This is a genomic window from Rhodoferax sp. U2-2l (assembly GCF_020594515.1).
GTDB lineage: Bacteria > Pseudomonadota > Gammaproteobacteria > Burkholderiales > Burkholderiaceae_C > Rhodoferax.
Window position 1 is genome coordinate 111,123 of record NZ_JAJCTH010000005.1, and the last position, 114,549, is coordinate 225,671.

The window sequence follows — 114,549 nt, forward strand, 5'->3', positions numbered from 1 at the left end:
GCGGGGTCACCACGTTCACGATCAAGCTTGCGTCGCATCTGCCTGGTTAAGGTGAACGCCCTTGACTGTCATCCCGGACCTGATCTGGGATCCATGGATTGCGGGTCGGTGACCGCCATGACAGCATCGTCAATCAGCCGCGCTTCCAGTCATGGTACTTGCGCACCCAGGCCAGCAACCGGTGCGGCTGGTGGGCGCGTTTCCATTCGCCGGCGGCGTATTTGTTGGCTTCTGACAGCGTCGGGTAGGTGTGGATGGTGCCCAGAATCTTGTTCAGGCCCAGCCCGTGTTTCATAGCCAACACGTATTCGGCCAGCAGGTCGGCCGCGTGGCTGCCGACGATGGTCACGCCCAGGATACGGTCCTTGCCGGGCACGGTCAGCACCTTGACAAAGCCATGCGCCTCGCTGTCGGCAATGGCCCGGTCCAGGTCGTCAATGCCATATCGCGTGACCTCAAAGGCCACGCCCTGCGCCAGCGCCTCCTGCTCGTTCAGGCCCACGCGCGCCACTTCGGGGTCGGTAAATGTCGCCCAGGGAACCACCGAGTAGTCCGCCTTGAACGATTTGAGGTCACCAAACAGCGCGTTCACCGCGGCATACCAGGCCTGATGCGCGGCGGTGTGGGTGAACTGGAACGGCCCGGCCACGTCACCCACAGCGTAGATATTGGGGTAAAGCGTTTGCAGGTAATCGTTGATCTCCACCGTTTTGCCAACCGGGATACCCAGGTCCTCCAGCCCGTAACCCGTCAGGCGTGCCACCCGGCCCACGGCGCAGAGCAGCTGGTCAAATGCGATGCGCAACTCAGCACCCTGGTGCGCCACCACCAGCACGCCGCCACCGGATGCGTCATGGGCGGGCTTTTCCACCCGTAAGGCCTGGTGGCCGGTGAGCACTTGCACGCCGTCAGCACGCAAGGCGTCCATCACCAGGCCAGACACGTCCAGGTCTTCACGCATCATCAGGCGCGGGGCCATCTCGACTTGCGTGACGTGTGAACCCAAGCGCGCAAAACTCTGCGCCAGCTCGCAGCCAATCGGCCCGCCGCCCAGCACCACCAGGCGCCGCGGCACCTCGTCCAGTTGGGCGAAGCGCTCCCACAACGTGTCGCTGGTCACAAAACCCACCTCGGCCAGGCCCGGCAGCGGTGGCACAAACGGCCTGGCACCAGCGGCAATGACGATGTTGCGGGTGGTCAGCCGTTGCTTGCCGCCATCGTTGAGGGCAATCTCCACCGTCCACGGGTTGATGATCTTGGCGTGGCCCTGCAGCACCTCCACGCCCAGGCTGGTGTAGCGCTCGATGCTGTCGTGCGGCGCAATGGCGGCAATCACCGCCTGCACCCGCGCCATGACTTTTGGAAAGTCCAGCCGCACACGGGCTATGTGGTGAGCCGTTTGACCAGCGGCATCGGCGCCCGTGACCCGGGTGGGCGCTGACAAGCCATAGCGCTCGGCGTGCTGCATCTGGTGCGCCAGTTTGGCGCTTTTGATCAGCGCCTTGCTCGGCACACAGCCGTAGTTGAGGCAGTCGCCACCCATCTTGTGCGCTTCCACCAGCGTCACCCGTGCCTTGACCGCTGCCGCGATGTAGGCCGACACCAGCCCGCCCGCGCCCGCGCCGATCACCACCAGATTGCGGTCAAACGTTTTGGGTCGCGTTGGCGCCCAGCGGGCATACACCTGGCGCTTCTTGACCAGCCCGATGAGTTGGCGCGCCAGCAGCGGAAACACCCCCAGCAACACAAACGAAGCAATCAGCGCCGGGCTCAAAATGCCTTGCAGCGAGGTGAGCTGCGACAACTGCGTGCCCGCATTCACATACACCGCGGTGCCTGCCAGCATGCCCAACTGGCTGACGAGGTAGAAAACGCCCACGCGCATCTTGGTCAGCCCCATGGCCAGGTTGATGACAAAAAACGGCACCAGCGGCACCAGCCGCAGGGTGAACAGGTAAAACGCGCCGTCTTTGGCCAACCCCTGGTTGAGGTCTTTGAGCCGCTGGCCAAACCGCGCCTCGACGCTGTCGCGCAGCACAAAACGCGCCGTCAGAAAGGCCAGCGTGGCGCCCAGGCTGGAGGCAAACGACACGATCAGCAGCCCCCAACCCAGCCCGAAAATCGCCCCGCCCGCCAGCGTGAGGATGGTGGCGCCGGGAAACGACAGCGCCGTGGCCAGCACATACATCGCAAAGTAGGCGCCCGCCACGGTCAACGGCTGGTTTTGGTACAGCGCTTCAAAGCGCGCATGGCTGCTGCGCAGGTAGTCCAGACTCAGGTAGCGCCCCAGGTCCAGCGCAAAAAAAGCCGCCAGAGTCGCCAGCACCACGGCCAGCAGGATGAGTTTCTTGGTTTTCATGGGCATCCGTTGGTGAACATCGGTGACGTACCAGAGTGACAGCCATCGCGTCGGCCTGCAGTGCCTGACGGCCACCATCGGTCTCAGGCCGGCTTGTTTCTGGCGCGCCAGGCGCCTGCCAGCACAAACAACCCGGGCACCAGAATCATGGCCCAGATGATCTTGTCCAGATGCAGCTTGACCCACGGCAGGTTGCCAAAGAAGTAACCCACGGTGACGATGCCGACCACCCACAATGTGCCGCCTAGCACGTCGTAAAAAGTGAACTTGCTGCGCGTCATCTGCGCCACACCCGCCACAAACGGCGCAAAAGTGCGCAAAAACGGCATGAACCGCGCCGCCACAATCGTGATGCCGCCATACTTTTCGTAAAACGCGTGCGCCTGGTCAAACGCTTTTTTGTTGAACCAACGCGAGTCTTCCCAGCCAAACACCTTGGGCCCAAAGTAGCGCCCGATCATGTAGTTGGACTGGTTGCCCATGATCGCTGCCGCCAGCAGCAGGCTCACGGTCAGCGGGTAACTCATCAGCCCGACGCCACACATGGCCCCCACCACAAACAGCAGCGAGTCACCCGGCAAAAACGGCATGACCACCACGCCGGTTTCCACAAAGATGATCAAAAACAGCAGCGCGTACACCCAGGCACCATAAGTCTGCACAAACACTTCCAGGTGCTTGTCCACGTGCAGGATGAAGTCGATAAGGTTCATGATGATGTCCATGGCGGGCGATTATCTCTGCCAGCACCTGCTGGCCCATGCTCTGGGGTTGAACGGGATGGTCGCGTGAAGCCATTGCGGTTGTGGTGCTGGTGCAGTCGGCGCAGTTTGACGGCTATCGCAGACGCGTGGTGCTGACCCGGTCCTGGCGATAGAACGGCCTGCCTGCCCAGCCTAGATGCGCTGGTACAGTTGCGACCTTGGGCAGAGGCTGCTATTTGGATTTGAAAATGCCATGATCGCTGCCACCGCGCTGGCTCACCAGCTCACTCTCGTCACCCGCAACACGCGCGACTTTGCCGCGTTCAAGGTCCCGCTGCTTAACCCGTTTGATGTTTCTCATGTCTGATCCCCTCGCCCAGCCCCTCTTGCGCCGCCCAATCCGCGAACTGCCCGACGAACTGATCAGCCAGATCGCTGCGGGCGAGGTGGTGGAGCGCCCGGCCTCGGTGGTGCGCGAGTTGGTGGACAACGCGCTCGATGCCGGTGCCAGCCAAATCACCGTGCGGCTACTGGCCGGCGGTGTACGACTGATCAGCGTGGAAGATGACGGCTGCGGCATCTTGCCTGATGAGTTGCCCGTCGCCCTCAAGCGCCACGCCACCAGCAAGATTGGTAGCCTGGCTGACCTGGAGTCGGTGGGCACCATGGGCTTTCGCGGCGAGGCGCTGGCGGCCATCAATTCAATCGCCGACTGTGCCATCCTGTCACGCGCGGGTGGCCAGGACCATGCCTATCTGCTGGCAGGCCAAACCGGCGAACTCAAGCCGGTGGCGCGCGCTGTAGGCACCACGGTGGAGGTCAAGGAGCTGTTTTTCAGCACGCCTGCACGGCGCAAGTTCCTAAAAACCGACGCCACCGAACTGGCGCACTGTGTCGAAGCTGTGCGCCGCCACGCACTGGCGCGGCCTGATGTGGGTTTTGCGATCTGGCACGAGGGCAAATTGGTGGAGCAGTGGCGCCGCTGCGGTGCGTTGCGCAGCCTGCCCGCGCTGGAGCAGCGCCTGGCCGACGTGCTGGGCAGCGATTTTGTGGCGCAATCGGTGTGGGTGGATTTCTCCAGCCGCGCCGCGCCCGGACAGCCGGACTTTGCACCGGCCATCAAGGTCTGGGGCCGCGCGGGCATTCCCGACGCCGCGCGCTCTAGAGCCGACCAGCAGTTTTGCTACGTGAACGGCCGTTTTGTGCGCGACAAGGTGGTAACCCACGCCGCCCGCAGCGCCTATGAAGACGTGCTGCACGGCCACCGCCAGCCGGTGTATGCGCTCTATATTGAGATGGACCCGACGCGGGTGGATGTGAACGTGCACCCGACCAAGATCGAGGTGCGTTTTCGCGACAGCCGCGACGTGCACCAGGCCGTGCGCCGCGCGGTGGACAGTGCGCTGGCCGTGCCGCGTGCCGCGGCGGCAGCATCCGCGGCGACCGGTGCCTGGTCACCGCCTGGCGCGTCACCGATGGCCACAGCAGGTGATCGCCCCCGTGATGCATCGCTTTCGCCTCCTGTCTTGATGCCCCAAAGACAGCAGGCGATGACTTTTGCGACACCTGTCGGGCACCGGGTCAGTGATCTGGGTGCGCTGTGGGGGTCATCGGCTGAGCGCCAGCCTGTCCATGCCGATGCTGCTACGACCAACGACTGGCAAGCGCTCGCTCGTTCAAGCCTCACACCCGAGCTCGCCACCAACCAGCCCGATCCGCCACCCTCACCCGGCGACCCCTTCGCTGAAGCCACCATCTGGCCGCTTGGCCGGGCGCTGGCGCAGTTGCACGGCGTCTACATCCTGGCTGAAAACGCCCAGGGCCTGGTGCTGGTGGACATGCACGCCGCGCACGAACGCATCGTTTACGAGCGCCTGAAAGCCCAGTGGGCAGACCGGCGCAGCAGCCAAGCCATGGCCCCGGCCGAAAAAGAGGCGTCATGGCAGGCGACGGCCCGCCATCCAGGGCGCCCGGATGACAGCCAACGCCTGACAGCCGACGACCATCGCGCCCATGACGTCGGCCCAACCGCGCCGCGCCTGCCCAGCCAGCCGCTGCTGATTCCCGCCACCTTTGCCGCCACACCCGCCGAAATCGCCACGGTTGAGCAACACGCCGCCACGCTGGCATCGTTGGGTCTGGAGATCACGCCGTTTTCAGCCCGCACCCTGGCGGTGCGCGCGGTGCCGACCACGCTGGCGAAAGGTGACGCGGTCGAGCTGGCCCGCAGCGTCCTGGCCGAGCTGGCGCAGCACGAGGCCAGCGGGGTGATCGCCCGCGCCCACGATGACTTGCTCGCCACCATGGCCTGCCACGGCGCGGTGCGCGCCAACCGCCGCCTCAACATCGAAGAAATGAACGCTTTGCTGCGCCAGATGGAAGCTACCGAACGTTCAGACCAGTGCAACCATGGCCGCCCCACCTGGCGGCAACTCAGCATGAAGGCGCTGAACGCGCTGTTTTTGCGCGGGCGCTAAGAGCGGGTCAGCCGCGCGACTCTTTGGTCACCAGAAAGATCCCGCCGCACACCAGCACCAGCGCCAGCACGTTCTTCCACTCCAGAATGCTTTCACCCAGGAAGATGGCCGACAAAATCGCACCAAAAACCGGGATCAAAAAGTTGAAGATCGTCACCAGGCCAACCCGGTTGTACTTGAGCAGAATCGTCCACAAGGCAAACGCCACCGACGACAACAACACCAGATAAACCAGCAACGCCGATGCCTGCCAGCTGAAGCCGCTCAAGCTGCCGCCAAACAGGGCGCCGCCCACGGTGAGCGCGACGCCGCCAATGGCCAGCTGGTAGCCGGTCAGCACGACAGAATCCATGTCCTGCGACACCTTTTTGCCGTAGATGGACGCGGCAGACAGGATGAACGCCGCCATCACCACACTGCCTTCACCCAGCAGCGTGAAGTGAAAGTCAAGCAGGCTCTGGTTGAAATTGACCACCATCACGCCGACAAAACCCACCGCACAGCCAATCACCTTGTTCCAACTCAGCCGGTCGTTGTGGTAAATGAAATGCGCCAGCAGCACACTGAAAAAGGTGCCGGTGGCGTTCATGATGGAACCCTTCACGCCCGTGGTATAGGCCAGACCGATGTAGAAAAACACGTATTGCAGCGAGGTTTGGGTCAGCCCCAGGGTGGTGATTTCACCCAACTTTTTCCAGCTCAAGCCACCCAGCGCGCGCCGAGTCAGCACGGCCATCAGCAGCAACAAGCCGCCGGCCGCGATAAAACGAACACCGGCAAACACCATCTTCGAGGGAATATCGTCTGCAGCAATGGCGAACAGTGCGTACCCATTTTTGATGGCTGGGTAGGCGCTACCCCACAACAAACAACACAGCGTGGCCAGCAAAATCACCACCTTGCGCTGGGAAAAAAACGGATGCGTTACCAAAATGGACTCAACTTTTTCAACGGTTTGACAACCCCTGAGTGTAGACGCCGACGCGTCGGCGCCCCCCGATCGCGGCCTGATCGCACTGACGGCAAGATCGTTTGGACCCAAGCCCATCGCACAACATCCACGCGCGTTCAGCCTAAAATCTCTGCCCGCCCTGATCTGCCTGCACCCCAACAGCGCCCCGCGCCTCATCGTTTGATTTCCCCACTCCAACACCTTTTCCGCCACCCTGCCGCCCGCTCACGTCTGCAAACCGAGCTGCGCGGCCTGTGGCATCTGGCCTGGCCGATTCTGGTCGGGCAGCTGGCCACCGTCGGCATGGCCGTGGTCGATGTCGCCATGGCCGGGCACGCCTCGGCACAAGACCTGGCCGGGGTGTCACTGGGCGTGTCGATCTGGAACATGCTGATGATCACGCTCATGGGAATGGTGATGAGCGTCAACCCGACGGTGGCCCACCAGGTGGGCGCGGGTGATTTGGGCAGCGTGCCGCACATCGTGCGCCAGGCACTCTGGAAGGCGCTCGCTGTGGGGCTGGTGGCGATGCTGCTGGCCAATGCCGCGGCACTGCTGTTTGACCACATGCAGCTGGAGCCCTATGTGCGCGACCTGGCCAAAGGCTTTGTGCTGATCACCAGTGCGGGGCTACCGCTGTTTGCGCTGTACCGGGTGCTGTATGGCTACAGCACCAGCCTGAACCAGACCAAGCCGCTGATGGTGATTGCGCTGCTGTCGCTGGGGCTCAACATTGTGGTCAACAGCCTGCTGGTGTTTGGCCAGCTGGGTTTTCCCCGGTTGGGCGGTCTGGGCTGCGCTTGGGCCACGCTGATCACCGTGGCCTTCAATCTGCTGGCACTCATTCTGTGGATGCACCGCGCGAGCGCCTACCGCGCCACCTGGCCGCTGGGCCACTTTGAGCCACCCCACTGGCCGCAGATCAAAAGCCTGCTCAAACTCGGCCTGCCGATTGGTGTGACCTACTTTGCCGAAAGCAGCGCATTCAGCCTGATTGCGCTGCTGATTGCCGAGTTTGGTAGCACGCAGATGGCGGCGCACCAGATTGCGCTGAATTTCACCTCGCTGGTGTTCATGGTGCCGCTGAGCCTGGGGCTGGCGCTGCTGACCCGTGTCGGCCAGTCGTTGGGCGCGGGGGATGCCACGTTGGCGCGTTACCAGGCCTGGGTGGGTGTGGCGGTGGGGCTGGTGGTTGCCGCGGTATCGGCAGCGGGCATGGCGCTGGCAGCCACGAAGATTGCCAGCGCCTACACCTCGGATGCGGCGGTGATCGCGCTGGCGGCGCAGTTGCTGCTGCTGGCGGCGGTGTTCCAGCTGTCAGACACCACCCAGGTCATCACCAGTTGCGCCATCCGCGGCTACAAAGTGACGCGCTCACCGATGGTGATCCACCTGACCGCGTTTTGGGCCTTTTCCCTGCCGCTGGGTTATGTGCTGGGCTTGGCGCCCAGTTGGATGCCTTGGCGCCCGGAGCAGCCCATGGCCGCGCAAGGTTTCTGGATCGCGCTGATTCTGGGCCTGACGATTGCCGCGCTGGGGCTGGTGCTGCTGCTGCGCCGGGTCGCACGCGAGCGCATTGCCGGCTGGCCGACACCAACAAGATAGCCCGCTTTTTGACCCAGCACTACCGGATGGTGAACCCGCCCGCGCGTTGGCGGTCGTCCATCTCGGCCAGGCTGGCGGCCAACGAGTTGCCTGACTGTTCTACTGCCAGACGCAGTTCGCGCTCCAGCTGGTCAATGCGTGCCAACAGGGCGGCTTTGACCTCGCCATCGGCGGCGTTCTGACGTTTGAATTCGGCCTCCAGAAACGTGCGCAGCTCGGTGAAACGGCTGGCTTCGGCCTGATCGGCCAGGTTGCGGTTGCTCTGCAACTCTTTGGCGTGGGCGCGGGCATCAAACATCACTGTGGTTTGCAAGTACAGCAAATACACCAGAAACATCGCAATCAGCGCCACCATCAAGCCCAGCAAAATCAGCCCCAGCGGCGCCTGAATCTCGGCCACACCCAGCGACAGCGCCGTGGGGGACATGATGACGGCCCAGTTCAGCACGGTGAATCCGGCAATGGCCAGCAACACCAGCAGCAACAACAGCGTTCGTAGTTTCATGGATTTCACCTTTCAAGAGTTTCCCGGCACAAAAAACAAACGGCCTGTACCTGCATCCGCAGGCCAGGCCGTTCACCGGGGTTGGCCGTGGGTCAGTGTAGCGGCACGCCGGTTTTTTCCTGCAATTCGTCCATGCTAACCCCGGGCGCACGCTGCACCACCTTGAGCCCGTGCGGTGTGATGTCCATCACCGCCAGGTCGGTGATGATGCGGTCCACCACGCCCACGCCGGTCAGCGGCAGGGTGCAATCGGGCAGGATCTTCAGGTCAAACGTGCCGTCTTTCTTCTTGGCCACGTGCTCCATCAGCACCACCACACTTTTCACGCCACCCACCAGGTCCATGGCGCCGCCCATGCCCTTGACCATCTTGCCGGGGATCATCCAGTTGGCCAGGTCACCGCGCTCGCTGACCTGCATGGCGCCCAGGATGCTCAGGTTGATCTTGCCGCCGCGAATCATGGCAAAGCTGTCGTGGCTGCCAAAAATGGCAGAGCCGGGCAGCGTGGTCACGGTCTGTTTGCCGGCGTTGATCAGGTCGGCGTCCACCTCGTCTTCGGTGGGAAACGGGCCAATGCCGAGCATGCCGTTTTCACTTTGCAACCAGACCTCGATGTCCTGGGGCACAAAGTTGGCCACCAGGGTCGGCAGACCAATGCCCAGGTTCACATAAAAACCGTCCTGCAATTCCTTGGCGGCAATGGCGGCCATTTCGTCGTGTGTCCAGGCCATGATCAGACTCCTTGGGGGGTGGAAGGGGTGATGGTGCGTTTTTCAATGCGCTTCTCGGGCGTGGCATTGAGCACCAGGCGGTTCACATAGATGCCGGGCAGGTGCACCGCATCGGGGTCAAAGGTGCCGACCTCCACGATTTCCTCGACTTCCACCACAGTGACTTTGCCGGCCATGGCCACCGCCGGATTGAAGTTGCGCGCCGTGCGCCTAAACAGCAGGTTGCCACTTTTGTCGGCTTTCCAGGCCTTCACCAGCGACACATCGGGCACCAAGGCATGTTCCAGAATGTAGGCGTGGCCGTCAAAGACGCGGTTTTCCTTGCCCTCGGCCACCAGCGTACCCACGCCGGTGCGCACGTAAAACGCCGGAATACCCGCACCGCCGGCGCGCAGCTTTTCGGCCAGCGTGCCTTGCGGGGTGAATTCCAGCTCCAGCTCGCCAGCCAGGTATTGGCGCTCAAACTCCTTGTTTTCGCCAACGTAGCTGGAAATCATCTTCTTGATCTGGCGCGTTTCCAGCAGCTTGCCCAGGCCAAAGCCGTCGACCCCGGCGTTGTTGGAGATCACGGTCAGGTCTTTTTTGCCGCTGTCGCGTAGCGCGTCAATCAGCGCCTCCGGGATGCCACACAGGCCAAAACCGCCGACCGCCAGCAACTGGCCGTCTCTGACGATGCCACGCAGCGCTGCGTCTGCCGAGGGGTAAATTTTGTTCACGCCAGAATCTCCGAAGTTGATCAATGTGGCGGGAGCATACTACCTAGCCTACTACGTAGTTTTCCTTAAAGTACAAACCCTAACCCGCACCACCAGAAACCATGGAGATTGATTACCGCCTGGCCTTTGAGCTGGCCCCGGTGGGGCTGGCCATGTCACGCAACCGCATCATGGTGGACTGCAACCGCCACCTGTGCGAGATGTTTGGCGCGCGCCTGGAGCAACTGGTGGGCCAGTCGTTTCAGGTGTTGTACCCCAGCGCGCAGGAGTACGAGCGCATCGGCGCGCGCATTGCCCCGCTGCTCAACCGCCACGGCACCTACTCAGACGACCGCATCATGAAGCGGCTCGATGGTCGCTTCAAAGGCGAAACGTTCTGGTGCCACGTGACCGGGCGCGCGCTCAACCAGGCCGCACCGCATGAGGCCGGCATCTGGACGTTTGAAGACCTCAGCGCCCGGCGCCCCGTGAAAGCCGAATTGACCCCGCGTGAGCGCGAGGTGGCGGCGCGCCTGATGGAGGGCCTGACCAGCAAGGAGATCGGCCGCGCGCTGGACATCAGCCACCGCACGGTGGAAATTTACCGTGCTAAATTGATGCGAAAATACGCCGCTTCCAACACCGGCGATCTGGTGCACAAACTGTTGGCGGGCTGAGACCGCAGTGGCACGGATGTTGCTGAAGCTTGCGCGACATGTTTCAACCCGTTTTGAAACAGTCCCACCCCTTACGCAATCGAGTTACAACCTCAAGGAGATGTCATGGTCACCACCAAAAAGCCAGCTGCAACCACCGCTGTCGCCAAGCCTGCAGCCAAGAAGACGGTCGCAACCAAGCTTGCAGCCACGCCCGCAGTGACAGCACCGGTGGTGGAGGCCGTTGCCAAACCTGCCAAAGCCGCACCCGCGGTTGCCAAGCCAGCCGCCAAACCGGCAGCCAAGAAAGCCAGCGCCACCAAGCTGAAACCGTCCACCGCACCGATGCCGGTGTTGACCACCGAACAACGCAACCATTACGTCTCGGTGGCGGCGTTTTATATTGCCGAGCGTCGTGGCTTCACCCTGGGCAACCCGGCCGACGACTGGATGGCCGCTGAAGCCGAGGTGGATCGCCTGATCGCCAGCGGCCATTTCACGGCCTGAGCACCTCGCCCTGTTGGCGCGCTGGCAACCCTGATGTCGCAGGGGCCAGCGACCCGCCTCCCCAACAAGTCAGCTGACCACCTGGCGTAACCAATCAGGCAGCGCGATGGCTTTTTGCTTGGGGAAATCCACCCAGATGGTGGTGGCACCGCCGGCGGCACAAATCACATCGGGCCGGTCGGCACGCGCCATGGTGGCCCAGGTCTCAAAGGTGGTGCGCGCCGGGTCGCTGGTGTACAGCTTGATCAGCACATCCCCCGGATACTCCAGCTGCTTGTAAAAATTGCAGAACGCGTTGACGATGACCGGCCCTTCTCCGGCCGGCGTCGGCATGGCGGCAATTGACCGCATCCAGTCCACCCGCGCGGTTTCCATGTACCTGAAATAAGTGGTGTTGTTGACGTGATTCAGCGCGTCCATGTCACCCCAACGGATCGGGATGAGCATCTGGAAAACCAGTTTTTTCTGTTCCGGCAGCTCAAGTTTCATGATGACTTTCTTTGATGGGCCGCACGCACGGACTGGCCCGGCCAGACCCACTGGGCGCGCGGCGCAATAAACACTTCCATGACCAAAAGCGGTGCGCCCTGACGCAAAAACACCGACCGCCGCACCGGCAAACTGCGCGCCAGCGCCTGCCCGACGGGGCGCCCGGTGGCGGGCAACGGCGCAGGCACCGTTGGCGCCGGGCTTTGCGCCCGCTGCCACGCGCGACCCACCTGGCGCCGCAAAGCCGTTGTCGGCTGGGCCAAACGGTATTGCAAAGGCTGGCGGACGATGCCGCTACGCCGAAACAACACGTCAGCCAGCGGGCGCGACCCCAAACCCCGCACAGCACGCCAGGCGCCCAGCGAATCCGGCTGGGTCGTGACGCTGCGGGCCAGCACCCGCGGCGCACCATCGACCTTGAGCAACACCTCGCGCACATGGCCGGCCGCAGGGCCTGTCAACCCCAGCGCATGCGCCTCGGAGCGCGTCAGCGGTTGGCGCCCCTGGCCAATCACCTGCACGGAAAACACCTCGCCGGTGGCGGCCAGGCGCGCGCTCAGTGAGCCGGTGGCCTGCAACCAGCGGCGCAAATCGCCACGGGCAAAGTTGCGTTCGGTCCAGCGCATCATCGGTGCGCCCTGATCGAGGCCAGGATGCCCAAGGTGAACAGCCCTGCGGCCAGCCATTGGACAGGGGTGGGCCAGCCAGCGTCCCAGACAAACGCGTAAAACAGCCCGAACAGGGTTTCACTCACAATCAGTTGCCCGGCCAGGCTGACACTCAGGCGGCGGCTGGCCAGGTTCCACAAGATGCTGCCAGCCCAGCCCGAGCCGATGCCGGTGGCGATGCAAACAACCGCTGCCAGCGCTTTGCCATCCTGAGCCAAAAGCACGTCGGACTCCGACCCCGCCACCAGCCACAGCAGCAAGGCCCCGACCCCGGTGGCGATGCCCAACCAGTTGGCCCATTCGGTGGCACTCACCTGCGGGTGGCGTTTGAGCCAAGCGGCGTTCAGCAGCGCAAACGCGGTCCAGCTGGCCATGGCGCCCAGCGCCAGCAACACGCCCCACCAGAAGTCAACGCCTGCCAGCGGCAGCGTCTCGGCATTGGCCAGGCTGGCCTGCATCATCAGCACCAGGCCCGCAGCGGTCAGCACCAGACCCGGCAGCAGTGCCGACCATTTCAGCCCCAGCGGCTTACCCAGCAACATGATCCAGATCGGGATGGTGCCAATGATGAGTGTGGGCACCTCGGAGCCTGAGGCGTTGATGGACTGGGCCAGCAGCAGGTAATACCCGGTGGCGCCCAGCAGGCTCATGCCCAGCGCCGCCGCCGCCTGCGAAGCGTTGGGCCAGGTGTGGCTGCGCCGGCCCAGCACCATGACCAGCGCGGCCATCAGCCCGAAGCTGATAAATCGCCCGGCGGTCAGGTCCACCGACGACAGCCCCGGCGTCATGCGCGGCACCACAAACACCATGCCCCACAAGGCGCCCGCACCCAGCCCGGCCGCGATGCCGAGCCAGGTGGCGCGGGAGCGGGCCTGGCTGGCGCTAGACCCCAAAACCGTCATCGGCAGAAATCACAGCCCCGTTGATGAAGTGGCTCTGGTCAGAGCACAACATGACCAGGAGCGCGTCCAGGTCTTGCGGCTGGCCGACCCGTTTGCGCGGCAACATCTGCAGCAGCTTCTGGCCGGCCTCGGTCTGCCAGTGATGGTGGTTGATCTCGGTGTCGATGTAGCCGGGGCAAATCGCGTTGACATTGATGCCGTGTTTGCCCCATTCCAGCGCCATCGCCTTGGTCATCTGGATCACGGCGGCCTTGCTCATGGCATACACACCAATTTTCGGCAGAACCCGCAGCCCCGCCGCCGAGGCCACATTGATGATGCGCCCGCCCGTGAACGAGCCCGGCGCCTGGCCCTGGGCGCGTGCCAGCATGCGTTTGCCCACTTCTTGCGCCATGAAAAACGCGCCTTTGGTGTTGGTGTCGAACATGAAGTCATAGTCCGATTCGGTCACGTCCTGCAGGCGCTGGGTGGTGCTGACGCCTGAGTTGTTGACCAGGATGTCGATCGAGCCCACCTCGGTCTCGGCATGCGCCACGGCCGATTTGATGGAGGCGATGTCGGTCACATCCAGTTCCATGACATGTGCATCACCGCCTTCGCCGTCGATCAGGGCGCGCAAGTCCTTGAGTTTTTCAACCCGGCGGCTGGCCAGCACCACCGCCGCACCCGCAGCCGACAAAGTGCGCGCGAACTGCGCGCCCAGCCCGCTCGACGCCCCGGTCACCAGGGCCACGCGGCCCGATAAATCAATGTTGTAAGACATGTTTGTCTCTCCAGAAAAGCCAAAATAGAACGACCGTTCTATTATGTGCAAGCCCAACGCCAAAATTCGTTTTATCTTCGACAATCCCTCATCAGGCGTGCAAGCGCCGACTGTGGACAATTATCTAGCGAGAACACCATGACCCCTGCAGACATCCTGGCCCAATTTGGCCCGCGCGAATCGATGGAGTACGACGTCGTCGTTGTAGGCGGCGGCCCGGCGGGCCTGTCAACCGCCATCCGCCTGAAACAGCTCGCCTCGAGCCAAGGCAAAGAGGTTTCTGTCGTCGTGCTGGAAAAAGGCTCTGAACCGGGCGCCCACATCCTGTCTGGTGCGGTGCTCGATCCGCAATCCTTGACCGAGCTGTTTCCCGACTGGAAAGCCATGGGTGCGCCACTCAACCAGCCGGTGACCGATGAGGCCATGCTGTTCCTGAGCGAAGGTGGCGCCTACCGCACGCCCAATATGTTCCTGCCCGAATGCAGCCAGAACCACGGCAACTACATCATCAGCCTGGGCGCCCTCACCCGCTGGCTGGCCACCCAAGCAGAAAACCTGGGCGTGGAAATCTTCCCCGGCTTTGCCGCCGCTGAAGTGCTGTATGACGACGCGGGTGCCGTGCGTGGCGTGGCCACCGGCAACATGGGCATTGAGAAAAATGGCGAGCCCGGCGGCAACTTCCAGATCGGCATGGAACTGCTGGGCAAATACACCATCTTTGCCGAAGGCTCACGTGGCCACCTTGGCAAACAACTCATCGAAAAATTTAAGCTCGACGCCGGTTGCGACCCGCAAAGTTATGGCATCGGCATCAAGGAACTCTGGGAAGTGGACCCGGCGCGCCATGAACCCGGTCTGGTGCTGCACACCGCCGGTTGGCCGATGGACGACAAAACCTATGGCGGCTCATTCCTGTACCACATGGAAGACAACAAGATTGCCATGGGCTTCATCACCGGGCTGAACTACAGCAACCCGTACCTGAGCCCGTTCGAGGAATTCCAGCGCTGGAAAACCCACCCGAACATCCGCTGGTACCTGGAAAACTCGAAAGGTGAAGTCACCGCCAAACGCCTGGCTTACGGCGCCCGCGCCATCACGGCTGGCGGCCTGCTGTCCTTGCCAAAAACGGTGTTCCCCGGCGGCGCGCTGGTGGGTTGTGATGCCGGATTCCTGAACGTCAGCCGCATCAAAGGCAGCCATGCCGCCATCAAATCCGGCATGCTGGCCGCTGAAGCGGCATTTGAAGCAGTGACCGCGGGCCGCCAGCAGGACGAACTGGCCGCCTTCCCGGCCGCCTTCAAGAAGAGCTGGCTCTTCACCGAACTCAACAAATCGCGCAACTTCAAGAGCTGGTTCAAATACGGCCTGCGGGTGGGCACGCTGATGAACGGGCTGGAGCAGTTTGCCCTCAAAGGCAACATGTCGTGGACGATCCGCCGCGACAAACCGGATCACGCCTACCTGAAGCCAGCGTCTGAGTGCAAGCCGATCGAGTACCCCAAGCCCGATGGCAAGCTGACCTTTGACCGCTTGAGTAGCGTGTTCATCAGCAACGCCAACCACGAAGAAAACCAGCCCGCGCACCTGACGCTCAAAGACGCCAGCGTGCCCGTCAGCATCAACCTGGCCAAATACGCCGGACCCGAGGCACGTTACTGCCCGGCTGGTGTCTATGAGTTCGTCCAGGACGCCAGCGGCAAAGACCAACTGCAGATCAATGCGCAAAACTGTGTGCATTGCAAGACCTGCGACATCAAGGACCCGACGCAGAACATCGTCTGGGTCACACCCGAAGGCGGTGGTGGCCCCAATTACGCGGCGATGTGATGTCACCTGCCGCCCCGTCCCTGCCGCCACACTGGTCCAGCGAACCGCCTGGGCCGTGGTACCGCTGGCGCGGCTACACCGTGCGCTGGCTGCTGTTCGGGCTGGTGGTGAGCGTGTTTCAGCCCGTGGCAGACAACGCAGCGTCGGTCTGGGTGGACAAAACCTACCAGGCGCTGGTGGGCTTGTTGTTTGGCGCGGCCTGCGCCGTGGTCTTCACGCTGGCGGAAAACCGTCTGAACACCCCCCGCTTGCGCTGGAAAACCTGGCTGATCGTGGTGGGCACCTGGCTGGCCGTCAAGGTGGTGTTTGTCAGCGTGGTCTCGGCCCTGGGCTGAGCAGTCAGCGCGGTCACGCCATCAAGGCCTGCGAAACGTGATGCGCTGGGCCGCCCAATGCCGGGCGTTGAGGGATTCCAGCCGCACCGTGCCACCCGTTGAAGGCGCGTGGACAAATCGCCCTTCACCCACGTAAATGCCCGCATGGGTCACCGTGTTGCGTTGGGCAAACAGCACCACATCACCCGAGCGCACCTGCTCATCGGTGATGACCGAGCCCCAGGACTGGAGTTGGGCCACGGTGCGCGGCGGCACCACACCAGCGCGCGACTGGTACACATGCCCGATCAGGCCACTGCAATCAAAACCGCTCGCAGGGGTGTTGCCACCATAACGGTAAGGCGTGCCCACCAGGCCGACCGCGTACAAGGTGACATCACCCGCCTGCTCGGGTGACAACCGCGAGGCGATCTCGGACGACGAGGCTGCCGCCCCCCAAACCTTGGGAGATGGCGGCTGCCAGACGCGCGGCGCCGGGGGGGTGCTGCTGCAGCCGGCCAAGGCCAGAATCAGCGCGGCCAACACCAGACCGGGCGTTCGTGCCATGACCGGGGCATCAGCAGGTACCCTGACGCGCATCACTTCCACCGCACCGCCAACAAGACGAGCAAGGCCGCGCCAATCGACCACAACAACCAGGCCTGCGACACCGCTAAGGGAAACATCATCAGCGCCAAACCGATCGCGGTGAATTCAATACGTCGGGTCTGTTTACCGCGCCTGAACGCCAGCAAACCCATCACCAGAAACACCACAATACCGGCGATGAACGCCGTCTGGTTGGACACCAGGCCAAGAAAAAGAGGAGTTGTCGAGTCATTCATACGGAGGGAGTCACACGGTTGGAAGCGGTCGTCATTATCGGTGGTGCAGGTAGAATTCGGCGCGTCAGGAGAGAGCCGCCCCGCCGTCAAATGTCGGGGCCGCCGCCGAAGGCGCAGAGCCGCTGATTGCAGCGGTTTGAACGCTCAGGCAAAAGGACTGACAACCGTTTTGGACTCGCCCGGGTTCACAACGTTTCCCCACTGGAGAGAGGCCAAACGCCCGACACGGCGTACGGCCCACCGAAGGAGCAACCCGCAGTTTGACCGTTTTTTTGAAGCGGTTTGGCCCGGCGAATCTCTCAGGTAAAGCGGACAGCGGGGGCAGCCTGTGACAGAACAGCCGTTGTGTCATGGTTTTTTTGGTCTGCCCCTGGAGTGCCTGATGTCCGCATCACCTGAATCGCTTTTGAACGTTCCCCTCAATGACCTGCACATCGCTCTCGGCGCACGCATGGTGCCGTTTGCCGGTTACAGCATGCCAGTGCAATACCCGGCTGGCCTGATCGCCGAGCACAAACACACTCGCACTGCAGCGGGCCTGTTTGATGTGTCCCACATGGGCCAGCTGCGCCTGGTCGGCCCGGACGCGGCCGCCGCGCTGGAAAGCCTGCTGCCAGTTGATGTGATTGACCTGGCCATCGGCAAACAACGTTACGGCTTGCTGCTCAACGAGGACGGCGGCATCATCGACGACCTGATGTTTTTCCGCAAAGCGGCGGACGAGATTTTTGTCATCGTCAACGGCGCCTGCAAGGTCGGTGACATCGCCCACATCCAGGCCAAGATCGGCAGCCGCTGCCAGGTCATCCCGATGCCTGAATTTGCCCTGCTGGCCTTGCAGGGTCCGCAGGCGGTGACGGCGTTGTCCCGGTTGGCGCCTGGGGTGGAAAAACTGGTGTTCATGACCGGCGGCGACTTCACGGTCAACACCGGCACACAAACCATCAACGTGTTTCTGACCCGCAGCGGCTACACCGGTGAAGACGGTTTCGAGATCTCGGTGCATGCCTCCGACGCGCTGGCACTGGCCAACGCCCTGCTGGCCCAACCCGAAGTCAAACCGATTGGCCTGGGTGCACGCAACTCGCTGCGACTGGAAGCCGGTCTGCCACTCTATGGCAACGACATCGACGCCAGCACCACCCCAGTCGAAGCCAGCCTCAACTGGGCCATGCAAAAAGTCCGCCGCACCGACGGCGCCCGCGCAGGTGGCTTTCCGGGCGCTACCAAAATACTGGCGCAACTCGCTGACCCGACCCACACAACCACCCGAAAACGTGTTGGATTGATCGCACTGGAACGTATTCCCGTGCGTGAACACACCGAGCTGCAAGACCAGAGTGGCGCCCGCGTCGGTGAAGTCACCAGCGGCCTGCTTGGCCCCACTATCGACAAACCCATCGCTATGGGCTACCTGCCGCCCGCGTTGGCCGTTGTGGGTACCCAGGTCAACGCCATCGTGCGTGGCAAACCCGTCAAAATGGAAGTCGTGGCCATGCCCTTTGTGCCCACGAACTACTTCCGCGGTTAAATCCTTTTGCAAACATCCTTCCTGACCATGCTTTACCCCCGACAGCGACTAGCGGCGTGCGTTGGGTGTCTGACGCAGCGAGATAAAGGAGGAGGTTTGGGCATAGCCCAAACCGGGGGACATTCGCGTAGTTAGATATCCAATGCGTGCTGCGGGTAACACCAAAGCTCGCTTTGGATAAAAAGCACACAGCTCAAGCTCAATTTTCCCAACGTTTCAATCCACTTGTTTCAATTCACTTTACGGAGCACCACATGACCATCAAATACACCCAAGACCACGAATGGGTCCTGATCGACGGCAACAACGCCACCGTGGGCATCACCCACCATGCACAAGACGCGCTGGGCGACGTGGTGTTTGTGGATCTGCCCGAAGTTGGCAAAACCTACGCGGCCAAAGACGCCGCTGCGGTGGTCGAATCGGTCAAGGCTGCCGCTGACGTCTATATGCCTGCCAACGGCACCGTCACCGAAGTCAACGAGGCCCTGCGCGCTGACCCGGCCCTGGCCAACTCAGACCCGCTGGGCGCAGGCTGGTTCTTCAAGATGACACTGAGCAACCCGGCCGAACTCGACGGCCTGATGGACGAAACCAGCTACACCAGCTTTGCAGCTGACGCACATTAAAACTGCAGCGTGCCGCCGCCGGTGACCTGACTGGCGGCGCACGCCCTCCCCTGCTCCCTGTGATGGCCACCTCTGGTTAGCTTTGGCCGCGTTTCCCGCCTGTTGTTTTGTCACCTCTGAGTCACCGCCATGCCCAACACCCCCCCCCTGTCCGAACTTGAAAACAGCAGCGAATTCATCGCCCGCCACATTGGTGTGGACGCCGCCGATGAAGCGCTCATGCTCAAGGCGGTCGGCGCCAACTCGCGCGCCGAACTGATCAACGAAATCGTGCCTGGCAGCATCCGCCGCAGCCAGCCGATGGCGATCTCACCCGCCATCACCGAGGCCGCCGCGCTGGCCGAACTCAAAGCCATCGCCGCCAAGAACAAGGTGGCCAAGAGTTACATCGGCCAGGGGTATTACGACACCCTGACCCCGGGTGTGATCCTGCGCAACATCCTGGAAAACCCAGCCTGGTACACCGCCTACACCCCCTACCAAGCTGAAATCAGCCAGGGCCGGATGGAAGCGCTGGTGAACTTCCAGACCATGATCACCGACCTGACGGCCATGCCGATGGCCAACGCCTCGATGCTGGATGAGGCCACAGCCGCTGCCGAGGCGATGACGCTGGCGCTGCGCATGAGCAAGTCCAAGTCGACCACCTTTTTTGTCGACAACGAGGTGTTGCCGCAAACCCTGGAAGTGATCCGCACCCGCGCCGAGCCGCTGGGCATCACCGTCAAAACCTGCACCGGCGACGAGGCCCTGGCCGATGAGAGTTTTGCGGTGCTGCTGCAGTACCCCGGCGTGAGTGGTGTGGTGCGTGATGACCGTGAATGGATCGCCAACTACAAAGACAAGGGTGGCGTGGTGATTCTGGCCGCTGACCTGCTGGCGCTGACCTTGCTCACCCCACCCGGTGAATTGGGTGCCGACATCGCGATTGGCACCACCCAGCGTTTTGGCATGCCCATGGGCAATGGCGGCCCACACGCCGCCTACATGGCCTGCCGCGACGAGTTCAAACGCAGCATGCCTGGCCGTCTGGTCGGCGTCAGTGTCGACGTGCATGGCAACCCAGCCTACCGCCTGGCGCTGCAAACGCGTGAACAACACATCCGCCGCGAAAAAGCCACCTCCAACATCTGCACCGCACAGGTGCTGCCCGCCGTCATCACCAGCATGTACGCGGTCTACCACGGCCCGCAGGGCTTGAAGCGCATCGCCCAACGCGTCGCCAGCCTGACCGCCGTGTTGGCCGCTGGTCTGGAGTCGCTGGGCTACACCGTGGCCAATGCCACCGCGTTTGACACCCTCACCGTGGAAACCGGTGACGCTACTTCTTCGATAGTTCACAACGCCCTGCAGGCGGGGGCTAACCTGCGATTGGTCTCCAAAGACAGCCTGGGCATCTCGCTCGACGAGACCAGCACCCGCGCCGATGTGGAGGCGCTGTGGTCCTTCTTTGCCGACGCGGTGAGTGGCTGGCCGAACACCGCCCGCCGTGGTGAAACCGGTGGCCGTGGCCGCACCCTGACCTTTGCCCAGGTGGAGCCGCTGGCCGACCCGCTGCTGCCCGCCAAGCTGCTGCGCACAAGCAGCTACCTGAGCCACCCGGTGTTCAACAGCTACCACAGTGAAACCGGCATGCTGCGTTACATCCGCCGCCTGTCGGACTTTGACTTGGCGCTGGACCGCACGATGATCCCGCTGGGCAGCTGCACCATGAAGCTCAACGCCACCAGTGAAATGATCCCGATCACCTGGCCCGAGTTCGCAGGCATCCACCCGTTTGCCCCAGCCGACCAGCGCCAGGGTTATGCCGAGCTGGACGCGCAACTGCGCGCCTGGTTGTGCCAGGCCACCGGCTACGCGGGCATCAGCCTGCAGCCCAACGCGGGCAGCCAGGGTGAATACGCCGGCATGCTGGCGATTCGCGGTTACCACGCCTCACGTGGTGAAGCGCACCGCAACATCTGCCTGATCCCGAGCAGCGCCCACGGCACCAACCCGGCCAGCGCCACCATGGTGGGCATGAAGGTGGTCGTGACCGCCTGTGACGCCCAAGGCAATGTCGACATGGCCGACTTGAAGGCCAAGTGTGAACAGTACAGCGCCAATCTGGCCGCGATGATGATCACCTACCCCAGCACCCACGGGGTGTTCGAGACGAACGTCAAAGACCTCTGCGCGCTGGTGCACAGCCACGGCGGGCGTGTGTACGTGGACGGCGCCAACATGAATGCACTGGTCGGCTTGGCCGCACCGGGTGAGTTTGGTGGTGACGTGAGCCATTTGAACCTGCACAAAACCTTCTGCATCCCGCACGGCGGTGGCGGCCCCGGTGTGGGTCCGGTGTGTGTGGTGGCTGATCTGGTGCCCTTCCTGCCCGGCCATGACGCGGGTGATCTGGCTGGCTCGGGTGTGGGTGCGGTGTCAGCTGCGCCTTTGGGCAATGCCGCGGTGTTGCCCATCAGCTGGATGTACTGCCGCATGATGGGCGCCGCAGGCCTGCAAGCTGCGACCGAAGTGGCTATTCTGAGCGCCAACTACATCAGCGCGCGCCTCAAAGACCACTTCCCCACGCTCTACACCAGTGTGCCGGTGGACGGCAAACCCGGCCGTGTGGCGCACGAATGTATTCTGGACGTGCGCCAACTCAAAGAGACCACCGGTGGCGCCAACGGCATCAGCGCCGAAGACGTGACCAAACGCCTGATGGACTACGGCTTTCACGCACCCACGCTGAGTTTCCCGGTGCCCGGCACGCTGATGGTGGAGCCCACAGAGAGCGAAACACTCGAAGAGCTGGATCGCTTCATCGACGCGATGATTGCCATCCGCGCCGAGATCGCCCAGGTCGAGCAAGGTGTCTGGCCGCAGGACAACAACCCGCTCAAAAATGCGCCTCACACCGCCGCTGCGCTATTGGAAGAAGCGTGGACCAAGCCCTATGCACGAGGGCTGGCGGCCTTTCCGGTGTCCAGCCTCAAACAAAGCAAGTACTGGCCGCCCGTGGGCCGTATCGACAACGTCTACGGCGACCGCAACCTGTTCTGCTCGTGTGTGCCGGTGGGTGAGTAAAACCTGAGGTGCCGAGCACCGGTGTTTCGGCCCGTGGTGAAGCTTGGTTGAAGGTCGTACCTGTCATGGGTACGACCTTTTCCTCTGGACGCGGGCTGCCGCTAGACTCAAGAAGAACTGCGCAAAGCACAAGAGGGGGCCAGATTGACCAAAGAATCTCTTCGCATCGTGACCTGGAACTGCAATGGCGCACTGCGCAAAAAGTGGGGCCGACTATCCACCTTCAAAGCGGATGTCTACGTGGTTCAGGAGTGCGAAGACCCCTGCCAAGCCAATGATGCTGCGTACACCGCCTGGTGCGGCAACCATCTGTGGACCGGCACTCACAAGAACAAGGGCATCGGTGTCTTCGCGTCCAGCCACCTAACCCTACAGGCCATCCCCCTCGATTTGGGGCGTTTGGAACTGTTTCTACCCTGCATCGTCAACAGCGACTGGCCACTGCTGGCCACTTGGACCAAGAAGGCCAACTCCCCCAACTTTGGGTACATCGGGCAGTTATGGAAGTTTCTGCAGGTGCACAGGCCGTTTCTAGCTCATCCGCGCGCCATGCTCATAGGCGACCTCAACAGCAATACCCAATGGGATCAATGGGACCGTTGGTGGAACCACTCGGATGTGGTGCGCGAGCTGTCTGAACTGGGGCTGGAAAGCTGCTATCACCGGCACTACTCAGAGGTGCAAGGCAAGGAAACCCGACCCACGTTCTTTCTGCACCGCAACGCGGAGAAGCCCTACCACATCGACTATGGCTTTACCGGACGGCAGTGGACCGTGCGAAAGGTAGAAGTCGGCGCCAACTCAGACTGGCTGACGGAAAGTGACCACCTGCCCCTGGCTTTTGATTTGGAACGGTCGGAATAACGCCCAGTCCTGGTTGCGTTTGCTGGAGAAAACACCATGAGCCCAATTACCCTGCGTCTGCCCGACTCACTGCACCAACACGCCAAGCAACTGGCGGCCCAAGATGACGCATCGCTTAACCAGTTCATCGTGACGGCGGTGGCGGAGAAAATCTCTGCCCTCAACACCGAGGCCTTTTTTCAGGAGCGCGCGCGGCTTAGCAGCCAAGACAAAGCGGTGGCTGCCTTGGCGAAGGTTCGGCGGGTTGCGCCACAAGCGGGTGACGAACGCTGAGCAAGCGCTCACGGTCACGGGGCTCGGCGCCCGGAACGCTTAAAGCGGTGCGGCCAGAGGACACTGCCTGCCGCGCGCCAGCGCAGTGACCAAGTTCAACCAACAAAAAACCGCCTGGGTTACCCCGGCGGTTTTTTGTTGGGCGGGTCGATCAAACCCGTGAGCCAGCTCAGGCCTTGCGTTGCTTGAGCGCGGTCTGGATCTGACGCACATCCATACCCAGTTCAGCGGCGAAGTCTTCCACGGTCTTGCCGCTGGCATCAAAGGCCCGCAGCAGGGCGGCCTGGCGGGCACGTTGCTGTTCGACCTCGTCAATCACCTCATCGAGCAAGGCGGCGACTTTCTCATCCAGCGTGGTCAGGCGCGACAGGTAGTCCTGGCGGGTCAGGCCGCTGGCCTGGTAGGCGGCCAGCATCTGCTTGCGCAGTTTGGGCAGCAAATCTTCGTCAGAGCGCGCCTGGCGGCGCTGGAACACTTCCACCATCGATAAGAGCACATGCTCGGGCGCCACCGGCTCCACCACCTGGCCTAACAAGTCATGGCGCGGCAGGCCTTGGGCCACACTTTGCAAATAGCGGGTAGAGCGGGTGTGCACACCGAGTGCCACTTTGAGCTCGTCCTTGGCAAACACATCCGGGTGGGCGGCCAGCAGGTCCTGGAACACACCGAGCTTGAGCGGCACAAAACGCTGGCCAAACAGATGGGGGTACAGCTCAAACAGCTTCTCCAGCACCGGCTGGGCGCTGGCAAAGCGGCCCTTGCCTTTGGCGGGCACGGTTGGGGCCGGGGCGGCTGCCTGGGCAGGTGCGGCCGCCGCATCAACGGCTTCTTCGGCCAAAACAGGAGTGGGCGCGTGAGAATCTGGCAAGGTATCGGTCATGGCGGGGATCGGTTGGATCAGTTTGTTTAACCCGCGATTGTCATTCAAAGCGTGACTTCGCTGGCATACTCGCCGCCATGAAGCCCGCCAAATTGTCCCCACCCACCGACGCCAGCCCGGCAAATCCTGGCCTGGCTGAACTGGTGGCGCGCTACAAGGCATCGCGCGGGCACCTGGACGAACTGCGTGGGGTAGTCTCTGACGGTGCCCACCAGGCCGCTGAAGAGGCTGAACAATCGGGGGCTCCCGGCCCTGTCATCACCCCGAATTGGGCAGGGTTCTTCAAGACACTGCGTGACGACACGGCGGCTGACATGAACCAGCGCAGCACAGCGCTGGCGCGCCAGATCCGCGACAACGGCATCACCTACAACGTCTATGCCGACGAAAACGGCCCGCAGCGGCCTTGGTCGCTGGACCTGTTCCCGCTGCTGGTGGATGCCGCCAGCTGGCAACACATCGAAGCCGGTGTCTTGCAACGTGTGCGCCTGCTCGAACACGTCATGGCCGATGTGTATGGCCCGCAAGAGCTGCTGGCGTCGGGCTTTTTGCCACCAGCGCTGGTGCATGGTCACACGGGTTATTTGCGCGCCATGCATGGCATCCAGCCGGTGGGCGGGCGTTATTTGCACATTGCCGCCTTTGACATGGCGCGCGGGCCCGACGGCAACTGGTGGGTGGTGGGCCAACGCACCCAGGCGCCGTCCGGCCTGGGTTATTTGCTGGAGAACCGTCTCGCCATCGCAGCCCAATTTGGCACTGCCTTTGACGAGCTGCGGGTGCAGCGCCTGGCCAGCACCTACCGGGCGCTGATGGACAGCCTGCGCACCCTGAGCCCGATGGGGATGGATGCACACCTGGCCCTGCTGACACCCGGCCCGTACAACGAAACTTATTTTGAACACGCTTACCTGGCGCGTTATCTGGGCCTGACCCTGGTGGAAGGCAGCGACCTGCTGGTGCGCGACGAGCACCTGTACCTCAAGACCCTCAAAGGGCTGGTGCCGGTGCACGGTCTGCTCAAGCGCGTGGATGACGAGTACATGGACCCGCTGGAGCTGCGCGCCGACTCCACCCTGGGTGTGCCGGGCCTGCTGCAGGCCATTCGCGCGGGCAACGTGCTGGTGGCCAACACACCGGGGTCGGCGTTTCTGGAATCCCCAGCGCTGCTGGGCTTTTTGCCCGCGCTGTCACGGCATCTGTTTGATGAAGAGTTGTGTCTGCCCGCCCTGCCCACCTGGTGGTGCGGCGAAGGCGGTGCCATGTTCGACGCGCTGGCGCGCCTCCAAGAATGCGCCATCAAACCGACCTACCCGGGCTCCAGCAGCCATGCCAGTTTTGACGCGGTGCTGGGCGCCAAACAAACGCCCCAGGCGCTCAATGAATGGGCCGGGCGCATCGTGCGCCACCCCGAAGAGCACACGGTGCAGGCCTACACCCCGCTGTCGCAGATGCCCACCTGGCAGGCCGCCGGTCCGGCTGACCCGTCCATCGACCCGCCCCGCCTGGTGCCGCGTTCGGTGATGCTGCGGGTGTTTGCCGTGTCTGACGGCGCCCAGGGCTGGCGTGTGTTGCCCGGCGGGCTGGCGCGGGTGGCCAGCAGCTCACAAGAAATCACCTCCATGCAGCGCGGCGGCAGCAGTGCCGACGTATGGGCACTGACCACCGGCGAAGTCGACCACGCCACCCTGGTGCACCCGCACCTGACGCCTGAGAGCCTGATGCAGCGCAAGCGCCTGGTGACCAGCCGCGCCGCCGAAAACCTGTTCTGGCTGGGCCGCTACACCGAACGCACCGAAAACGCGCTGCGCCTGGCACGCCTGACCCTCGAATGCCTGCACGGTGAAGACCCCTCCAGTGCGCCCCTGCTGACCTGGCTGGGCCAGATGGCCGTGGCCAACACCCTGGTGCTGCCCGGTGTACCGACCCCGCTGCAGGCGCCGCGGGTGTTTGAGCGCGCCCTCATTGACAGCCTGGGCAGCACCCGCAACGCCACCAGCGTCGGCTTTTACTTGCGCGCCCTGAAGATGGCGGCATCGAGCGTGCGCGAGCGCCTGTCGCAGGAACACTGGCGCATCATCACCCGCGCTGAAGAAGTGCTGTTTGCCCGCTTTGCCGAACACCGCCAACGCGGCGACATGCCCGTCCAGCAGGCGCTGCAGATCCTCAAAGACACCAGCGACCACATGGCCGCCATCACCGGCGCGCAGACCGACCGCATGACCCGGGACGACGGCTGGCGGCTGCTGAGCATTGGCCGCCACATCGAACGCCTGGGCTTTTTGTCGACCGCCCTGAACCAGGCCATCCAGTGCAAAAGCCTGGAAACCGACAGCGGCTTTGATGCCATGCTGGAACTGTTTGACAACGCCATCACCTTCCACGCCGAGTTCCAGCAAAGCCGCGACATGGCCGCGCTGGTGGACTTGCTGGTGATTGACCGCGACAACCCGCGATCGGTATCCTGGGTGGCGCACACGCTGCGCGGGCGTCTGGCCAAACTGGCCGGCAGTAACCCCAACGAACTCTGCACTTTGTCGCTCAAGGTGCCCAACCCCAACGCCTGGGGGCTGGCACAGTTGTGCGAGCGCGCGCCCGACCTGGTGACCCCGGTCACATCCGCTGCAGCGTCAGGTGACGAACCAAGTTATGAACTGCTGCGCTCCGTGCTGCACCAATGCAGCAACGCCGCCTATGAGGTGTCGGAGGACATCAGCGCCACTTATTTCACCCATGCCGGCCTGAGCAACCACAGCGTGGGGGCCCTATGAGGCTGGCCATCAGCCACGAAACGGTCTACGAGTACCAGCCGGCGGTGGAAACGGCGCAGCACATGGCCTACCTGACGCCGCTCAATACGCCGGACCAGCAGCTGCTGAGCCACCGGCTGGAGATCACCCCGCAGCCCACCCAAACCAGCGCCACGCGGGATGTGTTTGGCAACACCCGGCACTTTTTTGCGCTGCAGGTGCCGCACCGGCGCCTGCGTGTGGTGGCCACCAGCGAGGTGTTGACCCAGCCCAGCAACCTGCCGCACAACCTGATCGCCTGGGAGGCCGTGCGCGAACGGTTTCGTTACCACGCCGGTGCCACGTTCGATGCGGCCAACGAGTTTGTGTTTGCCTCCAGCATGGCGCCGCACCACAGTGACTTTGCCAGCTACGCCCGGCCCAGCTTCCCGCCGGGCCAGGGCCTGCTGCTGTGTGCGCTGGACCTGATGCACCGCATCTACCGCGACTTCACCTACGAGAGCCTGAGCACCGAGGTCAACACCCCGGCGCTGCAGGCGCTGGCGCAGCGCAAAGGCGTGTGCCAGGACTTTGCCCACATTTTTGTCGCCTGCCTGCGCTCGATGGGGTTGGCGGCGCGTTATGTGAGCGGCTACCTGCTCACCGCTGCCGCGCCGGGCACGGTCAAACTGCGCGGCAGCGACGCGTCACACGCCTGGGCCTCGGTCTACCTGCCAGCCCAGAGCGCCACCGCCACCACACCCGCGTTTGAAGCCAGCTGGGTGGACCTGGACCCCACCAACGACCGCGCCGGCTGGCCCTCACCCGGCGAAGACTATGTGACGCTGGCGATTGGCCGCGACTTCTCCGACGTATCACCGATGCGCGGTGTGATCCACGGCGGTGCCAGCCATGTGTTGACGGTGGGGGTGACGGTGGAGCCGGTGGCACCCATCGAGCCACCAAGGCGGCCAGCGCAGGGCACCGGGCAAAGCCAGACGCAAGGTCAAGGTCAAAGCCAGGATCAGCTGACGAGCAACACACATCCGGGGCTGCAATCGGTTCAATTTGATGCCAGCAGCCTGAAGTCGAACGTCCAGATGAGTGACTGGCACTTCAACCGGGGTGACACCGACGCGCGTTGACCCTATCGCCAAGCCTGCGCGCGCCGGCAGGGCGACTGGGTGATGTGCATGCGGTTTTGGAACGAAATCACGCGCGGGGCGGAGGTTCAAGTTCGCAACGGGCTGTTGACGCGCGCCTTTCATTCCAAAGCCCGGTCACATCACTCAATCACCCTGCCTCAACACTGTTTGAGATGGTGGAAAAAACCGCTTGCGGCTACCACCTTGCCTCCAAATGCGCAACATCGCGAATCATGGAGGAATACCTCTAACCGAATACCTCAGTGACAACTGCGTTTACAAAGGTCTGTCAGCGGTTTGTTCTGCGGCCATTTCGGCTGTTTTCCACCGCGGTTAGGCGGGGTGATTGGGTGATGTGACCGGGCTTTGGGGCGAAAGGCGCGCGACCCAAATGGCTCGCGCATTGACAGCGTCACCCCGCGCGTGATTTCGCCCCAAAACCGCACGCACATCACCCAGTCGCCCCGCCGTGCGTTGCTGCAACCTGTCCAAAGTCACAAAAAAATAGCAGCAACCACTTAGCCAACAATGGCTACAGGCAGATTTCTTGGATAACTCAATCCATCACCGCCGCATACACCATGTCGCGAAACAACATGCGGTAGTACTCGCGCTGGTTCGGCGCCTGCAGCATCAGGCAAGCGAACATGTCCAGCTTGGGGTCGACAAAAAACGAGGTGCCCGCCAGACCACCCCAGAAATAGGTGCCCACCGAGCCCGGCACCGGCGCCACGCCCAAATGCTTGCGCACCGCAAACCCCAGCCCGAAACCATGCCCCGCAGGCAGCAGTGCGCGGGAACCGCCGGGCGCCACGGGGATGTCGCCCAGGTGGTCGGTGGTCATGAAATCCACCGTTTGGGGACCCAGCAGCTGCACGCCATCCAACTCGCCGCGGTTGAGCATGAACTGCAAAAAGCGCGCGTAGTCCTGCGCGGTAGAGATCAGCCCGCCGCCGCCAGACGCCAGCGCGGCGTCGGTGCGCACGTCAATCACCTTCATCTGCAAGCCGCCGTCGGGGTCGCGGGCGAACGGCTCGGCGATGTGACCGTGAAATTCGGGCGGCACGGTGAACGAGGTGTCGGGCATGCGCAGCGGATCAAAAATCTGCTCCTGCATGAACTGTTGCAAGGGTTGTCCGGCGATGGCCTCTACCACGCGGCCCAGCACATCGGTGGCGCGGCTGTATTCAAACACCTGGCCGGGCTGGTACATCAGTGGCAGGGCGGCCAGTTGCTGCGTGAAATCGGCCAGACTGCGCTCACGCGAGCCCAGGCGCAGCTGCGCGTATTGCCGCTGCACCGGGCCGCTGCCCAAAAACTCGTAGGTCATGCCGGCGGTGTGGCGCAGCAGGTCGTGCACGGTCGCGTCGCGCTGCACGGGTTGCAGTTCCAGCGTGCCACCTTCGTTCACCGCCACTTTCTGCCCGGCAAATTCCGGCAGGTGTTTGGCCACCGGGTCGGCCAGCAGCAGGCGACCCTGCTCCACCAGCATCATGGCCGCCACCGAGACGATGGGTTTGGTCATGGAATAGATGCGAAAGCGCGCGTCGTTGTGCATGGCCTCCCCGGTGGCCGGGTTGAGCTGGCCGACACTTTGCAGCAGCGCGGTCTTGCCGTGACGGGCGACCACGGCCACGGCGCCAGGCAGGCGTTGGCTGTCCACCTCGCGCTGCAGCACGTGCATCAGTTGCTGCAGGCGTTGTGGGCGCAGGCCCACTTTGTCGGGGGAGATGGCGGTCAAAGTCATTTTGGGGCTTCCTAGCGTTGGTTTGGCACGGCAATGGTGCATGGCAGTTTGGGCTGGACCCGTTTCAGGGCGCACGCCCCTCATGGGCGTAGCTACCCAGCACGGCGCCGCAGTGGCGGCAATAGTTGGCATCGGGCATGTGGCCTTCGGTCAGGCACTCCTGGCAGGTGCGGGTGGTGACGGTGGCTCTGCGCGCATACGTCATCTCGGCGGTGACGATGCCGGTGGGCACCGCCAGTGTGCCCCAGCCCAGCAGCATCATCAGGGAGGCAATCAGGCGCCCCAGATCGGTCTTGGGGGTGATGTCGCCAAAGCCCACGGTGGTCATGGTGGTGATGGCCCAGTAGACCGAGGTGGGGATGCTGGTGAAGCCATTGGCCGGACCTTCCACCACGTACATCAGGGTGCCGATCACCAGCACAATCATCATCACCGCCGCCAGAAACACCAAAATCTTGCGGCGACTGGCCCGCAACGCCATCCCGATGGCCTGGTACTCCGTCACATAGGCGGTGAGCTTGAAGATCCGGAACACCCGCAGCAGGCGCAAGACGCGCACGTCAATCAGCGCCCCCACTTCGGGCACCAACAGGGCCAGATAGGTGGGCAAAACCGCCAGCAGGTCGATCACGCCATAAAAACTGCGGGCGTACTGCCAGGGGTGACGCACACAGGCCAGCCGCGCCAGGTATTCCACGGTGAAGATCAAAGTGAAAAACCACTCTGCCAGCGTCAATTCGCGGTGAAAACGCACATTGATGCTGTGCACACTGTCGGCCGCCACCACCGCCACACTGGTCAAAATGACGGCGATCAGCAGCTGGTCAAACAGGCGCCCGGCGCGGGTGTCCGCCTCAAAAATGACGGTGTAGACCTGCAAGCGCCAGCCAGTCAGTGGCTTGCCCAGGATTTCAGCTTTCGAATTTGACACAGCGGGCCTTGCAGGGTTTCAGACAGCGCCCATTTTGCACCGTCTCGCCCCCATGGCACGCTTGCTGCTTGATGACAACGACCCCTGTGCGCTGGCGTGACGCCAGCGGCCCCCGCCATGGCAGCGTAAACCCCGATACGCCGGGTCACTAGGCACTGTTAATCTGAAATTTTTTATCAACTGGAGAACTTCACTCATGCGTATCAGCACAGTCAAAACACTGGCGGTCATCGCCGTTGCCATCGGTACGTTAGCCGCCCTGCCCGCCCACGCGGGCAAAACCCTGGACAGCATCAAGGCGCGGGGCCAGGTGATCTGCGGCGCCAACACCGGATTGGCCGGTTTCGGCGCTGCCGACTCCACCGGCAAATGGTCAGGGCTGGATGTGGACATTTGCCGCGCCGTGGCGGCCGCCGTGCTGGGTGACGCCGAGAAAGTGAAATACGTGCCGCTGAACGCGCAGCAACGCTTCACCGCGCTGCAGTCCGGCGAAGTGGATGTGCTGTCGCGCAACACCACCTTCACCCTGACCCGTGACGCATCCCTGGGCCTGAACCTGACGGCGGTGACCTACTACGACGGCCAGGGGTTCATGGTGCCAGCCAAGAGCAAGATCAAGAGCGCCACCCAGCTCAAGGGCCAGACGGTGTGCGTGCAGTCCGGCACCACCACCGAGAAGAACCTCACCGACTACTCCAAGGCCAAGGGCCTGGGCATCAAGCCGGTGGTGTTCGAACAGCTCGAAGCTGCTGAAAACGCCTACTTCACCGGCCGTTGCATCGCCTACACCACCGACGCCTCCGGCCTGGCCTCCACCCGCAACAAGGTGGCCAAGGTGCCAGCAGACCACATCATCCTGCCCGAGCTGATCTCCAAGGAACCGCTGGGCCCGATGGTGCGCCGCGGTGACGACGAGTGGTATGCCATCGTCAAATGGGTGATCTACGGCCTGCTCGAAGCTGAGGAGTACGGCATCACCCAAGCCAATGTGGATGCGATGAAAGCCTCCAGCACCGACCCGGTGGTCAAGCGCATTCTGGGCACCACCGAAGACACCGGCAAGCTGCTGGGTCTGGACAAGGAATGGATGGCCCGTGCCCTCAAGGCCACCGGTAACTACGGTGAGATTTTCGAGCGCAATGTCGGTCCCAAATCGGCACTGGCCCTGCCCCGTGGTGTCAACAACCAGTGGAACAAAGGCGGCTTGATGTACGCCTTCCCGGTGCGCTAAACCACGGTCTGTCGCCATGCGCTGCCTGATATCGCACTGGCGAATCGCGCAGCGCCTTTTTTTGGCATGACCTCTTTCAGCATGACCCAACCGGTTCACGCTCTGGATTCATCAGGCGCCTGCGGGCGAGTCGCACCATGAGCATTCACACCCCCGCCCCCAAAAAAACCAGCTGGTCGTGGCGAAGTCAGGCGTTTCGCGGGCTGGTGTACCAGCTGCTGGCCATCATCGCCATCGCCGGTGTGGTCTGGTTTCTGGCCCACAACACCCTGGTCAACATGCGCGTGCGTGGCATCCAGAGCGGCTTTGACTTCATGGCGCAAGCCGCCGGTTTTGACATTGGCGAGAGCTTGTACCCGTTTGACTCCGAAGAGTCGTACTGGCGCGCGTTTCTGGTGGGTGTGACCAACACCTTGCGGGTGGCGCTGCTGGGCATCATTTTGTCGACCCTGCTGGGCACGCTGCTGGGCATGGGCCGCTTCTCACGCAACGCCCTGGTGCGCGGGCTGTGCCTGTCTTATGTCGAAGCGTTCCGCAACATTCCGGTGTTGCTGCAGCTGCTGATGTGGTATGTGATCCTGACCGAGACACTGCCGTCGTCTGACAGTGCCTGGCAACTTGGCTCGTTCTTTTTGTCCAAAGGCGGGCTGAACTTCCCGATTCCGGTGTGGGCCACAGGCCAGCTCTGGGCAGCTTTCGGGCTGCTGGGCGGCGTGGCGCTGGTGCTGGTTTACCGCCGCTGGGCCAGGCGCCAGTTTGAAGCCACCGGCCAACTGCGCAGCGCTATCTGGGTACCGGTGCTGATTCTGGTCAGCTGCAGCCTGGTCGGCTGGGCGCTGGGTGGCGCCCCGACCGAATTGAACCGCCCCATCAAGGGCGATTTCTCCATCGAAAACGGCGGCGCCCTGACGCCTGAATTTCTGGCGGTGCTGATTGGCCTGACGCTCTACACCGCCTCGTTCATCGCCGAAGTGGTGCGCGGCGGCATTGCCTCGGTGCCGCGCGGCCAGAGCGAAGCGGCCTCGGCGCTGGGCCTGTCGCACCAGCAGGAAATGCGGCTGGTGATGCTGCCGCAAGCCCTGCGCGTGATCATCCCGCCGCTGACCAACCAGTACCTGAACCTGACCAAAAATTCATCGCTGGCAGTGGCCATCGGTTACCCGGATGTGGTGTCGATCGCCAACACCGCGCTGAACCAGACCGGCCGCGCGGTGGAGTGCATCTCCATCGTGATGCTGGTGTACCTGACCACCTCGCTGGGCACCTCGCTGCTGATGGGCTGGTACAACAGCCGCGCGGCGATCAAAGAGCGTTGAACGGAGCCCCACCATGAATGCAACCACGTTCCAACCGATTCCGGCGCGCCCGGCGCCGGTCAACACCGAAGGTCCGCTGGCCTGGATCAAAACCAACCTGATGGGCGACTGGCAAACCACCCTCTCTACCGTGCTGATTGGCGCGGTGCTGCTGTGGTACGTGCCGCAGATCATCAATTGGGCTTTCATCACCGCCAGTTGGGCGCCTCGCTTTGAAGCCTGCAGCGCCGAAGGTGTGGGCGCCTGCTGGGGCGTGATCGCCGAAAAATACCGCATCATCATTTTTGGCCGCTACCCGTATGAAGAACAGTGGCGCCCGCTGATCGCCACCCTCCTGCTGACCGGCTTGCTGGTGCTGAGCTGTATGCGCAGCTTCTGGAAAGCCTGGCTCCCACTGCTGTGGCTGGTCGTCTTGGCGGTGTTTTTTGCCTTGATGTACGGCCATGTCGGCGGCCTGACCCAGGTGGACACCGACCGCTGGGGCGGCTTGCCGCTGACCATTTTGCTGTCGTCACTCTCGCTGGTGCTGTGTTTCCCGATTGCCCTGCTGGTGGCGTTGGGGCGGCGCTCCAAGCTGCCGGCCATCCGCAGCTTTTGCACGATTTACGTGGAGCTGATCCGCGGCGTGCCACTGATTTCGGTGCTGTTCATGGCCTCGTTCATGTTCCCGCTGTTCATGCCCCAAGGCACGCAGATTGACGTGCTGCTGCGGGTGCTGGTGGGTATCACGCTGTTTGCCGCAGCGTACATGGCCGAGGTGATTCGCGGCGGGCTGCAGGCCATCCCCAAAGGCCAGGTCGAGGCCGCCGCGACGCTGGGGCTGAGTTACTGGCAAACCCAGCGCAAGATTGTGCTGCCGCAAGCGCTGGCGATGGTGGTGCCGGGCATCATGAACAACTTCATTTCCACCTTCAAAGACACCTCGCTGGTGACGATTGTGAGCCTGTACGAGCTGACCGGCGCACTCAAACTCGGTGTCAATTCAGACGCCAATTGGCGCCCGTACATCATTGAAGGCTACTTCTTCATCGCCTTGATCTACTTTGTTTTCTGCTTCTCCATGTCGCGCTACAGCCGCTGGGTGGAACAGCAGGTGAACAAAAGCAAGCTCAGATAACTTGCGGGACAGACCAAGATTTGCAAAGCAAATTTGCTCTGTCCCCAACACTTTGAGACTTGTTTCGCCCTCAACCGATTCATGCATTCAACCAACAATCACCATGGCTGACACCCCAAGCACCCCACCGATCATCACTTTCGACAAAGTCAACAAGTGGTACGGCAACAACTTCCATGTGCTGCGCGACATTGACCTGAACGTGGCCAAGGGTGAACGCATCGTCATCTGCGGGCCATCCGGCTCGGGCAAATCGACGCTGATCCGCTGTATCAACCGCCTCGAAGAGCACCAACAAGGCCGCCTGATCGTCGATGGTGTGGAGCTGACCGACGACGTGAAAGCCATCGACCAGGTGCGCAAAGAAGTGGGCATGGTGTTCCAGCAGTTCAACCTGTTTCCGCACCTGACCGTGCTGGAAAACCTGACTTTGTCACCGATGTGGGTGGGCAAGATGCCCAAAAAAGAGGCCGAAGACAAGGCCATGGTGCAGTTGCAGCGGGTGCGCATTGCCGAACAGGCCCACAAGTACCCGCTGCAGCTCTCGGGTGGCCAGCAGCAGCGGGTGGCGATTGCGCGGGCGTTGTGCCTCAAGCCCAAAATCATGCTGTTTGACGAGCCGACCAGCGCGTTGGACCCCGAGATGATCAAGGAAGTGCTCGACGTGATGATCACCATGGCCGATGAAGGCATCACCATGCTCTGCGTGACGCATGAAATGGGCTTTGCCAAGGCCGTGGCCGACCGGGTGATCTTCATGGATCAAGGCCAGATCGTTGAGCAGAACAACCCGCACGACTTCTTCAATCACCCCAAAAGTGAACGCAGCAAAGACTTTTTGTCCAAAATTTTGGGGCACTGAGCGCCCATTAGCCACTGAAATCTCGCTTGACTTGGATTGATCCAAGCCCAAGTCAAGCGCACCGAACCGGTGCGCGTAGTAGCATCTGTGGTTCAGGGTTATTTGACACGGCAGCCAAGTTACCGCGACGCATGAAAAATGACGGTCATTGCGGGCAAGGTCCGCCATCCATGGATCACCCCGGAACGTGGCTCAGGACGGGCGCCTCGCATCCGGGATGACAAACTGCTCTTCCAAGTTAACCTTGTGCTTGTCGACATTCACTTTCAACCACATCAATGCCATGCAAAAAAAGTCTTTATTCACCGGTTCGCTCCATCTGACTGCCGCCGCCGCGCTGACCCTGTGCGCCTCCCTGGCCCACGCGCAGGACGTTCAAACCGTGCGCATCGCCCACGCCGGCCCCACCTCGGGCGGCATTGCCCACATCGGCAAAGACACGGAAAACGGCGTGCGCATGGCCATTGACGACCTCAACGCGCAAGGTCCGGTGATTGGTGGCAAGCGCATCAAGTTTGAGCTGGCCGCCGAAGACGACGCGGGCGAACCGCGCCAGGCCACCGCCGTGGCGCAAAAGCTGTGCGATTCCAAAGTGGCAGGCGTGGTCGGCCACCTGCAGTCGGGCACCACCATTCCGGCGTCCAGCATCTACAACAAGTGTGGCCTGCCGCACATCACTGCAGCGGCCACCAACCCCGACGTGACGAAACGTGGCTTCAACACCACCTACCGGCTGATTGCCAACGACAACGCGCTGGGTGCGGCGCTGGCCTACTTTGCGCACGACGCGCTCAAGATCAAGACGGTGGCGGTCATCGATGACCGCACTGCCTACGGCCAGGGCCTGGCTGACGTGTTCAAAGCCACGGCCGAGCAAAAAGGCATTCAAGTGCTTGCCATGGAATACACCAACGACAAGGCCACCGATTTCACCGCCATCCTGACCGCCATCAAGGCCAAGAAACCCGACGCCATTTTCTACGGCGGCCTGGACGCCCAAGCCGGCCCGATGTTGCGCCAGATGGAGCAGCTCGGCCTGGCCAACGTCAAGTACTTTGGCGGTGACGCCATGTGCACCGAGAAACTGGTCGAGCTGTCCAGCAAAGCGGGAACGGTCAAAAACGTGACCTGCGCCACCGGCGGCGCCTCCGTGCAAAAGATGCAAGGCGGGGCCGAGTGGAAGAAGAAATACGACGCCCGTTTCCCTGGCCAGTTCCAGATCTACAGCCCCTACGCTTATGACGCGACCTTTGTGCTGGTGGACGCCATGAAGCGCGCCAACTCGGTGGACCCGCAGGTGTACGTGCCGTTCATCGGCAAGACCCAGTTCAAAGGCATCACCGCCAACATCGCCTTCACGCCAAAAGGTGAGCTGACCGCCCCAGCCGTCACGCTCTACACCTACAAAGACAACGTGCGTGCGGCGCTGAACTGATCTGGCCAACCCGCTGGCACCGTGGCGGTGCCAGAGGCCTGCCCTGCTGTCACGGCGCAGCGGGGCGGCTTGTCATACCGGGTGGCCAGCCCAAGCTGGCACGTCAGCTGCCCGCCACCTTCATCTTCTTGATCAGGATCGAACCCACCGTTTTCGCACCTTGGTTGTAAGCGTCGGCCCCGACGGCAACGATGTCCTTGAACATGGTTTTCATGTTGCCGGCGATGGTGATCTCTTCCACCGGAAAGGCGATGAGACCGTTTTCCACCCAGAAACCGCTGGCGCCGCGTGAATAGTCGCCGGTGACGCTGTTGACACCGCTGCCCATGAGCTCGGTGACAAACAGGCCGGTACCTAATTTTTCCAGCATGGCGTCCAGGTTGTCGCCAGCACGGGTCAGGCGCGAGGTGAGCGTCAGGTTGTGCGAGCCACCCGCGTTGCCGGTGGTTGCCATGCCCAGCTTGCGCGCCGAGTAACTGCCCAGAAAGTAACCTTGCACCTTGCCCGCCTCGACCACGCTGCGCGCCTGCACCCGCACGCCTTCGTCGTCAAACGGCGAGCTGCCCTTGGCACGCTTGACAAACGGGTCTTCCAGGATGTCGATGTGTTTGGGAAACACCTGCTTGCCCAGAGAATTCAGCAAAAACGAACTCTTGCGGTAAAGCGCACCGCCGCTCACCGCCTGCACAAACGTGCCGAGCAAACCGGCTGCCAGCGGGGACTCAAACAGCACCGGGCATTCGGTGGTGGGGATCTTGCGGGCATGCAAGCGACTCAAAGCGCGCTCGGCGGCGTAGCGGCCAATCGCCTCGGGCGAAGCCAGGTCGGCCGCATCGCGCTGCGAGCTGTACCAATAATCGCGCTGCATGTTTTTGCCTTTGCCAGCAATCGGCGACACCGACACCGAATGGCGCGAGCTGGCGTACCCGCCGCGAAAACCGTGGGTGTGCGCGCTGAAAAAGTGCGATTGCTGCGCCGACACCCCCGCGCCTTCGCTGTTGGTGATGCGCTTGTCCACACACAGTGCTGCGTTTTCTGTCTGCAAGGCCAACTGCGCGGCCTGCTCGCTGGTGATGGCCCAGGGGAAAAACAGCTCCAGGTCGGTGCGCTGCTCGTTCGGCTGGGCAATGTCGGCCTCGTCGGGCAGCGCGGCAAACGGGTCTTCGGCGGTGAAGCGGGCAATGTCAAACGCCGCCTGCACGGTCTGCTCAATGGCTTGCTGCGAAAAATCCGAGGTGCTGGCGTTGCCCCGGCGCTGACCCAGGTGCACGGTGATGCCCAGCGATTTGTCGCGGTTGCGCTCCACGTTCTCCAACTCGCCCTTGCGCACCGACACGCTCAGCCCGCAGCCCTCGGAGGCGTGGGCAGACGAGTCGGTGGCACCGATTTTCTTGGCGTGGTGCATGGCGCTGTCCACCAGGTCTTCAAAAAACGCCCGGCTGTAGGCGAAACCGGCATCAGCTTTCGGCGCTGTTTGCGAAGGGGCCGTGGCAGCAGAAGTGCGTTTGCGAGGGGTGGATGTGGAAGCGGTGGAAGGCATGGTGGAGGCGGCTGCGTGGCGGGCACGCGCGGGCCGTTGGGGGTAGTTCATAGCGGCGGCTATGATACTTGGCTATGTCAAGAAAACTGAAAAAAGGCTATTTTGTGCGCGGCGAGTTTGTGGCCGAGGGCAGCGAGCGCGATATCGAGCTCAAAGCCGAGCTCAAGGGCACCGATGAGCAGAGCCGCACCGACCTCAAACGCGAAAGCACCGAGCTGCAAAAACTCGGCGAAGCGCTGCTGACCCTGCGCGCCGACTTGCTGGCGCGCCTGCCCTTGAGCGACAAGTTCAAGGACGCGATTCTTGAGGCCAAACGCATCACCAACTTCGAGGGCAAGCGCCGCCAGATGCAGTACATCGGCAAGATGATGCGCAAGCTCGAAGCGGCTGAGGTGGAGCAGGTACGCGCCGCGCTCGACGAGCAGGCCAATGGCTCTGCCGCGGACAACCTGGCGCTGCACCAGGCCGAAATCTGGCGCGACCGGCTGATCAGCCAGGACGACGCCGCCGGCCAGTGGATTGCGCAGTACCCGAGCACCGACACCCAGCAATTGCGCGCGCTGATCCGCCAGGCCCGCAAGGATGCGGTGCCCGAAAAACCCGGTGCTGCCGTGCGCCATGGCCGCGCCTACCGCGAAATATTCCAGCTGGTGCGAGATGCCCTGATGGCCGTCCCCGAGCCAGATGCTTCCATCCACCCCAGCACCTTCAGCCCAGCCCAGGAAGCGTCCTGACCATGTCCAACCCCTACCCGCCTGTCAAGATCGGCATCGTCTCCATCAGCGACCGCGCCAGCAGCGGTATCTACGAAGACAAAGGCCTGCCCGCGCTGCAGAGCTGGCTGGAACGTGCCCTGAAAAACCCGCTGCAGTTTGAAGCGCGCCTGATTCCCGACGAACAAGCCACGATTGAAGCCACGCTGATCACGTTGGTCGATGCCGGTTGCGCCCTGGTGCTGACCACCGGCGGCACCGGCCCGGCGCTGCGTGACGTGACACCCGAGGCCACCCTGGCCGTGGCGCACAAGGAGATGCCTGGTTTTGGTGAGCAGATGCGCCAGATCAGCCTGGCCTTTGTGCCGACCGCGATCCTGTCGCGCCAGGTGGCGGTGATCCGGGACCAAACGCTGATCATCAACCTGCCGGGTCAGCCCAAAGCCATTGCCGAGACACTGGAAGGCCTGAAGGACGCGGACGGCAAACAGCTGGTGAACGGCATCTTTGCGGCGGTGCCCTATTGCATTGATTTGATTGGCGGGCCGTATCTGGAAGCGGATGCGGCGGTCTGCAAGGCCTTCAGGCCCAAAACGGCTATCCGTACATTTTCATAAGAAGAATAAATAACCAGCCTTATCCAATAAGGCTCGGTCGATCCTGTAAGTAGAGCAATTAAGTGCTGTCACACCCCACCATCAGGCTTTGTCATCATGCCCATCTACCGCTGCAACAAGTGTGGATTCATCGCTGAAACCGTTCCCCTGCTGCCCGGCGGCAAAACCCCCTGCAGCCGTTGCGCCCACCCCAGCACGGTCTATAACACCGTGTTTTTTGTCGAAAAACTCACCGAGCGTTACTTTGCCGCGCTGCGTGAAATTGAGACACTGAAGGCGGCTGACCAGCCCGCACCAGCCATGCCAGGGGCAGCCCCGGAGCCGCCAGTGACGGCCGCACCAGCACCCACCGCCACGACACCCGCCTTGGCGCTGGACCAGCTCAACCTGCACAACACGGCCCTGCTGGCCACGCCCGAGCAGCACCGGCCGCTCCAACGGTGGTTCGAAGCACGCCAGATCGAAGCCCGTTTTGATTACGCAGCCGTCGACACCACCGGCTTTTTTGACGATGCAGCGCGCGCACTGGGTGAGAACTTTGCGCTGTTTGGCGAACTGCTGGATCGCGTCCGCTGGGCCTACCGCAACAGCCACAGCAACGTCAATCTGGAATTGGCCAACCTCAGTCAGAAAGACGCACAGGCGCTCAACAACCTGTGCCGCCAGTTCCACAGCCACTCGCTGTTTGCCACTTACCGTTACCAGAAAGTCGAAAAAATCGTCCGCCTTACGCTGCAGACCGCTCCGACGGTGCGGCAGTTTTTTGAGGGCGGCTGGCTGGAGTGGTTTGTGCTGGTGGAACTGCTGGCGCAGCTCAAGGCCAAAAAACGTCCGTTCTCATGTGCACGCAATGTGAAGGTGGTTTTTCAAAACGAAGACCTGCACGAGATTGATGTGATGACCCTGTTGGACGGCCAGACACCGATCTACATCGAGTGCAAGACCGGCGAGTTCCGCCGCGAAATTGACAAGTTTCTGAAGTTGAAGAAACGCCTGAACTTGAGCCGCAGCCAGTTCATCATCTGCGCCAGCGACCTCACGGACGAACAAGCCAGCGGATTGAGCGCCATGTACGACCTGAGCTTTGCCAACCTTGGCACGTTGTCTGCCAAGCTGCAAGCGGTGATCTGATCTCGGCGACACGACACACCGGGGCGGCCATCCTGAGCGACGACCGGGCAACCATGCCGTCGCGGGTTACGGGATGGCAGAGGTTGACCCCCCGGACCCGGCCCAGACCGCCTTCTGGCAGCCGCCAAACGCCGCTATTTCCCCACCAGCTGATTGAGTTTTTCCGCCTCGAAATGCTCGCTCAGGGTGGCGTCGCCAGGCACGCAGTCAGGCTCGTGCCGGTTGGTTTGCAGAGTTTCTATGGCTTTCCAGAGCATGGCGATCTGGTGCTCGTGGCTGGACGCGTTGTCGATCAGGCCCCGCATGGCCTGGCTCAGCGGGTCGTCGCTTTGCGTCACGCCGTAGGCCGAAAAACCCATTTTGGAGGCCGCCTCTTCGCGTTTGACATCCAACTCGGCCTGGATGATGCGCGCCGGGTTACCCACCGCGGTAGCACCGGCCGGCACGGGTTTGGTCACCACGGCGTTGGAGCCGACTTTGGCACCGTCCCCCACGGTGAAACCACCCAGCACCTGCGCCCCGGCACCCACCACCACACCGCGCCCCAGCGTCGGGTGGCGTTTGGCGCCTTTGTAGAGCGAGGTGCCGCCCAGCGTCACACCCTGGTAAATGGTGCAGTCGTCTCCAATCTCGGCGGTTTCACCCACCACCACGCCCATGGCATGGTCAAAAAACACCCGGTTGCCAATGGTGGCGCCGGGGTGGATTTCGATGCCCGTCAAAAACCGGGTGATATGAGAGACAAAACGCCCCAGCCACTTGAAGCCATGCGTCCAGCAGGCATGGGCCAGCCGGTGCAGGATGACCGCATGCAAGCCGGGGTAACAGGTCAGCACCTCCCAGCGGCTGCGGGCAGCCGGGTCGCGTTCAAGAATGCACTGGATATCGGATCGGATTCGGGACAACATCGCTGGAGTCTAGTTGGCTTCGGGCAACACCTGCGGCAACTCGGGCTTGGGCGCCACTTTGAGCATGGCCTTGGCCATACCACGCAGGATGTGGATTTCCTCCTGGGTGACACCGGCACGGTTAAACAGCTGGTTAAGCCGGGGCATGAGTTTTTTGGGGGCCTGCGGGTCGAGGAAATCAATCGACACCAGCGCCTGCTCCAGATGCGCCAGCATGCCTGCCACCTGCGCCGCATCAGCCAGGGCGGGCGCTGCGGTGGCCGATTGCACCGGGTAGCCGCCCAGCGCCTCGCGCCAGTCATAAGCAATCACCTGCAAAGCTGCGGCCAGGTTGAGCGAGCCAAACTGCGGGTTGCTCGGGATGCTCAGGCACACATGGCAACGGTACACGTCCTCGTTGGCCATGCCAAAACGCTCCGAGCCAAACAGGAAAGCCACCCCAGAGTTGGATGCTTTTTCGGCCTCCAACCCTTGCTCTGATTGGGCTAGCAGTTCCTGTTTCACGAGCGACTGAAAATGCTCACGTGGCCGCACCGTAGGTGGGCCAAAGTCACGCGGGGTCATGGCGGTAGCGCACAGGTGGCTCATGCCATCGAGCGCCTCATCGAGCGTGTCGACAATGCGGCAGTTCTTGAGCACATCGGTGGCGCCACTGGCGCGCTGGATGGTTTCCTCGCGGCGCAGCACATTGGCCCAGCGTGGCGCCACCAGCACCAGATCGTCAAAACCCATGGTTTTCATGGCGCGCGCAGCGGCGCCGACATTGCCGGCATGGCTGGTGTTGATCAGGATGAATCGGGTCTTCATGGTGGGCCGTTAAAATAGACCGATTGTCGCTGCCCCTGAGAGGGTGCCGCGCCACTCCACAACTCACCATGCCACCAACAGCATGGTCACTACCGAGCCACCATGAACTCTCCGAATCTGCACCCAATGATCAATGTGGCGGTGAAAGCCGCCCGCGCTGCCGGGGCCATCATCAACCGCGCCGCGCTCGACGTGGAATCCGTGCGGGTCTCGCAAAAACAGGTCAACGACTTTGTCACCGAGGTCGACCAGGCCTCCGAACAGATGATCATCGAAACCCTGCTGGGCGCCTACCCTGGCCACGGCATCTGGGCCGAAGAGTCCGGCCGTGAACACGGCGCGCGTGATTCCGAGTTTGTCTGGATCATCGACCCGCTGGACGGCACAACCAACTTCATCCATGGCCTGCCGATTTACTGCGTGAGCATCGCGCTGGCAGTGCGTGGCAAGGTGGAACAAGCCGTCATTTACGACCCCAGCCGCAACGACCTGTTCACCGCCACCAAAGGCCGCGGCTCTTACATGAACAACCGCCGCATCCGGGTCGCCAAACGCAACCGGCTGCAGGAGTGCCTGATTTCCACCGGCTTCCCCTACCGCACGGGTGATGACCTGCCCAATTACCTGCGCATGTTGGGTGACATCATGCAGCGCACCGCCGGTGTGCGCCGCCCGGGTGCAGCCGCGTTGGACCTGGCCTATGTGGCGGCCGGCTTCACCGACGGCTTTTTTGAGAAAAACCTGCAACCCTGGGACGTGGCCGCGGGCTCGCTGCTGGTCACCGAGGCCGGTGGCCTGGTGGGCAACCTGTCGGGCGACGCCGACTTCATGGAACAACACGAGTGCCTGGCTGCCAACCCACGCATTTATGGTCAGTTGGTCGGCATTTTGGGCAAGTACAGCAAGTTTGCCGGGGCCGGTGACAAGGCCGCCGTGCGTGCTGCCGTGGCCGAGATGGCCGCAGCCATCCCGGCCGAGCCCAGCCAGACCGCCTCCGACGCACCCTTTTAGCTTGAGATGCCTTGGCGCTCCTCCCGGGCGCCGACCCCGGAATCCTTGAATCCGGGGTGCTGGATGGCGGGTCATGGCACGCCAGAACAAGCTGCTTGAATCCGTCGGGGTGACATGGCCAGCATGACAGTTGGCCGCACCTTGGTCGGCAAAAAGTATCAGGTGTCAATCCAGCTTGACATATGATTGAGGGTTGATGGTGAGGCAGACTAAAGTTTCAAATTTGGACATCTCATGGCACTAACTTTCCCTTTTGCAGCAATCGTCGGACAAGAAGAAATGCGCCTGGCCATCCAGATGCTGGCGGTGGACCCCACCATTGGCGGCGTGTTGGTGCTGGGTGACCGCGGCACCGGCAAATCGACCGCCGTGCGTGCGCTGGCGGACCTGTTGCCCCCGATCAAGGTGGTCAAGGACTGCGCCTATGGTTGTGACCCGGCGGGCAGTTCATTCTGTGAACCGTGCCAGACCCACCAAGAAACCCACAAGCTCAAAACCGAAATGCGCGCTGTGCCGGTGGTGGATTTGCCGCTGGGCGCCACCGAAGACCGCGTGGTGGGCGCGCTGGACCTGGAAAAAGCCTTGTCGCAAGGCATCAAGAAGTTTGCACCCGGCCTGCTGGCGCAAGCCAACCGCGGCTTTTTGTACATCGACGAAGTCAATTTGCTGGAAGACCACATCGTGGACTTGCTGATCGACGTGGCCGCCTCGGGTGAAAACCTGGTCGAACGCGAAGGGCTGAGCGTGCGACACCCGGCGCGGTTCGTTCTAGTCGGTAGCGGCAACCCGGAAGAAGGTGAATTGCGCCCCCAGTTGCTGGACCGTTTTGGCCTGTCGGTCGAGGTGCGCACGCCGCAAGACCTCGACATGCGGGTGCAGGTGGTACGCCGCCGGGACGCCTTTGAGCGCAATCCAACGGCGTTCCGCGCCGAATGGGAAGCCGCCAACACCAAGCTGCGCCAGCGCATTGTGCGTGCCAAAAAATTGATCCATGACCTGCAGGTGTCGGACGATCTGCTGCTGCAATGCGCCACCTTGTGCCACAAGCTCGGCACCGACGGTCTGCGCGCTGAACTCACCCTGCTGCGCGCCACCCGCGCCTACGCTGCCCTGCAGGGCGACACGGTGGCCGAGCTAAAACATTTGCGCGCCATTGCCCCACTGGCGCTGCGGCATCGGTTGCGCCGCAACCCGCTGGACGACACCGGCTCGGGCGTCCGTGTGCAGCGCGCCATGGAAGAGGTTTTGCCTGCATGAACACCCCCGGCCTGTCGCCAGCGAGCCAGGCTTGGCAGGACGCGCAGTTGGCCCTGATGGCACTGCAAGTCGACCCGGTGCGGCTGGGCGGCATCTGGTTGCGTGCCTCCCACGGGCCGGTGCGTGACACCTGGCTGCAGCTGCTGAAAGACGCCAAGCTGAAGACTTTTCGGGTACCGGGCCAGGTGGATGACGAGCGCCTACTGGGCGGTTTGGACCTGGCAGCCACGCTGCAAGCCGGCCAGGTCATTCACCAACCGGGGCTGTTGGCGCAAGCGCACGGCGGCGTGATTGTACTGCCGATGGCCGAGCGCCTGCCGTCCAAGGTGTCGGCACACATCGCCCAGGCGCAAGACAACGGACAGGTGCACGCCACCCACGCCCACATCACCAGCCCCGCGCAGTTTTCGGTGATTGCGCTGGACGAGTCGGAAGAAGACGAGGCGTGTGCTGCGCAGGGGTTGACCGAGCGGCTAGGGCTGTGGCTGGACTTGCGCGACGTCTCCATGGCCCAAAGTGACAACACGCTGGAAGCCTTGGGCCAGGCCGAGTTGCAGGAAGCCATCGCGTTGCTTCAACGCATGGAGACCAGCCACGAGCAGGTGGAAGCCCTGTGCCAGACTGCGCTGGCGTTGGGTGTGGACAGCCTGCGCCCGCCGCTGATGGCGCTGCGTCTGGCCTGCGTCTGCGCCGCGCTGGAAGGCCGTGACGCGGTAGAGCCCAGCGACCTGCAGTTGGCGGCCCGTCTGGTGCTGGGCCCACGCGCGACGCGCATGCCTGCCCAGCCGCAAGACGAGCAGCAGGAGCCCCCACCGCCCGAAGAACCTCAAGAACCGCCACCCGAGCAGGAGCCGGAGAACGAGCCGCCCGAGCCGCCGCCAGAAGACGACCAGAAGCCCGAGCCACCCCAGGAGGCACTTGAAGACGTGCTGCTGGCCGCCGCCATCGCCAGCCTGCCACCCAAACTGCTGGACCGATTGTTGATGGGCAAAGCCAGCACCAAGGCGGCACACGGGCTGGGCAACAGCGGCCAGGCCAAAACCAACAAACTGCGCGGTCGCCCCTTGACGCCGCGCCCCGGCAAGCCCAGCGCTGGCGCGCGTTTGCATGTGCTGGCCACGCTGATGAATGCCGCCCCCAAACAGCGGCTGCGCCAAAACGCCCCGGGCTCCGGGCGGGTGGTGATCCGCAGCGACGACTTTCACGTGCAGCGTTATGCGCAGCAAACGCCGTCTTGCCTGATCTTTGCGCTGGACGCCTCCGGCTCGGCTGCGCAACACCGGCTGGCTGAGGCCAAAGGCGCGGTCGAGTTGCTGCTGGAGCAGTCGTACGCCCGGCGCGACAGCGTCTGTGTGATTGGCTTTAGGCTGGCTGCCGCCCAGGTCTTGTTGCCCCCGACACGTTCTTTGGTGCGGGCCAAACGCGCTTTGAGCGGCTTGCCCGGCGGCGGCGGCACGCCCTTGGCCAGCGGCATCCAGGCGGCATTGCTCCAGGCGCAGATGCTGTATCGTGCGGGCTCCACACCGATGCTGGTGATCCTGAGTGATGGTCGCGCCAACGTCAGTCTGGCAGGCACCGGTGGCCGGGCGCAGGCACGGGAAGATGCCCAGGCCTGGGCGCAGCAGTGGCGCCTGACCGGTTACCCGTCGCTGTGGATCGACACCGCGCCACAGCCCGAGCCGCAAGCGCAGAACTTGGCCAATTTGATGGGTGCCAACTATTTTCCGATGCCGTATGTGCAGGCGCAGCGCATGGCCACCGTGGTGCAGGACCTCAGCGCGCAACTACGCAAACCCTGATGGCGCTGTTGGACGCCCTCTACCCGCCGATGGATTGGGAGGCCAACCGGAAGAGTTGGCCCCACGCCGAACACAGCCGTTTTGTCACGGTACATGGCCAGACCTGGCATGTGCAGACGTTTGGCCAGGGCCCGGTGCTGCTGCTGTTACACGGCACCGGCGCGTCAACCCATTCCTGGCGTGATCTGGTGATGCCGCTAGCCCAGGACCATACGGTGATTTGTCCGGACCTGCCCGGCCATGCCTTCAGCTACTGGAACACCAGGAAAAGCAACTCACTCGACCACATGGCCGCAGGCTTGGCGGCGCTGCTGGCACACCTGGCGGTGCAGCCCAGCGTCATCATCGGCCACTCCGCGGGGGCGGCGGTCGGCGCCCAACTAATCCTCCACCACACCAAGGGATCAGACACGCCCTTGATCGGCCTCAATCCGGCTTGGTTGCCGCTGCCGGGGCTGGCCAGTTGGCTGTTTCCGCCCGCAGCCAAGTTGTTGGCGTTCAACCCGCTGTCAGGTGTGTTGTTTGCCAAACAGGCGGCCAAGCCGTCGGTGGTCCGCAACTTGATGCAAAGCACGGGCTCACAACTTGACGAGGCCGCCCTGAGTTATTACCAGCGCTTGCTGCAAACGCCCTCCCATGTCAGGGGCGTGCTGGCGATGATGGCCGCCTGGCGGCTCAACAAACTGTCACAGCAACTGCCGGGCCTGAAGGGACCGGTGTTCATGCTGATCGGGGGAAATGACCAGACCATTCCGCTCAGTCTGGCCGCCAAAACAATGAAGTTGATGCCCGACACCATCAGCCAAACGTTTGCCAGCTTGGGCCACTTGGCGCATGAAGAAGCCCCCGCCGCCGTGGGTCAGCAAATCCTGGAATGGATCAGGCAAACGGGCCGTTGAGCACGATGGTGGTCCAGTTCAGGTAACCAGCCGCGCTCACCCAGATCAAATACGGCAGCGTCAGGATCGACGCCCAGCGCGACTCGCGCCACAAAAACCACACCAGCGAAAACACCGACAGCCACAGGGCAACCCACTCCACCATGGCCCAATCAGGCCGATGCAGGCCAAAGTAAAGCGCGCTCCACAACATGTTGACCAGGGCGTTGATGACAAACAGCACCAGCACAAAACGCTTGCGAGCGGGTGTGGGCGCCGCCGTCCAGGCGAGTGAGCCGCTGAAAACCAGCAAGGTGAAAATGGTCGTCCAGATGATGCCAAACGCAGCGTCCGGTGGCTTCCAGGACGGCTGCTTCAACGAAAAATACCAGGGGCCGAGCTCGGTCAACCACGAACCGACACCGGCCACGCCAAAGCTGAAAACAAAGGCAATGATCAGGGTTTGCCAACCCCCAAAACGCCTCACACCCGGGCAAAGCCCAGCAGGTGCGCCAGGTCTTTGAAGAAGATGCGGATATGCGCCATCGGTTTCTTGCGCACCAGTTTTTTGTTCATGTACGACTCAAAGGTCAGGCGCTGCACATCCGGGTCTTCACACACCTTGACGAAGCGCTCACGGCGTTTGTCGTTCTGGTACCAGAAGTATTGCAGCAAGCCGAGGATCCAGAAGACCCGGCCATGTTCTTTGAGAAACTGTTTGCGCGCCTGTTTCAGGCAGGTGGCGTCACCGGTCTTGAGGGCGTTTTGAACCGCCTCTGCCACCATGCGTCCGCAGGCCATGGCGTAGTAGATGCCTTCACCCGAAGCCGGTGCCACCACACCCGCTGCGTCGCCGGTCAGCACGATGTCACGACCATTTTCCCAGCGCGGCAGGGGTTTGAGCGGAATCGGCGCGCCTTCACGGCGCAGGGTTTCCACCTCACTCAAACCCGCAATGGCGCGCAGTTTGCCAACCGACCCGCGTAATGAAAAACCTTTGTCCGCACTGCCCGTGCCAACACTCATGGTGTCACCATGCGGGAACACCCAGCCATAAAAATCGGGGGAAATCGGCCCTTGGTAATACACATCACAGCGGTACGGATCGTGCGTCGGATCGTCCACCGGGGCGCGAACAATCTCATGGTAGGCAAACACATACTTGGTTTTTTCAGCCCCTTCGATATGCTGGCGGGCGATTTCAGAGCGGGCGCCATCGGCCGCCACGATCATGCGGGCACGAACGCTTTCAGGCTCACCCACGCCTTGGGCCAGCACCGGGTTGAAGTGCACACGCGCCACGCCATCCGGATCGCGGGTGATTTTTTCGTACACCACACGCAGGCGGGTGGCGCCGTGGGACCGGGCGCGCTCCCGCAGCCATTCATCAAAACTGTCTCGGTTGACCATGGCCACAAAACCGTTTTCGATGTGGATGTCGACCCGGTTGTCTTTGGGTGAAATCATGCGCGCGCATCGCACCTTGGCCACCAACAAGTGGTCCGGAATCTCGAAATCCTTGATCAGACGCGGCGGAATCGCACCACCGCAGGGTTTGGTGCGGCCTTGCCGGTCCATCAACAACACCGACAAACCCTGACGTGCCAAATCATCGGCAGCCGTTGCGCCGGAGGGCCCGCCCCCCACCACCACGACATCATATTGGCTAGTATTCATGACTGCGCCCTCTGCAACTCCGTTGAAAAATAGACCGGGGCCTGTTCAGCCACGACACCGTTGCGATTCACCAAAATGGCGCACCACGCCGACAACGCAAACATCACCGCCTCAAAACCAAACACTGTGGAATAGGCCAGGCCACTGGACGCCACCAGCCAGTGCGCAATGTCACTGGCAGCGGTGCCCAGGATGCCACCCAAGCCAAAGGCAATCGCCTGCGCCGCGCCCCACAGGCCCATACGTGTGCCTTCGTGGCCCTGCTCGCCTTGGGTTGACAGGCGCATCATGGTGGCGATCGCGGCAATGGAAAAGGCACCGTTGGCGACACCCAGCAGCACGATGTTGGCTTTCAAGGGCCAGTTTTGCCCTTGAACACCCGCCATGGACAAACCGACCATCGCAAGCGCCGAGACCAAACAGCCCCAGACCATCCAGCTTTGCACGCTGCCCAGACGCCCTTTCACCCGCTCCCAGCCCACCAAAGCCACCCACAACATGCCCGCCAACACGGCACCGTGCTGCAAACCCGCCAGTTGCGTGGTCTGGCCCGGACTCATGCCAAACACGTCACCCGCGAAGGGTTCGAGAATCAGATCCTGGGCGCTGTAGGCCAGCATCGACAGAAAAACAAAGATGGTGAAGGTCCGGGCCTGGCGTTCGCGCCAAACCTGAATCAGCGTTTCCTTGAACTTGCTGGCAGATCGAATTTGCGGAGATTCACCCGCAGGTACGTCTTTTACACTGCGGGTGTCTTGCCCTTCCAGCCCCCACAAACTCAGGGCGGCAACACCAATCACCAGCACAGCCAAACCTGCCGTGACGCGGATCAATTGCGCTGGTGTGTAAGGATCGATCAATTTGCCGACGGTCACCGCCGTCATGGCAAACCCCAGGATCATCATCATCCAGACCAGGGTTGCTGCAGGTGCGCGCCGACTGTCAGGCACACGTTTGGCCATCAGCACCAGCAAGGACGTACCACAAGCACTCACGCCCAGACCAATCATCGTGAACGCCAGGATGCACAACCCCAGCCCCCAACCGAAGGCGGTTTGCATCAACACAGTCGCCACGGAGGCCAGCAAACCGCCTGCCGCCAGCACAATCACACCGCCCAGCATCCAGGGTGAGCAGCGCCGACCCTGATCGGCACCAAACCCCATACGGGGCCGCACCATCTGCACCAAGTAATGCAAGGCCACCAGCAACCCAGGCAACAGCGCCGGCAAGGCCAGCTCCACCACCATGATGCGGTTGAGTGTCGAGGTCGTCACCACCACCACCGCACCCATACACGCCTGCACCAACCCCAGACGCATCACATCCAGCCAACCAAAAACCCGCACAGAGCTCATGGCAACACCTGGTGAAGAAAGTGCAGCGCCCACGCACTGACCATCATGCCCGAGACGTACAGCGGCACGCCAAATGCACTGAGCATCAGCGCTTTTTCAATAGGCTGACGGATGAACGTCAGCATCAACGGCAGTTGCGCCAGCACCAGTGCCAAAACGCCAGCAGCGTGCCAGGGTTGTGCCCAAAACAGCAAAAACCCAATCACGACAAATTGGGGAACCAGCATGATGACGCACGCGGCCTTGGCTGCCCCCAGCGGCCCCAATTGAACAGGCAAGGAGCGCACACCCATCTGCTTGTCACCTTCGATGGCCTTGAAATCATTGAGTGTCATGATGCCGTGCGCGCCAATGCTGTAAAGCAAGGCCAATAACAGCGACTCGCCATGCGGCAATGCGCCACCCAGCATCACAGCGCCACCGGTCACCCATGCCAAACCCTCATAACTCAAGGCACACGCGGTGTTGCCCCACCAGCCATTGAGCTTCAAGCGCAATGGCGGCGCACTGTAGGCCCAGGCCAGCACCAAACCCAGCGCGCAGGCCCAGAAACCCCAGGTACCCAAGCCCCAAGCCCAGACCAGCGACAAAACACTCCACAAAACCGCGATGTAAAAACCCCACCGTCCGGGCATGCGGCCGGAGGGGATGGGGCGATTCGGCTCATTGATGGCATCGACATGGCGATCGAACCAGTCGTTGACCGCCTGGCTGCTGGCACACACCAGCGGACCGGTCAGGACCAAGCCGAGGAAAATCAGCAACCAATTGGCGCTGAAGCTCTGCGCGGAGGCCACCACACCACAGGTGAAGGCCCACATCGGCGGGAACCAGGTGATCGGTTTGAGCAGTTCGGCAACTGTGGAAATCGAGGGGCGAGCCATCTCGCGATTTTGACTGACCCGCCAAAAGGTGTCAATTAATACTTACACTTTGGCGTGAATTATTTGTCAATGGATGCTGCTGACTTCCATGTCACTCACCATCTCGAAGCGGCGCAGTTTGACGTACAGACTTTGCCGGGACAGGCCCAGCATTTCCGCCGCAGAGGCGCGGTTGTTCCGGGTCAGCTCGAGAGCAGACTGAATACACATCTTCTCGATCATGTCGACGGTTTCGCCCACAATGTCCCGCATCGGCATACGCCCCACCAGTTTGGAGAGTTCGGCCACTGAGCTCACCATGCTTGCGCCCGCGACCGGCGTCTCTGTCGCGCGGGTACGCTCCACATCCCGGATATAGAAGGCGTAGTACGCCTGGTCGGTGTTGAGTGTCAGTGCCGAAATCTCGACCGCTATGGTTGAGCCCGCCATCACCCTCAATTCGGTTGCAAAATCTTTGACGACCGTTTGGGAGCGCAAATTGGTCAACAACACGCCCCAATCAACGCCACCGCGAACCAGCCAGTTTTCCAAAGGCTGACCGTAAAGCTGCGACAGCGCCGTCACCCCCAGCATGGTCATCAATTCGGCGTTGGCAGACTTGATGACGCCTGCACGGTCCGTTGAGACAAAGCCGTCGGGCGAATGCTCCAGCGCCTCACTGAATAGCAATTGTTGATCGGCTGCCGAGGCTGGCCTGGCCACGATCCCGTGTGGCAGCAAACGCACCAGGAAGTGGGGCCCACTCTCTTGCCGGAACACCGATGCCGAAACCGTGCAATCACCGCTGGCACCCACAAATCTCGCACGACACATTTCAATGCGACCGGTCGCATGCGCCATGCGCAACAGTGACTGAATCTCGTCGCGGTAAGCGGGCTCGAAACACTCGGTGACATCACGACCCACCAGTTTTTTATGATTGTCCTTGACGAAAACTTGCGCGCTTGAATTGGCATCAAGGACGCGAAAACTCAGCCCATCCACCAGCAAAACCGCTTCGTTACCCGTTTCAAACAAGATACGGTATTTGGTCTCGATGTGACGCAAACGCAAATAGTCCCGCTCGATGGACTGCTGCGTTTCAATCAGACGTCTTTGGAGTGCCGCGATCGACTCCATGTCCCGACCCAGCGCCAAAAATCTGCCTTGGTCGTCCAGTTTCAGGACCGCATACTGCACCGGCAGGTCTGACCCTTTGCTCATCGCATGGTTGACCTGACGCCAGCGCAAATCCTCGTCAGCACCTTGCGAAGCGGCCAGCATTTCTTGAACCTTGACGCGGCTCTCACTGGTCACTGTGCTCAGCCAGGTGCGACCGACCCAAGTCTGGCAATCCAAAGCAAGCACATCTGCCTTGCGAGCAGAAACGTCTTCTATGACACCGTCGTTGTCCAGGAGAAGAGCAATATCGAATGCTGCTCGGACGAGCCGCGCAAAGGCATCTTCTGTCAGGTTACCGAGCTTCATTGCACCATATCAATTAAGTTGTGTTCGTCGATCCAGAAGGTGTCAAGGATAGTGCGTCGGATTGGCCATATGCACCTTTCTGACCTGCTGGTAGGCAAGTTTTTCAGACTCACGCGCATCACCACCCAATAAATCGGCACCCAAGGTGGCAAGCAGGTCGCGATCCAGCGCCACCATGGGACCGCCCACCATGAACTGCATTTTGGGATTGAGCGAAGCCTGACGGGCCTCATCAATCAACTGCCGAAGCGCCTCCACACCTCGGTCAGAGCAAATGGAGAACCCTGCAATATCGACCCGATGCCGTGACAACTCTTCCAAAACATCAGCATCAGAGTGGATGGTCATGCTCATCACGTCCCAGCCACTGCGCCTGAAAAACTCGGTCAACATCACGGCACCAAAGCTGTGTTGCGAATGAGGCGTCGAAAAAAAGATCGCCCGATAGCCATTGGTCTTGCGTTGGGTTTGACTCAAAAATTGAGGGCTGAACTGATACAGAATTTGCTGCAAACAGTGAATACTCATGGTCACCTGCGCAAAGTCGATTCGGTCAGACGTCCACCAATCGCCAAGCAGGCGCGCCGTTGGCGCCAACCCGTTCAAGTAGACATCTTCAAGATCAACACCCGCACTGCACCACGATTGAACCAAGGACACAGCATCTGCACACTGGTGCAAACAGGCTTCAGCCAAGGCCTCAACTTGGGAGATTTCGAAGACACCAAGGTCTGAACGAGCCCGCATTGAAGACATATGTTCCTGTTGAAACTGGTCCGCACAAGAACCACAACTGACTTGCCCTGAGAAGTGGTCGGCGCAGAATTTCGCACTAGTCGCCTTGTCAGCTGTCTCAACTTGAGAGTTGCAACTGTTTGCTTGGGACAATTTTACCGATAAACCCCGTCAATGTAAAAAAAATAATACGTCAAGTTATGTTGACACTTTCGCTGCCAACAGCTACAGTGAAACCCTGAAGTTCCCCCACATCCCACATGTCAAATTCAGTTTCCAGCCCTCGCATGTTGTACAGCCCAGAACAGAAACGTCGTCGGGACGAGTCAGTTTGGACGTTGGTGCAAGGCATTCTGGCGCCTTTGCAATTTTTGATTTTTTTGATCAGCCTGGGTCTGGTCATTCGCTGCCTCACGACGGGAGAAGGTGAGTCTGCAGCACTGGTGTCGGTGGTCGTCAAGACGATGGCCCTCTACATCATCATGTTGACCGGCTGCATTTGGGAAAAAGTGGTGTTTGGTCAGTACCTGTTTGCCCCTGCCTTTTACTGGGAAGATGTCTTCAGCATGCTGGTGCTGGCGTTGCACACCGCTTATTTATATGTCTGGTGGACCGGGGCACTGCCCCCTGTGCAACAGCTCTGGCTGGCCATTGCGGCCTATGCGGCGTACTGTATCAATGCGGGGCAATTCTTGTTAAAACTTCGGGCTGCCCGCTTGCAAGCAGAAGGTGTTCGAAAGAATTCTGGCGACGCCGCTCGGCCCCACGCCCAGACAGGGAGTGCCGCGTGAGTGCCGTGATTCCCATCCATCGTGACGACGCCCTCGGCTGCGGCAACGCGCCGGTCCTGTCGGAGAAAGGACAACGCGAGGTTTTTTGCGGCCTGACCGGCATCATCTGGCTGCACCGCAAGATCCAGGATGCGTTTTTTCTGGTCGTTGGCTCGCGCACTTGCGCCCATCTGATTCAATCAGCGGCAGGTGTAATGATCTTTGCCGAACCGCGTTTTGGCACAGCCATCATCGACGAGCGAGACCTAGCGGGTATTGCAGACGCCAATGACGAGTTGGATCGTGTGGTATCTGAGTTGCTGGCTCGCCGCCAGGACATCAAGCTGCTGTTCTTGGTCGGCTCCTGCCCGTCTGAAGTGATCAAACTTGACTTGTCACGCGCGGCCGAGAGATTGAGTCGTCAGCACCTCCCGCATACCCGGGTTCTGAGTTATTCCGGAAGCGGCATTGAGACCACCTTCACCCAAGGCGAGGATGCTTGCCTGGCCGCGATGGTGCCAACCCTGCCACCCAGAGCCGACAGCGGCAAACACCTGTTGATTGTGGGCACACTGGCCGACGTGGTGGAAGACCAGCTCGGCGCCTTGCTTCGCAAAATGGGCATTGAGCGCTTCGACTTTTTTCCACCTCGTAAAAGCACCAATCTGCCCGCCATCGGACCGGAAACCGTTTGTTTGCTGGCGCAGCCATTTCTGGCGGACACCGCCAAACAGCTGGAGACCAGGGGTGTCCAACGCCTCAGTGCAGCCTTCCCGCTCGGTGCGGAAGGCACTACCCAGTGGCTGAAGGTGGCTGCCAAGGCATTTGGTATTGATGACCGTCGGTTTGACGAGGTGACGCAAGCGCCACGCCAGCGCGCACAGCAGTCCGTGGCACGTCATCAAGCCCAGTTGAAGGGCAAAAGCATCACTTTCCTGCCGGATTCGCAGCTTGAAATTCCCTTGGCACGATTTGTCTACCACGAGCTACAGATGCACTTGCTGGAGGTCGGCACCCCTTACCTGCATCGTCAGATCATGGCGCCTGAACTGGCGCAACTACCCAGCAGCACCCGCTTGAGTGAAGGCCAATCGCTGGAACTGCAACTGGACCGTTGTGAGGCTGATCAGCCTGACCTGATCGTCTGCGGCCTCGGGTTGGCCAACCCGCTGGAAGCGCGTGGTTTCACCACCAAATGGTCCATAGAGTTGGTGTTCACGCCGATCCAGGGCTACGAACAAGCGGGAGACCTGGCTGGCTTGTTCAGCCGTCCTTTGTTGCGCAAACAAAAACTTGTTGCTTAAGTTTCACCCACATGCAACTCACCCTCTGGACTTACGAAGGCCCACCCCATGTGGGCGCCATGCGGGTCGCCACGGCGATGACCGATGTTCACTATGTTCTGCATGCGCCGCAAGGGGACACCTACGCGGACTTGTTGTTCACCATGATCGAGCGCCTGCCCAGACGCCCCCCGGTGACCTACACCACTTTCCAGGCCAGGGATCTGGGGGGTGACACGGCGCAGCTTTTCAAAGACGCCGTGTCCAGCGCGTTCGAGCGCTTCCAGCCCAAGGCGGTCCTGGTGGGGTCATCCTGTACCGCTGAATTGATTCAGGACGATCCGGGCGGGCTGGCGCAGGCGCTGAATCTGCCGGTGCCCGTGATACCGCTGGAGTTGCCTTCCTACCAGCGCAAAGAAAATTGGGGCGCGGCGGAAACTTTTTATCAGTTGGTCAGACGTCTGGTCAAGGCACCTGTGGCAGCCGTTTCATCGGAAGCACGCAAACCCTGCTGCAACATTTTGGGGCCGACCGCCTTGGGGTTCAGGCACCGCGACGACGTGCGCGAAATTACCCAACTGTTGCAGAGCCTCGGCATCGACGTCGCGGTGGTCGCGCCATTGAACGCGTCGGTTCAAGACCTTCAGAATCTGGCGCAGGCCGACTTCAACGTGGTCCTGTATCCCGAAGTGGCCAACACAACGGCGCAGTGGCTGCAACGTCAATTCAACCAACCGTTTACCCGTGTGATGCCCATCGGTGTAGCGGCCACCCGAGAGTTCATTCAGGAAGTGGCAGCGCTGGCAGGCGTTGTTGTGCCACCTGACCTTGAAAAAAATGCCCGTTCGGTCTGGTTCTCCAGGTCAGTTGACTCCACCTACCTGACTGGCAAACGTGTTTTCCTGTTTGGTGATGCGTCACATGTGGTGGCGGCGGCACGTTTTGCAGCGGACGAAATGGGCTTTGAGGTTGTCGGTATCGGTACCTACAGCCGTGAATTCGCCCGGGAGGTCCGCGATGCGGCCAAAAAGTACCAGGTTGAGCCTCTGATCACCGATGACTACCTGTTGGTCGAAGAGCAAATCAAAAACCTGCATCCGGAACTCATTTTGGGCACCCAGATGGAGCGCCACATCGCCAAGCGGTTGGGCATTCCGTGTGCGGTGATCTCCGCGCCGGTGCATATTCAGGACTATCCGGCCCGTTACGCGCCCCAGATGGGTTTTGAAGGCGCCAATGTGTTGTTCGACACGTGGGTCTACCCGCTGATGATGGGACTGGAGGAGCATTTGCTCGGCATGTTCCGTGATGACTTTGAGTTTCACGAAGGCGCTGCCCCGTCCCATCTGGGGTCGGTTCGCAGTCAACCCTTGGAGAGCCTGGCACCCGTCAAAGCAGAAGTTGCCCCGATCGTGGTGCCCAACCCAAGCGCTGCGCCCATCACCACCACCTCCTGGAGCGCCGACGCTGAAAAGGAACTTGGAAAGATCCCGTTTTTTGTTCGCGGCAAAGCCCGCAGAAACACAGAACGCTTTGCCATTGAGCAGGGCGTGAGCACCATCACCGTGGAGACGCTATATGACGCCAAAGCACACTTCAGCCGCTGATCCGGCGGCGTTGCCGACGCCGATCAAGGTGGTCTTGCTGACCATGGACAACCATTTGGCCAGCGCCGCTGAACGATCTTCCAAGACACTTCGGAAAACTATTCCAGGGCTGGCCTTCAAGATTCACAGCGCGGCGTCCTGGCGCGACAACAACGACGCGCTGGCCAGCAGCATCGCCGATGTCAAAAATGCCGACCTGGTGATCGTCACCATGTTGTTCATGGAAGACCACTATTTGCCCGTGATGGAGGCCCTCAAGGCGCGCCGTGACCAATGTGATGCCATGGTGTGCATCATGTCCGCGCCTCCGGTGATGCAACTGACCCGCATGGGCAAGTTCACGATGGGGGGGCAATCGGGCGGCCTGGTCGGGTTGCTCAAAAAATTGCGCCCGACGCCCAAAGAAGGCTTCAAGAAAGAGGAGTCCAGCAGCGATGCCGGGGCCAAGCAGATGGCCATGTTGCGCAGGTTGCCCAAGTTGCTCAGGTTCATCCCGGGCACGGCACAGGACGTGCGGGTCTTTTTCCTGACCATGCGTTATTGGCTGGCCGGCTCGGAACAGAACGTGAGCAACATGGTGCAGATGCTCATCAAACGCTACGCCAGCGGGCCACGTCAGGGTTTGCGCGATCTCGCTCACCCGCAAGACCCACTGGAGTATCCAGACGTCGGTATCTACCACCCCCGCATGAAGATGCAACTGTCCGACCAGTTGGCAGATTTGCCCAGCGGCGCCAAACAACAGCCCACGGTGGGCTTGCTTTTGTTGCGCTCCTACCTGCTGGCAGGCAACGCGGCCCACTACGACGCGGTCATCCAGTCGCTGGAAGCCAAAGGTTTGCGCGTGATACCGGCTTTTGCCAGCGGTCTGGATGCGCGACCAGCGATCGAGAAATATTTCAAATCCTCTGGCAAAGTCAGCATTGATGCGCTGGTGTCACTGACAGGTTTTTCTCTGGTGGGCGGGCCGGCCTACAACGACTCCAAAGCGGCCGAGTCCATCTTGTCCAGCCTCGATGTCCCCTACCTGGCGGCGCATCCGCTTGAGTTCCAAACGCTTGACCAGTGGGGCGGTTCCAACAGGGGCCTGCTGCCCGTGGAAAGCACCATCATGGTGGCTATTCCCGAGCTGGACGGTTCAACCGTTCCCATGATTTATGGCGGTCGCCCCGGCGCCGACGGCGCCATTTGCGCGGGTTGTGGGCGGCTGTGCAAATTCACCGACCAAAACAAAACCGAGGACATGTTTGCCTGCGTTGAGCGCATCGAGATGCTGGCAACCCGGGTGTCCAAATTGGTGGCGCTGCGCCGCACGAAACGTGAAAACCGCAAAATTGCCATCGTTTTGTTCAACTTCCCGCCCAACGCAGGCGCGGTCGGAACGGCGGCGTTTTTGTCGGTCTTTGAGTCCCTGTTCAACACCTTGACCTCGTTGGCCAAACAAGGCTATCGGGTGAACGTGCCAGCCAGCGTGGACGCCTTGCGGGACGCGGTATTGAAGGGCAATGCCGCCCAATACGGCACCGAAGCGAACGTCCACGCCTTGATTCCGACCGAGCAGCACGTGCAGCAGGAGCAGTGGCTCAATGAGATCGAAGCGCAATGGGGCCCGGCACCAGGCAAACATTTGACCAACGGTCAAAACATTTTTGTGCTGGGCGCGCAGTTTGGCGAGGTGCTGGTGGCGCTGCAGCCCGGCTTCGGTTACGAAGGCGACCCGATGCGCCTGTTGTTTGAGTCCGGCTTGGCGCCAACCCATGCGTTCAGTGCGTTCTACAGGTACCTGCGCCAGGAATTCAACGCCGACTGTGTGCTGCACTTTGGCACCCATGGCGCCCTGGAGTTCATGCCTGGCAAACAGGCGGGCATGTCGGGCAACTGCTGGCCGGAACGCATGATCGGCGCGCTGCCCAATGTCTACCTGTACGCCGCCAACAACCCGTCAGAAGGCGTGTTGGCCAAGCGGCGTGCCGCTGCCACCTTGATCAGCTACCTGACACCCACCCTGGCACAAGCTGGTTTGTACAAAGGGCTGATTGAACTGAAGCAATCTCTGGAGCGCTGGCGCGCCCTGGAGCCGGGTGCCGACACCGAGCGCCCGGAACTGGCCTGCATGCTGCATGAACAGGCGGTGGCCTTGGACCTGAATGTCCCCGCTTTGACGCCCGAAACCATCCAGGCCCATGCCAGCGACACCCACGTGCCCTGGATCGATGCACTGCAGGCGCAAATTCTGGAGATGGAATACGCCCTCATCCCCGAAGGATTGCACGTGATTGGCCGCGCGCCAACCCGTGAACAACGGCTGACCACCCTGAACGCCTTGGCTCAGGCCATGGACATTGACAACCCGGCGTTGATGGAAAGCCTGGTGGATGGTGCGTCTGAAAAAGCCTTGATGCCTTTGGCCAAGGATTTGAACACCGCACAACTGGAGTCCTTGAAACAACTGGTGTCGACCAACTTCCTGTTGGGCCAAGACAGCGAGATGGAGGGGCTGATCAAGGCGCTGGACGCGCGCTACATTGCCCCTGCGCCAGGTGGTGACCTGTTGAGAAACCCCAAGGTTTTGCCGACCGGGCGCAACCTGCATGGCATTGACCCCTTCCACATTCCCTCGGCGTTTGCCGTGAAAGACGGCCAGCGCCAGAGCGACAAACTCATTGCCCGTTTCATGAAAGACGGTGGCAAGTTCCCTGAAACCGTCGCCATGGTGCTGTGGGGCACCGACAACCTGAAGTCCGAAGGCGGCCCGTTGGCACAGGCGCTGGCCTTGATGGGGGCCATGCCGAGGTTCGACACCTATGGCCGCCTGGCCGGTGCGTCACTGATGCCTTTGCAGGAGCTGGGTCGCCCGCGCATTGACGTGGTCATCACCTTGTCGGGCATTTTCCGCGACCTGCTGCCGATGCAGATCCGTCTGCTGGCCGAGGCTTCCTTCCTGGCCGCCAGCGCCGACGAGCCGGAGTCGCAAAACTTTGTGCGCAAACACGCCCTGGCCTTCATGGCTGAACATGGGGGCGACATGGAAGCTGCATCCTTGCGCGTCTTTGGCAACGCAGAAGGCGCTTATGGGGCCAATGTCAACCAACTGGTCGACTGCAGTGTCTGGCAGGACGAAGACGAACTGGGCAACTGTTTCACCCAGCGCAAAGGCTTTGCCTATGGGCGCGAGGGACGCCCCGTGCGCAACAACGCCGTGCTGCAAAGCACCCTGGCCAGCGTGTCCCTGACCTACCAGAACCTGGATTCGGTCGAGTTGGGCGTGACCAGCATCGACACCTACTTTGACACGCTGGGCGGTGTCAGCCGTGCGGTGCTGCAAGCCAAACACAAGATTGAAGGCAGTCAGGCCAGCGCGCCGCCGGTCTACATTGGTGACCAGACCCAGGGCGACGGTGTTGTCCGTTCACTGACGGAGCAGGTGTCCCTGGAAACCCGCACCCGCATGTTGAACCCCAAGTGGCATGAAAGCATGCTGCAGCATGGCTACGAAGGTGTGCGCCAGATTGAGGCCCATCTCACCAACACCATGGGCTGGTCGGCCACCACCGGCCAGGTGCAGCCCTGGGTGTACCAGCAACTGGCCCAGACATTTATTCTTGATCCGGAGATGCGCGAACGTCTCGCTCAGCTCAATCCGGTGGCGTCGACCAAGTTTGCCAACCGGTTGCTGGAGGCCTCGCGTCGACAATATTGGCAACCCAGTGCCGAGACCATGGATGCGCTGCGTCTGGCGGGTGAAGAACTGGAAGATCGACTTGAAGGTGTTTACGAAGGAGTTCCTGCATGAATGAAACCGCCTCGGTACCCGTGTCTGCGATACGGCGTGGCAGTCGTCCAACGGATGGCGAAGGGAGTGTGCAGGTGCAGCTCGACCCCGCCGTCAAGATTGGCACCGCCAAGGTATTTGCGGTCTACGGCAAAGGTGGCATTGGCAAAAGCACCACGTCATCCAATCTGTCCGTGGCGTTCAGCAAGATGGGCAAACGTGTGCTGCAAATCGGCTGCGACCCGAAGCACGACTCCACCTTCACCCTGACCAAAAAACTGATGCCGACGGTCATTGACGCGCTGGAGGCCGTCAACTTCCATGCGGAGGAGTTGCGGATCGAAGACTTTGTCTACCGCGGCTACAACGGCGTCATGTGCGTGGAGGCTGGCGGTCCGCCCGCTGGTACCGGCTGTGGCGGTTATGTGGTCGGTCAAACCGTGAAACTGCTCAAGGAACACCATCTGCTGGAAGACACCGATGTCGTGATTTTTGATGTGCTGGGTGACGTGGTCTGCGGCGGGTTTGCCGCGCCGCTGCAGCACGCCGACCGGGCGCTGATCGTCACTGCCAACGACTTTGATTCCATCTTTGCGATGAACCGCATCGTTCAGGCCATTGGTGCCAAAGCCAAAAATTACAACGTCCGGCTGGGTGGCGTCATTGCCAACCGCAGCGACGCCACCGACCAGATCGACAAGTTCAATGCGGTGGTGGGCCTCAAAACCATGGCCCACTTCCCGAACCTCGATGAAATTCGTCGCAGTCGCCTGAACAAATCCACCCTGTTCGAGCTGGAGCCCACGCCAGCGGTCAAAGCGGTCCAGGACGAGTACATGCGCCTGGCCGCCACGCTGTGGTTGGGCACCGACCCCTTGCCGGCGGTTCCCATGAAAGACCGCGATATTTTTGACTTGTTGGGTTTTGACTGAAGGCCAACCCATGAAGGAAAGCACTTATCAGGAACGCCGCGGCCAGATCGAAACTTATTTCGATCGCACTGCCGTCGCGGCCTGGGAAAAATTGACGTCTGACGCACCGTTGGGACGTGTGCGGGCAACGGTTCGTGCCGGTCGGGACAACATGCGCGCGACGCTGCTGTCGTGGTTGCCTGACGACCTGCATGGCAAACGCATTCTGGATGCGGGTTGTGGCACCGGTGCCCTGGCCATTGAAGCTGCTCGCCGCGGCGCTGAGGTGGTCGCGATCGATCTGTCGCCCACGTTGGTCGATTTGGCGCGCAGCCGCCTGCCAACAGATGTGGCCCACCGCATTGACTTTCGCAGTGGTGACATGCTCGACCCCGCGCTGGGTCACTTTGACCACGCCGTGGCGATGGACTCCATCATTCACTACCGCACCGAGGATGCGGTGAATGCCTTGGCCAAACTGGCTGAGCGCACAAGCAGCTCGATTCTTTTTACATTTGCGCCGCGCACACCACTTTTGACTTTTATGATCTCGGTCGGGCGCATCTTTCCGCGCGGCAACCGCGCGCCATGGCTTGAGCCGATGGCAGAAGAAAAAATTGCTTCCCTGATGGCAACCAACGAAGCGCTGAAAGACTGGTCCACCGGCCGTACCCGCCGGGTGTCCAGTGGTTTTTACCAATCGCAGGCGATGGAGTGGACAAGGTCGTGAAGGCAACAACGTTCAAAAGGATAGCGCAAAGCATCCCGGCACAATGGCTTCCGTTCGCGGATGTAGCCAGTGTCGGCTTGCCGTTGTCGCGCCTTTTGCGTTTGTCGCTGTTCAAAGTGACGATGGGCATCACCACGGCCCTGCTGATTGGCACGCTCAACCGGGTCATGATTGTTGAATTGGGTGTGACAGCTTCTCTGGTCTCGCTGATGCTCGCGCTGCCCTTGCTGGTGGCACCTTTTCGGGCGGTGACGGGGTATCAATCGGATACCCACCTGTCAGCATTTGGCTGGAAACGTGTGCCCTTCATGTGGGGCGGCACGCTGGTGCAGTTTCTTGGGCTGGCCTTCATGCCGTTTGCTTTACTGGCGCTGTCCGGACAGGGCCAGACCCCCCTGCCCGCCTGGCTGGCGCAGGGCGTTGCCGCCATGGCGTTTTTGATGGTCGGTGCGGGGTTGCAAACCTCCCAGACGGCTGGTTTGGCACTGGCCACCGATCTGGCCAGCGAAGAAACACGGCCCAGGGTGGTGGCCTTGATGTACATCATGCTGCTCGCAGGCGCCGTGAGCGGCAGCTTGGTCTTTAGCGTCTTGCTGGCAGATTTCAGTGCTCAGCGCTTGGTGCAGGTTGTGCAGGGGACGGCCATGGTGGTGTTGTGTCTGAATGCCTTCGCCCTGTGGAAACAAGAGCCCAGAAACCCGCAGCGTGCGGCCACGCGCAAGCAAGTCATCAAGCCATCGTTCAAGTCCGTCTGGACCAACTTCATCAACTTGCCCCATGCGCGCCGTTTTTTGTGGACCACGGGCCTGGGAACGATGGCCTTCAACATGCAGGACGTGGTGCTTGAGCCCTACGGCGGCGAGATTTTGCACTTGAGCGTGGGGGCCACCAGCGCCCTGACCGCCATGTTGGCTGGCGGTGCACTGTTGGGCTTTCTGTTGGCGGGCCGCCAGTTGGCCCGCGGCATGGACCCGTTGTTGCTTGCGGCTGCGGGCACGGTTCTGGGACTCCCCGCTTTTTCAGCGGTCATTTTTTCGGCCCCCCTGGAGGCTGGCTGGCTATTTCGCGTGGGTGCGTTGGGCATCGGTTTGGGGGGCGGCTTGTTTGCGGTCGGCACACTGTTTGCCGCGATGCGCCTGGACGGCGGCGGGTACATCGGTCTGGCCTTGGGCGCCTGGGGTGCAGTGCAATCAACTGCCGCGGGCCTGGCCATGTTCCTGGGCGGTGCCTTGCGTGATGTGTTCACCCACTTCACGGCCAGTGGCGCGTTTGGCGCAGCCATTGCCGCGCCCTCCGTTGGTTATAGCGTGGTCTACCACGTCGAGATGTTTTTATTGTTTGTCACCTTGATTGCCATTGGCCCGCTGGTCAAACATGGCAAGCACGTGGCCCAACACAGGCAGATTGTCCCTGTCATCCAGTAGATTTTTTGAAGGAGTTAACCATGGAATTTGGTGGTTTCACACAGTCTTTCGACGCAGCACAACTTGTGCTTTACGTTTTTTGGGCCTTTTTCGCAGGGGTGGTTTATTACCTCCAGCGTGAGCAACACCGGGAGGGCTACCCGATGGACCCCGGTCGACCCAATGGCCCCTACACCACTGGCTGGCCGTTGGTGAAGCCCAAAACCTACAAGATGCGCCATGGCCCCGATATGGTGGCACCCAACCCGGACCGTCCGGATGGCGAGTATTCATTCGAACCGGGCAATCCCTGGAGCGGTGGCAACATCGTCCCCAAAGGTGATCCGCTGCTGGCCGGTGTGGGACCGGGCGCCTGGGCCATGCGCGCGGATGAGCCTGATCTGACCTACGAAGGCAATCCGAAAATTGTCCCCTTGCGCGTTGCCAAAGACTACAACGTGGCCAAACAAAACGTTGACCCACGGGGTATGCAGGTGCTGTGTGCGGACAAGGAGAGTGCGGGTCAGGTGGTCGACTTGTGGATTGACCAGTCAGAGTCCATCTTCCGCTTCATCGAAGTCGCTCTGAAAGACTCTGGTACCCACGTCCTCATTCCGATGAATTTCGCGCGCATCAACAAACACGGTGTTCACGTGAACGCCTTGATGTCCTACCAGTTCAACAACGTGCCCAAGACCAAGTCGCCTGAGCAGATCACCTTGCTTGAGGAAGAGAAAATCATGGGTTATTTTGGTGCCGGTTTGCTGTACGCACACCCCAGCCGGTTGGATCCATTGCTGTGAAAGCCACCCACGAGCATGAGTTTGAGGCAGCGCCCGGGCTGCCCGAACCCCTGCCTGCGGGCGAAAAATTGCTTTGGCAAGGCGCGCCGGACTGGTTCCGTCTGGCGCTTCACGCGTTTCATGTGCGCAAGATCGCCGTCTATTTCCTGATCATGCTGGTGATTCAACTCACCTACCTGACGGACAGCGATGCCAGCAGCCGCGAGATCACGATCTCGATTGTGAAGAGTTTTCTGACAGGCCTGCTTGCCATCGCCATGCTCAGTGGCGTGGCCTGGTTGTCGTGCAAAACAACCATGTACACCATCACCGACAAGCGGCTCGTGATGCGCATTGGGATTGTGCTCACGCTGACATTCAATTTGCCTTTCAAAAGAATTGCAGCGGCCTCCATCAAGAATATGAACGGGGCGGTGGGCGACATTGCGCTGAGCCTCTACCCGGCGGACCGCATCGCCTGGCTGCACCTTTGGCCACATGCCCGGGCATGGCGGCTGACCCAGCCCGAACCAGCCTTACGTTGCATCAAGGACGTTGACGCGGTCGGCAAGCTACTTCTGGCAGCCTGGAGTCAGCATCATGCCGACGAGAGAGTTACGACGGACCCCACCCGCCCGGTTGATCTATCAGGACAGACAGGTCAGGGCCTGCCTGCATGAATCAACCATTGTCCACCGGTCCATCCAGACCTCCTATCCGAGTACCCATCCGCTATTTGCTGCTGTTTCTGGGGCTCATATTGGCGGCGGTAGCTTTTGTCCGATTCCAAGGCTTGGCCTGGACGGTGCAAGATGCACCCATTCAATGGCAACGCGAACTGGTTTTTGTCGACACCCCGGATGGGCAAATTGCTGCCATTGACTTTACAAATCGCCAAGAAGTGATGCGATTCGAAGGCGAGCAAGGTTTTTTACGGGGAACCCTGCGTGCACTGGCGCGTGAAAGAAAACGTCGCGGCATCGGCCGTGAGGCACCCTTTTTGGTGCTTGAGCATACCGATGGGCGGCTCACGCTGCTGGACCCGAGTACGCAGCAGCGGATTGACCTGGCGTCCTTCGGCCCGATCAATTCGGCCATCTTCCGCAACTTCAAACCTCAGTAGCCAACCAGGATACTCACCATGAATACCCTCGTGCACAGCATTGAAACATCAACTGATGCCAACGCCAAGGCGGTTCAGAGCAGCATGCTCAGCCCCCGTTTCTACACCACGGATTTCGCCGCGATAGACCGCATCAATATCGAGCCGCTGCGCAAGGAGTGGGACATCATGATGAAGGAGTATGAGGGGGATAACAACCACGACCACTTCCAGCGGGATGCGGCATTTGCCGAAGAATTTGCCAAAAGCATGCCGCTGCTGTCCAAGGAAATGCGCCAGGAGTTCATCGACTTCCTGGTGAGTTCACTGACGTCAGAGTTTTCGGGCTGCATCCTTTACAACGAGATCCGCAAAAACATTGCCAACCCGGACATGAAACAGTTGATGGCTTACATGGCGCGCGATGAGTCTCGCCATGCCGGTTTCATCAACCAGTCGTTGAAAGACTTTGACCTCGGCATCGATTTGGGCAACCTCAAGCGCGAAAAGGCCTACACATTTTTCAAGCCCAAGTACATCCTGTACGCGACGTACCTGTCGGAGAAAATTGGTTATGCGCGTTACATCACCATTTACCGCCAACTTGAACGTCATCCCGACAAACGTTTTCACCCCATCTTTCGCTGGTTTGAACGCTGGTGCACCGATGAGTTTCGCCACGGTGAGTCGTTTGCACTGATCCTTCGCGCCAACCCCCACCTGCTGCGGGGTGGCAATTTGTTGTGGATCCGCTTTTTTCTGCTGGCCGTCTACGCCACCATGTTTGTCAGAGATCACACCCGGCCCATGTTGCATGAAGCGATGGGGCTGGACTCTGCCACCTATGACTTCACCGTTTTTCGCATCACCACGGAGATCACGCAGCAGGTGTTCCCGATTGCGCTCGACACCGACAACCCGAAGTTCAGGGCCGGACTCGAAAAACTCTTTGCCATCTCCAAGAACAATGACCTGGCCAAGCAGCAAGGCGGGGTGTTGGGCAAATTGAAACAGGCCTGGTTCGTCACCCAAGCCGCCGTGGTTTTTGCCCGCCTTTATGTGCTGCCGGTCAAGAAACAGACCCTGACCGCCAATGTGCGCATGGAACCCGCGTGGTGAGTGACACCGTTTTGGCAGCTGGCTACGCCGCCCTGTGCTGGTGGTTTGGCACCGGCATCATTTTGTGGCTGGACCGACTCCCGCCCCGCAGCTTTCGCTGGAGTCTGAGCGGCTGGAGCATTCTGCTGCTGCTCAGTTTCTGGGCTGTCGCTGAAAGCATGAAAAGCTCAAGTGTCAGCAACGCCTATTTGGGTTTTGGCAGTGTGATTGTGATGTGGGGTTGGCATGAATTGGCCTTCTTGACCGGCTGGCTCACCGGTCCTCGCAAAACAGCCTTGCAGCCCGGTGTGACTGGCTTTGTGCGGTTCAAACAGTCACTGGACGTGATCCTGCACCATGAACTGGCGCTGATCTTCAACTTCATCGCGCTGTGGGTGATGCAGCGGGACCAGCCGAACCATGTGGCCCTGTGCACGTTCGCCTTGTTGTGGTGCATGCGGGTCAGCGGCAAACTCAATCTGTACTTTGGCGTACCACGAAACGGCGCACAGTACCTTCCCAAACATTTGAAGTACCTGGCCAGCTATTTCCCCACGAACGGCGTAACACCTTGGTTCGTCATTTCTTTTGGCGCGTCGCTGGCGGTCTGGGTTTGGATCATCGGCCAGGCGCAGTTGGGCGTGGTCGAAGCCACCACCGGTTGGGTGTTGCTGGCGACGCTGCTCGGGTTGGGTATTCTGGAGCACGCCATGATGGTTCTGCCGTGGCCCATTGAGCGGTTATGGGGTTGGGCACTCCGCACCAAAAATGAAACTGTGCTGGACAACGCAACATTGGACTCAAAATGAATGCATTTTCAAATCTAGAAATCGCTTCAGCAAAACATGAAGCGCACGATAAGCGGCCAACCGCCATCGTGATCGGTAGTGGTTTTGGCGGCCTGGCAGCGGCAGTGAGGCTGAGTTGCAAAGGTTATCGCGTTCAGGTCCTGGAAAAGCAGGATCAAGCGGGCGGACGCGCCGCGGTCTGGCGACGTGACGGATTCACTTTTGACGCCGGGCCGACCATCGTCACCGCGCCGTACATGTTGGAGGAGTTGTGGACCATGTGCGGCCGGCGCTTGGCCGACGATGTCACCCTGATTCCGACCACACCGTTTTATCGCATCCGCTTTGACGACGGCAGCCACTTCGACTATGGCAGCGACCAGCAAGCCAACCGGGACCAGATCAAAAAAATCTGCCCGTCTGACCTGCCTGGTTATGAGGCATTCATCAAAGAAGCCGAGGCTTGTTATCAACTGGGTTTCCAGGAGCTTGGCAGCATCGTGTACGACAGCCCCAAGGACTTGCTGCGCGCCATTCCCAATATGCTGCGCCTGCGCGGATGGCGCAGCATGTACGCGATGGTGTCGAGTTACATGAAAGACCCCAAGCTGCGCGCCGCGTTCACGCTGCAGTCGCTGCTGATCGGCGGCAACCCGCTGAGCGTCACGGGCATTTATGCGCTCATCAACGCCTTGGAGCGACGCTTTGGTGTGCATTGGGCCATGGGCGGCACGGGTTCAGTGGTGCGGGGATTGGTCAGCCTGTTGAATCACCGCCAAGTGCCCATCCGTCTCAACGCCGAGGTGCGCCGCATTTTGGTTGACCAAGGTCGGGCCACAGGCGTGGAACTGGCCAGCGGCGAGCGCATTGATAGCGACATTGTGGTCAGCAATGGGGACACTGCCTGGACTTACCGCCACCTGATTGACGCCAAGCACCGTCCACATTGGACAGACAAACGCATCGAGGGCAAAAAATATTCCATGGGTTTGTTCGTCTGGTATTTCGGCACCAACAAACGGTATGAAGATGTGCCTCACCACACCATGGTGCTCGGCCCGCGTTACCAGGAACTGCTGGATGATATTTTCAAGAAGAAACACTTGGCCGACGATTTCAGCCTGTACCTGCACCGCCCAACCGCCAGTGATCCCGGGATGGCGCCAGCTGGATGCGATACGTTTTATGCGTTGTCACCGGTACCCCATCTCGATAGCGGAACCGACTGGAAGGCCATGGGCGAACTTTACCGGCAGCGCATCGAGAAACGCCTGAGTGAAACCTTGTTGCCGGATCTGAAGTCCCATATCGTCACATCGCAATTCACCACACCGCAAGACTTTCACGACCGCTTGTTGTCTTTCAAGGGTGCCGGGTTTGGCATGGAGCCGCTGCTGCTGCAAAGCGCCTATTTCCGACCGCACAACCGCAGCGAAGACATCAAAGGCTTGTTTATGGTCGGCGCCGGCACGCATCCGGGCGCGGGTGTTCCCGGTGTGCTGATGTCTGCCAAAGCGCTTGAACAGGTTGTTCCTCATGCCAACAGCTTCGCTTGACTACGACGCCCGTGATCTGAAGGCGTGCATCGCCATGATGAAGGGCGGCTCGAAAACGTTTTTCGCCGCCAGTCGATTGCTGCCCTTTCGGGTGCGTGCCGCATCCGTGGCTTTGTATGCATTTTGTCGGGTCGCCGATGACTTGGTGGACCAGGGCGGCGATGTGCATGCCAACTTGTCGCTGCTGAAGCATCGGCTGGACATGATCTATCAAGGTACGCCATCCAACTGCGTCGAGGATCAAGCCCTGTCGCTGGTCGTCCAGCAATACCAGTTGCCCCGCTTGTTCCTGGATGCGTTGCTGGAGGGTTTCGAATGGGACGCCCTTGGACGCCGCTATCAAACCCTGGAAGACCTGCAGACCTATGCAGCGCGTGTAGCCGGTACCGTAGGCGCCATGATGTGCTGGATCATGGGGGCGAAATCCAGCCTCACCTTGGCAAGGGCATGTGAATTGGGTGTGGCCATGCAGCTCACCAACATCGCCCGGGATGTTGGCGAAGATGCGAGAAATGGCAGGATTTACTTGCCCCTGGAATGGATGGCGTCTGCCAACATTGATGTTGCACAATGGCTGAATGATCCGCAACCGACCGACATTGTCAAAGCACAAATTGCCCGACTGTTGGACGAGGCTGACGTTTTATACCAAAGGGCACAGTCAGGTATCGCCGAGCTGCCGCCTGATTGCCGGGCAGCTATTTTTGCAGCAAGTTCGATTTATGGAGAAATTGGCGCCCAGCTGCGGCGCGAAGGATTGGATTCGATTACCCGTCGAACAGTTGTCAGCACAACTCGGAAATTGGTGCTGCTGGCAGCAGCCTGGACCCAAGTACGTTGGGTTTACGCCAAGCCCAACCAGCCCTTGCCTCTAGAGGCGATCAGTTTCTTGGTTGATGACCAACAACTGAACTTTAATGCACATGGTCAGAAACACTATTTCCCTAACCGTGCCATGAATCAGCGTATCGAACGCATCATCGGGTTACTGGAACGACTTGAGAACGAAAAAATCGGTCGCAAGTCGTCCTGATTGAATATATTTTGATTATTTTTTGTCGTCGGGACGATTCATCCAGTTCATGATCATGAACAGGATGAATACGACGTACATAATGATCAAAATGGTACTTGTTTTCATGGTTTCTCCTTCAGGTTGACGTTAAGTTACTCTTTAATTAACACAGGATTCATATCCGTGACGCGTGGATAACGGGGACGAATGAGCGGATACATCACGACAAGGGTGACCAAAAGCAATACTACTTCTATAGTATAGACAACTGTGTAGCCAGTGAACGCATCATATCGGTTTGCCACCAGATCGCGAATCACCCCACCCATCGCCATCGCGACCCCGGCGGCTGTCGCCTGTACGGCACCCCATGCGCCAAGCGCCAAACCCACCTGATCCTTCGGCGCCAGAACCATGGTCGCCGTTAAGGTGCCATGCCCAAACAGGCCGACACCACATCCGATCAGAAAGGCACCCAGGGAGAAAAGCCATGGCAAATCAAGATAGCCAGAGGCAATCACCGACAAAAACGCAGGTATGCCCAAAACGACCCCACCAGTTGCCATGAGGCTGGGATCGGTACCACGACTCAGCACCCGTGATGCCCAGCTGAAACCGATCAAACTTCCAAATGCCAAAGTGGCCGTCAAGGTGGTTGTCGAAGAAACACTGAGCCCGAGAATCTCGCCGCCATACGGCTCAAGCAGCACGTCTTCCATCTGAAATGCCATGGTACCTGCCCCAAGCACAAACAGACGGCGAACGGCTTGACCACCCTGACAGAAACTACGCCAGGCTGCCGAAAAACTCTCGTCATCAACCGGCGCGTTCAGCCGCCCGGGTTGCCTGGCCTCCTGCTTCCACAGCGCTGTCACATTCAAAATCATGGTCACCAAAGCGGCACCCTGGATCACCTGCACGAGACGACCCGGACTGTAGTCGGACAACAACTCACCGTAAATGAAGGCACTGCTGATCATCCCGACCAACAACATCACATACATCAACCCCACGACCTTTGGCTTTGACTCCTGAGGCGCCAGATCGGTCGCCAAAGCCAGCCCGACAGTCTGGGTGGTATGTAAACCTGCGCCCACCAGCAGGAACGCCACCGCAGCACCCAGTTGCCCAATCCAGGCGGGTGCGTCCGCAGCATCACCTGCGCCGGCAAGCACCAATAGCGCGAAAGGCATGATGGCAAAACCGCCAAACTGCAGCAGGGTACCCATCCATATGTAGGGCACACGCCGCCAGCCCAATGCTGAACGGTGTTTGTCAGACCGAAAGCCAATCAATGCCCTGAGAGGCGCAAAAAGTAATGGCAAACTCACCATGATCGCAACCAGTGCAGAAGGCACTTTCAGTTCGACGATCATCACCCGGTTAAGGGTACCCACCAGCATGACCAACGCCATGCCAACTGAAACTTGAAACAAGGAAAGTCGCAACAACCGCGACAACGGCAAATCAGGCGAAGCCGCATCCGCAAACGGAAGAAACCGCGGACCCAGACTGGACCACTCCGAAACGACTTTTTTACTAAATCGACTCATTGGAAAAGAGCCCGGAATCCGAAGATTCCGGGCTCTTACCTTCGTGTGTGAATTACTTCTTCGCCACGACAGTTGCAGGCAACGCGGGTGCCGCATCCGCAGCTGCAGCAGCCACAGCCTTGCCAGCGCTACCGCTGTAATAAGCCTTCAACCATGGCACGTTCGTGAACAATGCCAGGTGAACAGCAAATGCGGCGATCGCAACTGCGCCCAAATAAACTGGAATACCAGTGGAGGGCTTCACGTACAACCAAATTTTGCCGTAAATCATGGTAATAACTCCTTATTTGAGCCAGGGTGAGTAAATGTAGGACAGCAAATGGGCGAATGCGGCAATCATGCCGAAAATTTGCGTTCCCTGAATGAGATGCCGATGGATCTCTTGAGACTCAGCCTCGGTCAAACCACTTGGGTATACTTTGTCTGTATCAGACATGGTTATTCTCCTTGCAACGTGCAAAACCCGCACGAGGGTTATTTAAGGCCGGAATGGCCAAAAATTCCGAAACGCTGTCACCACCTATCGATGTTTGGTTTGAAATTGAATTCACACCCATCGATGGAGCTGACAGTGAAATATAGTAACAGCGAATGACATTTTATCTTTGATATACATCAGAGTTTCCTCGGCATCCGCCACGGCAACATGGCGCGCACCACCGGCGATACCAATCTCGGAATAGAAAGTGATTCGTGAAAACTGGAGACAGTCTCACCCAGCAATTCACTTTTCAAAATAGCCCGTTGGTAAAACGGCGTATCTTCAAGCTGCTCAGCAATTTCAACTTTTGAGCTACTACGCATACCTCTAGACACCTGCCATCCCGTGCGCGGCAATAATTTTCTTTCCGGCGGAGAAAAAGTATCGATACCGCCCTGCTTATTAAATAACAGCGCCAGCGTTGAACTACCCTGATCCTTAAAGCGCATATCGTATAAAACAGCGGTGCTGCCATTACGCATCAGACTACGCGACCAATCCCATTCGTGAAAAGCGTTCTCAATGGGTTCGTCACCTTCGTTCGAATCGACATAAGCCGTCCCTTTCCACTGCTGCGCTGGGTCGGTCAAATCGACCTCAATGCGCGCGGTGGGTGCGATCGGGCCCCAACGATGTTTGCCGTGTGGATGAATCGGCGTGCTAAAGCAAAACAGCCGATCAGGCTCGATCCTAATGTTCCCAACAATCCGCCGTGGAATGGGCGCACTGACTTCGTTGACCCGAATGTTCAAGGCGACACCATCCCAACTCACTTCACTCGGTCCTATGACATAACGCTTGGCATCGCGGGAACAGTGCTTTCGGCCACGCTCGGTCATGCACCAACGTTTGCTGTTGCGGTGGTACAGGGCAACATTCAAAGCACAGTGGTTGTCAGGGTCTGACGTCCCTTTGCGTCTAGCCCACGCGTAATAGGGCGAGAAAACACTCCCCACAAAAACAATCACACTCAAACCGAACTGGCCGTCATCACTCATGGCGTCAACGTACCACCAGAGGTAGCCTCCATTCGGAACCGGCTGGTCAAACCGAGGTTCTCCATCACGGCCGCGGCCGCCAGCCGCCCCGACATGGCTGCCATCGGTACACCCGCTCCCGGATGCACGCTGCCCCCCGCCAGATACAACCCCGGTATCTGACTGACCGAGCCGGGCCTCGAAAATATGCTCAACCATCCGTGTGTTGCCTGTCCGTAAAGTGCCCCCCCAGTTCCGGGGAAACGTTGGTGAAACTGACGTGGCGTCGTTCGAACTGCCGTATCGGGATCCAGCTCAATCTCCAAGCCACACTTCCTTGCACGCTCGAAACACCGTTGTTGCAACGTCTCCAACATGTCCGGCGCCAGATTGGGATCATCCACATCGCCTATCGCTGGCGCATTGACCAAACACAACATGCGATCGGGCCGAACCGGAACATCTTCGGTACCGCGATCTTGGGCACACACATACAACGTGGGATCTTGAGGCAAGCGCTTGCGACCAAAGATATCGTCGAATTCCGTCGCATAACGTCGGCCAAAAAACAGGTTGTGCCGATCCAACTTGATGCCCCGTGTCTTTGCCAGCAAACACCAGGTGACGGCGGACAACGAACGGGGTTGCGGGCGCGCAGGAACTGCTTGGCGTGCCTTGCCACCCAACAAACCTTGACGCAGTGCAGAGGCATCACCATTGAACACCACAGCGTTCGCTGCCAACACCGAGCCGTCGTCAAGAACAACACCTGTGGCCCGCCCGTTGGTGACCTGTATCTCGCGACAACCCGTCTGGTATTGAAACTGAACCCCGTTTTGCTTGCACAGACGAACCAGACATTGCGCCAGCGCGGTCATACCACCTTGAACCGACCAGACACCGTCCATTTCAACCTGGGCGATCAGATTCAGCGTGGCAGGTGCCTGCCAAGGCGAAGAACCACAATAGGTTGCATATCGCCCAAACAACTGCTTTAGGCGAGGATCCGTAAAGTGGCGCCCCAAGCTGTCCCACATGCTGCGCGTCGGGCCAACCCCGGCCAACAAAGCCAACCCCCGAGGACCCAGGCTCCACATGAACTTTGGCAGATGCATGGCCTGTGAGCGGATAAAGGGCCCTTCCAGATAACGGTACAAGGCCTTGGTTGTCCTGGCGAACGTTTGAAACCGAGCCGCCTCGTCACTGCCGGCAAAGGACGCCACCGCCGCCTCGCTGGCCTGCAGATCCGAAAACAAGTCGAGTGAACTACCGTCATCCCAAAAATGCCGTCCAATCACGGGGAGCTGAGTCAACTTCAGCTCGCGATCGATATCGGCACCCACCGACGCCAATAGCTCGGCAAAAACCCATTTCATGGTGAAAACAGTTGGCCCAGCGTCTACAAACTGTCCACCAACCTCTTGCGCACGAATTTTTCCGCCGGCCACATCACTGCGTTCAACCACAGTCACCTGCAGTCCGGCGTGAGCCAAGCGCAAGGCAGCCGCCAGGCCGCCCATGCCGGCACCAACCACGACGACCCGTTTGTCAGCCATGCTGCACCTCAAGTGCCTGGTCATAACTGCGACCTTGCCAGCAACCCGTCATGCTCAAAACTTGCATCCGCACAAACATGGACTCGGCAAAGTAGTCGTTTTTGTAAGCTGCGTTAATAGCCACCTTGTGCGCGCCATTCTGCGCATACGCCACCATGGCATCCACATCACGCCACAAGCTGAAAGTACATTGCCGCAGCAGAGGCGCCTCTCCCAAACCCATTGCCAAGTAGCAACCCGGGGTGGTGCTGAGTTCTTTCTGCGCGGGCGGGGAGTAGCGCCAAAAAGCAAGCGCTTTGGCCGGCCGAATTGTGCCCCGCGTCAAAACGGCTATCGGACCACTTGACAAACTAGATGCACGATCATCTTGAGAACCGACCAAACAGGCACTCGGCGTCACACCCCATGCCTGCTGATCCCACTGTCCCCGGGCTGATGTCACCGTCAACATGCTCAACCAATGCTCCCGTGCATGGTCAACAATGGAGCGCACGTGGTCGCCCAGACAGAATTCCTCAGCCGCCCGCTGGTCCTCAAAAAGACAAATGAGTCCCTGGTGACTTCCACTGGGTCGAAGACCAAAACCACCACCATGCCCACTTCCCATGACCTTGGCAAAAAGCAACCCAGGAACGTCCTTGAGCGCCGCCCCGCCTTGTACGAGGCGCATCCAACCCCAGGCGCGATGCTGCACCAAATAGTCCACCAGCAACACCACAACAACCCCGGACAGCTCTTTGGCCGCACTAGTCTTTGCATTCATGGAATGACCTCTAAGACTGTTAGGCGACCGCGACGCGGTACGCAGAGGTGAAATCTGCAGGGGTACGCATGGTGGACCTCGTCAAACCAACTCGATTTAGTTAGCGGCGACCGTCGCTGTTGGCGAAGGCCGGGGCGCGCCCAACTCAGGATAATCCTTGAGCATCGGGGCTCCGTTCATCGGCTTGTAAGCAGACTGATGGCAAGTGGCGCAATTGACCTTGGGAGCGTCGCCCGTCGGGCCGAGCCGGTTGGCAGGAAACGCGCTACGCAAGGGTTCAAGGTAATTGACGTTCAAGCTACGAGACATCTGTATACCATGCCACGCAGTCACCCGTTGAGGAGGTGCACCGTCCCATTCAGCAAACGAACGGCTGTTATGGCAATACGTACAGTTGACATTCAACGACGAAGACATGTGCGTCATCAAGCTGTAGGTCCACTCCGCCTGTTTGATCGACGCGTTGTTACCCGATGGCAGCGCAGTTGTGCTGTAGACACGGACTGGTTTGGCTTCCAACAAGAAAGGCGTGAACGGATCACTTGGCAAGGAAGCGTACTTGACGCTGATGGCAGCCAGGTTTTGTCCAGCGGCATCACCGATGAAATTGGAACCGTTGGCCTGAGGGGCTTGCTTGAACCAAATCTCGGACGGAATCGGCTGCCCACGGTGGCAGGTGTAACAAGTCACACCCGTCGCGACCACGTGGCTGGTCCACTCCGTGTTGATGTGCCGTGTCATCTCGAGCATCCGTCTTGACACAACCTTGGTGTACATGGCATCGTCGGCATAGTTGTTGACGTCATGGCAGTAAGCACAACCTTGCACTGGCGACACCCACTCTGTGATCGCCGTCATGATGCGCGTGAACTCCGCAGCGCTGGTGTCACCCAGCACCTTGACGTTCTGAAACACTTGAGAAGCACGCGGGCCCTCAGGACTGGCCGGTGCCAGGGCAACCGGGGGAACGTTGGCCTGCGTGATCGCATCAAGAATGCGCGGGTTGTACACCTGCAACATGCCGGTTCCGCGGTAGCCACGCTGTACCGAATCCGGTACCGGACGCTCACAACCCGCTAACAGTACCAAGCAGCCAAGTGCCAGGAAACGCAGAAAATTCGATGTCATAGTCATGGTTTCACTCCATTCAGGAGGGCGGGATCAACGACGATAGGGAACACATTGGGTTGTGGCGGCACGACACCGTGTTTCATCGACCACAAGTACCAGTTGTCGACCACCGTGCCGCTCAGCAGGATGCCGATACCACCCACCAACGGGCACAACACAGCGAACCACCAGCCCCAACGGTGAATGGACTCCATCGTGGCGTTGAATCCCATCGTCCAGCGCCAGAACAACGCAGCGCGCTCCGACGCACCACCCCGATCAAAAATCTGCTCAATTTCACGCTCGCCGCCAAAACGGGTCACCGCAAGAATGGTCGCGCCGTGCATCGCAAAGATCAAAGTTGAACCGTAGAGAAACGCAATGGACAAGGCGTGGAACGGGTTGTAAAACAGGTTGCCGTAGCGCAGCGAAAACGCAGCAGTCCAATCCAGATGCGGGAAGATGCCAAAAGGTACGGCCTCGCTCCATGACCCCATCAAAATCGGGCGAAAGAAACCCAACACCAGGTACAGCCAAATCGCTGCAGCAAACGCCCAGGCCACGTGCGTGCCCATGTGCAACTCGCGCGCGCGGCGGTAAACCCGCAGCCACCACAAAATCAACGATGCCGTCAGAAAGAAACCTGCCATCAGCCACCAACCACCTTGGTTCAGCGGCGGCAACTTCAGCCCGTACTCAGGCGGTGGCGGCTCCAAGGCGAGCCAAAACAACTGGCGAACAAACTGGACCGGGTCCCAGCCAACGGACGCCAGCATGTTCATCCCGATGATGAAAAAAGCGATGCAGAAACTCACCGCTGCAGCAACACCCAGCGTGCCAAGGTAAATTGGCCCAAGCTGCGCATTACCCAGACGACCCAACAGGTGGAACTGAACTGGCTCACCAAAGCGCGGTTCGTTGCCTTTACCCAGGGGAACCCCGTGGTGCACGGCGCCCACAGGTTGTACTACTGTAAATAGATTTTGATATTCAGCCATGATGCGGACTCCTGACTTAGTTCCAGATGGGCATATTCAGCCACCAACCCCACCACTCAGGCCACCCACGTGTCCAGAACGGGCCACTGATCACGATACACAGCGCGCTGAACAGAACGGCGGCAAGCGCCAGGAACAAGCCGAGACGGTGGATACCCAAGGTACCGATCGAATAACCAATGATGTCGCGGAAAAATGTATCTTCTGCCTCTGGCGCACATACCCGTTCGCCGTTCTTGGGGTTCGACGCAGAAACAATCAGTGAACTGTGCAACGACAGCGCAAACGTGGTGCCAAAAAAGAAACTGATCGCCAGCATGTGCGCTGGGTTGTAGTGGAAATGCAGGTACTGATAGCCAACGTTGGACACCCAGTCAAGGTGGCTGTAGATACCGTAGGGGAAGCCATGTCCCCATGCACCCATCAGGACGGGACGGATCACCACCAGGGTCACATAAGCAAAAATCGCCACACCAAACGCCAGCGGCACATGCAAACCCATGCCCAGCTTGCGACAGATCTCGACTTCCCGCAGCATCCAGGACACGAACGCACCAATGGCACAGACTGTGATCAATTGCCACAAGCCGCCCTCAAGAAGCGGCGCAATCCCGAGACCGTAGGACAGGTCTGGAGGTGCAATGCTGATCTGCCACAGATTCCAGGTGGGACCTTGCGATGCACCCCAGAGAATCATGAGCGTGCCCAACAAACTGAAAAACAATGTTGTGACACCGAAAAAACCGACGTAGAAGGGGCCGACCCAAAAGTCGAACAGGTCACCACCAATCAGAGTTCCCCCACGAACTCTGTACTTCTTTTCAAAGCTGAGCATCGCCATGATTGCACCCGCCTAACTAGAACTGACCCAAAGTCAGCTCTGAATTGATTACAAAAACGAGGCAAACGAAACCCAAAAGCTTTGGGTCCGTTTGCTTTCCATGAACACAGTCCTTAGGACCCTGCTGCTGGAACTGTTGCTGGCAGCGGTGCGTTTTGCACGGCCACTGCGCCTACTTTCTGGCCGTCGAGCCAGTTGAACTTGTTGGTACCCAGCAAGATGAGGTGAATCATCGCTGCCAACGCAAACAGGAAAACACCTTGAGCAACCATAACCCGAATAGGGTCGAACAAACGCCAAATTCTCCACATGGTCATTTCTCCTAAATAATGTATGACATGAGTGTGTAAACCGCTGAACTCACACCTTCAAGTAAGCTTTTTGAATTTTCCGCCCCAGGCAAATATGTTCTCCACTGCATACCCGCTAGCGAAGCCAGCACAGACGCAACAAGGAGAATGGCAAACACTGGTGCAAAAATCATCCAAAACGCCAGCGATCTTTCCGCATGCAGAAATTCGCTTTGTATTTGAGGGCTTTGATTCATGGCAGCTAGTCCTTAAATCCAAACGCCAGCTTTACAGCCAGGGTCGCCAAGCCCAAACAAGAATGTGCGCAACCACAGCAACCGCCGTGAATCCCACAAAGCCTTGAACGTAGAACTTGTGGAACTCCTGGGCTTCCTCGTCAGTCAGTCCGGAAATAGAGGTTTGATTCGACATGCGAATACTCCTTCACAAAAAAGCCTTTCGGCCGATGATGCGCACAACCCGCGCAACCTGAGTAGCCAAGGTTTGCGGCCTTGACATCTTGTTGACCAAGGCTGAACACAGCCTTGGCTTGGAGACATGCAGATCAACACTCATGCATGCACTCCCAATCCCAATTCTTCGCCCGCACGGTTCACGTGCGATACGGTCACCAAATTCTGTTCATCCTGGCGGGCCAGTTTTTCAGCCAGATCCCGCAAGCGCTTGGCCGCAGAAATCTGAATCAGCACGGGCTGACCCTGAATCAAATCACGCATACGCAATTGCGCGGCTTCTTGCCAAGCCGCATTCGGCACGACCACACCGCGTGCATGGGTCGGGTCGACACGGTCCAGATCAGAACCCAGCGGCAGGATGTGAAACAGGGCGTCAAACAGGCTGTTGCACACTTCCTGAATAAGATAAGTCGCCCCGCTATAACCCATGAAAGGGGTGCCAGTATGGCGACGGATGACAGCACCCGGAAAAGACGCCGGAATGAACGACGCACGCATGGGTCCGCCACCCGAAACTTCGCTCAGATACATGCGCTCGTTGTAACTCCCGAACATGATCAGCGGCGTTTGTGTCTTGCACAACTCGCGAATTTTCTGGTTGTCAGTTTTGGCGCCAGCGGTGCGTGAGACACTGAACTTGCAGGGCAAACCCATCTCGACTTCCAGGAAGTTTTTCAGGCCACGTGCATACGTTTCGTTGGCCACGACAGCAAAACTGGCTGTCGAGAAAAAGTCCTGCGTCACTGAACGCCACAAATCCCACAGCGGTTTCAACGTGGTGTGCCGCTCACGCTCAATGAAAGGCTCGGGATTCAGACCCAGCAACTCTCCAAGCTTGCGTAAAAACTGTGTGGTGCTGTGCAGCCCGATGGGCGCTTGCAGGTAGGGTCGTTCCAGCGCTTCACACAGCATGCGGCCAAATTCGCGGTACATACAAATGTTGACATCCGCGTTCACCAGGTTGCCAACCTGTGACAAATGGCTACCCAGCGGAAACACCATGTTGACTTCGGCGCCAATCCCCTCGACCAGACGACGTACCTCAGCCAGATCACTGGGAGAGTTGAACATGCCGTAGGACGGGCCAATGATGTTGACACGGGGCTTCTCAGTCACCGGGCGATCACAAAGCGGCGTACGCGCGGGAATCTTGCGCAAGCCATACTCGCTCCAAAGCCAGTAGATGGCCCGGTTGGCACATTGCCATTGGTCTTCGTCAATCGTTCGCGGCAAAAACCGCAAAATATTGGTGCCCTCGGGCGTGACACCGCCACCGATCATTTCTGAAATCGACCCGGTGACCACAACCGCTGGCAAATCCGGGTCCAACGTGGCATGGGCACGCTTCATTGCGCCTTCGGTGCCTTCGCGTCCCAGCTGCTCCTCACCCAACCCGGTCACCACAATGGGCAACTCATGGGGCGGCAGGGCGTCGGTGTAATGCAAAACCGATGTCACCGGCAGATTTTCACAACCCACCGGGCCGTCAATCACCACCTGCAGCCCTTTGATGGCCGTGAAGACATACACAGCCCCCCAATAGCCACCCGCGCGATCATGGTCCAAGATGTACATCAGCCCATCTCCTCGGCTTTGCGCTTCTTGATCGCGCGATCCAGCTGACGCCGCGTCTCGATACGAAATTCGGGATACGCCACAGGCACATCTTCCCAGACGCCAGCTGTGTCGCCAGAGCCAACATTCTCGAAAAATGCTGTCATGGCTTCGAAGCGGGCCCGGTTCCCAATCGCAGACTGAACCACTTGAACCAACGAACCTGCACCAGCCACACCCATCAACGGACGGGCCGAGATCAAATTGGTGAAGTACAGCGCCGGAATCGACATCTGTTTGGCCTTTTGCACAACGGGCGTTGTCCCGATGGCCAGATCAGGGCGGAATTCGTCAACCGCTGCCATGTCTTGCTCAAGGGAAGCGCGAAACTGGACTTGCACACCTTTCGAGCGCAACCAATCGGCATCATCTGCATTCCAACGTGTGGCCGGGCACGCGGTACCCACGTACTTCAGATCAGCCCCACACTCCACCAACAACCGGCCTACCAACAGCTCTGAGCCTTCATAACCACTCAGCGTGATACGGCCCGTGATGGCATTGGCGGACAACACAGCTTTGATAGCTGCCGCTGCCTGGGCTTTGGCCAGATCAATCTTGTCTTGTGCGACACCCGCGGCCTCACCGATGGCTTGCAGCCACGACACCGTGCCATCCAGCCCGACCGGTGCGGAGCCCACCACTGGGCGACCAGCAGCTTCAAATTCACGCACGCTGGCGGTGTAAAACGGATGGATGGCGGCCACCGCCACACAATCCAGGGCAGCATAGAGCTCACGCCATTCACGGGTAGGCACCACTGGCCCGGCAGCAAGCCCCATGGGTGCCAGCAAATGGGCGATACCAACGGGATCAGCCGGAAACATTTCACCCAGCAAGGTCACGGTGGGCATGTCCACCACGCCACCGCGTGGTGCCTGCACCGGGCCACTCTGGATCTCATGGCGGGCATACCGGAGCATCGCGCCCGCCAGCACATCTTTGGCCTCGGCATGGGTCGGGACACCAAAACCGGGAACGTCAATACCAATGACCCGAACGCCGTTGATCTCTTTAGGCAACAGCTGCAGCGGCACACCGCTGGCGGTAGGCACACACAGGTTGATGACCACAATCGCGTCCAGCGTGGCGGGATCAGCCTGCAGATGGACGGCCTCACGAATGTCTTCAAACAGCTTGCCGGTGACCAAGGTTTCCGAGTTGAACGGCACGTACCCCACACTGCGCCGAGCGCCATAGAAATGCGAGGTGAAGGTCAAACCATAAACGCAGCACGCTGAGCCCGACAAGATGGTGGCGGTTCGCCGCATCCGCAAACCCACCCTGAGTGCACCAAATGCCGGGCACATGCTCTGCGGCTGATCATGCGGGCCCGCCTTGGCATCTTGCGGATAGTCTTTGGCGTACTGCTTCAAGATGTCAGATTTACCTGCAGCCTTGGCGGCAGACAGCAGCTGTTCACCACCGGCATGGCAACCCATACCGTCACCCTCCAGTGCAGTCGCCTGCATCTGTGGTGTGGTTGCTGAAATGTTGGAAGCAGTGGCAGTCATCGCTCAAGACTTGTCGTAAATGACTTCCAGGCTGGGCTTGACAACGTCGTGCCGTCCCACCATGTCAAAAGAGGTAGCTGGCTCCAGCACCACGTTGCGGCCCACCACATCGGCACTGAACAGACCTAACAATTGATCTTGCGTCTGGGGCTTGGGACGCACTGGCGGCGCCTCACCCACATTGATGGCGAGTTGCTCAAACATCGGGCCCCACTCGCCGCCCGGGATGCCAATGATTTCGTAACTGGCGCTTTTTCTGCGGATGTCTTCGTTGGCAGGGATCGCTGCCAGCACGGGAATGCCTGCATTGGCTGCAAAAGCGGCAGCTTCACCGGTGCCATCGTCTTTGTTGATAACCATGCCAGCCACACCCACGTTGCCACCGAGCTTGCGGAAATACTCCACAGCCGAGCACACGTTGTTGGCCACATACAGTGACTGCAAGTCATTGCTGCCAACCACGATGACCTTTTGGCACATGTCGCGCGCAATCGGCAAACCAAAGCCTCCGCACACCACGTCCCCCAGAAAATCAAGCAAAACGTAGTCAAAACCCCAATCGTGGAAACCGAGCTTTTCCAGCGTTTCAAACCCATGGATGATGCCCCGGCCACCGCAGCCGCGTCCGACCTCCGGTCCGCCCAGCTCCATGGCAAACACACCGTCGCGCTTGAAGCACACATCGCTGATGCTGACAGCCTGCCCGGCCAGCTTCAACCGTGACGACGTCTCGATGATGGTCGGGCAAGCCTTGCCACCAAACAACAAGCTGGTGGTGTCACTCTTGGGGTCGCAGCCGATCAGCAAAACTTTTTTGCCTTGTTGCGCCATCATGTAGCTCAAATTGGCCAAGGTAAAACTTTTGCCAATACCGCCTTTTCCATAGATCGCAATGATCTGCGTCTCTTTCGAGGGCGCGCCAGTTGACACTTCCGCCAACGGCTCAGCAGCTTCTTGCCGCAGCCGCTCGACAAACTTCACGGTCTGCTCGACAGGGGCACCCAAAGTGGTCATGCGTTAGCACTCCAATCCATAATCATTTTCAAACACAGCGGGTCACCAAAGGCCACTTCGTAAGCAGCCAGCGCGTTTTTGGGCGACTGGTGGTGCGTGATCAAGCCGTCGAGCGATAGCCTGCCGGTATTGACCAACTCCGTGACCGCCAACAGATCTGCCCGCTTCCATTCGGCCGCCGTGCGAATTTGGGCTTCACGCATGAACGCAGGGGCGTACGCGAAGTGGAGGTCTTGCTTGTAAAAGCCAGCCAACACCACTTCTCCGCCGGGAGCCAAACGCAAAATGAGCTTGTCGAGCAGGTTGCTGTCGCCGCTCACATCGTAAATAGCCTTGTAATCCTTGCGCGGGTCATCATCAGGATGCACCACACGGTAACCTTCGGCACCATCCATGCGGACTGCTTGGGTTTCCCACACCGTGGGCTCGGGCGCACCAGCGGCCACCGTCAAGCGAGCCAACAGCCGCCCCATCACACCATGGCCCACAATCAGATCGGGCGAGGTGATCACTTCGCGTTTGCCACCACCCGCAACCGCGTGGTAGGCCGTCGCGGCCAAGGCCAACAACACCGCTTGTTCTCCCAAGCTCTCGGGAACTGGAATGGCACGCTCTTGCGGAACCACCAAATCAGAGGCTGAGCCGCCAAACAGGTTGCGCACACCTTGAAAACAGTTGGCACCCGGCAGAAAAACGCGTTGTCCAACTTTCAGGGTGCAATCACCCGCCACCTTGATGACGCGACCGACCGTCTCATAGCCCGGAACCAGGGGATAACCCATCCCGGGGAAAGCCGGCATCGTGCCGTCCCAGAGCAACCTTTCGGTGCCCGTGCTGATGCCGCTGTACTCCACCTGCACGTGAACCTGATGGTCTGCCAGCTCGGGCAAGTCCAAAGACTGCACCGACAGATGCTGCGGCTGTTGGAAGACGATGGCTTGTGCTTTCATGAATTTAATTCTAGATTGACATTCACATTTGTCAACTTGAATTTACAGTTTAATCTTGCTGTTAGGGTAAATACTTAGATCGAGCCAGATTTGCGAGCGACCAAGAGGCGGGTGTGGATAGGCATGGCATTGGGCACAAGCTCGACCCGCTCGAACCCCGTCTCGAGCAGCATGGCCTTCAGTTCACTGGCGGTTCTGTAGCGACCGGCCCCCATGGCCAGCAAGTACAAATGAAAGTACGCATCACCCAGCGGTGGGTCGCCGGGCTCCTGAGCCATGGGCTCCGCCAGCAAGAGACTGCCGCCAGCGGGCAACGCCTGGTAAATCCTTTTCATGATGCCCAGCACCGCGTCGTCCGGGTGGTCATGGGCGACACGCACCAGCGTGATCAGGTCAGCCCCTTGGGGCAGGTCATCATGAAAGAAGCTGCCCGGGTGGTAGCGCATCCTGCCCTCCAAACCCAAGCTGACATGATTTTTCTGCGTCAAAGCCAAAACGGCTGGCAAATCAAACAACTGGAACTTGAGTTGTGGGTGCTGTTGCGCCACGGCCGCGACAAAACGCCCCATGCCACAGCCCACATCCATCATGCAGCGGTGTTTCTGGAACGAATAGGCACTGAGGATTTCTTCAATCACAAAATTCTGGGAAGCGGCCATCAGCGCCGAATAGCGACCCACCTGATCGCCTTTGGCCACCGAATCCTGGGCCGGTGATTCTGAGTGGGCATAGGGCCAATAGCCGGCCATGCCACCTCGCCAGGTGTCGCGCAAAAATTCCAAGGGGTCGGCCATGTCGTGGTAGAGCAAATTGTTGTGCTCTACCATGGCCCGGATGCCTTCGTGCGCTGCCAAGGGTGCACCCAGGGCACCCAGCCCGATACGCTGCTGGCTTCTATGCTCCAACAACCGTAGCGCGATGGCAGACAGGATAAGTCGCTGCAACACCGGCGCGGGCACTTTGCAGCGCACTGACAGTTCCTCCAGCGTGGCAGGTGCCTCGCGCACCATCGAGAAAATGTTCAGCTTGACACAGGACAAAAGCACCTGCGAGTGAACGAACCCCGACATGAGATCGAACACCTGTTTGGTACGGCGGCGGGTGACCCACCGTGTCAGGGGATTCGAGATCGACATCCGGTACAGCCCGGGCCGGGTCATCAGGTCATCAATTTTTTGATGAATCCCATCCATCCACGACTGACTTTTGATACCGGCGTGCGAGGGCCGGGCAAGATCCAAATTTTCCACAGCGGCTACCCAACGTTGGTCTGACGAAACCCGATCAAGCGGACAGGCTTTGCGAGGCCGTGTGATGTTGCAAGCGGTATTGCGCAAAGACGTCGCTGGGAACCAGTCGCTCGGCTTCCCGGCGCACCAGTTGGCGCAGCAGTTCGCGGTGCGAGCACAGGGGAATGCTGGCAATGGCCGTTTCAATCAAGGCTTGGAAATGGGCCATGGCACCATCCAGCCCCAGTTCACTGGCGGCGCTGGGCCGATCATGCAACACATCCTGACCCGCTGGCTTGCCCAGCAAAATGGTCTGACCCATCACATCGCGGATGTCATCTGCCACCTGGTAGGCCTCACCCAAGCTGGCGCCCAACGTGGCCCACGGACTGGCATCGCTGGCGCAGCACAACGCACCAGCACAGGTTGCCGCCACAAAGAGTGCGCCGGTTTTGGCACGCTGGTACTGGCCCAGGTCGGCCTTGACTTCACATTCCCACGCTTGTCCAGCCACGATCCCTGACGGCAAACCCACACCAGCGCTCAAGTTCTGCATCAATGCGACCAGCCGCGCCGGATGCGCCTGACCAGCATTCAACAAGACCTGGTAAGCCATGACGATCAAAGCATCGCCGGCCAGCAAGGCCAAAGGCTCACCGAACGCCTTGTGCACCGAAGGTCGCCCGCGGCGAATGTCAGCATTGTCAAAAGCCGGCATGTCATCGTGCACCAAAGAAGCGCAATGCATCAGCTCCACCGCACAGGCGGCTGCATCGGTCAGTTCGGGAACGTCTTCGCCACACGCCATGGCGACTGACATCACCAGTTGAGGGCGGACCCGCGCACCGCCGGAAAACACGGCGTGACGCATCGCGTCGACCAATCTTGGAGGTGCACCCACACCCACAGCCCGCTCAAAGTGAAATTCAAGGGATTTTTCGGCACGCTTCAACAGATCCATATAGCCTCACTTTTGTGTCACGTTAACTTGACATTTGTGCGTAACTATATATAACGGTCAAAAGTTGTCAACCAATATTTACATTCTTGCGTTGTGCCACACCCGACGATGCCCGTTGTCAAAACGACACATGCCTCCCGGTTGGTGACACACCCCACGTTGATTCACAATGAAAAAAGGACATCTTGCAAGCTTCGGACCACCAAATCGCTGGCGCCTGCGGGTGTTGGCGTTACCATGGCTACGACCAAGACCAATTTTGGTGGGGTTGACTCGAGCGGATGACGCCAGCGCAGCAACACACAGGGATAACCATGCTCAACAGTACGACCCATTCAGCAGCTCCTCATGCCATCCCTGGGGCCTACGGCCAAAGCTCGGTGGATGCGTGTACAGGCTCGCTACGCAGTCTGATTGAGAGTCAGATCATCCCGCGTTTGCTTGAAGCCCATCCCCGTGTCGGTGATGTCAACGCCCCGGATGTCGAGCGTGACTACCAACCCACCGCGTCAGAGGTGACGGCATTTGCCGAACTGTGCATGGCCAATGAGCGTACCCAGGTGCTGACGTTTATCGAGAAGCTGCTGCTCGACAACGTGAACAACGACAGTATCTTTTTGAACCTGATCGCACCGGGGGCACGCCACTTGGGTTGGTTGTGGGAGCAGGAACGTGCCGACTTCACCCAGGTCACCATGGGCTTGTTGCAGATGCATCAGATCACCCACAGGATAGGTTACGAGCACCCGAGCGGTCCGCAGCAGGCGGGATCGTCCCGACGTGTCATGTTGGCCGGTGCGCCGGGCTCTCAGCACATTCTGGGCCTGGCCATGGTGTCAGAGTTCTTTCGCAAACATGGCTGGCAAGTGGTCGTGGACATCTCAACAACGCCCGCCGAGTTGTGTGCCACGGTCAAAAATGAATGGTTCGATTTGATGGGACTGTCGGTCGGCGTGACAGAGCAGTTGGATGGTCTGGCCGAGCTCATCGCCACCCTGAAGAAAAAGTCGCGTAATCGCGATATTCCGGTGCTGCTGGGCGGCCCGGCATTCCTCTTCCATACGGTTGACGCCAGAAGTCTGGGGGCAGACGGCATTGCCTCCGATGCCCTCGAAGGTGTTCAGATGGCCTCACTGCTGGTGACCAACTGATCACCGCTGTGTCGACCCTGAACATGTCATCCAACCAGTCGCACCGCATGCTCATCCGCGGCGTCTGATCATCCACTCGCCGTATGCCCGCAGACACACCGCCCATCCGCCCCAAACAAGCGCTGTCGGGTCTGCTGCCGTTCCTGCGGCCACACAAACTGCGCATTGGTCTGGCGCTGGTGTTCCTGATCCTGGCCGCGGTGACCACCCTGGCCTTTCCGCTGGCGCTGCGTAATCTGATTGATGGCGGTCTGACGCCAGGTGATCCGGGCGAGCGGCTGATGGCCTTGCGTGGCCACTTCGCCTTGCTGTTTGGCGTGGCGGTAGCCCTGGGGGTGTTCTCCGCAGCGCGCTTTTATATGGTGAGCTGGTTGGGCGAGCGTGTCAGTGCCGACTTGCGCAACGCGGTGTACGCCCATGTGCTGCAGCAAAGTCCGGAATTTTTTGAAACCACCCAAACTGGCGAAGTGCTGTCGCGCCTGTCAGCAGACACCACGCTGGTGCAGACCGTGGTGGGCTCGTCCCTGAGCCAGGGCTTGCGCAATCTGGTGATGGGGTCCGGTGCGCTGATCATTCTGGTATGGACCAACCCGGTGGTGATGGCGCAAGTGCTACTGATCCTGATACTGATCGTGGTGCCAGCGGCAGCGTTTGGCAGACGCTTGCGCAAACTCTCGCGCGCCAGCCAGGACCGCGCGGCGGACTCCAGCGCGATCGCGGCGGAAGTGCTCAACGCCATCCCGGTGGTGCAAAGCTACACCGCTGAGCAGCGAGAAACCGACCGTTTCACTGCTGCCACCGAAACGGCCTTTGAAGTGGCCGCGCGACGCTCAGGCACACGCTCTGGGCTGGTGGCGTTCATCATCATCGCCACCAGCGCGGCCCTGCTGTGGGGCTTGTACCAGGGCACGCAAGCGGTGCTGGCGGGCACCATCTCCGCAGGCCACCTGGGTCAAACGGTGATTTACGTCATCATTCTGGCCAGTGCCTTTGCGGTATTGGGTGAGGTGTATGGCGATATATCACGCGCAGCGGGCGCGACCGAACGGCTGATGGAACTGCTGGCCAGCCAGTCACCCATCACATCACCGGCCCATCCGGCTCACGCCCCGATCCACAAAGGGGCCAGCACGATCACGTTTGATTCGGTTGTCTTCCATTACCCGTCGCGTCCACTTCAAGCCGCTTTACGTGATTTTTCCTTGACGGTGCCAGCCGGGCAGACAGTGGCGCTGGTTGGGCCCAGCGGGGCTGGCAAAAGCACGGTGTTTCAGCTGCTGCTGAGGTTTTACGACGTCCAAAGCGGGCGCATCCTCCTGGATGGTGTGCCCACCCGCAACATGTTGCTGGCCGATTTGCGTCAGCACATCGGCATCGTGCCGCAGGATGCCGTCGTCTTTTCCAGCAGCGCGCTGGAAAACATCCGTTATGGCCGACCCGAAGCCAGTGACGCCGAGGTGAAGGCTGCCGCTGCGGCGGCCTACGCAGACAGCTTCATCACCGCCTTGCCCCAAGGGTATGACACGTTTCTGGGTGAGCGCGGTGTTCGACTGAGCGGTGGTCAGCGCCAGCGCATCGCCATTGCCCGCGCCATCCTGAAGAACCCACCGCTGCTGCTGCTGGACGAGGCGACCAGCGCGTTGGACGCCGAAAGTGAGCGCATGGTTCAGGCCGCGCTGGAGTCCGCCATGCGCGGACGCACCACGCTGGTGATCGCGCACCGGCTGGCCACGGTCCAGAAGGCGGACCGCATCGTGGTGATCGACCAGGGGCATCTCGTAGAACAAGGTACCCATGCCGAGCTGGTGGCCTTGGGCGGTGTCTACGCCGGGCTGGCAGCGCTGCAGTTCAACGCCTGAAACCGCGCCGCAGTGGTTGTCCATCGCCCGGATCACTTGTAAACTGAAGCGGTTTGTTACAGGAGCACCCCATGGAAGTGTCCAGCGCCAGATCAGCACCGGTTCAATCCACACAGCAACCCACCGCCTCGCAGAAAGCCAGGCAGGCATCCGAGGCCACCCAGCGCCAACCTGCGGAGGCCATGCCCGTCAAGGCAGAACCGCCCAAGCCGGTGATCAACACCCAGGGCCAGGCCACTGGGCGTTTGTTGAACGTGATCGCCTGACACCACATCGACTGTCCGAATGGCTGCACTGGCTGCCACCAACAGCGCCATACCGTCGCTGCAGGCCACGCTGACGATGACCCGTCTGCAGGTCGCACGGCGTGAGGCGTACCAAGCCGAGTCAAGCGTTCGTCAATTGCGTGCCGACCTTGAGGTCGCACAAAACAAATCAGATCAGCGCCAGACCAACGTGCGCAGGCTGACGGACCAATCCCACCAAAGCGATCCCACCTACACACGCCAAATCCAAGCCAAAGCGACCGACGTTCCCATTCAGGCACAGGCAATTGTGTTGGGTCTGTACCAAGCCACCAACGCCCGGCAGGCGGTTGAAGGCAACGGTTTGCCAAGTGTCCCGGCAGCGGCGCCGGTGATCAATACCCAGGGGCAGGCCACCGGACGTATCGTCAATATCAGCGCATGAGGTCGGTCGGTGCTGGCGCGATCGGTTGAACCTGGGGTGTGATCGGTGTGTCTGCGGTCAGACAGATGATCTCTGTCACCAGGACCAGACTAGGGTGCGTCCAACCAATCCAGCTTCCACGTGCCCGAGAGCACGTTTTGCAACCACAGGGCGGCGATGAGCGTCTTGGCATCCGTCACCGTGCCGTCGCGGCACCAGGCCATCAACTCGGATGGGGTGGCGGTAAAGACATCCAGCATTTCGTCTTCGTCCAGGCGCCGTTCGCCTGCGATCAGACCGCGTGCAAACCAGATATCGATGAATTCGGTGGAGTAGGAGATCACCGGATGCAACAGCCCCGCGCGGGCCCAGGACCTGGCCTGGTAGCCTGTTTCTTCACGAAGTTCTCGTTGCGCACATTGGAACGGCTCTTCTCCCGGGTCGATCTTCCCGGCCGGAAATTCGATCATCACCCTGTGGAGCGGGTACCGAAACTGCCGCTCAAGCACAAGTCGAACCTGCCCATCAGCGTCTTCAACCAGCGGCACCACCATGACGGCACCAGGGTGAACCACGTACTCGCGCGTCGTCAAATGCCCGTTGGGCAAAGAAACAGTGTCACGAAGTACATGCAAAAAGTTTCCTTTGCATAACTCTGAACTGGCGACTTTGGATTCCTGAAGGTGATTCATGGTGAGCAGCAGGCGCTAAGTTGTACCCCCAAGCCCGACATTGGGCATGATCAGGTCGACATCATGCGCATCACGGCATTGGCGCACAAGGTCATCAAGCCACCAGGCAACAAACCCAGCACCAGAAGCAAAGCACCGTTGAGCGCCAGAACAGCCCGCACATCATTTGGTGCGGTCAGCTGTTCGGTACTTGTCGGCGCATCAAAGTACATCACCTTGACCACACGCAGGTAATAAAACGCCCCAATAAGCGACATCATCACCGCAAAGACCGCCAGAACGATGTTGGACGTGGCACCGGAAGAAATCAAGGCCTCCAGCACAGCGAGCTTGGCGTAAAAACCAACCATTGGCGGGATGCCCGCCAGGGAGAACAGGCACAGCGCCATGATGCCGGCGTACAGCGGGCTGCGCTGGTTCAGTCCAGCGAAATCTGAAATTTCTTCGCTCTCAAAACCTTCACGCGACAACAGCAAGATGATGCCAAAACTGGCCAACGTGGTCAGCACGTAAGACACCACATAAAACATGGCAGACCCGTAAGCGCTGCCCGCCGGGTCGCCCTGCTCGTTCACGAAGCCCGACATCATGCCGATCAGCACAAAACCCATGTGAGAAATGGTCGAGAAGGCCAGCATCCGCTTGATATTGGTTTGCGCAATGGCTGCCAGGTTGCCCACCGCCAACGACGCCACGGCCAGAACCATCAGCATTTGCTGCCAGTCCACCGACAGGGGCGACAGGCCTTCGACCAGCAGCCGAATCATCACAGCAAAGGCGGCCAGCTTCGGTGCCCCCCCGACCAGCAGCGTGACCACCGTTGGCGCACCCTGATAGACATCCGGAATCCACATGTGGAACGGAACCACGCCGAGCTTGAACGCCAAACCGGCCACCAAAAAGACCAGGCCGAAAACCAGAATCTGCTGATCAATCTGACCCGCACTGATGGCCTTGAAAACCAGACTCAGATCCAGCGTGCCCGTGGCGCCGTAAAGCATGGACATACCGTACAGCAACAGGCCGGACGCCAGCGAACCCAGCACAAAGTACTTCATCGCCGCCTCAGTCGAAATGGCGTGGTCACGTCGCAAAGCGACCAAGGCGTAGCTGGACAGCGTCAACAACTCCAGCCCCATGTAGATGCCCAGAAAGTTGTTCCCGGAAATCATCACAAACATGCCAAGCACCGAAAACAGGCTCAGGGTAAACAAATCACCGCCGCGCAACATGCCGCGACCAAAGGCGTAATCCCGGCCATAAACCAAGGTCACCATGACCGACACGGCAGCAAAACACTTGAGCCAATGACCCATGGCGTCATTGACCACCATGTTGCCAAACGCATAAACGGTCTGACCATGGGTGGCTGATGCGGCTTCCAGAGCCGCCACCACCGCGAGGGTGAGCATGGTCAAACCATAGGTTGCCCCACGCTTGCCGCTCTTGACCGACACATCAAAGAGCAGGATCACGCAGGCCATGACCAACAGGATAATTTCCGGAATAACCGCCAGCAAACTGAGTTTGTCAATCATGTGGATCTCTAGTCTTGGATTCAGGTTGGGGCTCAGGGCAGCTTGGATTGCGCCACGTGTTTCAGCAGTTCAGCGACTGAAACATCCATCACATCGGTAAATGGCTTCGGGTAGATGCCCATGTAAAGCACCGCAATGGCCAGCAGGCTCAAGAAGAAAAACTCGCGCTTGTTGATGTCGGTCAGGTGCCTGACATGGTCATTGGCAATCGGGCCCAGGTACACCCGCTTGAACATCCACAGCGAGTAAGCCGCACCAAAGATAAGCGCACTCGCGGCCGCCATTCCGACCCAGAAGTTCACCTTCACAGCACCCAGAATGACCATCCACTCACCGACGAATCCCGCGGTGGCAGGCAAACCACAGTTGGCCATCACAAACAGCAAGGCAAACGCGGTGAACTTGGGCATGGTGTTAACCACACCCCCGTAACTGGCGATTTCGCGCGAGTGCATCCGGTCATACAGGACACCGATGGACAAGAACATGGCCGCGGAGACAAAACCATGCGCGATCATCTGGACAATGCCGCCGGAAACACCCAGGTCATTGAACATGAAGAAGCCCAGCGTCACAAAACCCATATGGGCAACGGACGAATAAGCCACCAGTTTTTTCATGTCTTTCTGGACCAACGTGACTAGACCGACGTAGACCACAGCCACCAGAGACAAACCCACCATCAAACCAGCCCACTGATGGGACGCATCAGGCGCGATGGGCAACGAAAAGCGCAGGAAGCCATAGGCACCCAGCTTGAGCATGATGGCGGCCAGCACGGCAGAACCACCCGTAGGTGCTTCCACGTGAACGTCAGGCAACCAGGTGTGGACAGGCCACATCGGCACCTTGACGGCAAACGCCGACAAGAATGCAAAGAACAGCAGGGTCTGTGCGGTACTGTCCAGCGGCAACTTGTGCCACACAGCCAAATCAAAACTGTTGCCCGATTGAACGTAGAGGTAAATCAACGCCACCAGCATCAGCAAAGAACCCAACAAGGTGTAGAGAAAGAACTTGAACGACGCATAGATCTTGTTCGGCCCGCCCCAGATACCAATGATCAGATACATCGGTATCAGCGTGGCCTCGAAGAACACGTAAAACAACATGCCATCGAGTGCGCAAAACACGCCGATCATCAAACCGCTCAAAATCAGGAAAGCACCCATGTACTGGTTGACACGGGTGGTGATCACTTCCCAACCGGCAATCACCACAATCACGTTGATAAACGCCGTCAGCAGCACAAACCACAGCGAAATACCATCCACACCCAGGTGGTAGTTGACATTAAAGAGGCTGATCCACGGCGACATTTCCCCGAATTGCATCGCAGCTGTCGAGTTGTCAAACAACACATACAAAGGCAAAGTCACCAGCAAACTGATCACGGCACCCACCAGTGCCACCCAACGAACAGTGCGTACCTGGTCGTCCCGACCCATTGCAAGCAAAACCACACCAAACAGAATTGGTGTCCAAATAGCCAGGCTCAAAAAACCCATTTTTATATTTCTCCTATTTGAGCCAGACGAAATACGTCATCAGCACGAAGATGCCCAGAACCATCGTCAATGCGTAGTCATACAAAAAGCCGGTCTGGAATTTTCTGACCACGCTGGAGATCAACCCGACCACCCGCCAGGAGCCGTTCACAGCTGCGCCGTCAATCAGGGTCTGATCACCCACCTTCCACAACACGACGCCCAAACCACGGGCGCCACGGGCCAAGACGTTCTCGTTGAACCAGTCCAGGTAGTACTTGTTTTCCAGCAGGTTGAACACAGGCATCGCGTTGCGTTTGATGGCCGCTGGCAAAGCCGGGTTCACCATGTACATGTACCAGGACGTCACCACACCCGCCAGTGCCAGCCAGAACGGTGCAGCGTAAAAACCATGTCTGGCCAGTGCCGCGGCACCATGAAACTCTTCCGCCAGCACTTCCATCGCCTTGTGCAGTTCGGCATTCACATAAATCGCGTCTTTGAAGAAATCGCCAAACAGCATCGGGCCAATGGTGTGGTAACCAATGATCACCGACGGGATTGCCAGCAAGATCAATGGAATGGTGACCACCCAGGGCGATTCTTTGGGTTCTTGGTGCGTTGCGTGGCCGTCATGGCCGTGACCGTGGTCGTCTGCAGCAGCGCCATGGTCATCGTGGTGCCCATGGTGGGCATCGGGGTTTTGATCGAACCGATCGTCGCCATGAAACACCAGGAAATACAGTCTGAAGGAGTAAAACGCCGTGACAAACACACCGGCCATCACCGCAAAGTAAGCAAATCCCGATGCGGGCAGGTTGCTGGCATGCACCGCCATGATGATTTCGTCTTTGGAGAAAAAGCCGGAGAAGAACGGCGTGCCGATCAAGGCCAGCGACCCAAGCAAAAAGGTGATCCATGTGAGGGGCATGTATTTGCGCACGCCACCCATCCAGCGAATGTCCTGGTTATGGTGCAAGCCCATGATCACCGAACCGGCCGCCAAAAACAACAACGCCTTGAAGAATGCATGGGTCATCAGGTGAAACACCGCCACCGAGTAGGCTGAAGCGCCCAATGCCACGGTCATGTAACCCAGCTGCGACAGCGTCGAGTAGGCCACCACGCGTTTGATGTCGTTCTGGATGATGCCCAAAAAGCCCATGAACAGCGCCGTGATGGCACCAATGATCATGATGAAGTTCAGCGCGGCTTCACTCAACTCAAACAGCGGCGACATCCGGGCGACCATGAAGATACCTGCCGTGACCATGGTTGCGGCATGGATCAGTGCAGAAATCGGTGTCGGACCTTCCATCGAATCCGGCAACCAGACATGCAGCGGGAATTGCGCGGACTTGCCCATGGCGCCAATGAACAGGCAGATGCAGATCACCGTGACCAGCATCCAGTCGGTGCCGGGCAAAGTCAAGGCAGCCAGTTCAGAAGACTTGGCAAACGCTTCTGTGTAATTCAGCGTACCGGCGTAGGCGGCGATCAGGCTGATGCCCAGAATGAATCCAAAGTCGCCGACCCGGTTCACCAGGAAGGCCTTCATGTTGGCAAAAATGGCGGTTGGTTTGTTGTACCAGAACCCGATCAACAGGTACGAGACCAGCCCCACGGCTTCCCAACCGAAGAACAGTTGCAGCATGTTGTTGCTCATCACCAGCATCAACATGGAGAAGGTGAACAACGAGATGTAGGAGAAGAACCGGTTGTAACCTTCGTCTTCTTCCATGTACCCAATGGTGTAGATGTGCACCATCAGTGACACAAAGGTCACCACACACATCATCATGGCGGTAAGGCCGTCGACCATGAAGCCGATTTCCATCTTCAGGTCGCCCACCACCATCCAGGTGTAGAGAGACTCGTTGAAACGGGCACCGTCAAAAGCCACGTTGTACAGCGTCACGGCAGACAGAATAAACGACACCAGCACGCCGATGATGGCAAACGAATGTGACGCTCCCCGACCAATGCTGTTGCCACCAAACTTGGTCCCCATGATGCCGGCCACCAAGGCACCAAACAACGGCGCCAACGGAACAGCTGCCAACAAAGGGGCGGATAGGGTTTGACTCATTTCCTGTTACCCCTTCAACGAATCAAGTTCGTCCACATTGATATTGGTTCGGTTGCGGAACAGCACCACCAGAATGGCCAACCCAATGGCAGCTTCAGCAGCAGCGACTGTCAAGATGAAAAACACGAAGATCTGGCCTTTCAGGTCACCGAGGTAGTGCGAGAAAGCGATGAAATTGGTGTTGACGGCCAGCAACATCAATTCGATGGCCATCAGCAACACAATCAGGTTCTTCCGGTTCAGAAAAATACCGATCACGGAGAGTGCAAACAGCATCGCACCCAAGGTCAGAAAATGGCCCAATGTCAACGTCATGCTTTGCTCTCCACAGAAGGTGCGTCGGTTGTTGGCTCAATCGGCAACGCGGGTTGTGTCGGTGCCAGTTTCACCACGGTCATCCGATCCTTGGCCCGAACCCGAACCTGTGCGGCAGAGTCGATGGCCTTGCTGTCCTTGCGTTGGCGCAACGTCAAGGCAATGGCTGCCACCATCCCCACCAACAAAATGGCCGTGGCCACTTCGAGCGGGTAAATGTATTCGGTGTACAGCAGCTTGCCGAGTGCTTTGCTGTTGGACAACTCCCCGCTTCCTTTCGCCACAGCAGCCAAGGCGTCTGGCTGCTCATTCACCCGAAAGCCACCCATCAACACAGCAGACATTTCGACAATGATCAGCGCGCCCAGCACCGCGGCCAACGGAAAGTTTTTCCAGAAACCCACCCGCATGGTTTCCACATTCACATCAAGCATCATCACCACGAACAGGAAAAGCACCATCACGGCGCCGACATACACCAACACCAGCGTCAGCGACAAAAATTCGGCTTTGAGCAGCATCCAGATCATGGACGCCTGGAAAAAGGTGAGGACCAGGTACAGCACAGCATGAACCGGGTTGCGCGTCGTGATCACGCGAAACGCCGAGCCCAGCAAAATGGCGGAAAACAGGTAAAACAGACCAGTCGTGACACTCATGATTCGGATTCTTTCTTACGACGGATCAACGGTATTTGGCATCGGCCAGCTTGCTGGCAGCAATTTCTGGTTCATAACGGTCACCCACCGCCAGAAGCATCTCTTTGGTGAAATAGAGATCGCCGCGTTTTTCGCCGTGGTATTCCAGGATATTTGTCTCGACGATGGAATCCACCGGGCAGCTTTCTTCGCAGAACCCGCAAAAAATGCACTTGGTCAAATCAATGTCATAACGCGTGGTTCGCCTGGACCCATCAGCCCTTTCCTCTGATTCGATGGTGATCGCCATGGCCGGACAGACGGCCTCACACAGCTTGCAGGCAATACAACGCTCCTCACCCGTTTCATAGCGGCGCAAGGCATGTAAGCCGCGAAAGCGTGGGGACAGAGGTGTCTTCTCTTCTGGATACTCCAGGGTGATCTTGCTTTTGAAGGCATATTTGCCCGTCAGTCGCATGCCCTTGAAAAGCTCCGTCAGAAAAAAACTGGACAGAAAATCCGATAGGGAGAACGCACTCACGGTGGTGCTCTTGCCGGAATTGAAAGTTGGGGTTGACATAAGCGACTCGTTTTACTTCCAAATGTTCCATGGGGTCTGCATCCAGACGCCAATCACCACCAGCCAAACCAACGTCACAGGGATAAAGATCTTCCAGCCCAGACGCATGATCTGGTCGTACCGGAACCGGGGGAAGGTGACGCGCACCCAAATGAAAGTCGTCATCACTAAGAAGGTCTTGAGACCCAGCCAGATCCAGCCGGGAATCCAGCTCAGACTGTCAATGGGCGACAACCAACCGCCAAAAAACAGCGTGACCGACAGAATGCAGATCAGCCAGATGCTCGCGTACTCGGCCATCTGGAACATCGCCCAGGACATGCCGGAATACTCCACCATGTGACCCGCCACAATTTCTGATTCGCCTTCGATCACGTCAAATGGGGTCCGGTTGGTTTCCGCCAGGCCCGAAATAAAGTAGACAACAACAATGGGCAACAGCGGCAGCCAGTTCCACGACAGGAAGGTCAAGCCCATGTCAGCAAACTGACCTTTCGCCTGCCCCATCACGATGTCCGTCATGTTGAGGCTGTTGGACACCATCAACACGATCAAGAAGCAAAAGCCCATCGCGATTTCATAACTCACCATTTGTGCCGAAGCACGCAAAGCGCCCAGGAACGCATATTTGGAGTTGGACGCCCAGCCTGAGATGATCACGCCATAAACCTCCAACGAGGTGATGGCCATCAGGAACAGCAAACCAGCGTTCAGGTTGGCAATGGCAATCTCCGGGCCAAACGGCACCACGGCCCAAGCGGCCAGTGCGGGTGCCACGGTAAGAACCGGCCCCATGTAAAAGAGGAACTTGTCAGACGCAGCGGGCCGGACAACTTCCTTGGTCATCAATTTCAGGGCGTCAGCGATAGGCTGCAACAGACCCCAAGGCCCGACGCGGTTCGGCCCGAGGCGAATTTGCGCCCAGCCCAGCACCTTGCGTTCCCACAGGGTGGCATACGTCACGGCGCCCAAGACGATCATGAGCACGGGAACAATCTTGATCAGCGCCCAGAGCACCGGCCAGACCAGCTCAGTCCACCAGTCCGCAGCCACCAGGCCCAAGCCAGCGGCAAACATCGTGTCGATCATGCTGTCACCTCCTGAGCCTGTGATGCCTTGGCATCTGCCGTCGCTTGAAGCGACGGTGCACGACGCACCATGCCATCGAGTTGATAAATACCGGCAACACAAGGCGCGATCGAACCGTTGCTGGTGGGCGGCGCCGCTGCGCGACTGTCAGCATTGCTCAAACGGGCAGACGGCACAACCGTTGGCACCGCTCCTGCGGCATCGCCTAAAGCCTGGGTCAAGACCTCTTGCGACGACTCGAAATCAAAACCGGGCAGATCCATCACGTTGGCCAAAGCGCGGAAAACTTTCCATGCCGGCCGGGTGTCGCCCAAGGGTTTCACGACAGCATGAAAACTCTGGATACGCCCTTCCGCATTGACAAAGGTGCCGGAGGTTTCCGTGAAGGGTGAAATGGGCAGCAGCACATCGCTGATGTCCAGATTCGCCTTGAACGGACTCAGTGTCACCACCATCTTGCAGTCCGCAAGCGCTTGGACTGAGGCCGCTGCGCCAGCGCTGTCGAATTGCGGCTCGTTATTGAGCAAGATGACGGCTTTCACGCCACCTGCCAGCATTTGCCCCGCGTTGAGGCCTTGGGCCTGAGGCATGGCGCCGACCACCTGAGCGCCCACGGTATTCGCTGCTTCGGTCAGGTAGCCAACGGTGGCACCAGTGTGCTCGCCAATCCAGTTGGCCAAGGCCAACAACTGGTTCGCCTGCGGGTGATGCGCCGCCGCGTTACCCAACAAAATGGCTGTTCGCTCGCCACTCAGCAAGGAGCTGGCGGTAGAACGGGCGAGGTCCGTTGGCTGCCCGGGCTGGGGCGCCACAAGATTCTTCTCAAGGGCCACAGCGGCAGCAATGTCAGCAAGCGCCTGCACCCAGCCCGAAGAGGGTGCGACATGGGTCATGGCCACGGGCATGGCCCAGTTCGCCGGGCTGGCAACCACAGCACTCACAGTGCAACCCAATTTGATGGCTTGACGTAGCCGTTGGGCAAACAACGGATGGTCTTTGCGCAGGTTGGAACCAACGACCAAGACGCTTTGCAGTGTGGACAACGCCGCAATGGGCAGCCCCAGATATCTGGCGCCCGGTTGCGCCGTCTCGAACTGGGCATGACGCAGTCGGTAATCGATGTTGTCGCTCCCCAAACCACGCACGACAGCGCCCGCCAGATACAGCTCTTCCAGGGTGCTGTGTGGGCTGACCAGTGCGCCTATTGCCGCCGCGCCGTGGTCTGCCTTGATGCTGGTCAATCCGTGCGCCACGTATTCCAGCGCCGTTTTCCAGTCCACCACTTTCCACTCGCCACCGTGTTTGATCATCGGTGTGGTCAAACGCTCAGGGCCATTGAGCGCTTCGTAAGAGAAACGGTCACGGTCCGCAATCCAGCACTCGTTGACTGCCTCATTTTCCAGCGGCACCACGCGCATCACCTTGTTGGCCTTGACCTGAACAATCAAATTGGCACCGGTTGAATCGTGCGGGCTAATGGACTTGCGCCGCGACAGTTCCCAGGTACGGGCGCTGTACCTGAAGGGCTTGCTGGTCAGGGCACCGACGGGACAAATGTCGATCATGTTGCCCGACAATTCGGAATCAATGGTCTGCCCGACAAAAGTTTCGATTTCAGCATGCTCGCCACGGTGCGACATGCCCAGCTCCATCACGCCGGCAATTTCCTGACCGAAACGCACACACCGGGTGCAATGGATGCAGCGTGCCATCTCCTGCATGGAGATCAACGGACCCACATCCTTGTGCTGCACGACCCGTTTTTCTTCTTCATACCGTGACGAAGTGCCACCATAACCCACCGCCAGGTCTTGCAACTGGCATTCGCCGCCTTGGTCACAGATCGGACAATCCAGCGGGTGGTTGATCAGCAAAAACTCCATCACCGACTGCTGCGCCTTGATGGCCTTGTCAGATTTTGTGCGCACCACCATGCCTTGGGTGACGGACGTCGCGCAAGCCGGCATGGGTTTGGGCATCTTCTCGATGTCCACCAGGCACATGCGGCAGCTGGCCGCAATGCTCAGCTTCTTGTGATAACAAAAGTGCGGAATGTACGTGCCCACCTTTTCGGCGGCGTGCATCACCGTGCTGCCCTGTTCAATGGCGACTTTTTGACCGTCGAGTTCAATTTCAATCATCTGTTGCTCACTCAAACGTAGGCGGGAACCATGCAGGTCTTGTGTGCGATGTGGTACTCAAATTCAGGCATGAAATGTTTGAGCATGGCCCGCACGGGCATGGCTGCGGCGTCACCCAGGGCGCAAATCGTGCGGCCTTGAATGTCTTCCGCCACAGAATTGAGCAGTGCCAGATCAGACTCACGACCCAAACCGGTTTCGATGCGATCCACCACCCGTGACATCCAGCCCGTGCCCTCGCGACAAGGCGTGCATTGGCCACAGGACTCATGCATGTAAAAATAACTCAGCCGCTGCAGGCTCTTGACCATACAACGCGAATCGTCCATGACGATCACCGCACCCGAACCCAGCATGGAGCCGGCTTTAGCGATCGAGTCGTAGTCCATGGTGCAGTCCATCATGATGCTGGCTGGCAGCACGGGTGACGACGAACCACCGGGGATGACGGCTTTCAGTTGACGGCCTGAGCGCACGCCGCCCGCCAACTCCAGCAGGGTGGCGAAAGGCGTCCCCATGGGCACTTCATAGTTGCCCGGCATCTCCACGTCACCACTCACCGAATAAATCTTGGTACCGCCGTTGTTCGGTTTGCCAGACTCCAGATAGGCTTGCCCACCGTTGCGGATGATCCAAGGAACAGCACCAAAAGTCTCGGTGTTGTTGATCGTCGTCGGTTTGCCGTACAGCCCAAAACTGGCGGGGAATGGCGGCTTGAAGCGCGGCTGCCCCTTTTTGCCTTCCAGCGATTCCAGCAAGCCGGTTTCTTCGCCACAAATGTAAGCACCGAAGCCATGGGCTGCATGCAACTGGAAACTGAAGTTGCTGCCCAGAATGTTGCCGCCGAGATAACCCGCCGCCCTGGCTTCTTCCAACGCTTCTTCAAAACGCCGATAGGTGTGAAAAATTTCACCGTGGATGTAGTTGTAACCCACAGAAATACCCATGGCATAAGCCGCGATGATCATGCCTTCGATCACGACATGCGGATTGAACTCCATGATGTCACGGTCTTTGCAAGTACCCGGTTCGCCCTCGTCCGAGTTGCAAACCAGATATTTCTGCCCCGGAAACTGGCGCGGCATGAAACTCCATTTGAGCCCGGTCGGGAAACCCGCACCACCGCGCCCGCGCAATCCGGACTCCTTGACCATGGCGATCACCTGGTCCTGCGTCATCCCGGCACCGCCGTCCTGGCCCAACACCTTGCGTAGCGCCTGGTAACCCCCGCGCGCTTCGTAGTCTGTCAAGCGCCAGTTGGCACCATTCAGGTCAGCGAGGATTTGCGGTTTGATGTGCCGGTTGTGAAAACAGGTCTGCGCACCTGTTGACTGGAACTGGGCGAGGAAGCTGTCGGCACTCATGACTTCACCTCCATCGCACGTAAACCGTCAACCAGTTGATCCAGTTTGTCATCCGTCATGAAACTGCACATGGCGGTGTCGTTTACCAGCATCACGGGTGAATCGGCACACGCGCCCAAACACTCGCATTCCTGCAAGGTGAACAAACCGTCCGGTGTGGTCTGATTGGCATCGATGCCCAGCTTGGCTTTCAAATGGGCCATCGCCTGAGCGCCCTGACGCAACTGGCAGGGCAGATTGGTGCAGACGTTGAGCTTGTACTTGCCAACCGGTTTCTGGTTGTACATGTTGTAGAAACTCGTCACCTCATGCACCGCCATCGGTGCCATACCCAGATAATCTGCCACCAAGCGTTCGCTCTCAGAACTCACAAAACCTGATTCCTGCTGCACGATCTGCAGGCAAGCCATCACCGCGGACTGCCTTTGCTCGGGCGGATACTTGGCAACCTCTTTTGCAAAGGCCGCGAGAGATTTTTCTGAAATCATCGGTCAACTTCCCCAAACACAATGTCCATCGTGCCAATGATCGCCACCGCATCAGCAATCATGTGCCCCTTGCCCATCTCATTGAGCGCTGCCAGATGCACAAAAGCGGGCGGGCGAATCTTCATGCGATACGGCTTGTTGGCACCATCACTGACCATGTAGATACCGAACTCGCCTTTGGGATGTTCGATGGCGCAGTAGGCCTCACCTTCCGGGACGGCAAAACCTTCGGTAAACAGCTTGAAGTGGTGGATCAGGTCTTCCATGTTGGCTTTCATGGACTCACGATCCGGCGGTGCGATCTTGTGGTTGTCCGTGATCACCGGGCCTGGATTGACACGCAGCCAGTCAATACACTGCTTGATGATGCGGTTGGACTGCCGCATTTCTTCCATGCGCACCAGGTAACGGTCGTAGGTGTCGCCAGTCTTGCCGACCGGGATGTCAAAGTCGAGCCGGCCGTAGACCTCGTAAGGCTGCTGCTTGCGCAAGTCCCAGGCAAATCCTGAGCCACGCAACATCGGCCCAGTGAAACCGAGATTCAAAGCCCGCTCTGGCGTCACGACACCAATACCCACCGTCCGCTGTTTCCAGATACGGTTCTCAGTCAACAGTGTGTGGTACTCGTCAAGATAAGTCGGGAACCGCTTGGTAAAGTCTTCAATGAAATCCAGCAGGCTACCTTCCCGATTCCGGTTCAATGCCTGTGTCGACTTCGCGCTGCGAACCTTGTTGGGCGTATGACGCGGCATCGTGTCGGGCAAGTCGCGGTAAACACCACCTGGACGGAAGTAGGCGGCATGCATGCGGGCACCACTGACCGCCTCATAGGCATCAAGCAGGTCTTCGCGCTCACGGAACGCGTACAACATGACCGTCATGGCGCCGCAGTCGATCGCGTGCGCACCCACCCACAACAGGTGGTTGAGCAAGCGGGTGATTTCGGCAAACATCACCCGGATGTACTGGGCTCGCAGCGGCACCTCAAGGCCCAGCATCTTCTCGATGACCAGACAGTAAGCTTGCTCGTTACACATCATCGACATGTAGTCCAGGCGATCCATGTACGGCAAGGTTTGCAGGTAGGTCTTGTTTTCTGCGAGTTTTTCGGTGGCACGGTGCAGCAGACCGATATGCGGGTCGGCACGCTGGATGACTTCGCCGTCCAACTCCAACACCAAGCGCAACACGCCATGCGCCGCCGGATGCTGGGGCCCGAAATTCAGGGTGTAATTTTTGATTTCCGCCATAACTTACTGCGCCTGCGGCAGGCCTCCATAGTTCTCTTCGCGGATGATGCGTGGCGTGATTTCACGCGGCTCGATCGTGACCGGCTGGTAAACCACCCGTTTTTGCTCGGCGTCGTAACGCATTTCGACGTGACCGGACAGGGGAAAATCCTTGCGGAACGGATGACCAATAAAACCGTAATCCGTCAGGATGCGACGCAGGTCGTCATGCCCTTCAAACACAATGCCGTAAAGATCAAACGCCTCGCGCTCAAACCAGTTGGCCGAACTCCAGATATCACAGACCGAACGCAACACCGGCGCTTCGTCGTCACTGGCGAACACCTTCAGCCGGATCCGCTGGTTCAGACTCACCGACAGCAAATGCAACACAGCACAAAAACGCAGCCCAACCTGGGGTTCGTCTTTGTACGTGGAGTAGTCGATACCACAGAGGTCAATCAATTGCTCAAACTGGCAATCAGGGTGTTCTTTTAAAACCGTTGCCGCTTGAAAATAGTCGGCCGCCTTGACGACAATGGTCAGTTCGCCCCACTTGACCACACTGCTTTGAACCATGTCACCCAACGCTGCCTCGACCTGGGTCTTGAGCGTTTGGATATTTACCGCGTATAACGTCATGACGTTCCTTCTACGTGCGTGCGATCGTTTGCGTACGACGGATCTTGCTTTGCAACTGGATGATGCCGTACACCAGTGCTTCCGCCGTCGGCGGGCATCCAGGCACATAAATATCCACCGGCACGATGCGGTCACAACCGCGCACCACCGAATAACTGTAGTGGTAATACCCCCCGCCATTGGCACATGACCCCATGCTGATCACCCAACGCGGCTCAGCCATCTGGTCATACACCTTGCGAAAAGCGGGCGCCATCTTGTTGGTCAACGTACCCGCCACAATGATCAAGTCAGACTGCCGTGGACTCGGACGAAACACCTCAGCACCAAATCGGGCGAGGTCGTAGCGGGCCGCCGCAGCATGCATCATCTCCACCGCACAGCAGGCCAGGCCAAACGTCATGGGCCACACTGAACCCGTCTTGGCCCAGTTCACGACACTGTCATAAGTCGTCGTGACAAAGCCCTCTTTAAGAACACCTTCAATCATTGACTTACTCCCAATCCAGGGCGCCTTTAAGCCACATGTACACGAACCCTATCGTCAGGACAGTCACAATTTCCAGTCCGACAAAAAAGCTGAAAAGGCCCAACTCCCTGAGCGTGACCGCCCACGGAAACAACAAGGCGGTTTCCAGATCAAACAGGATAAAAAGAATGGCAATCAGGTAATAACGCACGTCAAACGTCATGCGTGCATCACCAAACGCTTCAAAACCACATTCGTAGGGGGAGTTTTTGGCAGTATCTGGCCGGTTAGGCCCCAGGACATAACCAATCACCTGGGGAAGCACACCAACTGCAATGCCGATGAGGATAAACAAAAGTACCGGCAGGTACTGACCGAGGTTCATCATAAGGATTTGTCTACCTGTATCTTTGACCCGCCGAAGCGGGTCAAAGTTGTTTATCTGGTGCCGTCGGCGAGACTCGAACTCGCACAGCTTTCGCCACTACCACCTCAAGATAGCGTGTCTACCAATTTCACCACGACGGCTATTTAGATTTCTCGACCAAACCAAAACTTGACGTTTGTTAAGTTTGCCAAGTGAACCCGAAGTTTACCCTGAAATCGCTTGCTCTCCCCTGACGGGAGAGCCTTTCCGATAGCGATTATTTAGACGGAATTTGTGCTGCGCCAGATGCAGGGGCAACAGGAGCCACAGCTGCGGGCACAGGCGCCACCAAAGCGGCGTTTTCCAGCACACTGCCGGAAGCAGGCGCTGGACGGGCAGAACCAAAATAGGCCAGCGCCAAAGTGCTAACAAAGAAAACCGTTGCCAGAACAGCCGTCGTGCGCGACAGGAAGTTGGCACTGCCGCTGGCACCAAACAAGCTGCCAGACCCCCCGCTGCCAAAGGCTGCGCCCATATCGGCGCCCTTGCCGTGCTGCACCAGAATCAAACCGACCATCACAATGGCAGACAGCATCTGCACCGCCAGCAAAATCGTCAACATCACATTCATCTTCCGCTCCTCATTCAGTAACTACGGCCCCTTGATGCTCAATGGGCAGCAGCAATAATCGTTAAAAAATCCTGTGCTTTCAAGGCCGCACCGCCTATCAGCCCCCCATCAATGTCGGGCTGCGCCAGCAGTGACGCCGCGTTGGCCGCGTTCATGCTGCCGCCATAAAGCAGCTTGATGCGGTCGGCGTGGTCAGAGGCCGCTTTCAGTTGCGCGCGCAAAACCGCATGCACTTGCTGCGCCATCTCCGGCGTGGCGGTCTTGCCGGTACCAATGGCCCAGACGGGCTCATAGGCCACCACCACTTCACTGATGCAATGGCCGTTGGTGTGGATCACCGCGGCCAATTGGCGCTTGACCACCTCGTCGGTTTTCCCGGCTTCACGCTCGGCCAAGGTTTCACCCACACAGACGATCGGGGTGATGCCGCAACCCAGCGCGCGCTGCGCCTTGAGCGCCACCACCTCGTCGGTCTCACCGTGGTATTGACGGCGTTCGGAATGCCCGACGATCACATAACGCACGCCAAACTCCTTGAGCATGGCACCCGAGATTTCACCGGTGTACGCGCCGACCTCATGGGCCGAAATATCCTGTGCCGCCAAGTCGATCGCCGTGCCCGCAAGCAATGCCTGGCATTGCGACAGGTATACCGCAGGCACGCCTACCGCCATCTGGCAAGCTGCTTGCCCAACACCCACGAGGATGTCCTTGAGCAGCTTATCGTTGGCAGCCAGGCTGCCGTTCATCTTCCAGTTACCGGCAATCAGTTTTTTCTTCATGATTCGCTCCAAATCAAAACAATCTTCCCAATATGCTGGCTCGACTCCATCAATTCATGCGCCTGCACCACGTCAGCCGCGGCAAAGGTGCGATACACCACCGGCTTGATGCGTCCGTCAGCCAGCGCTGGCCAGACGTTTTCCAGGCAGGCTTTGGCAATCGCGGCTTTGAAAGCCACCGGGCGTGGTCGCAAGGTAGAGCCGGTGATGGTCAGGCGTTTGCGCAAAACCAGGCCGGCATTGAACTCGCTGCGGGTGCCGCCTTGTATTGAAATAATGACAAGGCGCCCATCCTCCTTGAGGCATTGGACCTCTTTGGCCACATAACTCCCGGCCACAATATCCAGAATGACATCAACGCCCTGGCCGTCGGTCAGGCGCATGATCTCGTCCTTGAAGTCCTGCGTCTTGTAGTTGATGGCAGCTTGCGCACCCAGCGCCACACAGGCCGCACACTTGTCATCACTGCCCGCCGTCACAAACACCCGCGCACCCGTCAACCTGGCCAACTGAATGGCGGTAACACCAATCCCGCTGCCACCCCCCTGAATCAGCACCGACTCACCTGGCTGCAGGCGGGCGCGCGCCATCAGGTTGCTCCAGACGGTAAAAAAAGTCTCGGGCAAGCTGGCTGCTTCGATATCGGTCAGCCCGTCAGGCACGGGCAAACACTGGCCGATCGGCGCGACACAATACTCGGCATAACCACCACCCGCGACCAGCGCACACACCCGGTCGCCGAGTTGAAAACCGGCCGCAGCCAGCTCGGCCGCATCACCCTGCGCAATGCTGCCCGCCACTTCCAGCCCCAGGATGTCCGAGGCACCGGGCGGCACCGGGTAGTTGCCCTGGCGCTGCAGCACATCAGGACGGTTGACACCACTGGCGGTGACGCGGATGAGCAACTCACCGGCGCCTGCAACAGGCATGGGGCGCTCTCCCAGACGCAACACGTCCGATGCCCCATAACCCGTGATTTCAATCGTTTTCATGGACTTTTTGGCCTCCAGCCCTTAGCAAGCAAGGGCTGTCAGCTTGGTCAGTCGCATCAAGCCCGGTTGTCGTTGCCGCCCTGCGCTGGGCGATCCAGCAGAGCCTTCATCGACAGCTTGACACGGCCTTTTTCGTCGGTTTCCATGACCTTGACCTTGACGATCTGACCTTCTGCCAAATAGTCGGTCACCTTCTCGACACGTTCATGGGCGATCTGGCTGATGTGCAGCAAGCCGTCTTTGCCAGGCAGCAGGTTGATCAAAGCACCAAAGTCAAGAATCTTGACCACCGGGCCTTCGTAGACCTTGCCGATTTCGACTTCGGCGGTGATCTGCTCGATGCGGCGTTTGGCTTCTTCGGCCTTGGCCGGGTCAGCCGATGCGATGGTGATGGTGCCGTCTTCGTCGATGTTGATCTGGGTGCCGGTTTCTTCGGTCAACGCACGGATCACCGCGCCGCCCTTACCGATTACGTCGCGGATCTTTTCGGGATTGATCTTCATGGTGAACAGGCGCGGCGCGAAGGTAGACACCTCGGTCTTGGCTTCGCCCATGGCTTCCACCATCTTGCCCAGAATGTGCATGCGTGCTTCCTTGGCTTGTGCCAAAGCGACTTGCATGATTTCCTTGGTGATGCCTTGAATCTTGATGTCCATCTGCAGCGCGGTGATGCCGTTGGTGGTACCGGCTACCTTGAAGTCCATGTCGCCCAGGTGATCTTCGTCACCCAGGATGTCGGTCAACACCGCAAAGCGGTTGTCGTCCTTGATCAGGCCCATGGCGATACCGGCCACGTGCGCCTTCAAAGGCACGCCTGCGTCCATCAAGCTCAAGCAGCCGCCGCAAACCGAAGCCATCGACGAAGAACCATTGGACTCGGTCACTTCCGACACCACACGCATGGTGTAGGGGAAGTCTTCCTTGGTTGGCAAGACAGCAACGAGTGCACGCTTGGCCAGACGGCCGTGGCCGATTTCGCGGCGCTTGGGCGTGCCAACACGGCCGGTTTCGCCGGTGGCGAAGGGAGGCATGTTGTAGTGCAACATGAAACGGTCTTCGTAGTCACCGGCCAGCGAATCCACACGCTGGGCATCACGTTCGGTACCGAGCGTGGTCACGACCAGCGCCTGGGTTTCACCACGGGTGAACAGGGCCGAACCGTGGGTGCGCGGCAGCACGCCGTTGCGGATTTCGATGGCGCGCACGGTGCGGGTGTCGCGGCCGTCGATTCGGGGTTCACCGGCGAGGATCTGGCCACGCACGATCTTGGCTTCAATTTCAAACAGCAGACCTTCGATGGCCACGGAATCGAACGCCACGCCTTCATCCTTCAAAGCGGCCATGACTTCAGCATAGGCAGCGCGGCAGGCTTGGGTACGGGCTTGTTTGTTGCGGATTTGGTAAGCGGCGACCAGCTTGTCTTTGGCCAAACCGTCGATCTTGGCGATCAGTGCTTCGTCCTTGGCGGCAGGTTTCCAGTCCCACACCGGCTTGCCAGCGTCACGCACGAGTTCGTGGATGGCATTGATGGCAATCGCACCCTGGGTGTGACCAAACACCACCGCACCGAGCATGATGTCTTCGGACAGTTGGTCGGCTTCGGACTCCACCATCAACACGGCGGATTCGGTACCTGCCACCACCAAGTCCATGGTGGAATTCTTGCGTGCGGTTTGGCCAGGGTTGAGCATGTACTCACCGTTGACATAACCGACACGGGCCGCACCAATCGGGCCGCTGAACGGCACACCACTGATCGACAGCGCCGCGCTGACCGCGATCATGGCGGCGATGTCGGCATCCACTTCGGGGTTGAGCGACAGGGTGTGCACCACCACGTGAACTTCATTGAAGAAGCCTTCAGGGAACAGTGGGCGGATCGGGCGATCGATCAGGCGACTGGTCAAGGTTTCAAATTCGCTGGGGCGGCCTTCACGCTTGAAGAAGCTGCCAGGGATACGACCTGCGGCATAAGACTTTTCAAGGTAATCGACGGTCAAGGGGAAGAAATCCTGACCGGCCTTGCCTTCGGTCTTGGCAACCACGGTGGCCAGCACCACGGTGCCATCCATATCTAGCTTGACCGCACCGCTAGCCTGGCGGGCAATTTCGCCAGTTTCCATGGTGACCGTGTGTTGACCCCATTGGAAGGTCTTGCTTACTTTTTTGAACATCGTCATGTTGATATTTCCTGAGAATTCGGAGGATGCAGGCCATCCCCCTAAGCCCGGATCAGACAAAACAGGCCACGATGCCATTCCAGAGCCACACCCTCACCGAAAGGGTCGCCAGGCTTTGGAATGACACAGCTTCGCTCCGCTTTCGCCGTCTCCGAAGTAAAAAACGCCTGAGCTAGTGACCTAACTCAGGCGTCTGTCATTTTTGCCAAGCGTTTATTTACGCAGACCCAGTTTGGCGATCAGTGCCACATAACGGTCAGCGTCCTTGCTCTTGAGGTAGTCCAGCAGCTTGCGGCGGCGGCTCACCATACGCAGCAGGCCGCGACGGCCATGGTGGTCTTTGGCGTGGGTTTTGAAGTGGGGCATGAGTTCGTTGATGCGGGCGGTCAACAGGGCCACTTGCACTTCGGGGCTGCCGGTGTCACCGGCGGAACGTGCGTTGTCTTTGACAACAGCGGCTTTGATACTGGTTGCGATCATGATTTTTTCCTGAGTGAACAACTTGCGTCAGGCGCTGGAACTGCCCCTGACGTGCGAGGACTGCAAAAACTGCAGAGCCTGCGAGTATACCCGGCGGCGCACGCCTGCACCCACAAGCTACTCAGACACCGCTGAACCGACCCGAACCCGGTCGCAACTCAGGGGCGCTGCATCTGGCAGGTGGTCGGCAACTCGGCCTCTTTGGCAGCCAGGGTTTTGATGACCCGAAAGCCATAACCCGAGCCTTCCACGTCGAATTTCACACCCGGCATGCCCTTGCGATCCATCACCCCCACCACCAGCGGCTGCTGAAACTGGTGGTCGCTGGCCCGCATGCTGCCACTCTGGGCATGAAAAGTGACACTGGCGCGCTCCAGCTTGGCGGCGACGGCTGCTGCTTCGGTGGTACCGGCCGATGCCATCGCCTGCACCAGCGCCTGCACCATCAGCTGCATGCGCATGTGCACATAGTCGTCTTCGGGCTTGGGAAAACGCTGACGGAAAGACTGGTAAAAAGCTTCGCTTTGCGGCGTGGTCACGTTGGGCAACCAGTCGGCCACCGCCAACACCTTGCCGATTCCGGCGTCACCCATGGCCATGGGCGCGCCCAGTGCGTTACCGTAAAAAGTGTAGAAGCGCCCTTCATAGCCCACCTCTTTGGCAGCCTTGACCAGGAGCGTCAGGTCATTGCCCCAGTTGCCGGTGATCACAGCCTGCGCGCCGCTGGCCTTGATTTTGGTGACGTAGGGCATGAAGTCCTTGACGCGCCCGATGGCATGCAGCTCGTCACCCACGACTTGTATATCGGGCCGCTGCTGCTTCAACTGGCGCCGCGCCTCGCGCGCCACGGCCTGGCCAAAGCTGTAGTCCTGGCCGATGATGTAGACACTTTTCAGGGCGGTATCGTCCTTGATCACCGACATCAGCGCGCTCATGCGCATGTCAGCGTGGGCATCAAACCGGAAGTGCCAGAAACTGCATTTCTCGTTGGTCAGAATCGGATCCACCGCCGAGTAATTCAAAAAGATCACCCGCTTGGATGGCTCGCGTTCGTTGTGTTTGTTGATCGCATCGATCAGCGCCGCGGCCACGGCCGATGAATTGCCCTGCGTGACCACACGGGCGCCCTGGTCAATGGCCGCTTTGAGCGCGGTCAAGGCTTCTTCGGTCTGGCCCTTGCTGTCAAACCGGTCCAACTGCAGCGGGCTGCCAACGGTCTTGTCGGCCAGCTTGACACCGCCGCCCGCGTTGACACGCTCCACCGCCCACAACAAATTGCGGTACACCGCCTCGCCGGTATTGGCGAACGGCCCACTCATGGCTTCGATCAGAGCGATCTTGACCGCAGGCTGTGCGGGTTGCGCCAGGGCCAAAACGGGCAGACTTAGCGACAGAACCAGGCTTTTCAAGACCCGTTTGACAACAATAAACATCAGGACATCTCTCTTGAAAAGCTCGCCAGCGCGCCTAGTTGAGGGGCTGGCGGCACGTTCGTTGTGAAGGCCGCGCAGTTTACAAGGAGTTCAACCATGTTCTTTACCCCTGTCACCCCCGCTGGCTTTCGTCGCCACCTCTACGCTTCCAGCGCCCGCCCCTCCGCCAGCTTCGCACAACCCGTCAGCAGCACCCGCAGCCAGGGCACAGCCACCATCGAGCAGGACGAGCAGTCTTTCACCCTGTCGTTTGATGTGCCCGGCGTGAGCCGCGAGCAACTGGTGGTGGGTATTGAGGGCAACGTGGTGCGCCTGTCCAGCGCCGATGGGGCACCGCGCACCTATCACTTTGCCTGCGAGCTGCCGCAAGACATCGACGCCAGTCAAAGTGCCGCCAAGCTCGAAAACGGGGTGCTCACGCTGAAACTGGCCAAGGTGGTACCGGTCAGCCGGGTGACGGAACTGGTGATTCACTGACACCTTGCTCGCGCCCTGCTGGCTGCAGCACATCAGCGGCCAGCAGGGCAGACACGGCATAAGTCTTTGAAAGGGCATCGCAGCAAAAACACCTTGAAGCAACAAAGAAGGCGGCTTCATCGCTGTCGCGCCAAGTGGCGACCGGGCATCCCTGGATACGCAATCACCACCGCACAAAGCGACCCCGCCCTTTCGCGTCAAAGATAACGACTTACCTTGGTTTGTCAGGCCTGAAAGCCGATTGGATCGTTCCTTTCAAACCACAATGGCATCCAGCGGCCAGCGCGGTTTGACGTCAAACGCGTAGTTTTTCGTGGCCACCTGCTGGCCCGACTGGAGCCGCATCGCCGCTGCCATGGCGATCATGGCGCCGTTGTCGGTGCACAAATGCAGTTCGGGGTAATGCACCCGGATGGCGAGTCGGGCACACGCGGCGTTGAGTTGCTCGCGCAGCGCACGGTTGGCACCGACACCGCCTGCCACCACCAGGCGCTTCAGGCCCGTTTGCTTCAACGCGGTAAGTGACTTTTTCACCAGCACCTCCACAATCGCCGCCTGGGTGGACGCTGCCAGATCCGCCAGCACGCCTCTTGGCAAGTCCGCCGCGGTGCAACCGTTGGCCTGGGCACATTTGCCGGCCTGCACCATCACCGCCGTCTTCAGCCCGGCAAACGAAAAATCCAGATCACCGCTGTGCAGCAGCGGGCGCGGCAGCTTGTAGGCCTTGGGGTCGCCCGACTCGGCCAGCTTGGACAGCGCCTGCCCGCCCGGGTAAGCCAGGCCCAGCAGCTTGGCGGATTTATCAAACGCCTCACCCGCCGCATCGTCAATGGTTTCACCCAGAATCTGGTAGCGCCCCACCCCGTCGACCCGCATCAGCTGGGTGTGGCCACCCGACACCAGCAGCGCCACAAATGGAAACTCGGGTGCATCCAGGCTCAAAAACGGCGACAGCAAATGCCCTTCCAGATGGTGCACGCCCAGCACCGGTTTATCCAGCGCCGCGCCCAAGGCACAGGCCACACCCGCCCCCACCAGCAACGCACCCGCTAGGCCCGGACCGCGGGTGAAGGCCACCACATCGACATCGGCCAGGGTTCGGCCAGCCTCAGCCAGCACCTGGTCGGTCAAGGGCAACACGCGGCGAATGTGGTCGCGGCTGGCCAGCTCAGGCACCACCCCACCATAGGCCTGGTGCATCTCGATCTGACTGAACAAGGCATGCGCCCGCAGTACCGGCAGCCCCTGCGCGGGCATGTCGACCAGCGCCACGCCGGTTTCATCACACGAGGACTCAATCCCCAGTACACAAACATTTTTCAACATAAGAAACGAGTTTAGGCGATACCCCCTGAGCCACCTCAGACACCAGGATGCAAACCCAGCCCCGCCAATTGCGCCCGGATGGCGCTTTGCGACACGGCCACCAGGTCAAACGCCTGCGGCGACAACATCCAGGAGTGGATCAGGCCCACCATCAGCGCATGCAGGCCATGGGCCGCCATGTCCGGACTCACCGGCAGGTCGATACCCCGGTGCGTCGCCGCCTCTTGCAGGCTGCGGGTGACTTCGCGCGTGCCGTCGGCATAACACTGGACATGCCTGGCCTTGATGCCCACCAGTTCGTCCACGTATTCGACTTTCATGAGGGCAATTTCAAACACCGCGCGGGTGGCGTCGTTGCTGACGATGTCGCGCATGGTCTGCAGCAGGGCGTGCTCCAGCTCAAACAACGGGTCCTGGGCCGGGTCGTGGCCAATGTGCTGCATGGCCTGCTCCATCGGCAAAATGGCATCGTCCATCATGGCGTTGAACAAATCGGCCTTGTTCTTGAAATGCCAGTAAATGGCGCCACGGGTGGTCCCTGCGGCGGCAGCAATGTCTTGCAATGAGGTGCGTGAAACCCCTTTTTCAGCGAACACCCGCACCGCCGCCGCCAGCAACTGTTGGCGGGTGGCCTGCGCGTCTTCTTTGGTTCTTCTCACCATCCAGGACCTTTCAAAGGGCTATCAGTATACATTCGTGATTGTATGTATAATTTTGGAAAAATCAAATCACCCGCGCGGCTGCCGTACCTTGA

Annotated in this window: 110 protein-coding genes, 1 tRNA gene and 2 riboswitches (1 of these 113 cut by a window edge); of the genes, 45 read left to right on the forward strand and 66 right to left on the reverse strand. The window is 59.7% G+C overall.

Annotated features, from left to right (window positions below; genetic code table 11):
• Positions 1-50, forward strand: partial view of a heavy metal sensor histidine kinase gene (locus tag LHU53_RS06380; protein WP_227331418.1) — the end only. The gene continues 1,363 nt to the left of window position 1, outside the view; the window shows 50 of its 1,413 coding nt (coding positions 1,364-1,413); the start codon falls outside the window, past its left edge; it ends in the stop codon at positions 48-50.
• Between the two features lie 83 nt (positions 51-133).
• Here LHU53_RS06380 and LHU53_RS06385 read toward each other — a convergent pair whose 3' ends face one another.
• On the reverse strand, positions 134-2,359 hold the full coding sequence (locus LHU53_RS06385) for an FAD-dependent oxidoreductase (RefSeq protein WP_227331420.1): 2,226 nt from the start codon (positions 2,357-2,359) through the stop codon (positions 134-136).
• A gap of 83 nt (positions 2,360-2,442) precedes the next feature.
• The gene (locus LHU53_RS06390) at positions 2,443-3,084 is read right to left on the reverse strand and encodes a VTT domain-containing protein (RefSeq protein WP_227331422.1); all 642 of its coding nucleotides are present in this window, start codon (positions 3,082-3,084) and stop codon (positions 2,443-2,445) included.
• A 329-nt stretch (positions 3,085-3,413) separates the two neighbouring features.
• On the opposite strand from LHU53_RS06390, the gene mutL reads away from it, so the two are divergent.
• The gene (gene mutL, locus LHU53_RS06395) at positions 3,414-5,540 is read left to right on the forward strand and encodes a DNA mismatch repair endonuclease MutL (protein ID WP_370632232.1); all 2,127 of its coding nucleotides are present in this window, start codon (positions 3,414-3,416) and stop codon (positions 5,538-5,540) included.
• A 7-nt stretch (positions 5,541-5,547) separates the two neighbouring features.
• Here mutL and LHU53_RS06400 read toward each other — a convergent pair whose 3' ends face one another.
• Positions 5,548-6,471 (reverse strand): DMT family transporter, encoded by a 924-nt coding sequence (locus LHU53_RS06400; RefSeq protein WP_227331425.1) that lies wholly within the window; start codon positions 6,469-6,471, stop codon positions 5,548-5,550.
• Positions 6,472-6,672: 201 nt separating this feature from the next.
• Between LHU53_RS06400 and LHU53_RS06405 the strand changes: the two genes are divergently transcribed.
• Positions 6,673-8,097, forward strand: a complete 1,425-nt coding sequence (locus LHU53_RS06405; RefSeq protein ID WP_227331427.1) for an MATE family efflux transporter — start codon at positions 6,673-6,675, stop codon at positions 8,095-8,097.
• 19 nt (positions 8,098-8,116) lie between these two features.
• Here LHU53_RS06405 and LHU53_RS06410 read toward each other — a convergent pair whose 3' ends face one another.
• From LHU53_RS06410 to LHU53_RS06420, 3 genes are all read right to left on the reverse strand, one after another.
• Entirely contained in the window at positions 8,117-8,602 is a 486-nt protein-coding gene (locus LHU53_RS06410; RefSeq protein ID WP_227331429.1) for a LapA family protein, read from the reverse strand.
• Between the two features lie 92 nt (positions 8,603-8,694).
• Complete coding sequence (locus LHU53_RS06415) at positions 8,695-9,333, reverse strand: 3-oxoacid CoA-transferase subunit B (protein WP_227331430.1); 639 nt, start codon at positions 9,331-9,333, stop codon at positions 8,695-8,697.
• Positions 9,334-9,335: 2 nt separating this feature from the next.
• Positions 9,336-10,049 carry a CoA transferase subunit A gene (locus LHU53_RS06420; RefSeq protein ID WP_227331432.1) on the reverse strand — a complete coding sequence of 238 codons (714 nt, stop codon included), beginning with the start codon at positions 10,047-10,049 and terminating at the stop codon, positions 9,336-9,338.
• 101 nt (positions 10,050-10,150) lie between these two features.
• Here LHU53_RS06420 and LHU53_RS06425 point away from each other — a divergent pair, with 101 nt between their 5' ends.
• Positions 10,151-10,705 (forward strand): LuxR C-terminal-related transcriptional regulator, encoded by a 555-nt coding sequence (locus tag LHU53_RS06425; RefSeq protein WP_227331433.1) that lies wholly within the window; start codon positions 10,151-10,153, stop codon positions 10,703-10,705.
• Positions 10,706-10,810: 105 nt separating this feature from the next.
• The gene (locus tag LHU53_RS06430) at positions 10,811-11,191 is read left to right on the forward strand and encodes a DUF2934 domain-containing protein (protein ID WP_227331434.1); all 381 of its coding nucleotides are present in this window, start codon (positions 10,811-10,813) and stop codon (positions 11,189-11,191) included.
• Positions 11,192-11,260: 69 nt separating this feature from the next.
• On the opposite strand, the gene LHU53_RS06435 is transcribed toward LHU53_RS06430, so the two are convergent.
• Genes LHU53_RS06435 through LHU53_RS06450 form a run of 4 tightly spaced genes read right to left on the reverse strand, consistent with a single transcriptional unit; the run spans position 11,261 to position 14,013 of the window.
• Positions 11,261-11,680 (reverse strand): thioesterase family protein, encoded by a 420-nt coding sequence (locus LHU53_RS06435; RefSeq protein WP_227331436.1) that lies wholly within the window; start codon positions 11,678-11,680, stop codon positions 11,261-11,263.
• Positions 11,677-12,309, reverse strand: coding sequence for a chorismate lyase (locus LHU53_RS06440; protein ID WP_227331438.1), 633 nt, complete (start codon positions 12,307-12,309; stop codon positions 11,677-11,679). The genes LHU53_RS06435 and LHU53_RS06440 overlap by 4 nt, the downstream gene beginning before the upstream one ends.
• Positions 12,306-13,250 (reverse strand): DMT family transporter, encoded by a 945-nt coding sequence (locus tag LHU53_RS06445; RefSeq protein ID WP_227331439.1) that lies wholly within the window; start codon positions 13,248-13,250, stop codon positions 12,306-12,308. Before LHU53_RS06445 ends, LHU53_RS06440 begins: the two co-directional genes overlap by 4 nt.
• Complete coding sequence (locus tag LHU53_RS06450) at positions 13,231-14,013, reverse strand: SDR family oxidoreductase (RefSeq protein ID WP_227331440.1); 783 nt, start codon at positions 14,011-14,013, stop codon at positions 13,231-13,233. Before LHU53_RS06450 ends, LHU53_RS06445 begins: the two co-directional genes overlap by 20 nt.
• 138 nt (positions 14,014-14,151) lie before the next feature.
• Here LHU53_RS06450 and LHU53_RS06455 point away from each other — a divergent pair, with 138 nt between their 5' ends.
• The gene (locus LHU53_RS06455) at positions 14,152-15,843 is read left to right on the forward strand and encodes an electron transfer flavoprotein-ubiquinone oxidoreductase (RefSeq protein WP_227331441.1); all 1,692 of its coding nucleotides are present in this window, start codon (positions 14,152-14,154) and stop codon (positions 15,841-15,843) included.
• Positions 15,843-16,178 (forward strand): hypothetical protein, encoded by a 336-nt coding sequence (locus LHU53_RS06460; protein ID WP_227331442.1) that lies wholly within the window; start codon positions 15,843-15,845, stop codon positions 16,176-16,178. Before LHU53_RS06455 ends, LHU53_RS06460 begins: the two co-directional genes overlap by 1 nt.
• Positions 16,179-16,199: 21 nt before the next feature.
• Here LHU53_RS06460 and LHU53_RS06465 read toward each other — a convergent pair whose 3' ends face one another.
• Both LHU53_RS06465 and LHU53_RS06470 read right to left on the reverse strand, forming a co-directional pair.
• A complete protein-coding gene (locus tag LHU53_RS06465; protein WP_227331443.1) occupies positions 16,200-16,724 on the reverse strand; it encodes a C40 family peptidase in 525 nt (174 codons plus the stop codon).
• Positions 16,725-16,756: 32 nt separating this feature from the next.
• A complete protein-coding gene (locus LHU53_RS06470; RefSeq protein WP_227331444.1) occupies positions 16,757-17,002 on the reverse strand; it encodes a hypothetical protein in 246 nt (81 codons plus the stop codon).
• A 55-nt stretch (positions 17,003-17,057) separates the two neighbouring features.
• Positions 17,058-17,172: riboswitch (glycine riboswitch) on the forward strand.
• 21 nt (positions 17,173-17,193) lie between these two features.
• Positions 17,194-17,328: riboswitch (glycine riboswitch) on the forward strand.
• A gap of 56 nt (positions 17,329-17,384) precedes the next feature.
• On the opposite strand from LHU53_RS06470, the gene gcvT reads away from it, so the two are divergent.
• From gcvT to LHU53_RS06495, 5 genes are all read left to right on the forward strand, one after another.
• Complete coding sequence (gene gcvT / locus LHU53_RS06475) at positions 17,385-18,533, forward strand: glycine cleavage system aminomethyltransferase GcvT (protein WP_227331445.1); 1,149 nt, start codon at positions 17,385-17,387, stop codon at positions 18,531-18,533.
• A gap of 254 nt (positions 18,534-18,787) precedes the next feature.
• A complete protein-coding gene (gene gcvH, locus LHU53_RS06480) occupies positions 18,788-19,162 on the forward strand; it encodes a glycine cleavage system protein GcvH (RefSeq protein WP_227331447.1) in 375 nt (124 codons plus the stop codon).
• Positions 19,163-19,291: 129 nt separating this feature from the next.
• A complete protein-coding gene (gcvP, locus tag LHU53_RS06485; protein ID WP_227331448.1) occupies positions 19,292-22,231 on the forward strand; it encodes an aminomethyl-transferring glycine dehydrogenase in 2,940 nt (979 codons plus the stop codon).
• Between the two features lie 144 nt (positions 22,232-22,375).
• Positions 22,376-23,095, forward strand: a complete 720-nt coding sequence (locus LHU53_RS06490) for an endonuclease/exonuclease/phosphatase family protein (RefSeq protein ID WP_227331449.1) — start codon at positions 22,376-22,378, stop codon at positions 23,093-23,095.
• A 36-nt stretch (positions 23,096-23,131) separates the two neighbouring features.
• A complete protein-coding gene (locus LHU53_RS06495) occupies positions 23,132-23,368 on the forward strand; it encodes a YlcI/YnfO family protein (protein WP_227331451.1) in 237 nt (78 codons plus the stop codon).
• A gap of 169 nt (positions 23,369-23,537) precedes the next feature.
• On the opposite strand, the gene LHU53_RS06500 is transcribed toward LHU53_RS06495, so the two are convergent.
• Positions 23,538-24,248 carry a ProQ/FINO family protein gene (locus tag LHU53_RS06500; RefSeq protein WP_227331453.1) on the reverse strand — a complete coding sequence of 237 codons (711 nt, stop codon included), beginning with the start codon at positions 24,246-24,248 and terminating at the stop codon, positions 23,538-23,540.
• 77 nt (positions 24,249-24,325) lie between these two features.
• Here LHU53_RS06500 and LHU53_RS06505 point away from each other — a divergent pair, with 77 nt between their 5' ends.
• Both LHU53_RS06505 and LHU53_RS06510 read left to right on the forward strand, forming a co-directional pair.
• Positions 24,326-27,019 (forward strand): circularly permuted type 2 ATP-grasp protein, encoded by a 2,694-nt coding sequence (locus LHU53_RS06505; protein ID WP_227331455.1) that lies wholly within the window; start codon positions 24,326-24,328, stop codon positions 27,017-27,019.
• The gene (locus LHU53_RS06510) at positions 27,016-28,122 is read left to right on the forward strand and encodes a transglutaminase family protein (protein ID WP_227331457.1); all 1,107 of its coding nucleotides are present in this window, start codon (positions 27,016-27,018) and stop codon (positions 28,120-28,122) included. Before LHU53_RS06505 ends, LHU53_RS06510 begins: the two co-directional genes overlap by 4 nt.
• Before the next feature lie 556 nt (positions 28,123-28,678).
• Here the strand turns inward: LHU53_RS06510 and LHU53_RS06515 are convergent.
• On the reverse strand, positions 28,679-29,869 hold the full coding sequence (locus LHU53_RS06515) for a serine hydrolase (RefSeq protein WP_227331459.1): 1,191 nt from the start codon (positions 29,867-29,869) through the stop codon (positions 28,679-28,681).
• A 64-nt stretch (positions 29,870-29,933) separates the two neighbouring features.
• Positions 29,934-30,800: an ion transporter gene (locus LHU53_RS06520; protein ID WP_227331460.1), complete on the reverse strand. Its 867-nt coding sequence runs from the start codon at positions 30,798-30,800 to the stop codon at positions 29,934-29,936.
• Positions 30,801-30,996: 196 nt separating this feature from the next.
• Here LHU53_RS06520 and LHU53_RS06525 point away from each other — a divergent pair, with 196 nt between their 5' ends.
• The 5 genes from LHU53_RS06525 to LHU53_RS06545 all read left to right on the forward strand — a co-directional run bounded on the left by LHU53_RS06525 (position 30,997) and on the right by LHU53_RS06545 (position 36,761).
• Entirely contained in the window at positions 30,997-32,031 is a 1,035-nt protein-coding gene (locus tag LHU53_RS06525) for an amino acid ABC transporter substrate-binding protein (protein ID WP_227331462.1), read from the forward strand.
• Positions 32,032-32,168: 137 nt separating this feature from the next.
• The gene (locus LHU53_RS06530) at positions 32,169-33,347 is read left to right on the forward strand and encodes an amino acid ABC transporter permease (protein WP_227331463.1); all 1,179 of its coding nucleotides are present in this window, start codon (positions 32,169-32,171) and stop codon (positions 33,345-33,347) included.
• A gap of 13 nt (positions 33,348-33,360) precedes the next feature.
• Positions 33,361-34,464: an amino acid ABC transporter permease gene (locus tag LHU53_RS06535; RefSeq protein WP_227331465.1), complete on the forward strand. Its 1,104-nt coding sequence runs from the start codon at positions 33,361-33,363 to the stop codon at positions 34,462-34,464.
• Between the two features lie 103 nt (positions 34,465-34,567).
• The gene (locus LHU53_RS06540) at positions 34,568-35,326 is read left to right on the forward strand and encodes an amino acid ABC transporter ATP-binding protein (RefSeq protein WP_255631937.1); all 759 of its coding nucleotides are present in this window, start codon (positions 34,568-34,570) and stop codon (positions 35,324-35,326) included.
• A 283-nt stretch (positions 35,327-35,609) separates the two neighbouring features.
• Positions 35,610-36,761, forward strand: coding sequence for a branched-chain amino acid ABC transporter substrate-binding protein (locus tag LHU53_RS06545; protein ID WP_227331467.1), 1,152 nt, complete (start codon positions 35,610-35,612; stop codon positions 36,759-36,761).
• A gap of 103 nt (positions 36,762-36,864) precedes the next feature.
• Here the strand turns inward: LHU53_RS06545 and pmbA are convergent, their stop codons facing one another.
• Positions 36,865-38,301 (reverse strand): metalloprotease PmbA, encoded by a 1,437-nt coding sequence (gene pmbA / locus LHU53_RS06550; RefSeq protein ID WP_227331663.1) that lies wholly within the window; start codon positions 38,299-38,301, stop codon positions 36,865-36,867.
• A gap of 74 nt (positions 38,302-38,375) precedes the next feature.
• On the opposite strand from pmbA, the gene yjgA reads away from it, so the two are divergent.
• From yjgA to LHU53_RS06565, 3 genes are all read left to right on the forward strand, one after another.
• Positions 38,376-39,035 carry a ribosome biogenesis factor YjgA gene (yjgA, locus tag LHU53_RS06555; RefSeq protein ID WP_227331469.1) on the forward strand — a complete coding sequence of 220 codons (660 nt, stop codon included), beginning with the start codon at positions 38,376-38,378 and terminating at the stop codon, positions 39,033-39,035.
• A gap of 2 nt (positions 39,036-39,037) precedes the next feature.
• On the forward strand, positions 39,038-39,631 hold the full coding sequence (gene mog / locus LHU53_RS06560; RefSeq protein WP_227331471.1) for a molybdopterin adenylyltransferase: 594 nt from the start codon (positions 39,038-39,040) through the stop codon (positions 39,629-39,631).
• A 96-nt stretch (positions 39,632-39,727) separates the two neighbouring features.
• Positions 39,728-40,762, forward strand: a complete 1,035-nt coding sequence (locus tag LHU53_RS06565) for a hypothetical protein (RefSeq protein WP_227331472.1) — start codon at positions 39,728-39,730, stop codon at positions 40,760-40,762.
• Between the two features lie 134 nt (positions 40,763-40,896).
• On the opposite strand, the gene cysE is transcribed toward LHU53_RS06565, so the two are convergent.
• Together cysE and LHU53_RS06575 are read right to left on the reverse strand one after the other, a co-directional pair.
• The gene (gene cysE / locus LHU53_RS06570) at positions 40,897-41,670 is read right to left on the reverse strand and encodes a serine O-acetyltransferase (RefSeq protein WP_227331474.1); all 774 of its coding nucleotides are present in this window, start codon (positions 41,668-41,670) and stop codon (positions 40,897-40,899) included.
• Between the two features lie 9 nt (positions 41,671-41,679).
• On the reverse strand, positions 41,680-42,477 hold the full coding sequence (locus LHU53_RS06575; RefSeq protein WP_227331476.1) for an RNA methyltransferase: 798 nt from the start codon (positions 42,475-42,477) through the stop codon (positions 41,680-41,682).
• Positions 42,478-42,579: 102 nt separating this feature from the next.
• On the opposite strand from LHU53_RS06575, the gene LHU53_RS06580 reads away from it, so the two are divergent.
• The 4 genes from LHU53_RS06580 to bchO all read left to right on the forward strand — a co-directional run bounded on the left by LHU53_RS06580 (position 42,580) and on the right by bchO (position 47,443).
• On the forward strand, positions 42,580-43,488 hold the full coding sequence (locus tag LHU53_RS06580; protein ID WP_227331478.1) for an inositol monophosphatase family protein: 909 nt from the start codon (positions 42,580-42,582) through the stop codon (positions 43,486-43,488).
• A gap of 234 nt (positions 43,489-43,722) precedes the next feature.
• Positions 43,723-44,745 (forward strand): magnesium chelatase ATPase subunit I, encoded by a 1,023-nt coding sequence (gene bchI, locus LHU53_RS06585; protein ID WP_227331487.1) that lies wholly within the window; start codon positions 43,723-43,725, stop codon positions 44,743-44,745.
• Positions 44,742-46,544: a magnesium chelatase subunit D gene (locus tag LHU53_RS06590; RefSeq protein ID WP_227331488.1), complete on the forward strand. Its 1,803-nt coding sequence runs from the start codon at positions 44,742-44,744 to the stop codon at positions 46,542-46,544. Before bchI ends, LHU53_RS06590 begins: the two co-directional genes overlap by 4 nt.
• Positions 46,544-47,443 carry an alpha/beta fold hydrolase BchO gene (gene bchO, locus LHU53_RS06595; protein WP_227331489.1) on the forward strand — a complete coding sequence of 300 codons (900 nt, stop codon included), beginning with the start codon at positions 46,544-46,546 and terminating at the stop codon, positions 47,441-47,443. Before LHU53_RS06590 ends, bchO begins: the two co-directional genes overlap by 1 nt.
• On the opposite strand, the gene LHU53_RS06600 is transcribed toward bchO, so the two are convergent.
• The 6 genes from LHU53_RS06600 to LHU53_RS06625 form a co-directional block, all read right to left on the reverse strand.
• On the reverse strand, positions 47,424-47,909 hold the full coding sequence (locus tag LHU53_RS06600; protein WP_227331490.1) for a TspO/MBR family protein: 486 nt from the start codon (positions 47,907-47,909) through the stop codon (positions 47,424-47,426). The two genes, bchO and LHU53_RS06600, sit on opposite strands and share 20 nt — an antisense overlap.
• Positions 47,906-49,099: a geranylgeranyl diphosphate reductase gene (locus tag LHU53_RS06605; RefSeq protein ID WP_227331491.1), complete on the reverse strand. Its 1,194-nt coding sequence runs from the start codon at positions 49,097-49,099 to the stop codon at positions 47,906-47,908. The genes LHU53_RS06600 and LHU53_RS06605 overlap by 4 nt, the downstream gene beginning before the upstream one ends.
• Positions 49,096-50,457: a BCD family MFS transporter gene (locus LHU53_RS06610; RefSeq protein WP_227331492.1), complete on the reverse strand. Its 1,362-nt coding sequence runs from the start codon at positions 50,455-50,457 to the stop codon at positions 49,096-49,098. The genes LHU53_RS06605 and LHU53_RS06610 overlap by 4 nt, the downstream gene beginning before the upstream one ends.
• On the reverse strand, positions 50,454-51,341 hold the full coding sequence (gene chlG, locus LHU53_RS06615; protein ID WP_227331493.1) for a chlorophyll synthase ChlG: 888 nt from the start codon (positions 51,339-51,341) through the stop codon (positions 50,454-50,456). Before chlG ends, LHU53_RS06610 begins: the two co-directional genes overlap by 4 nt.
• A 66-nt stretch (positions 51,342-51,407) precedes the next feature.
• Positions 51,408-52,808: a transcriptional regulator PpsR gene (gene ppsR / locus LHU53_RS06620; protein WP_227331495.1), complete on the reverse strand. Its 1,401-nt coding sequence runs from the start codon at positions 52,806-52,808 to the stop codon at positions 51,408-51,410.
• 42 nt (positions 52,809-52,850) lie between these two features.
• The gene (locus LHU53_RS06625; protein WP_227331497.1) at positions 52,851-53,564 is read right to left on the reverse strand and encodes a B12-binding domain-containing protein; all 714 of its coding nucleotides are present in this window, start codon (positions 53,562-53,564) and stop codon (positions 52,851-52,853) included.
• A gap of 266 nt (positions 53,565-53,830) precedes the next feature.
• On the opposite strand from LHU53_RS06625, the gene bchF reads away from it, so the two are divergent.
• From bchF to LHU53_RS06695, 14 genes are read left to right on the forward strand one after another with little or no spacing between them, the layout of a single operon-like run.
• Complete coding sequence (gene bchF, locus LHU53_RS06630) at positions 53,831-54,334, forward strand: 2-vinyl bacteriochlorophyllide hydratase (RefSeq protein WP_227331498.1); 504 nt, start codon at positions 53,831-53,833, stop codon at positions 54,332-54,334.
• Positions 54,331-55,617, forward strand: coding sequence for a ferredoxin:protochlorophyllide reductase (ATP-dependent) subunit N (locus LHU53_RS06635; protein WP_227331500.1), 1,287 nt, complete (start codon positions 54,331-54,333; stop codon positions 55,615-55,617). The genes bchF and LHU53_RS06635 overlap by 4 nt, the downstream gene beginning before the upstream one ends.
• An 11-nt stretch (positions 55,618-55,628) precedes the next feature.
• On the forward strand, positions 55,629-57,203 hold the full coding sequence (gene bchB, locus LHU53_RS06640) for a ferredoxin:protochlorophyllide reductase (ATP-dependent) subunit B (protein ID WP_227331502.1): 1,575 nt from the start codon (positions 55,629-55,631) through the stop codon (positions 57,201-57,203).
• Positions 57,175-60,996 (forward strand): magnesium chelatase subunit H, encoded by a 3,822-nt coding sequence (locus tag LHU53_RS06645; protein ID WP_227331503.1) that lies wholly within the window; start codon positions 57,175-57,177, stop codon positions 60,994-60,996. Before bchB ends, LHU53_RS06645 begins: the two co-directional genes overlap by 29 nt.
• Complete coding sequence (gene bchL / locus LHU53_RS06650) at positions 60,993-61,907, forward strand: ferredoxin:protochlorophyllide reductase (ATP-dependent) iron-sulfur ATP-binding protein (protein WP_227331505.1); 915 nt, start codon at positions 60,993-60,995, stop codon at positions 61,905-61,907. Before LHU53_RS06645 ends, bchL begins: the two co-directional genes overlap by 4 nt.
• A 10-nt stretch (positions 61,908-61,917) precedes the next feature.
• On the forward strand, positions 61,918-62,616 hold the full coding sequence (gene bchM, locus LHU53_RS06655) for a magnesium protoporphyrin IX methyltransferase (protein WP_227331507.1): 699 nt from the start codon (positions 61,918-61,920) through the stop codon (positions 62,614-62,616).
• Complete coding sequence (locus LHU53_RS06660; protein WP_227331517.1) at positions 62,613-64,040, forward strand: MFS transporter; 1,428 nt, start codon at positions 62,613-62,615, stop codon at positions 64,038-64,040. The genes bchM and LHU53_RS06660 overlap by 4 nt, the downstream gene beginning before the upstream one ends.
• Positions 64,041-64,060: 20 nt before the next feature.
• On the forward strand, positions 64,061-64,822 hold the full coding sequence (puhA, locus tag LHU53_RS06665) for a photosynthetic reaction center subunit H (RefSeq protein ID WP_227331518.1): 762 nt from the start codon (positions 64,061-64,063) through the stop codon (positions 64,820-64,822).
• A complete protein-coding gene (gene puhB / locus LHU53_RS06670; protein WP_227331520.1) occupies positions 64,819-65,481 on the forward strand; it encodes a photosynthetic complex putative assembly protein PuhB in 663 nt (220 codons plus the stop codon). The genes puhA and puhB overlap by 4 nt, the downstream gene beginning before the upstream one ends.
• Positions 65,478-65,924, forward strand: coding sequence for a photosynthetic complex assembly protein PuhC (gene puhC, locus LHU53_RS06675; protein WP_227331522.1), 447 nt, complete (start codon positions 65,478-65,480; stop codon positions 65,922-65,924). The genes puhB and puhC overlap by 4 nt, the downstream gene beginning before the upstream one ends.
• An 18-nt stretch (positions 65,925-65,942) precedes the next feature.
• Positions 65,943-67,022, forward strand: coding sequence for a magnesium-protoporphyrin IX monomethyl ester (oxidative) cyclase (acsF, locus tag LHU53_RS06680; protein ID WP_227331524.1), 1,080 nt, complete (start codon positions 65,943-65,945; stop codon positions 67,020-67,022).
• Positions 67,019-67,810, forward strand: coding sequence for a putative photosynthetic complex assembly protein PuhE (gene puhE, locus LHU53_RS06685; protein ID WP_227331526.1), 792 nt, complete (start codon positions 67,019-67,021; stop codon positions 67,808-67,810). Before acsF ends, puhE begins: the two co-directional genes overlap by 4 nt.
• The gene (locus LHU53_RS06690; protein ID WP_227331527.1) at positions 67,807-69,345 is read left to right on the forward strand and encodes a phytoene desaturase; all 1,539 of its coding nucleotides are present in this window, start codon (positions 67,807-67,809) and stop codon (positions 69,343-69,345) included. Before puhE ends, LHU53_RS06690 begins: the two co-directional genes overlap by 4 nt.
• The gene (locus tag LHU53_RS06695) at positions 69,326-70,378 is read left to right on the forward strand and encodes a phytoene/squalene synthase family protein (RefSeq protein ID WP_227331531.1); all 1,053 of its coding nucleotides are present in this window, start codon (positions 69,326-69,328) and stop codon (positions 70,376-70,378) included. Before LHU53_RS06690 ends, LHU53_RS06695 begins: the two co-directional genes overlap by 20 nt.
• A 134-nt stretch (positions 70,379-70,512) precedes the next feature.
• Here LHU53_RS06695 and LHU53_RS06700 read toward each other — a convergent pair whose 3' ends face one another.
• From LHU53_RS06700 to LHU53_RS06785, 18 genes are all read right to left on the reverse strand, one after another.
• Positions 70,513-71,913: a PucC family protein gene (locus tag LHU53_RS06700; protein ID WP_227331533.1), complete on the reverse strand. Its 1,401-nt coding sequence runs from the start codon at positions 71,911-71,913 to the stop codon at positions 70,513-70,515.
• 52 nt (positions 71,914-71,965) lie between these two features.
• On the reverse strand, positions 71,966-72,184 hold the full coding sequence (locus LHU53_RS06705) for a light-harvesting protein (RefSeq protein ID WP_227331535.1): 219 nt from the start codon (positions 72,182-72,184) through the stop codon (positions 71,966-71,968).
• Positions 72,185-72,196: 12 nt separating this feature from the next.
• On the reverse strand, positions 72,197-72,349 hold the full coding sequence (pufB, locus tag LHU53_RS06710) for a light-harvesting antenna LH1, beta subunit (RefSeq protein ID WP_182729059.1): 153 nt from the start codon (positions 72,347-72,349) through the stop codon (positions 72,197-72,199).
• Positions 72,350-72,528: 179 nt separating this feature from the next.
• Positions 72,529-73,392, reverse strand: coding sequence for a carotenoid 1,2-hydratase (locus LHU53_RS06715; RefSeq protein WP_227331537.1), 864 nt, complete (start codon positions 73,390-73,392; stop codon positions 72,529-72,531).
• The gene (gene crtD, locus LHU53_RS06720) at positions 73,389-74,927 is read right to left on the reverse strand and encodes a 1-hydroxycarotenoid 3,4-desaturase CrtD (RefSeq protein ID WP_227331538.1); all 1,539 of its coding nucleotides are present in this window, start codon (positions 74,925-74,927) and stop codon (positions 73,389-73,391) included. The genes LHU53_RS06715 and crtD overlap by 4 nt, the downstream gene beginning before the upstream one ends.
• Positions 74,920-75,690: a hypothetical protein gene (locus tag LHU53_RS06725; RefSeq protein ID WP_227331540.1), complete on the reverse strand. Its 771-nt coding sequence runs from the start codon at positions 75,688-75,690 to the stop codon at positions 74,920-74,922. The genes crtD and LHU53_RS06725 overlap by 8 nt, the downstream gene beginning before the upstream one ends.
• A gap of 96 nt (positions 75,691-75,786) precedes the next feature.
• A complete protein-coding gene (gene pufC, locus LHU53_RS06730) occupies positions 75,787-76,824 on the reverse strand; it encodes a photosynthetic reaction center cytochrome PufC (RefSeq protein WP_227331541.1) in 1,038 nt (345 codons plus the stop codon).
• A complete protein-coding gene (pufM, locus tag LHU53_RS06735; protein ID WP_227331543.1) occupies positions 76,821-77,798 on the reverse strand; it encodes a photosynthetic reaction center subunit M in 978 nt (325 codons plus the stop codon). Before pufM ends, pufC begins: the two co-directional genes overlap by 4 nt.
• Before the next feature lie 16 nt (positions 77,799-77,814).
• Entirely contained in the window at positions 77,815-78,639 is an 825-nt protein-coding gene (pufL, locus tag LHU53_RS06740; protein ID WP_227331544.1) for a photosynthetic reaction center subunit L, read from the reverse strand.
• A 113-nt stretch (positions 78,640-78,752) separates the two neighbouring features.
• Positions 78,753-78,950 (reverse strand): light-harvesting antenna LH1, alpha subunit, encoded by a 198-nt coding sequence (pufA, locus tag LHU53_RS06745; RefSeq protein ID WP_227331546.1) that lies wholly within the window; start codon positions 78,948-78,950, stop codon positions 78,753-78,755.
• Positions 78,951-78,961: 11 nt separating this feature from the next.
• Positions 78,962-79,186, reverse strand: a complete 225-nt coding sequence (locus LHU53_RS06750; RefSeq protein ID WP_227331548.1) for a hypothetical protein — start codon at positions 79,184-79,186, stop codon at positions 78,962-78,964.
• A 31-nt stretch (positions 79,187-79,217) separates the two neighbouring features.
• Positions 79,218-79,361, reverse strand: coding sequence for a light-harvesting antenna LH1, beta subunit (gene pufB / locus LHU53_RS06755; RefSeq protein WP_078363867.1), 144 nt, complete (start codon positions 79,359-79,361; stop codon positions 79,218-79,220).
• Positions 79,362-79,501: 140 nt separating this feature from the next.
• A complete protein-coding gene (gene bchZ, locus LHU53_RS06760; protein ID WP_227331549.1) occupies positions 79,502-80,980 on the reverse strand; it encodes a chlorophyllide a reductase subunit Z in 1,479 nt (492 codons plus the stop codon).
• Positions 80,980-82,533: a chlorophyllide a reductase subunit Y gene (gene bchY, locus LHU53_RS06765; protein ID WP_227331552.1), complete on the reverse strand. Its 1,554-nt coding sequence runs from the start codon at positions 82,531-82,533 to the stop codon at positions 80,980-80,982. Before bchY ends, bchZ begins: the two co-directional genes overlap by 1 nt.
• A gap of 3 nt (positions 82,534-82,536) precedes the next feature.
• Positions 82,537-83,547, reverse strand: a complete 1,011-nt coding sequence (locus LHU53_RS06770; protein WP_227331553.1) for a chlorophyllide a reductase iron protein subunit X — start codon at positions 83,545-83,547, stop codon at positions 82,537-82,539.
• On the reverse strand, positions 83,544-84,497 hold the full coding sequence (bchC, locus tag LHU53_RS06775) for a chlorophyll synthesis pathway protein BchC (RefSeq protein WP_227331554.1): 954 nt from the start codon (positions 84,495-84,497) through the stop codon (positions 83,544-83,546). The genes LHU53_RS06770 and bchC overlap by 4 nt, the downstream gene beginning before the upstream one ends.
• A gap of 74 nt (positions 84,498-84,571) precedes the next feature.
• Positions 84,572-85,657, reverse strand: coding sequence for an acetylserotonin O-methyltransferase (locus LHU53_RS06780; RefSeq protein WP_227331555.1), 1,086 nt, complete (start codon positions 85,655-85,657; stop codon positions 84,572-84,574).
• A gap of 124 nt (positions 85,658-85,781) precedes the next feature.
• Complete coding sequence (locus tag LHU53_RS06785) at positions 85,782-86,687, reverse strand: polyprenyl synthetase family protein (protein ID WP_227331556.1); 906 nt, start codon at positions 86,685-86,687, stop codon at positions 85,782-85,784.
• Between the two features lie 314 nt (positions 86,688-87,001).
• Here LHU53_RS06785 and LHU53_RS06790 point away from each other — a divergent pair, with 314 nt between their 5' ends.
• The 4 genes from LHU53_RS06790 (at position 87,002) to LHU53_RS06805 (ending at position 90,387) form a co-directional block, all read left to right on the forward strand.
• A complete protein-coding gene (locus LHU53_RS06790; RefSeq protein ID WP_227331557.1) occupies positions 87,002-87,838 on the forward strand; it encodes a B12-binding domain-containing protein in 837 nt (278 codons plus the stop codon).
• An 83-nt stretch (positions 87,839-87,921) separates the two neighbouring features.
• Positions 87,922-89,697 carry an ABC transporter transmembrane domain-containing protein gene (locus LHU53_RS06795; protein ID WP_227331558.1) on the forward strand — a complete coding sequence of 592 codons (1,776 nt, stop codon included), beginning with the start codon at positions 87,922-87,924 and terminating at the stop codon, positions 89,695-89,697.
• A gap of 71 nt (positions 89,698-89,768) precedes the next feature.
• Positions 89,769-89,963, forward strand: coding sequence for a hypothetical protein (locus tag LHU53_RS06800; RefSeq protein ID WP_227331559.1), 195 nt, complete (start codon positions 89,769-89,771; stop codon positions 89,961-89,963).
• A gap of 19 nt (positions 89,964-89,982) precedes the next feature.
• Complete coding sequence (locus LHU53_RS06805; RefSeq protein ID WP_227331560.1) at positions 89,983-90,387, forward strand: hypothetical protein; 405 nt, start codon at positions 89,983-89,985, stop codon at positions 90,385-90,387.
• A gap of 89 nt (positions 90,388-90,476) precedes the next feature.
• On the opposite strand, the gene LHU53_RS06810 is transcribed toward LHU53_RS06805, so the two are convergent.
• From LHU53_RS06810 to LHU53_RS06915, 22 genes are all read right to left on the reverse strand, one after another.
• The gene (locus tag LHU53_RS06810) at positions 90,477-91,058 is read right to left on the reverse strand and encodes an NUDIX domain-containing protein (protein WP_227331561.1); all 582 of its coding nucleotides are present in this window, start codon (positions 91,056-91,058) and stop codon (positions 90,477-90,479) included.
• 50 nt (positions 91,059-91,108) lie between these two features.
• Positions 91,109-92,596: an NADH-quinone oxidoreductase subunit NuoN gene (gene nuoN, locus LHU53_RS06815; protein WP_227331563.1), complete on the reverse strand. Its 1,488-nt coding sequence runs from the start codon at positions 92,594-92,596 to the stop codon at positions 91,109-91,111.
• Between the two features lie 32 nt (positions 92,597-92,628).
• Positions 92,629-94,104: an NADH-quinone oxidoreductase subunit M gene (locus LHU53_RS06820; protein WP_227331565.1), complete on the reverse strand. Its 1,476-nt coding sequence runs from the start codon at positions 94,102-94,104 to the stop codon at positions 92,629-92,631.
• Positions 94,105-94,117: 13 nt separating this feature from the next.
• Entirely contained in the window at positions 94,118-96,172 is a 2,055-nt protein-coding gene (gene nuoL / locus LHU53_RS06825) for an NADH-quinone oxidoreductase subunit L (protein WP_227331567.1), read from the reverse strand.
• Between the two features lie 6 nt (positions 96,173-96,178).
• The gene (gene nuoK, locus LHU53_RS06830) at positions 96,179-96,487 is read right to left on the reverse strand and encodes an NADH-quinone oxidoreductase subunit NuoK (protein ID WP_227331569.1); all 309 of its coding nucleotides are present in this window, start codon (positions 96,485-96,487) and stop codon (positions 96,179-96,181) included.
• On the reverse strand, positions 96,484-97,146 hold the full coding sequence (locus LHU53_RS06835) for an NADH-quinone oxidoreductase subunit J (protein WP_227331571.1): 663 nt from the start codon (positions 97,144-97,146) through the stop codon (positions 96,484-96,486). The genes nuoK and LHU53_RS06835 overlap by 4 nt, the downstream gene beginning before the upstream one ends.
• A gap of 25 nt (positions 97,147-97,171) precedes the next feature.
• The gene (gene nuoI / locus LHU53_RS06840; RefSeq protein WP_227331573.1) at positions 97,172-97,705 is read right to left on the reverse strand and encodes an NADH-quinone oxidoreductase subunit NuoI; all 534 of its coding nucleotides are present in this window, start codon (positions 97,703-97,705) and stop codon (positions 97,172-97,174) included.
• A 12-nt stretch (positions 97,706-97,717) separates the two neighbouring features.
• Positions 97,718-98,794, reverse strand: coding sequence for an NADH-quinone oxidoreductase subunit NuoH (gene nuoH / locus LHU53_RS06845; protein ID WP_227331575.1), 1,077 nt, complete (start codon positions 98,792-98,794; stop codon positions 97,718-97,720).
• On the reverse strand, positions 98,791-100,935 hold the full coding sequence (gene nuoG / locus LHU53_RS06850) for an NADH-quinone oxidoreductase subunit NuoG (protein ID WP_227331576.1): 2,145 nt from the start codon (positions 100,933-100,935) through the stop codon (positions 98,791-98,793). The genes nuoH and nuoG overlap by 4 nt, the downstream gene beginning before the upstream one ends.
• 11 nt (positions 100,936-100,946) lie before the next feature.
• Positions 100,947-102,299 carry an NADH-quinone oxidoreductase subunit NuoF gene (gene nuoF, locus LHU53_RS06855; RefSeq protein ID WP_227331577.1) on the reverse strand — a complete coding sequence of 451 codons (1,353 nt, stop codon included), beginning with the start codon at positions 102,297-102,299 and terminating at the stop codon, positions 100,947-100,949.
• On the reverse strand, positions 102,296-102,787 hold the full coding sequence (gene nuoE / locus LHU53_RS06860) for an NADH-quinone oxidoreductase subunit NuoE (RefSeq protein WP_227331578.1): 492 nt from the start codon (positions 102,785-102,787) through the stop codon (positions 102,296-102,298). Before nuoE ends, nuoF begins: the two co-directional genes overlap by 4 nt.
• Entirely contained in the window at positions 102,784-104,037 is a 1,254-nt protein-coding gene (locus tag LHU53_RS06865) for an NADH-quinone oxidoreductase subunit D (protein ID WP_227331579.1), read from the reverse strand. The genes nuoE and LHU53_RS06865 overlap by 4 nt, the downstream gene beginning before the upstream one ends.
• Before the next feature lie 3 nt (positions 104,038-104,040).
• Positions 104,041-104,658 (reverse strand): NADH-quinone oxidoreductase subunit C, encoded by a 618-nt coding sequence (locus LHU53_RS06870; RefSeq protein WP_227331580.1) that lies wholly within the window; start codon positions 104,656-104,658, stop codon positions 104,041-104,043.
• Between the two features lie 10 nt (positions 104,659-104,668).
• Positions 104,669-105,148, reverse strand: coding sequence for an NADH-quinone oxidoreductase subunit B family protein (locus LHU53_RS06875; protein WP_227331589.1), 480 nt, complete (start codon positions 105,146-105,148; stop codon positions 104,669-104,671).
• Positions 105,149-105,152: 4 nt separating this feature from the next.
• Positions 105,153-105,512 carry an NADH-quinone oxidoreductase subunit A gene (locus LHU53_RS06880; protein ID WP_227331665.1) on the reverse strand — a complete coding sequence of 120 codons (360 nt, stop codon included), beginning with the start codon at positions 105,510-105,512 and terminating at the stop codon, positions 105,153-105,155.
• A 58-nt stretch (positions 105,513-105,570) separates the two neighbouring features.
• A tRNA-Leu gene (locus LHU53_RS06885) sits at positions 105,571-105,655 on the reverse strand.
• Positions 105,656-105,771: 116 nt separating this feature from the next.
• Entirely contained in the window at positions 105,772-106,125 is a 354-nt protein-coding gene (secG, locus tag LHU53_RS06890; RefSeq protein ID WP_227331591.1) for a preprotein translocase subunit SecG, read from the reverse strand.
• Between the two features lie 38 nt (positions 106,126-106,163).
• Entirely contained in the window at positions 106,164-106,907 is a 744-nt protein-coding gene (gene tpiA / locus LHU53_RS06895; protein WP_227331593.1) for a triose-phosphate isomerase, read from the reverse strand.
• On the reverse strand, positions 106,904-107,899 hold the full coding sequence (locus LHU53_RS06900; protein WP_227331595.1) for an NAD(P)H-quinone oxidoreductase: 996 nt from the start codon (positions 107,897-107,899) through the stop codon (positions 106,904-106,906). The genes tpiA and LHU53_RS06900 overlap by 4 nt, the downstream gene beginning before the upstream one ends.
• Before the next feature lie 56 nt (positions 107,900-107,955).
• The gene (gene pnp, locus LHU53_RS06905) at positions 107,956-110,079 is read right to left on the reverse strand and encodes a polyribonucleotide nucleotidyltransferase (RefSeq protein WP_227331597.1); all 2,124 of its coding nucleotides are present in this window, start codon (positions 110,077-110,079) and stop codon (positions 107,956-107,958) included.
• A gap of 213 nt (positions 110,080-110,292) precedes the next feature.
• The gene (gene rpsO / locus LHU53_RS06910; RefSeq protein ID WP_227331599.1) at positions 110,293-110,559 is read right to left on the reverse strand and encodes a 30S ribosomal protein S15; all 267 of its coding nucleotides are present in this window, start codon (positions 110,557-110,559) and stop codon (positions 110,293-110,295) included.
• 158 nt (positions 110,560-110,717) lie between these two features.
• A complete protein-coding gene (locus LHU53_RS06915) occupies positions 110,718-111,992 on the reverse strand; it encodes a branched-chain amino acid ABC transporter substrate-binding protein (protein WP_227331601.1) in 1,275 nt (424 codons plus the stop codon).
• A gap of 96 nt (positions 111,993-112,088) precedes the next feature.
• Here LHU53_RS06915 and LHU53_RS06920 point away from each other — a divergent pair, with 96 nt between their 5' ends.
• A complete protein-coding gene (locus LHU53_RS06920) occupies positions 112,089-112,469 on the forward strand; it encodes an Hsp20/alpha crystallin family protein (protein ID WP_227331603.1) in 381 nt (126 codons plus the stop codon).
• A gap of 255 nt (positions 112,470-112,724) precedes the next feature.
• On the opposite strand, the gene tsaD is transcribed toward LHU53_RS06920, so the two are convergent.
• Both tsaD and LHU53_RS06930 read right to left on the reverse strand, forming a co-directional pair.
• On the reverse strand, positions 112,725-113,795 hold the full coding sequence (gene tsaD / locus LHU53_RS06925; RefSeq protein WP_227331605.1) for a tRNA (adenosine(37)-N6)-threonylcarbamoyltransferase complex transferase subunit TsaD: 1,071 nt from the start codon (positions 113,793-113,795) through the stop codon (positions 112,725-112,727).
• A gap of 35 nt (positions 113,796-113,830) precedes the next feature.
• Complete coding sequence (locus LHU53_RS06930) at positions 113,831-114,457, reverse strand: TetR family transcriptional regulator (RefSeq protein WP_227331607.1); 627 nt, start codon at positions 114,455-114,457, stop codon at positions 113,831-113,833.
• Positions 114,458-114,549: the final 92 nt, after the last annotated feature.

Coding starts and splice junctions, on each gene's coding strand:
- gcvP (WP_227331448.1), top strand. CDS start 19,292: ATGCCCAACACCCCCCCCCTGTCCGAACTTGAAAACAGCAGCGAATTC.
- gcvH (WP_227331447.1), top strand. CDS start 18,788: ATGACCATCAAATACACCCAAGACCACGAATGGGTCCTGATCGACGGC.
- LHU53_RS06875 (WP_227331589.1), bottom strand. CDS start 105,148: ATGATTGAAGGTGTTCTTAAAGAGGGCTTTGTCACGACGACTTATGAC.
- LHU53_RS06725 (WP_227331540.1), bottom strand. CDS start 75,690: ATGAATGCAAAGACTAGTGCGGCCAAAGAGCTGTCCGGGGTTGTTGTG.
- LHU53_RS06900 (WP_227331595.1), bottom strand. CDS start 107,899: ATGAAAACGATTGAAATCACGGGTTATGGGGCATCGGACGTGTTGCGT.
- LHU53_RS06790 (WP_227331557.1), top strand. CDS start 87,002: ATGCTCAACAGTACGACCCATTCAGCAGCTCCTCATGCCATCCCTGGG.
- LHU53_RS06715 (WP_227331537.1), bottom strand. CDS start 73,392: ATGAGTGATGACGGCCAGTTCGGTTTGAGTGTGATTGTTTTTGTGGGG.
- LHU53_RS06575 (WP_227331476.1), bottom strand. CDS start 42,477: ATGAAGACCCGATTCATCCTGATCAACACCAGCCATGCCGGCAATGTC.
- LHU53_RS06870 (WP_227331580.1), bottom strand. CDS start 104,658: ATGACGTTATACGCGGTAAATATCCAAACGCTCAAGACCCAGGTCGAG.
- LHU53_RS06700 (WP_227331533.1), bottom strand. CDS start 71,913: ATGAGTCGATTTAGTAAAAAAGTCGTTTCGGAGTGGTCCAGTCTGGGT.
- bchZ (WP_227331549.1), bottom strand. CDS start 80,980: ATGTACATCTTGGACCATGATCGCGCGGGTGGCTATTGGGGGGCTGTG.
- nuoI (WP_227331573.1), bottom strand. CDS start 97,705: ATGTCAACCCCAACTTTCAATTCCGGCAAGAGCACCACCGTGAGTGCG.
- puhA (WP_227331518.1), top strand. CDS start 64,061: ATGGAATTTGGTGGTTTCACACAGTCTTTCGACGCAGCACAACTTGTG.
- LHU53_RS06590 (WP_227331488.1), top strand. CDS start 44,742: ATGAACACCCCCGGCCTGTCGCCAGCGAGCCAGGCTTGGCAGGACGCG.
- bchF (WP_227331498.1), top strand. CDS start 53,831: ATGTTGTACAGCCCAGAACAGAAACGTCGTCGGGACGAGTCAGTTTGG.
- LHU53_RS06915 (WP_227331601.1), bottom strand. CDS start 111,992: ATGTTTATTGTTGTCAAACGGGTCTTGAAAAGCCTGGTTCTGTCGCTA.
- ppsR (WP_227331495.1), bottom strand. CDS start 52,808: ATGAAGCTCGGTAACCTGACAGAAGATGCCTTTGCGCGGCTCGTCCGA.
- LHU53_RS06540 (WP_255631937.1), top strand. CDS start 34,568: ATGGCTGACACCCCAAGCACCCCACCGATCATCACTTTCGACAAAGTC.
- mutL (WP_370632232.1), top strand. CDS start 3,414: ATGTTTCTCATGTCTGATCCCCTCGCCCAGCCCCTCTTGCGCCGCCCA.
- LHU53_RS06865 (WP_227331579.1), bottom strand. CDS start 104,037: ATGGCGGAAATCAAAAATTACACCCTGAATTTCGGGCCCCAGCATCCG.
- LHU53_RS06535 (WP_227331465.1), top strand. CDS start 33,361: ATGAATGCAACCACGTTCCAACCGATTCCGGCGCGCCCGGCGCCGGTC.
- LHU53_RS06750 (WP_227331548.1), bottom strand. CDS start 79,186: ATGAATCAAAGCCCTCAAATACAAAGCGAATTTCTGCATGCGGAAAGA.
- LHU53_RS06770 (WP_227331553.1), bottom strand. CDS start 83,547: ATGACCACTTTGGGTGCCCCTGTCGAGCAGACCGTGAAGTTTGTCGAG.
- LHU53_RS06625 (WP_227331497.1), bottom strand. CDS start 53,564: ATGTCTTCAATGCGGGCTCGTTCAGACCTTGGTGTCTTCGAAATCTCC.
- LHU53_RS06780 (WP_227331555.1), bottom strand. CDS start 85,657: ATGACCCGGCCCGGGCTGTACCGGATGTCGATCTCGAATCCCCTGACA.
- LHU53_RS06455 (WP_227331441.1), top strand. CDS start 14,152: ATGACCCCTGCAGACATCCTGGCCCAATTTGGCCCGCGCGAATCGATG.
- LHU53_RS06930 (WP_227331607.1), bottom strand. CDS start 114,457: ATGGTGAGAAGAACCAAAGAAGACGCGCAGGCCACCCGCCAACAGTTG.
- secG (WP_227331591.1), bottom strand. CDS start 106,125: ATGAATGTGATGTTGACGATTTTGCTGGCGGTGCAGATGCTGTCTGCC.
- nuoH (WP_227331575.1), bottom strand. CDS start 98,794: ATGATCGACACGATGTTTGCCGCTGGCTTGGGCCTGGTGGCTGCGGAC.
- LHU53_RS06445 (WP_227331439.1), bottom strand. CDS start 13,250: ATGACGGTTTTGGGGTCTAGCGCCAGCCAGGCCCGCTCCCGCGCCACC.
- gcvT (WP_227331445.1), top strand. CDS start 17,385: ATGTCCGCATCACCTGAATCGCTTTTGAACGTTCCCCTCAATGACCTG.
- nuoL (WP_227331567.1), bottom strand. CDS start 96,172: ATGAGTCAAACCCTATCCGCCCCTTTGTTGGCAGCTGTTCCGTTGGCG.
- LHU53_RS06810 (WP_227331561.1), bottom strand. CDS start 91,058: ATGAATCACCTTCAGGAATCCAAAGTCGCCAGTTCAGAGTTATGCAAA.
- LHU53_RS06460 (WP_227331442.1), top strand. CDS start 15,843: ATGTCACCTGCCGCCCCGTCCCTGCCGCCACACTGGTCCAGCGAACCG.
- pufA (WP_227331546.1), bottom strand. CDS start 78,950: ATGTGGAGAATTTGGCGTTTGTTCGACCCTATTCGGGTTATGGTTGCT.
- LHU53_RS06430 (WP_227331434.1), top strand. CDS start 10,811: ATGGTCACCACCAAAAAGCCAGCTGCAACCACCGCTGTCGCCAAGCCT.
- LHU53_RS06785 (WP_227331556.1), bottom strand. CDS start 86,687: ATGGATCTGTTGAAGCGTGCCGAAAAATCCCTTGAATTTCACTTTGAG.
- LHU53_RS06435 (WP_227331436.1), bottom strand. CDS start 11,680: ATGAAACTTGAGCTGCCGGAACAGAAAAAACTGGTTTTCCAGATGCTC.
- pmbA (WP_227331663.1), bottom strand. CDS start 38,301: ATGCCTTCCACCGCTTCCACATCCACCCCTCGCAAACGCACTTCTGCT.
- LHU53_RS06515 (WP_227331459.1), bottom strand. CDS start 29,869: ATGACTTTGACCGCCATCTCCCCCGACAAAGTGGGCCTGCGCCCACAA.
- pufB (WP_182729059.1), bottom strand. CDS start 72,349: ATGTCTGATACAGACAAAGTATACCCAAGTGGTTTGACCGAGGCTGAG.
- LHU53_RS06835 (WP_227331571.1), bottom strand. CDS start 97,146: ATGAGTGTCACGACTGGTCTGTTTTACCTGTTTTCCGCCATTTTGCTG.
- LHU53_RS06470 (WP_227331444.1), bottom strand. CDS start 17,002: ATGAATGACTCGACAACTCCTCTTTTTCTTGGCCTGGTGTCCAACCAG.
- nuoG (WP_227331576.1), bottom strand. CDS start 100,935: ATGATTGAAATTGAACTCGACGGTCAAAAAGTCGCCATTGAACAGGGC.
- cysE (WP_227331474.1), bottom strand. CDS start 41,670: ATGTTGTCCCGAATCCGATCCGATATCCAGTGCATTCTTGAACGCGAC.
- bchY (WP_227331552.1), bottom strand. CDS start 82,533: ATGACTGCCACTGCTTCCAACATTTCAGCAACCACACCACAGATGCAG.
- puhC (WP_227331522.1), top strand. CDS start 65,478: ATGAATCAACCATTGTCCACCGGTCCATCCAGACCTCCTATCCGAGTA.
- LHU53_RS06880 (WP_227331665.1), bottom strand. CDS start 105,512: ATGAACCTCGGTCAGTACCTGCCGGTACTTTTGTTTATCCTCATCGGC.
- pufB (WP_078363867.1), bottom strand. CDS start 79,361: ATGTCGAATCAAACCTCTATTTCCGGACTGACTGACGAGGAAGCCCAG.
- nuoK (WP_227331569.1), bottom strand. CDS start 96,487: ATGACGTTGACATTGGGCCATTTTCTGACCTTGGGTGCGATGCTGTTT.
- tsaD (WP_227331605.1), bottom strand. CDS start 113,795: ATGTTGAAAAATGTTTGTGTACTGGGGATTGAGTCCTCGTGTGATGAA.
- LHU53_RS06415 (WP_227331430.1), bottom strand. CDS start 9,333: ATGGCCTGGACACACGACGAAATGGCCGCCATTGCCGCCAAGGAATTG.
- pnp (WP_227331597.1), bottom strand. CDS start 110,079: ATGACGATGTTCAAAAAAGTAAGCAAGACCTTCCAATGGGGTCAACAC.
- pufL (WP_227331544.1), bottom strand. CDS start 78,639: ATGGCGATGCTCAGCTTTGAAAAGAAGTACAGAGTTCGTGGGGGAACT.
- LHU53_RS06610 (WP_227331492.1), bottom strand. CDS start 50,457: ATGAGCTCTGTGCGGGTTTTTGGTTGGCTGGATGTGATGCGTCTGGGG.
- yjgA (WP_227331469.1), top strand. CDS start 38,376: ATGTCAAGAAAACTGAAAAAAGGCTATTTTGTGCGCGGCGAGTTTGTG.
- bchB (WP_227331502.1), top strand. CDS start 55,629: ATGCAACTCACCCTCTGGACTTACGAAGGCCCACCCCATGTGGGCGCC.
- pufM (WP_227331543.1), bottom strand. CDS start 77,798: ATGGCTGAATATCAAAATCTATTTACAGTAGTACAACCTGTGGGCGCC.
- pufC (WP_227331541.1), bottom strand. CDS start 76,824: ATGACTATGACATCGAATTTTCTGCGTTTCCTGGCACTTGGCTGCTTG.
- LHU53_RS06525 (WP_227331462.1), top strand. CDS start 30,997: ATGCGTATCAGCACAGTCAAAACACTGGCGGTCATCGCCGTTGCCATC.
- nuoE (WP_227331578.1), bottom strand. CDS start 102,787: ATGATTTCAGAAAAATCTCTCGCGGCCTTTGCAAAAGAGGTTGCCAAG.
- acsF (WP_227331524.1), top strand. CDS start 65,943: ATGAATACCCTCGTGCACAGCATTGAAACATCAACTGATGCCAACGCC.
- LHU53_RS06465 (WP_227331443.1), bottom strand. CDS start 16,724: ATGGCACGAACGCCCGGTCTGGTGTTGGCCGCGCTGATTCTGGCCTTG.
- LHU53_RS06800 (WP_227331559.1), top strand. CDS start 89,769: ATGGAAGTGTCCAGCGCCAGATCAGCACCGGTTCAATCCACACAGCAA.
- LHU53_RS06410 (WP_227331429.1), bottom strand. CDS start 8,602: ATGAAACTACGAACGCTGTTGTTGCTGCTGGTGTTGCTGGCCATTGCC.
- mog (WP_227331471.1), top strand. CDS start 39,038: ATGTCCAACCCCTACCCGCCTGTCAAGATCGGCATCGTCTCCATCAGC.
- LHU53_RS06805 (WP_227331560.1), top strand. CDS start 89,983: ATGGCTGCACTGGCTGCCACCAACAGCGCCATACCGTCGCTGCAGGCC.
- LHU53_RS06705 (WP_227331535.1), bottom strand. CDS start 72,184: ATGATTTACGGCAAAATTTGGTTGTACGTGAAGCCCTCCACTGGTATT.
- bchO (WP_227331489.1), top strand. CDS start 46,544: ATGGCGCTGTTGGACGCCCTCTACCCGCCGATGGATTGGGAGGCCAAC.
- LHU53_RS06505 (WP_227331455.1), top strand. CDS start 24,326: ATGAAGCCCGCCAAATTGTCCCCACCCACCGACGCCAGCCCGGCAAAT.
- LHU53_RS06580 (WP_227331478.1), top strand. CDS start 42,580: ATGAACTCTCCGAATCTGCACCCAATGATCAATGTGGCGGTGAAAGCC.
- LHU53_RS06500 (WP_227331453.1), bottom strand. CDS start 24,248: ATGACCGATACCTTGCCAGATTCTCACGCGCCCACTCCTGTTTTGGCC.
- LHU53_RS06690 (WP_227331527.1), top strand. CDS start 67,807: ATGAATGCATTTTCAAATCTAGAAATCGCTTCAGCAAAACATGAAGCG.
- LHU53_RS06510 (WP_227331457.1), top strand. CDS start 27,016: ATGAGGCTGGCCATCAGCCACGAAACGGTCTACGAGTACCAGCCGGCG.
- LHU53_RS06605 (WP_227331491.1), bottom strand. CDS start 49,099: ATGAATACTAGCCAATATGATGTCGTGGTGGTGGGGGGCGGGCCCTCC.
- LHU53_RS06820 (WP_227331565.1), bottom strand. CDS start 94,104: ATGGGTTTTTTGAGCCTGGCTATTTGGACACCAATTCTGTTTGGTGTG.
- nuoN (WP_227331563.1), bottom strand. CDS start 92,596: ATGATTGACAAACTCAGTTTGCTGGCGGTTATTCCGGAAATTATCCTG.
- LHU53_RS06425 (WP_227331433.1), top strand. CDS start 10,151: ATGGAGATTGATTACCGCCTGGCCTTTGAGCTGGCCCCGGTGGGGCTG.
- LHU53_RS06495 (WP_227331451.1), top strand. CDS start 23,132: ATGAGCCCAATTACCCTGCGTCTGCCCGACTCACTGCACCAACACGCC.
- crtD (WP_227331538.1), bottom strand. CDS start 74,927: ATGGCTGACAAACGGGTCGTCGTGGTTGGTGCCGGCATGGGCGGCCTG.
- LHU53_RS06645 (WP_227331503.1), top strand. CDS start 57,175: ATGACGCCAAAGCACACTTCAGCCGCTGATCCGGCGGCGTTGCCGACG.
- chlG (WP_227331493.1), bottom strand. CDS start 51,341: ATGGCTCGCCCCTCGATTTCCACAGTTGCCGAACTGCTCAAACCGATC.
- bchC (WP_227331554.1), bottom strand. CDS start 84,497: ATGAAAGCACAAGCCATCGTCTTCCAACAGCCGCAGCATCTGTCGGTG.
- LHU53_RS06440 (WP_227331438.1), bottom strand. CDS start 12,309: ATGATGCGCTGGACCGAACGCAACTTTGCCCGTGGCGATTTGCGCCGC.
- LHU53_RS06390 (WP_227331422.1), bottom strand. CDS start 3,084: ATGGACATCATCATGAACCTTATCGACTTCATCCTGCACGTGGACAAG.
- bchI (WP_227331487.1), top strand. CDS start 43,723: ATGGCACTAACTTTCCCTTTTGCAGCAATCGTCGGACAAGAAGAAATG.
- LHU53_RS06530 (WP_227331463.1), top strand. CDS start 32,169: ATGAGCATTCACACCCCCGCCCCCAAAAAAACCAGCTGGTCGTGGCGA.
- LHU53_RS06545 (WP_227331467.1), top strand. CDS start 35,610: ATGCAAAAAAAGTCTTTATTCACCGGTTCGCTCCATCTGACTGCCGCC.
- LHU53_RS06385 (WP_227331420.1), bottom strand. CDS start 2,359: ATGAAAACCAAGAAACTCATCCTGCTGGCCGTGGTGCTGGCGACTCTG.
- bchM (WP_227331507.1), top strand. CDS start 61,918: ATGAAGGAAAGCACTTATCAGGAACGCCGCGGCCAGATCGAAACTTAT.
- LHU53_RS06450 (WP_227331440.1), bottom strand. CDS start 14,013: ATGTCTTACAACATTGATTTATCGGGCCGCGTGGCCCTGGTGACCGGG.
- nuoF (WP_227331577.1), bottom strand. CDS start 102,299: ATGAGTGCCGACAGCTTCCTCGCCCAGTTCCAGTCAACAGGTGCGCAG.
- LHU53_RS06920 (WP_227331603.1), top strand. CDS start 112,089: ATGTTCTTTACCCCTGTCACCCCCGCTGGCTTTCGTCGCCACCTCTAC.
- rpsO (WP_227331599.1), bottom strand. CDS start 110,559: ATGATCGCAACCAGTATCAAAGCCGCTGTTGTCAAAGACAACGCACGT.
- tpiA (WP_227331593.1), bottom strand. CDS start 106,907: ATGAAGAAAAAACTGATTGCCGGTAACTGGAAGATGAACGGCAGCCTG.
- LHU53_RS06695 (WP_227331531.1), top strand. CDS start 69,326: ATGCCAACAGCTTCGCTTGACTACGACGCCCGTGATCTGAAGGCGTGC.
- LHU53_RS06795 (WP_227331558.1), top strand. CDS start 87,922: ATGCCCGCAGACACACCGCCCATCCGCCCCAAACAAGCGCTGTCGGGT.
- LHU53_RS06565 (WP_227331472.1), top strand. CDS start 39,728: ATGCCCATCTACCGCTGCAACAAGTGTGGATTCATCGCTGAAACCGTT.
- bchL (WP_227331505.1), top strand. CDS start 60,993: ATGAATGAAACCGCCTCGGTACCCGTGTCTGCGATACGGCGTGGCAGT.